115 protein-coding genes and 2 pseudogenes (1 of these 117 running past the window's edge) are annotated in these 108,212 nt (G+C 69.2%); 66 read left to right on the forward strand and 51 right to left on the reverse strand.

The window, feature by feature from the left end; translation table 11 throughout:
* The first annotated feature begins 157 nt into the window (after window positions 1–157).
* The 11 genes and pseudogenes from RAMLITH_RS18795 to RAMLITH_RS18845 all read left to right on the forward strand — a co-directional run bounded on the left by RAMLITH_RS18795 (window position 158) and on the right by RAMLITH_RS18845 (window position 7,191).
* On the forward strand, window positions 158–748 hold the full coding sequence (locus RAMLITH_RS18795; RefSeq protein ID WP_168108988.1) for a hypothetical protein: 591 nt from the start codon (window positions 158–160) through the stop codon (window positions 746–748).
* Window positions 749–927: 179 nt separating this feature from the next.
* Entirely contained in the window at window positions 928–1,221 is a 294-nt protein-coding gene (locus tag RAMLITH_RS18800; protein ID WP_168108989.1) for a type II toxin-antitoxin system RelE/ParE family toxin, read from the forward strand.
* Between the two features lie 2 nt (window positions 1,222–1,223).
* The gene (locus tag RAMLITH_RS18805; RefSeq protein ID WP_168108990.1) at window positions 1,224–1,553 is read left to right on the forward strand and encodes an addiction module antidote protein; all 330 of its coding nucleotides are present in this window, start codon (window positions 1,224–1,226) and stop codon (window positions 1,551–1,553) included.
* A 240-nt stretch (window positions 1,554–1,793) separates the two neighbouring features.
* Window positions 1,794–2,036, forward strand: a pseudogene (locus RAMLITH_RS26125) (VOC family protein); the annotation flags it as partial.
* 34 nt (window positions 2,037–2,070) lie between these two features.
* Entirely contained in the window at window positions 2,071–2,514 is a 444-nt protein-coding gene (gene aac(6'), locus RAMLITH_RS18815; protein WP_337786180.1) for an aminoglycoside 6'-N-acetyltransferase, read from the forward strand.
* Between the two features lie 43 nt (window positions 2,515–2,557).
* Window positions 2,558–2,962 carry a nuclear transport factor 2 family protein gene (locus RAMLITH_RS18820; RefSeq protein WP_168108993.1) on the forward strand — a complete coding sequence of 135 codons (405 nt, stop codon included), beginning with the start codon at window positions 2,558–2,560 and terminating at the stop codon, window positions 2,960–2,962.
* A gap of 8 nt (window positions 2,963–2,970) precedes the next feature.
* Window positions 2,971–3,528 carry a GNAT family N-acetyltransferase gene (locus RAMLITH_RS18825; RefSeq protein WP_168108994.1) on the forward strand — a complete coding sequence of 186 codons (558 nt, stop codon included), beginning with the start codon at window positions 2,971–2,973 and terminating at the stop codon, window positions 3,526–3,528.
* Complete coding sequence (locus tag RAMLITH_RS18830) at window positions 3,498–4,220, forward strand: hypothetical protein (protein WP_168108995.1); 723 nt, start codon at window positions 3,498–3,500, stop codon at window positions 4,218–4,220. Before RAMLITH_RS18825 ends, RAMLITH_RS18830 begins: the two co-directional genes overlap by 31 nt.
* A gap of 240 nt (window positions 4,221–4,460) precedes the next feature.
* Complete coding sequence (locus RAMLITH_RS18835) at window positions 4,461–5,816, forward strand: hypothetical protein (RefSeq protein ID WP_168108996.1); 1,356 nt, start codon at window positions 4,461–4,463, stop codon at window positions 5,814–5,816.
* A 116-nt stretch (window positions 5,817–5,932) separates the two neighbouring features.
* Complete coding sequence (locus tag RAMLITH_RS18840; RefSeq protein WP_168108997.1) at window positions 5,933–6,568, forward strand: class I SAM-dependent methyltransferase; 636 nt, start codon at window positions 5,933–5,935, stop codon at window positions 6,566–6,568.
* Between the two features lie 50 nt (window positions 6,569–6,618).
* Entirely contained in the window at window positions 6,619–7,191 is a 573-nt protein-coding gene (locus RAMLITH_RS18845) for a hypothetical protein (protein WP_168108998.1), read from the forward strand.
* A 79-nt stretch (window positions 7,192–7,270) separates the two neighbouring features.
* Here RAMLITH_RS18845 and RAMLITH_RS18850 read toward each other — a convergent pair whose 3' ends face one another.
* Window positions 7,271–7,732, reverse strand: coding sequence for a YciI family protein (locus RAMLITH_RS18850; protein WP_168108999.1), 462 nt, complete (start codon window positions 7,730–7,732; stop codon window positions 7,271–7,273).
* Between the two features lie 128 nt (window positions 7,733–7,860).
* On the opposite strand from RAMLITH_RS18850, the gene RAMLITH_RS18855 reads away from it, so the two are divergent.
* From RAMLITH_RS18855 to RAMLITH_RS18870, 4 genes are all read left to right on the forward strand, one after another.
* The gene (locus RAMLITH_RS18855) at window positions 7,861–8,154 is read left to right on the forward strand and encodes a PepSY domain-containing protein (RefSeq protein WP_168109000.1); all 294 of its coding nucleotides are present in this window, start codon (window positions 7,861–7,863) and stop codon (window positions 8,152–8,154) included.
* 107 nt (window positions 8,155–8,261) lie between these two features.
* Window positions 8,262–8,534 carry a DUF2164 domain-containing protein gene (locus tag RAMLITH_RS18860; RefSeq protein ID WP_168109001.1) on the forward strand — a complete coding sequence of 91 codons (273 nt, stop codon included), beginning with the start codon at window positions 8,262–8,264 and terminating at the stop codon, window positions 8,532–8,534.
* A gap of 11 nt (window positions 8,535–8,545) precedes the next feature.
* The gene (locus tag RAMLITH_RS18865; protein WP_168109002.1) at window positions 8,546–8,980 is read left to right on the forward strand and encodes a DMP19 family protein; all 435 of its coding nucleotides are present in this window, start codon (window positions 8,546–8,548) and stop codon (window positions 8,978–8,980) included.
* Window positions 8,981–9,025: 45 nt separating this feature from the next.
* Window positions 9,026–9,496 carry a MaoC family dehydratase gene (locus tag RAMLITH_RS18870; RefSeq protein WP_168109003.1) on the forward strand — a complete coding sequence of 157 codons (471 nt, stop codon included), beginning with the start codon at window positions 9,026–9,028 and terminating at the stop codon, window positions 9,494–9,496.
* A 46-nt stretch (window positions 9,497–9,542) separates the two neighbouring features.
* On the opposite strand, the gene RAMLITH_RS18875 is transcribed toward RAMLITH_RS18870, so the two are convergent.
* Window positions 9,543–10,289 (reverse strand): hypothetical protein, encoded by a 747-nt coding sequence (locus RAMLITH_RS18875; protein WP_168109004.1) that lies wholly within the window; start codon window positions 10,287–10,289, stop codon window positions 9,543–9,545.
* A 142-nt stretch (window positions 10,290–10,431) separates the two neighbouring features.
* Window positions 10,432–12,177, reverse strand: coding sequence for a 4Fe-4S binding protein (locus tag RAMLITH_RS18880; RefSeq protein ID WP_168109005.1), 1,746 nt, complete (start codon window positions 12,175–12,177; stop codon window positions 10,432–10,434).
* Window positions 12,178–12,429: 252 nt separating this feature from the next.
* Between RAMLITH_RS18880 and chrA the strand changes: the two genes are divergently transcribed.
* From chrA to RAMLITH_RS18895, 3 genes are all read left to right on the forward strand, one after another.
* Window positions 12,430–13,671, forward strand: coding sequence for a chromate efflux transporter (chrA, locus tag RAMLITH_RS18885; protein WP_420376926.1), 1,242 nt, complete (start codon window positions 12,430–12,432; stop codon window positions 13,669–13,671).
* A gap of 268 nt (window positions 13,672–13,939) precedes the next feature.
* Window positions 13,940–15,655, forward strand: a complete 1,716-nt coding sequence (locus RAMLITH_RS18890) for an ammonia-forming cytochrome c nitrite reductase subunit c552 (protein ID WP_168109007.1) — start codon at window positions 13,940–13,942, stop codon at window positions 15,653–15,655.
* Between the two features lies 1 nt (window position 15,656).
* Window positions 15,657–16,340: a tetratricopeptide repeat protein gene (locus tag RAMLITH_RS18895; RefSeq protein WP_168109008.1), complete on the forward strand. Its 684-nt coding sequence runs from the start codon at window positions 15,657–15,659 to the stop codon at window positions 16,338–16,340.
* Between the two features lie 26 nt (window positions 16,341–16,366).
* Here the strand turns inward: RAMLITH_RS18895 and RAMLITH_RS18900 are convergent, their stop codons facing one another.
* The 3 genes from RAMLITH_RS18900 to RAMLITH_RS18910 all read right to left on the reverse strand — a co-directional run bounded on the left by RAMLITH_RS18900 (window position 16,367) and on the right by RAMLITH_RS18910 (window position 18,699).
* Complete coding sequence (locus RAMLITH_RS18900; RefSeq protein WP_168109009.1) at window positions 16,367–17,074, reverse strand: Crp/Fnr family transcriptional regulator; 708 nt, start codon at window positions 17,072–17,074, stop codon at window positions 16,367–16,369.
* Between the two features lie 62 nt (window positions 17,075–17,136).
* Window positions 17,137–17,643, reverse strand: a complete 507-nt coding sequence (locus tag RAMLITH_RS18905; RefSeq protein ID WP_238344284.1) for a hypothetical protein — start codon at window positions 17,641–17,643, stop codon at window positions 17,137–17,139.
* A gap of 120 nt (window positions 17,644–17,763) precedes the next feature.
* Complete coding sequence (locus tag RAMLITH_RS18910) at window positions 17,764–18,699, reverse strand: LysR family transcriptional regulator (RefSeq protein ID WP_168109010.1); 936 nt, start codon at window positions 18,697–18,699, stop codon at window positions 17,764–17,766.
* Window positions 18,700–18,801: 102 nt separating this feature from the next.
* Here RAMLITH_RS18910 and RAMLITH_RS18915 point away from each other — a divergent pair, with 102 nt between their 5' ends.
* The gene (locus RAMLITH_RS18915) at window positions 18,802–19,872 is read left to right on the forward strand and encodes a tartrate dehydrogenase (protein ID WP_168109011.1); all 1,071 of its coding nucleotides are present in this window, start codon (window positions 18,802–18,804) and stop codon (window positions 19,870–19,872) included.
* Between the two features lie 52 nt (window positions 19,873–19,924).
* Window positions 19,925–20,884, forward strand: coding sequence for a tripartite tricarboxylate transporter substrate binding protein (locus tag RAMLITH_RS18920; protein WP_168109012.1), 960 nt, complete (start codon window positions 19,925–19,927; stop codon window positions 20,882–20,884).
* Window positions 20,885–20,943: 59 nt separating this feature from the next.
* Here the strand turns inward: RAMLITH_RS18920 and RAMLITH_RS18925 are convergent, their stop codons facing one another.
* Window positions 20,944–21,186 carry a type II toxin-antitoxin system RelE/ParE family toxin gene (locus tag RAMLITH_RS18925; RefSeq protein WP_202883298.1) on the reverse strand — a complete coding sequence of 81 codons (243 nt, stop codon included), beginning with the start codon at window positions 21,184–21,186 and terminating at the stop codon, window positions 20,944–20,946.
* A 29-nt stretch (window positions 21,187–21,215) separates the two neighbouring features.
* Between RAMLITH_RS18925 and RAMLITH_RS18930 the strand changes: the two genes are divergently transcribed.
* The 4 genes from RAMLITH_RS18930 to RAMLITH_RS18945 all read left to right on the forward strand — a co-directional run bounded on the left by RAMLITH_RS18930 (window position 21,216) and on the right by RAMLITH_RS18945 (window position 25,437).
* Window positions 21,216–22,532 carry a glycerate kinase type-2 family protein gene (locus RAMLITH_RS18930; protein WP_168109013.1) on the forward strand — a complete coding sequence of 439 codons (1,317 nt, stop codon included), beginning with the start codon at window positions 21,216–21,218 and terminating at the stop codon, window positions 22,530–22,532.
* 139 nt (window positions 22,533–22,671) lie between these two features.
* Window positions 22,672–24,348: a hybrid sensor histidine kinase/response regulator gene (locus RAMLITH_RS18935; RefSeq protein ID WP_168109014.1), complete on the forward strand. Its 1,677-nt coding sequence runs from the start codon at window positions 22,672–22,674 to the stop codon at window positions 24,346–24,348.
* 329 nt (window positions 24,349–24,677) lie between these two features.
* A complete protein-coding gene (locus RAMLITH_RS18940) occupies window positions 24,678–25,085 on the forward strand; it encodes a hypothetical protein (protein WP_168108986.1) in 408 nt (135 codons plus the stop codon).
* Window positions 25,086–25,278: 193 nt separating this feature from the next.
* Complete coding sequence (locus tag RAMLITH_RS18945) at window positions 25,279–25,437, forward strand: hypothetical protein (protein ID WP_168109015.1); 159 nt, start codon at window positions 25,279–25,281, stop codon at window positions 25,435–25,437.
* 7 nt (window positions 25,438–25,444) lie between these two features.
* On the opposite strand, the gene RAMLITH_RS18950 is transcribed toward RAMLITH_RS18945, so the two are convergent.
* Together RAMLITH_RS18950 and RAMLITH_RS18955 are read right to left on the reverse strand one after the other, a co-directional pair.
* A complete protein-coding gene (locus tag RAMLITH_RS18950; protein WP_168109016.1) occupies window positions 25,445–25,678 on the reverse strand; it encodes a hypothetical protein in 234 nt (77 codons plus the stop codon).
* A gap of 145 nt (window positions 25,679–25,823) precedes the next feature.
* Window positions 25,824–26,492 carry an alpha/beta hydrolase family protein gene (locus RAMLITH_RS18955; protein ID WP_168109017.1) on the reverse strand — a complete coding sequence of 223 codons (669 nt, stop codon included), beginning with the start codon at window positions 26,490–26,492 and terminating at the stop codon, window positions 25,824–25,826.
* A 140-nt stretch (window positions 26,493–26,632) separates the two neighbouring features.
* Between RAMLITH_RS18955 and RAMLITH_RS18960 the strand changes: the two genes are divergently transcribed.
* Window positions 26,633–26,941, forward strand: a complete 309-nt coding sequence (locus RAMLITH_RS18960) for a hypothetical protein (RefSeq protein WP_168109018.1) — start codon at window positions 26,633–26,635, stop codon at window positions 26,939–26,941.
* A gap of 35 nt (window positions 26,942–26,976) precedes the next feature.
* On the opposite strand, the gene RAMLITH_RS18965 is transcribed toward RAMLITH_RS18960, so the two are convergent.
* Window positions 26,977–27,456 (reverse strand): VOC family protein, encoded by a 480-nt coding sequence (locus tag RAMLITH_RS18965; RefSeq protein WP_168109019.1) that lies wholly within the window; start codon window positions 27,454–27,456, stop codon window positions 26,977–26,979.
* Between the two features lie 180 nt (window positions 27,457–27,636).
* Between RAMLITH_RS18965 and RAMLITH_RS18970 the strand changes: the two genes are divergently transcribed.
* Window positions 27,637–28,785 carry a hypothetical protein gene (locus tag RAMLITH_RS18970; protein WP_168109020.1) on the forward strand — a complete coding sequence of 383 codons (1,149 nt, stop codon included), beginning with the start codon at window positions 27,637–27,639 and terminating at the stop codon, window positions 28,783–28,785.
* A gap of 42 nt (window positions 28,786–28,827) precedes the next feature.
* On the opposite strand, the gene badI is transcribed toward RAMLITH_RS18970, so the two are convergent.
* The 6 genes from badI to RAMLITH_RS19000 form a co-directional block, all read right to left on the reverse strand.
* Window positions 28,828–29,610 (reverse strand): 2-ketocyclohexanecarboxyl-CoA hydrolase, encoded by a 783-nt coding sequence (badI, locus tag RAMLITH_RS18975; protein WP_168109021.1) that lies wholly within the window; start codon window positions 29,608–29,610, stop codon window positions 28,828–28,830.
* A 40-nt stretch (window positions 29,611–29,650) separates the two neighbouring features.
* Complete coding sequence (locus RAMLITH_RS18980; RefSeq protein ID WP_168109022.1) at window positions 29,651–30,883, reverse strand: M24 family metallopeptidase; 1,233 nt, start codon at window positions 30,881–30,883, stop codon at window positions 29,651–29,653.
* 47 nt (window positions 30,884–30,930) lie between these two features.
* Window positions 30,931–32,367, reverse strand: coding sequence for a serine hydrolase (locus tag RAMLITH_RS18985; RefSeq protein WP_168109023.1), 1,437 nt, complete (start codon window positions 32,365–32,367; stop codon window positions 30,931–30,933).
* A 99-nt stretch (window positions 32,368–32,466) separates the two neighbouring features.
* Complete coding sequence (gene pepF, locus RAMLITH_RS18990) at window positions 32,467–34,263, reverse strand: oligoendopeptidase F (RefSeq protein ID WP_168109024.1); 1,797 nt, start codon at window positions 34,261–34,263, stop codon at window positions 32,467–32,469.
* Window positions 34,205–36,568 (reverse strand): ATP-dependent DNA helicase, encoded by a 2,364-nt coding sequence (locus RAMLITH_RS18995; protein ID WP_168109025.1) that lies wholly within the window; start codon window positions 36,566–36,568, stop codon window positions 34,205–34,207. The genes pepF and RAMLITH_RS18995 overlap by 59 nt, the downstream gene beginning before the upstream one ends.
* Before the next feature lie 54 nt (window positions 36,569–36,622).
* Window positions 36,623–37,117, reverse strand: a complete 495-nt coding sequence (locus RAMLITH_RS19000; RefSeq protein WP_168109026.1) for a hypothetical protein — start codon at window positions 37,115–37,117, stop codon at window positions 36,623–36,625.
* Window positions 37,118–37,407: 290 nt separating this feature from the next.
* Between RAMLITH_RS19000 and RAMLITH_RS19005 the strand changes: the two genes are divergently transcribed.
* Both RAMLITH_RS19005 and RAMLITH_RS19010 read left to right on the forward strand, forming a co-directional pair.
* On the forward strand, window positions 37,408–38,382 hold the full coding sequence (locus RAMLITH_RS19005; protein ID WP_168109027.1) for a Bug family tripartite tricarboxylate transporter substrate binding protein: 975 nt from the start codon (window positions 37,408–37,410) through the stop codon (window positions 38,380–38,382).
* Window positions 38,379–38,930 carry a cupin domain-containing protein gene (locus tag RAMLITH_RS19010; RefSeq protein ID WP_168109028.1) on the forward strand — a complete coding sequence of 184 codons (552 nt, stop codon included), beginning with the start codon at window positions 38,379–38,381 and terminating at the stop codon, window positions 38,928–38,930. Before RAMLITH_RS19005 ends, RAMLITH_RS19010 begins: the two co-directional genes overlap by 4 nt.
* Window positions 38,931–38,962: 32 nt before the next feature.
* Here RAMLITH_RS19010 and RAMLITH_RS19015 read toward each other — a convergent pair whose 3' ends face one another.
* Window positions 38,963–39,664 (reverse strand): 2-keto-4-pentenoate hydratase, encoded by a 702-nt coding sequence (locus RAMLITH_RS19015; protein ID WP_168109029.1) that lies wholly within the window; start codon window positions 39,662–39,664, stop codon window positions 38,963–38,965.
* A gap of 127 nt (window positions 39,665–39,791) precedes the next feature.
* Window positions 39,792–40,175: an STAS/SEC14 domain-containing protein gene (locus tag RAMLITH_RS19020; RefSeq protein WP_168109030.1), complete on the reverse strand. Its 384-nt coding sequence runs from the start codon at window positions 40,173–40,175 to the stop codon at window positions 39,792–39,794.
* 215 nt (window positions 40,176–40,390) lie between these two features.
* On the opposite strand from RAMLITH_RS19020, the gene RAMLITH_RS19025 reads away from it, so the two are divergent.
* Together RAMLITH_RS19025 and RAMLITH_RS19030 are read left to right on the forward strand one after the other, a co-directional pair.
* Window positions 40,391–40,771 (forward strand): cupin domain-containing protein, encoded by a 381-nt coding sequence (locus tag RAMLITH_RS19025; protein WP_168109031.1) that lies wholly within the window; start codon window positions 40,391–40,393, stop codon window positions 40,769–40,771.
* An 89-nt stretch (window positions 40,772–40,860) separates the two neighbouring features.
* Window positions 40,861–41,283: a secondary thiamine-phosphate synthase enzyme YjbQ gene (locus tag RAMLITH_RS19030; protein WP_168109032.1), complete on the forward strand. Its 423-nt coding sequence runs from the start codon at window positions 40,861–40,863 to the stop codon at window positions 41,281–41,283.
* A gap of 65 nt (window positions 41,284–41,348) precedes the next feature.
* On the opposite strand, the gene RAMLITH_RS19035 is transcribed toward RAMLITH_RS19030, so the two are convergent.
* Window positions 41,349–42,404 (reverse strand): patatin-like phospholipase family protein, encoded by a 1,056-nt coding sequence (locus RAMLITH_RS19035; protein ID WP_168109209.1) that lies wholly within the window; start codon window positions 42,402–42,404, stop codon window positions 41,349–41,351.
* A gap of 265 nt (window positions 42,405–42,669) precedes the next feature.
* Here RAMLITH_RS19035 and RAMLITH_RS19040 point away from each other — a divergent pair, with 265 nt between their 5' ends.
* Window positions 42,670–42,972 (forward strand): hypothetical protein, encoded by a 303-nt coding sequence (locus RAMLITH_RS19040; RefSeq protein ID WP_168109033.1) that lies wholly within the window; start codon window positions 42,670–42,672, stop codon window positions 42,970–42,972.
* 70 nt (window positions 42,973–43,042) lie between these two features.
* On the opposite strand, the gene RAMLITH_RS19045 is transcribed toward RAMLITH_RS19040, so the two are convergent.
* A complete protein-coding gene (locus RAMLITH_RS19045; protein ID WP_168109034.1) occupies window positions 43,043–43,762 on the reverse strand; it encodes an HAD family hydrolase in 720 nt (239 codons plus the stop codon).
* A gap of 128 nt (window positions 43,763–43,890) precedes the next feature.
* Between RAMLITH_RS19045 and pxpB the strand changes: the two genes are divergently transcribed.
* The 10 genes from pxpB to RAMLITH_RS19095 all read left to right on the forward strand — a co-directional run bounded on the left by pxpB (window position 43,891) and on the right by RAMLITH_RS19095 (window position 55,556).
* Window positions 43,891–44,613: a 5-oxoprolinase subunit PxpB gene (gene pxpB / locus RAMLITH_RS19050; RefSeq protein WP_168109035.1), complete on the forward strand. Its 723-nt coding sequence runs from the start codon at window positions 43,891–43,893 to the stop codon at window positions 44,611–44,613.
* A complete protein-coding gene (locus RAMLITH_RS19055) occupies window positions 44,606–45,586 on the forward strand; it encodes a 5-oxoprolinase subunit C family protein (protein WP_168109036.1) in 981 nt (326 codons plus the stop codon). Before pxpB ends, RAMLITH_RS19055 begins: the two co-directional genes overlap by 8 nt.
* Window positions 45,586–46,353, forward strand: coding sequence for a LamB/YcsF family protein (locus RAMLITH_RS19060; RefSeq protein ID WP_168109037.1), 768 nt, complete (start codon window positions 45,586–45,588; stop codon window positions 46,351–46,353). The genes RAMLITH_RS19055 and RAMLITH_RS19060 overlap by 1 nt, the downstream gene beginning before the upstream one ends.
* Window positions 46,354–46,548: 195 nt before the next feature.
* A complete protein-coding gene (locus tag RAMLITH_RS19065; protein WP_168109038.1) occupies window positions 46,549–48,645 on the forward strand; it encodes a hydantoinase/oxoprolinase family protein in 2,097 nt (698 codons plus the stop codon).
* Window positions 48,642–50,261: a hydantoinase B/oxoprolinase family protein gene (locus RAMLITH_RS19070; RefSeq protein ID WP_168109039.1), complete on the forward strand. Its 1,620-nt coding sequence runs from the start codon at window positions 48,642–48,644 to the stop codon at window positions 50,259–50,261. Before RAMLITH_RS19065 ends, RAMLITH_RS19070 begins: the two co-directional genes overlap by 4 nt.
* Entirely contained in the window at window positions 50,258–51,487 is a 1,230-nt protein-coding gene (locus RAMLITH_RS19075) for a pyridoxal phosphate-dependent aminotransferase (RefSeq protein ID WP_168109040.1), read from the forward strand. Before RAMLITH_RS19070 ends, RAMLITH_RS19075 begins: the two co-directional genes overlap by 4 nt.
* Window positions 51,488–51,548: 61 nt before the next feature.
* A complete protein-coding gene (locus RAMLITH_RS19080; protein WP_168109041.1) occupies window positions 51,549–52,538 on the forward strand; it encodes a TRAP transporter substrate-binding protein in 990 nt (329 codons plus the stop codon).
* A 76-nt stretch (window positions 52,539–52,614) separates the two neighbouring features.
* Window positions 52,615–53,136, forward strand: coding sequence for a TRAP transporter small permease (locus tag RAMLITH_RS19085; protein ID WP_168109042.1), 522 nt, complete (start codon window positions 52,615–52,617; stop codon window positions 53,134–53,136).
* An 11-nt stretch (window positions 53,137–53,147) separates the two neighbouring features.
* The gene (locus tag RAMLITH_RS19090; RefSeq protein WP_168109043.1) at window positions 53,148–54,449 is read left to right on the forward strand and encodes a TRAP transporter large permease; all 1,302 of its coding nucleotides are present in this window, start codon (window positions 53,148–53,150) and stop codon (window positions 54,447–54,449) included.
* A 168-nt stretch (window positions 54,450–54,617) separates the two neighbouring features.
* Entirely contained in the window at window positions 54,618–55,556 is a 939-nt protein-coding gene (locus RAMLITH_RS19095; RefSeq protein ID WP_168109044.1) for a LysR substrate-binding domain-containing protein, read from the forward strand.
* A gap of 64 nt (window positions 55,557–55,620) precedes the next feature.
* Here the strand turns inward: RAMLITH_RS19095 and RAMLITH_RS19100 are convergent, their stop codons facing one another.
* The gene (locus RAMLITH_RS19100) at window positions 55,621–56,388 is read right to left on the reverse strand and encodes an IclR family transcriptional regulator (RefSeq protein WP_168109045.1); all 768 of its coding nucleotides are present in this window, start codon (window positions 56,386–56,388) and stop codon (window positions 55,621–55,623) included.
* A 106-nt stretch (window positions 56,389–56,494) separates the two neighbouring features.
* On the opposite strand from RAMLITH_RS19100, the gene RAMLITH_RS19105 reads away from it, so the two are divergent.
* The 3 genes from RAMLITH_RS19105 to RAMLITH_RS19115 all read left to right on the forward strand — a co-directional run bounded on the left by RAMLITH_RS19105 (window position 56,495) and on the right by RAMLITH_RS19115 (window position 59,181).
* Window positions 56,495–57,460: a Bug family tripartite tricarboxylate transporter substrate binding protein gene (locus tag RAMLITH_RS19105; protein WP_168109046.1), complete on the forward strand. Its 966-nt coding sequence runs from the start codon at window positions 56,495–56,497 to the stop codon at window positions 57,458–57,460.
* Between the two features lie 114 nt (window positions 57,461–57,574).
* Window positions 57,575–58,255 carry an RraA family protein gene (locus RAMLITH_RS19110; protein ID WP_168109047.1) on the forward strand — a complete coding sequence of 227 codons (681 nt, stop codon included), beginning with the start codon at window positions 57,575–57,577 and terminating at the stop codon, window positions 58,253–58,255.
* Window positions 58,252–59,181 (forward strand): hydroxyacid dehydrogenase, encoded by a 930-nt coding sequence (locus RAMLITH_RS19115; RefSeq protein ID WP_168109048.1) that lies wholly within the window; start codon window positions 58,252–58,254, stop codon window positions 59,179–59,181. The genes RAMLITH_RS19110 and RAMLITH_RS19115 overlap by 4 nt, the downstream gene beginning before the upstream one ends.
* Window positions 59,182–59,231: 50 nt before the next feature.
* Here RAMLITH_RS19115 and RAMLITH_RS19120 read toward each other — a convergent pair whose 3' ends face one another.
* The 3 genes and pseudogenes from RAMLITH_RS19120 to RAMLITH_RS19130 all read right to left on the reverse strand — a co-directional run bounded on the left by RAMLITH_RS19120 (window position 59,232) and on the right by RAMLITH_RS19130 (window position 62,013).
* Window positions 59,232–59,525 carry a hypothetical protein gene (locus RAMLITH_RS19120; protein ID WP_168109049.1) on the reverse strand — a complete coding sequence of 98 codons (294 nt, stop codon included), beginning with the start codon at window positions 59,523–59,525 and terminating at the stop codon, window positions 59,232–59,234.
* An 843-nt stretch (window positions 59,526–60,368) separates the two neighbouring features.
* Window positions 60,369–61,232, reverse strand: a pseudogene (gene rarD, locus RAMLITH_RS25870) (EamA family transporter RarD); the annotation flags it as partial.
* 124 nt (window positions 61,233–61,356) lie between these two features.
* Entirely contained in the window at window positions 61,357–62,013 is a 657-nt protein-coding gene (locus RAMLITH_RS19130; RefSeq protein WP_168109051.1) for a cold shock and DUF1294 domain-containing protein, read from the reverse strand.
* Between the two features lie 122 nt (window positions 62,014–62,135).
* Here RAMLITH_RS19130 and RAMLITH_RS19135 point away from each other — a divergent pair, with 122 nt between their 5' ends.
* From RAMLITH_RS19135 to RAMLITH_RS19150, 4 genes are read left to right on the forward strand one after another with little or no spacing between them, the layout of a single operon-like run.
* Window positions 62,136–62,603 carry a nitrous oxide-stimulated promoter family protein gene (locus tag RAMLITH_RS19135; protein WP_168109052.1) on the forward strand — a complete coding sequence of 156 codons (468 nt, stop codon included), beginning with the start codon at window positions 62,136–62,138 and terminating at the stop codon, window positions 62,601–62,603.
* Window positions 62,600–62,779: a DUF3606 domain-containing protein gene (locus RAMLITH_RS19140; RefSeq protein ID WP_168109053.1), complete on the forward strand. Its 180-nt coding sequence runs from the start codon at window positions 62,600–62,602 to the stop codon at window positions 62,777–62,779. Before RAMLITH_RS19135 ends, RAMLITH_RS19140 begins: the two co-directional genes overlap by 4 nt.
* Before the next feature lie 25 nt (window positions 62,780–62,804).
* Window positions 62,805–64,409, forward strand: a complete 1,605-nt coding sequence (locus RAMLITH_RS19145) for a GMC family oxidoreductase (protein WP_168109054.1) — start codon at window positions 62,805–62,807, stop codon at window positions 64,407–64,409.
* Window positions 64,410–64,414: 5 nt separating this feature from the next.
* A complete protein-coding gene (locus RAMLITH_RS19150; protein ID WP_337786182.1) occupies window positions 64,415–64,897 on the forward strand; it encodes a gluconate 2-dehydrogenase subunit 3 family protein in 483 nt (160 codons plus the stop codon).
* 55 nt (window positions 64,898–64,952) lie between these two features.
* Here RAMLITH_RS19150 and RAMLITH_RS19155 read toward each other — a convergent pair whose 3' ends face one another.
* A complete protein-coding gene (locus RAMLITH_RS19155) occupies window positions 64,953–65,480 on the reverse strand; it encodes an ureidoglycolate lyase (protein WP_168109056.1) in 528 nt (175 codons plus the stop codon).
* 152 nt (window positions 65,481–65,632) lie between these two features.
* On the opposite strand from RAMLITH_RS19155, the gene RAMLITH_RS19160 reads away from it, so the two are divergent.
* The gene (locus RAMLITH_RS19160) at window positions 65,633–66,073 is read left to right on the forward strand and encodes a hemerythrin domain-containing protein (RefSeq protein WP_168109057.1); all 441 of its coding nucleotides are present in this window, start codon (window positions 65,633–65,635) and stop codon (window positions 66,071–66,073) included.
* 16 nt (window positions 66,074–66,089) lie between these two features.
* Here the strand turns inward: RAMLITH_RS19160 and RAMLITH_RS19165 are convergent, their stop codons facing one another.
* Window positions 66,090–66,482, reverse strand: a complete 393-nt coding sequence (locus tag RAMLITH_RS19165) for a hypothetical protein (RefSeq protein ID WP_168109058.1) — start codon at window positions 66,480–66,482, stop codon at window positions 66,090–66,092.
* A 121-nt stretch (window positions 66,483–66,603) separates the two neighbouring features.
* Between RAMLITH_RS19165 and RAMLITH_RS19170 the strand changes: the two genes are divergently transcribed.
* The 3 genes from RAMLITH_RS19170 (at window position 66,604) to RAMLITH_RS19180 (ending at window position 68,379) form a co-directional block, all read left to right on the forward strand.
* Window positions 66,604–67,254 carry a trimeric intracellular cation channel family protein gene (locus tag RAMLITH_RS19170; protein WP_168109059.1) on the forward strand — a complete coding sequence of 217 codons (651 nt, stop codon included), beginning with the start codon at window positions 66,604–66,606 and terminating at the stop codon, window positions 67,252–67,254.
* Window positions 67,255–67,311: 57 nt separating this feature from the next.
* Window positions 67,312–67,704, forward strand: a complete 393-nt coding sequence (locus RAMLITH_RS19175) for a universal stress protein (RefSeq protein WP_168109060.1) — start codon at window positions 67,312–67,314, stop codon at window positions 67,702–67,704.
* 138 nt (window positions 67,705–67,842) lie between these two features.
* Window positions 67,843–68,379 carry a GAF domain-containing protein gene (locus tag RAMLITH_RS19180; protein WP_168109061.1) on the forward strand — a complete coding sequence of 179 codons (537 nt, stop codon included), beginning with the start codon at window positions 67,843–67,845 and terminating at the stop codon, window positions 68,377–68,379.
* A gap of 30 nt (window positions 68,380–68,409) precedes the next feature.
* Here RAMLITH_RS19180 and RAMLITH_RS19185 read toward each other — a convergent pair whose 3' ends face one another.
* The 16 genes from RAMLITH_RS19185 to had all read right to left on the reverse strand — a co-directional run bounded on the left by RAMLITH_RS19185 (window position 68,410) and on the right by had (window position 82,224).
* Entirely contained in the window at window positions 68,410–69,012 is a 603-nt protein-coding gene (locus tag RAMLITH_RS19185; RefSeq protein WP_168109062.1) for a hypothetical protein, read from the reverse strand.
* Complete coding sequence (locus RAMLITH_RS19190; protein WP_168109063.1) at window positions 69,009–69,632, reverse strand: SCO family protein; 624 nt, start codon at window positions 69,630–69,632, stop codon at window positions 69,009–69,011. Before RAMLITH_RS19190 ends, RAMLITH_RS19185 begins: the two co-directional genes overlap by 4 nt.
* Complete coding sequence (locus tag RAMLITH_RS19195; protein ID WP_168109064.1) at window positions 69,632–70,087, reverse strand: RrF2 family transcriptional regulator; 456 nt, start codon at window positions 70,085–70,087, stop codon at window positions 69,632–69,634. The genes RAMLITH_RS19190 and RAMLITH_RS19195 overlap by 1 nt, the downstream gene beginning before the upstream one ends.
* Window positions 70,088–70,100: 13 nt before the next feature.
* Complete coding sequence (locus tag RAMLITH_RS19200; RefSeq protein WP_168109065.1) at window positions 70,101–70,730, reverse strand: c-type cytochrome; 630 nt, start codon at window positions 70,728–70,730, stop codon at window positions 70,101–70,103.
* Window positions 70,727–71,329 carry a cbb3-type cytochrome c oxidase subunit II gene (locus tag RAMLITH_RS19205; RefSeq protein WP_168109066.1) on the reverse strand — a complete coding sequence of 201 codons (603 nt, stop codon included), beginning with the start codon at window positions 71,327–71,329 and terminating at the stop codon, window positions 70,727–70,729. Before RAMLITH_RS19205 ends, RAMLITH_RS19200 begins: the two co-directional genes overlap by 4 nt.
* Window positions 71,319–72,971, reverse strand: coding sequence for a cbb3-type cytochrome c oxidase subunit I (locus RAMLITH_RS19210; RefSeq protein ID WP_168109067.1), 1,653 nt, complete (start codon window positions 72,969–72,971; stop codon window positions 71,319–71,321). The genes RAMLITH_RS19205 and RAMLITH_RS19210 overlap by 11 nt, the downstream gene beginning before the upstream one ends.
* On the reverse strand, window positions 72,971–73,366 hold the full coding sequence (locus RAMLITH_RS19215) for a group III truncated hemoglobin (protein WP_168109068.1): 396 nt from the start codon (window positions 73,364–73,366) through the stop codon (window positions 72,971–72,973). Before RAMLITH_RS19215 ends, RAMLITH_RS19210 begins: the two co-directional genes overlap by 1 nt.
* Window positions 73,367–73,590: 224 nt before the next feature.
* Window positions 73,591–74,082: a DUF3016 domain-containing protein gene (locus RAMLITH_RS19220; protein WP_168109069.1), complete on the reverse strand. Its 492-nt coding sequence runs from the start codon at window positions 74,080–74,082 to the stop codon at window positions 73,591–73,593.
* A gap of 111 nt (window positions 74,083–74,193) precedes the next feature.
* Window positions 74,194–74,439 (reverse strand): YfhL family 4Fe-4S dicluster ferredoxin, encoded by a 246-nt coding sequence (locus tag RAMLITH_RS19225; RefSeq protein ID WP_168109070.1) that lies wholly within the window; start codon window positions 74,437–74,439, stop codon window positions 74,194–74,196.
* A gap of 30 nt (window positions 74,440–74,469) precedes the next feature.
* Window positions 74,470–75,309 (reverse strand): benzoyl-CoA reductase subunit D, encoded by an 840-nt coding sequence (gene bcrD, locus RAMLITH_RS19230; protein WP_168109071.1) that lies wholly within the window; start codon window positions 75,307–75,309, stop codon window positions 74,470–74,472.
* Window positions 75,306–76,652, reverse strand: coding sequence for a benzoyl-CoA reductase subunit A (bcrA, locus tag RAMLITH_RS19235; RefSeq protein WP_168109072.1), 1,347 nt, complete (start codon window positions 76,650–76,652; stop codon window positions 75,306–75,308). The genes bcrD and bcrA overlap by 4 nt, the downstream gene beginning before the upstream one ends.
* Before the next feature lie 21 nt (window positions 76,653–76,673).
* Window positions 76,674–77,993, reverse strand: coding sequence for a benzoyl-CoA reductase subunit B (bcrB, locus tag RAMLITH_RS19240; protein ID WP_168109073.1), 1,320 nt, complete (start codon window positions 77,991–77,993; stop codon window positions 76,674–76,676).
* Between the two features lie 31 nt (window positions 77,994–78,024).
* Window positions 78,025–79,206, reverse strand: a complete 1,182-nt coding sequence (gene bcrC, locus RAMLITH_RS19245; RefSeq protein ID WP_168109074.1) for a benzoyl-CoA reductase subunit C — start codon at window positions 79,204–79,206, stop codon at window positions 78,025–78,027.
* 11 nt (window positions 79,207–79,217) lie between these two features.
* Entirely contained in the window at window positions 79,218–79,988 is a 771-nt protein-coding gene (locus RAMLITH_RS19250) for a cyclohexa-1,5-dienecarbonyl-CoA hydratase (protein ID WP_168109075.1), read from the reverse strand.
* Window positions 79,989–79,999: 11 nt separating this feature from the next.
* Entirely contained in the window at window positions 80,000–81,118 is a 1,119-nt protein-coding gene (gene oah, locus RAMLITH_RS19255; protein WP_168109076.1) for a 6-oxocyclohex-1-ene-1-carbonyl-CoA hydratase, read from the reverse strand.
* A gap of 38 nt (window positions 81,119–81,156) precedes the next feature.
* On the reverse strand, window positions 81,157–82,224 hold the full coding sequence (gene had, locus RAMLITH_RS19260) for a 6-hydroxycyclohex-1-ene-1-carbonyl-CoA dehydrogenase (protein ID WP_168109077.1): 1,068 nt from the start codon (window positions 82,222–82,224) through the stop codon (window positions 81,157–81,159).
* A gap of 207 nt (window positions 82,225–82,431) precedes the next feature.
* On the opposite strand from had, the gene RAMLITH_RS19265 reads away from it, so the two are divergent.
* From RAMLITH_RS19265 to RAMLITH_RS19300, 8 genes are read left to right on the forward strand one after another with little or no spacing between them, the layout of a single operon-like run.
* Entirely contained in the window at window positions 82,432–84,225 is a 1,794-nt protein-coding gene (locus RAMLITH_RS19265) for a 2-oxoacid:acceptor oxidoreductase subunit alpha (protein ID WP_202883299.1), read from the forward strand.
* Window positions 84,222–85,058: a 2-oxoacid:ferredoxin oxidoreductase subunit beta gene (locus RAMLITH_RS19270; RefSeq protein WP_168109078.1), complete on the forward strand. Its 837-nt coding sequence runs from the start codon at window positions 84,222–84,224 to the stop codon at window positions 85,056–85,058. The genes RAMLITH_RS19265 and RAMLITH_RS19270 overlap by 4 nt, the downstream gene beginning before the upstream one ends.
* A complete protein-coding gene (locus tag RAMLITH_RS19275) occupies window positions 85,055–85,588 on the forward strand; it encodes a ferritin family protein (protein WP_168109079.1) in 534 nt (177 codons plus the stop codon). Before RAMLITH_RS19270 ends, RAMLITH_RS19275 begins: the two co-directional genes overlap by 4 nt.
* A 10-nt stretch (window positions 85,589–85,598) precedes the next feature.
* Window positions 85,599–86,003 (forward strand): RidA family protein, encoded by a 405-nt coding sequence (locus RAMLITH_RS19280; RefSeq protein WP_168109080.1) that lies wholly within the window; start codon window positions 85,599–85,601, stop codon window positions 86,001–86,003.
* A 15-nt stretch (window positions 86,004–86,018) separates the two neighbouring features.
* Complete coding sequence (locus tag RAMLITH_RS19285; protein ID WP_168109081.1) at window positions 86,019–86,576, forward strand: 2-oxoacid:acceptor oxidoreductase family protein; 558 nt, start codon at window positions 86,019–86,021, stop codon at window positions 86,574–86,576.
* A gap of 8 nt (window positions 86,577–86,584) precedes the next feature.
* Window positions 86,585–88,225, forward strand: a complete 1,641-nt coding sequence (locus RAMLITH_RS19290) for an NAD(P)-binding protein (protein ID WP_168109082.1) — start codon at window positions 86,585–86,587, stop codon at window positions 88,223–88,225.
* The gene (gene porA / locus RAMLITH_RS19295) at window positions 88,222–89,379 is read left to right on the forward strand and encodes a pyruvate ferredoxin oxidoreductase (RefSeq protein WP_168109083.1); all 1,158 of its coding nucleotides are present in this window, start codon (window positions 88,222–88,224) and stop codon (window positions 89,377–89,379) included. Before RAMLITH_RS19290 ends, porA begins: the two co-directional genes overlap by 4 nt.
* 5 nt (window positions 89,380–89,384) lie before the next feature.
* A complete protein-coding gene (locus RAMLITH_RS19300; protein ID WP_168109084.1) occupies window positions 89,385–90,272 on the forward strand; it encodes a thiamine pyrophosphate-dependent enzyme in 888 nt (295 codons plus the stop codon).
* 35 nt (window positions 90,273–90,307) lie between these two features.
* On the opposite strand, the gene RAMLITH_RS26130 is transcribed toward RAMLITH_RS19300, so the two are convergent.
* From RAMLITH_RS26130 to RAMLITH_RS19335, 7 genes are all read right to left on the reverse strand, one after another.
* Window positions 90,308–90,856, reverse strand: a complete 549-nt coding sequence (locus RAMLITH_RS26130; RefSeq protein WP_168109085.1) for a TIGR02444 family protein — start codon at window positions 90,854–90,856, stop codon at window positions 90,308–90,310.
* The gene (locus RAMLITH_RS19310) at window positions 90,856–91,461 is read right to left on the reverse strand and encodes a UbiX family flavin prenyltransferase (RefSeq protein WP_168109086.1); all 606 of its coding nucleotides are present in this window, start codon (window positions 91,459–91,461) and stop codon (window positions 90,856–90,858) included. Before RAMLITH_RS19310 ends, RAMLITH_RS26130 begins: the two co-directional genes overlap by 1 nt.
* Entirely contained in the window at window positions 91,458–91,976 is a 519-nt protein-coding gene (locus RAMLITH_RS19315) for a CBS domain-containing protein (RefSeq protein ID WP_202883300.1), read from the reverse strand. Before RAMLITH_RS19315 ends, RAMLITH_RS19310 begins: the two co-directional genes overlap by 4 nt.
* Complete coding sequence (locus tag RAMLITH_RS19320) at window positions 91,973–93,235, reverse strand: Tm-1-like ATP-binding domain-containing protein (RefSeq protein WP_168109087.1); 1,263 nt, start codon at window positions 93,233–93,235, stop codon at window positions 91,973–91,975. Before RAMLITH_RS19320 ends, RAMLITH_RS19315 begins: the two co-directional genes overlap by 4 nt.
* Window positions 93,236–93,266: 31 nt before the next feature.
* Window positions 93,267–94,781, reverse strand: coding sequence for a phenylphosphate carboxylase subunit beta (gene ppcB, locus RAMLITH_RS19325; RefSeq protein WP_168109088.1), 1,515 nt, complete (start codon window positions 94,779–94,781; stop codon window positions 93,267–93,269).
* 54 nt (window positions 94,782–94,835) lie between these two features.
* Complete coding sequence (locus tag RAMLITH_RS19330; RefSeq protein WP_202883301.1) at window positions 94,836–95,909, reverse strand: PEP/pyruvate-binding domain-containing protein; 1,074 nt, start codon at window positions 95,907–95,909, stop codon at window positions 94,836–94,838.
* Between the two features lie 127 nt (window positions 95,910–96,036).
* Window positions 96,037–97,872 carry a PEP-utilizing enzyme gene (locus RAMLITH_RS19335; RefSeq protein WP_168109089.1) on the reverse strand — a complete coding sequence of 612 codons (1,836 nt, stop codon included), beginning with the start codon at window positions 97,870–97,872 and terminating at the stop codon, window positions 96,037–96,039.
* A gap of 344 nt (window positions 97,873–98,216) precedes the next feature.
* Here RAMLITH_RS19335 and RAMLITH_RS19340 point away from each other — a divergent pair, with 344 nt between their 5' ends.
* Together RAMLITH_RS19340 and RAMLITH_RS19345 are read left to right on the forward strand one after the other, a co-directional pair.
* Window positions 98,217–99,965: a sigma-54-dependent Fis family transcriptional regulator gene (locus RAMLITH_RS19340; RefSeq protein ID WP_168109090.1), complete on the forward strand. Its 1,749-nt coding sequence runs from the start codon at window positions 98,217–98,219 to the stop codon at window positions 99,963–99,965.
* Window positions 99,956–100,414 (forward strand): pyridoxamine 5'-phosphate oxidase family protein, encoded by a 459-nt coding sequence (locus tag RAMLITH_RS19345; RefSeq protein WP_168109091.1) that lies wholly within the window; start codon window positions 99,956–99,958, stop codon window positions 100,412–100,414. Before RAMLITH_RS19340 ends, RAMLITH_RS19345 begins: the two co-directional genes overlap by 10 nt.
* A 148-nt stretch (window positions 100,415–100,562) precedes the next feature.
* Here RAMLITH_RS19345 and RAMLITH_RS19350 read toward each other — a convergent pair whose 3' ends face one another.
* Together RAMLITH_RS19350 and RAMLITH_RS19355 are read right to left on the reverse strand one after the other, a co-directional pair.
* Window positions 100,563–100,970, reverse strand: coding sequence for an Rrf2 family transcriptional regulator (locus RAMLITH_RS19350; protein ID WP_168109092.1), 408 nt, complete (start codon window positions 100,968–100,970; stop codon window positions 100,563–100,565).
* Window positions 100,967–101,491 carry a GNAT family N-acetyltransferase gene (locus RAMLITH_RS19355; RefSeq protein ID WP_168109093.1) on the reverse strand — a complete coding sequence of 175 codons (525 nt, stop codon included), beginning with the start codon at window positions 101,489–101,491 and terminating at the stop codon, window positions 100,967–100,969. The genes RAMLITH_RS19350 and RAMLITH_RS19355 overlap by 4 nt, the downstream gene beginning before the upstream one ends.
* Before the next feature lie 110 nt (window positions 101,492–101,601).
* Between RAMLITH_RS19355 and RAMLITH_RS19360 the strand changes: the two genes are divergently transcribed.
* The 4 genes from RAMLITH_RS19360 to RAMLITH_RS19375 all read left to right on the forward strand — a co-directional run.
* Window positions 101,602–103,950: an acetate--CoA ligase family protein gene (locus tag RAMLITH_RS19360; RefSeq protein ID WP_168109094.1), complete on the forward strand. Its 2,349-nt coding sequence runs from the start codon at window positions 101,602–101,604 to the stop codon at window positions 103,948–103,950.
* Between the two features lie 65 nt (window positions 103,951–104,015).
* Window positions 104,016–106,784 (forward strand): molybdopterin-dependent oxidoreductase, encoded by a 2,769-nt coding sequence (locus tag RAMLITH_RS19365; protein ID WP_168109095.1) that lies wholly within the window; start codon window positions 104,016–104,018, stop codon window positions 106,782–106,784.
* Complete coding sequence (locus RAMLITH_RS19370) at window positions 106,781–107,440, forward strand: 4Fe-4S dicluster domain-containing protein (protein WP_168109096.1); 660 nt, start codon at window positions 106,781–106,783, stop codon at window positions 107,438–107,440. The genes RAMLITH_RS19365 and RAMLITH_RS19370 overlap by 4 nt, the downstream gene beginning before the upstream one ends.
* On the forward strand, window positions 107,437–108,212 hold the 5' portion of the coding sequence (locus tag RAMLITH_RS19375) for a DmsC/YnfH family molybdoenzyme membrane anchor subunit (RefSeq protein ID WP_168109097.1). 79 nt of this gene lie beyond the right edge of the window; 776 of the gene's 855 nt are visible here — the first part of the coding sequence; its start codon is at window positions 107,437–107,439; its stop codon lies beyond the right edge, outside the window. The genes RAMLITH_RS19370 and RAMLITH_RS19375 overlap by 4 nt, the downstream gene beginning before the upstream one ends.

Below are 108,212 nucleotides of genomic sequence, written 5' to 3' on the forward strand. Positions count from 1 at the left end.
AGGCTGCCAGAATCGGCTGGAGATCAAATCGGCGCCCCGAGCGAGCATGACCGCGATGCAATTCCTGTTCGATCCAATCGCCCACTTCGCTGCGGCCGCGAAGGCGGTTTTTGCACAGCCTCGTTAGGCGGAACGGCGGACGGCTACACTCCCTAGCATGGAACTACCCCTTTGGCTAGTAATCATTCTCGGAATTGCCGCGGCCATCCTCGGGCTCTGGTTGGTCGTCAAAATCGAGGAGTTTAAAGAAGACTCGAGGCGCAAGTTCAAAGGGGAGATGGTACGGGCCATTCTTCATACGCAACCTTCATGGCAGCAGATGCTCGATATCGCCGAGACTTCGGATGTGAGCGTTACGACGACGTATCAGCTCGCGCGTGAATTGCTAAAGGACATCCTCACCGGGGCGGACAAAGAACTACAAAGCCATAGAGCATTGATCGAAGGGTACATCTCCACGCACAAGCGAACGGAGCCGTTTGAGGGGCTTCCCAACGAGATCCGCATTCACCTAGAGCGCCTGCGTGACCACTTGGATGGAAAGGATCACTTCCTTGAGCCACTGACGATCCAAATCCGGGAACTGGTCACGGTGTACAAGAAAGATTACAAGGCACAGAAACGCTATACGACCTGGGGATTCTTCATCGGAGTTGCTGGCGCCGTGTTTGCCGCTTATGCCTACTTCTATCCGGCCAGTACAACTCCGCCGCCATCTGTTCCAAATGCGCATGTGGCACCACGCTGAAGTGCTGCCTAACAGGTCGTTCGACGCGGACACGCACGGGCAAGGCGCCGCAAGCCGTGCGCGGGAGCATACGTCTCGCGGCACCTTGCCGGTGCGCGCCGGTCAACTCCGACGTTCGACCGCAAAGGCCGCCTCCCGTTGAGTTTGACCGACTGTAGTCCATAGGATACACTCTGCGCATGCGCGTGGAGATGACCGAGGTCTACCGAGATTGGATCAACTCCCTCAAGGACAGAGTCGGCCGCGCGCGAGTCCAGGTCCGAGTGGATCGGCTGGCTCATGGGAATCCTGGGCAACACCGAGTGCTGACGCATGGCGTGTGCGAGTTGAAGATCGATCTTGGTCCCGGGTATCGCGTCTACTACACCGAGCGTGCTGGAATTCTGATCATTCTTCTCGCCGGCGGAGACAAGTCGTCGCAGCAGCAGGACATAAAGACGGCAATCTCGTTGGCTAGAGGCCTGAAGGAGTAGTTATGCCAAAGGCAGCATCGAAAGCAAAGGCCCCTGCGCCCGCTTACACCAAGACGGTCGCGTATGACGTAGCGGAGCAACTTCGAACGCCAGCAGAAATGGCGGCGTACTTGGACGCATGGCTTGAAGAGGCCCCCGATGACGTTGCGGGTATTACTCGTGCACTTGGCGACATCGCGCGCGCGAAAGGCATGAGCCAGGTCGCGCGAGATGCTGGTCTAAGCCGAGAAAGCCTTTACAAGGCCCTGAGCGAGAACGGCAACCCCAGCTTTGCGACCGTTCTGAAGGTTGCGCGAGCCCTCGGCGTGAAGTTTCATGCGCAGCCCGCGTGAGTTGCTGTCGAACAGGTCGTTCGACTGGGACGTCCTATTGGCCGGCTCCGCCGGCGTACTGGACGCCGGTCATCTCCGACGTTGAGGCCGTGCAATAACTCCCCCGCGCATTCGCTGGCCGGCCACCGTTTCGGCACCGGCTGAGCGCTGAGCGGCCATCGGCGCGTTCAGTTTGCAGTTCCGCTGGCGGCAACGCATGATGCGCATCGTGAAGCAGACCCTTGACCGTCCTACACGCTCTTCCAGCAGGACGGCCAGGACGTGGCGGGAATGATGAATCCGACGTCGGAAGCTTCCGGGGGCGGGGCGTACTGGCACGCGTACATCGCCGTGGACGATGTCGAAGAATGCGCGAGGCGTGCGCCTGCGCTCGGCGGGCGCGTCCTGGTGCCTCCGCATGAGGTCCCCGAGTTCGGAAGGGTCTGCGCCATTGCCGATCCCACCGGCGCGGTGGCACACGTCGTGCAACCGCTCGGCCGATGACGCAGGGCCGCGATCGACCGGGGTTCAGGCCGCCGTGATCCAGCAGTGCAGCGACGTCAGCCAGCCCGGATGGCTTGCGCTCCGACAGCAACTGTGGCCGCATTGCGCGGCGAAGGAGCATCTCGCCGAAATGTCGGCGTTCTTGGCGGAGCCTGCCCGCTTCGCGCAGTTCGTCAAGTACGACGGGTCGGGCGTTGCGGTCGGTCTGGTTGAAGTGGCGATCCGCACCGACTACGTCAACGGCGCGGACACTTCGCCGGTCGCCTTTCTCGAAGGAATCTACGTCGTGCCTCGGGCGCGGCGTTCCGGCGTTGCCCGGGAGCTTGTCGCCGCCGCGGAACGCTGGGCCCTGGGCATGGGCTGCACGGAGCTTGCATCCGATGCTGCGATCGAGAACACTTCCAGCCACGCCATGCACGCCGCACTCGGTTTCGTCGAGACGGAGCGCGTGGTGTTCTTCAGGAAGGTACCCCGCTGACGCAGCGGGGCCGCCCAACCAGCCCCCCGCCGGAGGAGGACCCATGACCACCGAAGTAGAAGCCCTCGAGCAGTTCTTCGCCGCGATCAACCGCAACGACATGCAGGCCATCACCAGGCACTTCGATCCGCAGATCGTTCGCGTCGAGCCCGAGGGGTTTCCGACAGTCGGCACCTACCGCGGCATCGCGGCAGTGCAGGAGAACGTCAGGACCGGCCGTGGAACCTGGGCCGAGGGAACGTGCGAGCCCGAGAAGTTCCTGGTCCACGGAGACAAGGTCGTCGTGTACCTTCATGCCTGGGTGCGCCTGAAGAACGCGACCGAGTGGACGGGCGGACGATTCGCCGACGGCTTCATGTTCCGCGGCGGCAGGATCGTCGAGTACCGCACTTTTGCCGAGCGGGCGGAGGCGCTGCAGTGGGCTGGCATCGCGCTACCTGCGCCGTGAGAGCGGCGATGCAGCTCGTACGCCCAACCGAAGACCATCTTCCCAGCTACCTTGCCGCGCTCAAGGCCGGCTGGTCGCCCAACAACGAGCGCGGACTTGCCGCGTCACTGGAAGAGATCGCGCTCATCGAGGCCGACGCGGGCGCGTTCGTGCGTTCGCTCGACAACCGGGAAGGCCAGGGCTTGCCCGTCGCCATGCCCGATGGGTCGACCGTTCCCCGGCTGCCGGGGCTTCGGCTGTGGATGTGGGACGGCGAGTTCGCCGGGAGCATAGGCTTCCGGTGGCAGCACGGAACGACGGAACTGCCGCCGTACTGCCTTGGGCATATCGGCTATTCGGTCGTCCCATGGAAGCAGCGCCGCGGCTATGCGACGGCAGCCCTGCTTGGCATGCTGGACGAAGCGCGCCTGATGGGAATGCCGTACGTGGAGCTCACGGCCGACCCGGACAACATCGCATCGCAGAAGGTCATCCTGGCCGCCGGCGGCACGCTGCACGAGCGATTCATCAAGCCGCCGCAGTTCGGCAGCAAGCCATGCCTGCGCTTCCGCATCGCCTTGCGGTGAGGAGCGCATGCAACGGCGCACATGTCTGGGGGCAGCAAACGAACCGCAATGCCTGGGCCGGCCAGCCATCGGGCTCAGTCGTGCGCCGAGCCGCACGCCTCCAGGAAGACCAGCTTCACGGCGCGGGCGGCAAAGAAGCGTTCAAACCGACGCCGGGTCAACCGGTGCGTGCGCACGATCTTCCACTGATCATCCGCCCCAGCCGGCGGGAAGACAGCATTTGCCAAATCGACGGCAACGGTCGTAGCATCCATGTCGGACTACTTTCGTTTGAAGATCTGATCCCCACGCCAATGTCGACTCAGACACGTTGCGGCAAGGGGCGGCACGGCGCCGTTGGAAACCGTGCACCCGGCGGCTCTTGCCACAACGTGCCGGTCACCTTCACGTTCAATCGCATGAGAGCACTCGTGCTGGTCCTCGCTTCGTTGGTGCCGCTGTGCGCTGTCGCCCAGAAATTGCCGCGCGACGTCGCCCGTTACCTGGAGGACCGAAGGCTCTGCGATCACTTCCGGGGAGAGCCCACGGAAGGTAATCTGCCGGAACAAGTGGAACGCCGCAACTTCGTGAACGACAGCCTCGACATCTATTGCGCGGGAACCGATACGCGACTAGCAGCGCTGAAGCGGCGCTACGCGAAGGACAAGACCGTGATGAATGCGCTGAAGTCGTTGGACGAAAAGATCGAATGAGCCGCATGCGACCTGACTGGTCGTTCGGCACCGGCGCACAGGTGCTCCGTGCGCTGCCGCGTCCTCGAATCATGTGCGTCGGCCCTCAGGTCAGGCCGCCCGTGCAGGTCGCTCCTGGATCCGGCGCGGACGGAGGGAGTTGCACACATCGGAGATGCTCGCCCCTGCGCATGACCAGGGGGGGCGTAGGCCCGGAAGCGGTTCGACGCGGTTCAGTGCAGATCGTCGAGGAGGCGGCAGATGCTTAAGGTGGGGCTGATCATGCTGGCGGTCGCTGCGGTCTGCCTGCTCGGTTCGTACACACCCATATTTGGGCCGCTCTTCATCTTGCCTTTTGCGGACCTGGTGCTGATTGCGCTCGCGCTGATGATCTGTGCGGCGCTCCCGGTCAGGAACGCTGTGCGTGGTCTGCTGGTGGTCGCGCTGTGGATCGGAGGCAGCCTCGGTGTGGAATTGGCTCGTCTTCCTCAGCACCTGTCGGGCGCGGAGGGCCTGCTGCGTCCGCAGGTCGTCGTTCACAAGTCATTGAACCTGGCACGGGGCCAGCCTGTGGCATTGCACGGGGACACGAACCCGTTCCTCGCCGCGGCAGGCCCGGTGGTGTTTGTCACTGCTGAAACGCGATATGGCGCGCGCATCTCTCCCGGAAGAGCACTGATCAACGCTGCCGCGACGATCGATCTCGAGGATTTGCTTGCTGCGCGAGGACGTGAGCTGATCATCGGCCATTCGTTGTATCCCCGGCTTGTCGTGAAACGCACCAGCGCCGATGGTTGGAGCCGACTGAACATACGCGTCGAGGCGGCGCCAGGACAACTGGCGGGAGAGTTTCATCGCACGTTCCCCCTGCCGCGTCCCTTTCCTGGCGTGGCCATCGGTGACAAGCTTGGGCTGAGCATCTTCCATGACAACATGCTGCGGCGACTGCTCGGATGGAATACCCCCGTCTACCTTCATCACGAGCTCACCCGCTTTCTCGATGAGGCCTTGGGTCTCGGGACGTTGAACACGGCTGAGGGAGCGTCGCCGACACTTGCCTTCCGGCTTGAGAGGGAGTCGTTGAAGCCGATCGCTGCATCGACGTACCTGTCGGCCGTACTCGAGAGCCGCAGGCGCGGCATCAAGATCGATCGTGAGGCCAACAGGATCGAGGCCTGCGGCATGGTCATCTCGAACATGGAGTTCGGGGACCACGGCGGGCGGACCTATGCCGCCGTCATCGCCGCCGAAAGCGGGGCGGATCCGGTCGTGCTGGGCCACGTGACCCCGGACAACGCGGCCTTCGACTACTACTGCGACGAGGGGGCAGGCCGGCTTCTGACATTCATTGCCACCGGTAGCCCGGATAGACCTGTGCTCAAGGTGTCAACCTATTCCCAACAAGGCGTGTTGCTCGGGGTGCAGCGTTTCGGGATGCCATTTTGGCTGCACCGGACGTCGGTTGTCACCCGCGGGTCCTGGCAACGGCTCGGCGAATCGAAGTATCGATTCTCGGTGTCGTCTCCCCTGCTCCTTCAAGTCGCCCCGCACGAAGTAGCAGACAAGACGCACTACCGCTATCTGGAGTTTGCAAGTACCCCGAGCAGTGGGTCCTGACGATGGCATCAATGCGCAGACCGGATGCGGGAGCACTCTCGAAGGCAGCGCGGGGAATCACCGGGATCGCTCCGAAACATGAGCGGAGCAGCGCCGAGCCGCAGCCAGACCGACTGATGCATGACTATTACGCAGCACGGGCGCCCGAGTACGACCGCGTCTATCTCAAGCCGGAGCGGCAGGCCGACCTGGATGCCATCCGCAGATGGCTGCCGCCCCGGTTCGCGGGCAGGTCCGTCCTCGAAGTCGCATGCGGCACGGGCTACTGGACCCGGTACCTGGCGCCCGTGGCTTCGGGCATGCTGGCCGTCGATGCCTCTCCCGAGACGCTGCAGATCGCGCGGACGCGCGTTGCACCAGGGGACGTCGAATTCGTGGTTGGCGATGCCTACCGGTTGCCGGCCGCCGCTCACGGCTTCCAATCCGCTTTCGCCGGGTTCTGGTTCTCCCACATTCCCAAGGACCGGGTCCGCGAGTTTCTGACCCATCTGCACCGGGCGCTGGTGCCAGGCGCCAAAGTCGTGTTCCTCGACAACCGGTTCGTCGAGTGCAGCAGCACGCCCATTTCCGGGCGCGACGCACAGGGCAATACGTATCAGATGCGGCATCTTGCCGATGGATCGACTCATCGCGTGCTGAAGAATTTCCCGTCCCATCTGGAGTTGAGTGAGGCGATCGGGGGAATCGGCACGGACTTCGAGTTCCACCAGTGGCAGTACTTCTGGGCGATCGAATATGCCGTTGCGACGTAAGGCGCGATGGCCTTCATCACCGGGCCGCTGACGTGCGAAACCAACTCCTGTTGTCCGTTGCCCTCCTGGTCGCCGCGGCGCTCGTGTGGCTCCTCGGCTGGAGATCCAGCGCCGGCCTCGGCCTGGCCGTTGCCGTCGTGCTCACGTCGCCCCTCGTCGCCGTGGCGCTGGCGCCGCTCGTCGCGTCGTTCCTCGGCGCTTCGTTCCGGGCAGTGAAGGAAGTCGCCTGTCGCGACATCCAGGGCAATTACTTCGCGTACAAGGGACACCGCGTCAGGATCCAGGAGGACCTGTCCGGAACTCGCTGGGTCCGGTTGCGCGATATCCGGGATTTGGTCCCCGACTTCCCGAGAGAGCAGGTCCTGGTGCGAATCGCGCCGGACGCGATCGCGCGGCCGGAAGGCGAGCGCGAACTGTATTTTCAGGCGAGCTCGCTGGATGGCTACCTGGCGCGCAGCCGGTCCGACGCGACGATCCGGTTCCGGATCTGGCTGCAGCGCGAAGTGCTCGCGCCCGCGGAGCGGGCTTCCCGGCGCGCGGCCACCCATGCGGCCGTGCACGAGCCAGCGGTTCTCCCTGCGGCGCCGACGGCCGCCGCGCGCGAACGGTCAGGCTGCCCATGACGACACGGCGCAAGGCAATCCTGTGGCTTGGCCTGCGCCTGTCGTTACCGGGCGCCGCCTACGCGAGCCTGGGCTTCGTCTAATTCCGCTTTTTCGAAAGCTTCTGGTGCAGCTGCGGCACCAGCATCAGCGCCGCCGAGCCGTAGTACTGGTGGTACTCGGCCACCATCTCGCCTTTCGCCAGCACGGGGTCGCTCGCCGCGAGCTGCCTGGCTTCGTCGATGTCCTTGACGGCAAACACGAACAGGCCGCGCCAGCCGTCCACGCCGTCGAACGGGCCCGCCAGCACCAGCTTCCCCTCGTCCGACAGCCGCTTCATGTTGGCAAAGTGCCCGCGGAACATCTCGTCCCGCTCGGGGCCGTCCGGCACCCGTGACGGTCCGGTCTTCAGCACGACCAGCACGTAGCCGCGCATGCCCCGCTCGTCGGCGCCCGCCCGTGCCGCCAGCTCGGCGTCGTAGGGCGGCGCCGGTTGCTGCGCCGCCGCAGGCGCGATGGCCAGGGCCAGGGTCGTCGCCAGCGCGCAAGACAGCTTGTTCATGATGACTCTCCCTGGGTCGAAGTGCGGATCCTACGCGCGGCGCGGTGTTAAGAATCCGGTAAGTCCCCGTGCGGATGCTTCCCCTCAGGGTGGGCACATTGCTCGCCCGTCTGCAAAGGAACCGTCCCATGAACCGTCTTGTCCTCGCCATTCCCGCCGTCGCGCTGTCGCTTTCCGCGATGGCCGAAGTGCAACCCCTGGAGATCCAGGCGCCGCAGGCGCAGCTGACGATGGCGCAGGCCGTCGTGATCGCCGAGTCCATGGGCAACGGACGCGCCGTTCGCGCGCGCCTGGACGATCGCTCGGCGCTACCGGTGTACAAGGTCACCGTGAAGTCGCGCGGCGAAGCGCCGCTGAAGCTCGAGGTGGCAGCGCGCGGCGGGCGCATCGTGGCCAGCGAGCGCCAGGACCACGACGACTGAGCCTTCGGTGATGGTAGATTGACCATGCTCGCCGCCTCGGCAAAGGTTTGCCGGCAACGCAGCGAGCCGCAACGGTGCGGCAGGACGTAACCCCTCCGGAAAGCAGCATGGCCATCGAGATACCGAAGGAAGCGCGCAAGGAGGCCATCGCCTCGATCGAGCGGTACTTCAGGGAGAACATGGAAGAGCCGATCGGCAACATCGCCGCCGGCGGGCTCCTGTCGTTCTTCCTGGAGGAGATCGGGCCGCTGGTCTACAACCGGGCGGTGGCCGAGGCGCAGGAGCGGCTGCAGGCGCGGGTGATGGAGCTCGACATCGAGCTGCACGAGGACGAGTTCCAGTACTGGCGCAAGTTCGAGCGCCAGCGCAAGCCGGGGTAGGTGCGCGGCGCATGACCGACTCCCCGCTCGGCAAGCCGTACGACTACGCGGTCTCGCGCCTCGCGGCGGCCGGCGGCGACCTGGAGGCGCTGCCGCTGCCGCTGCAGACACTGCTGCTGGTCGAGATGGCCCAGGCCATGATCGACAGCGGCGGCCTCGAATACTTCTTCGAAACCGACTTTCCGAACAATCCCGCGTACGAGGTGTTCGTGCAGGCCTACCGCCGCATCGGCGCGGAATCGGCCGCGGCCTGCATCGAGGCGTCGGCGCTGATGTTCCCGTTCGGCGAGCCGCATTTCTTCGAGGAACTGCGCCAGGTATGGCTGGAGAAGATGCGCGTCGACCCGCGGTTCGCCAGCCTCGGCGAGCGCATCACGGGCGATGCGTCGGTGTGGGAGAAACTGTCGCAGTACGTGCAGCGCCACATCGATGCGTTCGGCGCGTGAGACGCCCGGCATGAAACCACTCGCCAACGATACGGAGGCATGCGGATGAAACCCGTCAGGTACTACTGGGAAGACTTCACGCCGGGCTGGCGCTACGAATCGCCGCCGCGGACGCTGACGGCGCAGGACATCACGACCTTCGCCCGCGAATACGACACGCAGTCGTACCACACCGACGAAGAGGCCGCGAAGTCGTCGCCCTTCGGCGGCCTGATCGCCAGCGGCTGGCAGACCTGCGCCGTGGCGATGCGGCTGATGTGCGACGGCTACCTGCTGGAGACCTCCTGCATCGGATCGCCCGGGCTGGACGAATTGCGCTGGCTCAAGCCGGTGCGGCCGGGCGACGCGCTGCGGCTGCATTCGGTCGTGCTGGAACAGGCTCCGTCGCAGAAAGACCCGGCCCGCGGCACGGTCAAGTTCCGCTGGGACGTGTTGAACCAGCACGGCGAAGTGGTGTGCTCGATGACGGGGCGGCAGCATTACCGCCGCCGCTCGCCGGCGACGGCCGACAGCTAGGCAAGCCGCTGGCCGAGGGGCGTGAAACGCCGGCCGGCCGTGTGCGTCAGTGCAGGGCGAGCGGAACCGGGATGGTCGCCGGCAGCGGCGGGATGTACCGGGGCGCGGCTGCGGACGTTGCGAGATGGATCGGCGATGCGCTGGCCGCGCTGTCGCACGCCACCTGCTGCGGCACGCAACCCAGGATGGCCTGGCGGTGCTTGCGCGCCTTCGCGACGTAGCGGCACAGGTCGGCGTAGACCTGCGCCACCGAGTCCTGCGGGCCCACCGGATGGACCATGACGTCTGGCACGACCAGGATCTCGTCGCGGCCGAACCCGAGTTCGATCGTGCAGGGCTTGCCGAATCGCGCCTGGAGGGCGGCGATGGCCGCTCCGGCGCCGCCGCCCGCCGTCAGCAGTGCGAACGTGTCGGCGGCGGTTCGAACGACCAGACCCTGCCCGGCGGCAACCCGCGTGAGTCCGGACTGGATGGCCTGCAGGACCCGGTCGACGCCGGGACGGCCGAAGACGAGTTCGAGTTCCGGCAGGTCGTCGACCTGCATCACGGCCAGGGCTGGCGTCCGGCCAAGGGCGCGCGCCGCCTCCAGCAGTTTCTCGCCGCCGGTGTGCAACAGCGCCAGGTCCGGCTGCGCCATGGCGGGAGCCTCCAGGTCGAGGCCGGCCACTTGTTGGGGTGCGTCGGGGACCGCGCGGCGCCGCGCTCTCGCAGGCTCGCAGGAGGCGGGGGCCCTGGGGCTGAACCGGCTCTTGTGGCCTCGCACGATGCACCAGAGATCGCGGATGGTGGTCATTGCAACGGACTTCCTGCGAACGTGAACATCTTCTTACCTGTTGCAATTAACGCATTCAGATACAAGCGCGCCCTCCGGGAGTTCCTTAGCGGCCTTAGGCGCTTCGCCTAAGCCGGCCCGGCGCCTCGGGGGCCGGCCGGCGTCAGAACCGCATCTCCATGTCCTGCGCCATGAGCCAGAAGTTCGCCGCCGTCACCAGCGCGAAGAACGCCAGCAGCGGCAGCAACCTGAGGCGGGTAGCGACGCCGCCGCTGGCGGGCAGCAGGCGGCGCGCCTGGTAGCGGGCGATCTGCACCGCCAGCCAGAAACCCAGCACCATCAGGCCGGCCTGGATCGTGAACGTCACGTTCTCGGGCATCACCACGGCCATCATCAGGTCGTGGCGTTCGGTGCTGGTCAGGGGCCTGGCGCCGAGGCCGAACGGGTTGGCGATCACGCGCAGCACGTCGCCGCCTTCGCGCAGCAGGTGGTCCATGTTGTGCGCGAGGTGATAGGCGAAAGCGAGCGGCAGGGCGGTGAAGGCGAAGCCGCCGAACAGCTTGCGGTAGGACGCGGCGCCTTGCCCGCCGACGTTGGCCAGCGCGATCATGGCCCCGTACAACGCGACCGGCAGCGCGGACGAAGCGACCATGCCGGCCGCGAAGCTCAGGAACAGGTGTCCCGTTTCGCCGATGGCGGTGCCCATCGTCACCACCCACTCCGACCACTGCGGGATCATCGTGATGCCGTGGAAGCTGGTGATTCCCAGCAGCGCCAGCATGAACCAGGCGGCGTCCCAGCCAGGCGTGCCGGTTTTCCTGGCCTCGGTGTCCAGTGTGCGCAGCCGCCAGGACACGTTCTTCTCGGGGCAGCTCAGCACGCAGTTGCCGCACGACAGGCAGAAGGTGTTCTCGCTGAAGCGGCCGACCACCAGGCGGCTGGGGCAGGGCTCGATGGTCTCCGAGCCGTGGTAGCACTCCATGGTCTTGCAGCCGTCGCAGGTGGACTGGGCGATGGGGCGCACGGCGATCGGCGACAGCCGCGAATAGAAACCTACGGTGCGGCCGACGGGGCAGGCGTAGCGGCAGAAGGCCTTGCGCTCGAACACCAGCAGGAACACGACCGACAGCACCAGCATGACGATGCCGAGCGCCGCCGTCAGCAGTGGCTTGCCGGTGACGCCGGCGCCCAGCTCCAGCCAGCTCAGGCCCATGAACATCAGCAGCGCGATCCACACGTTCTGCAGGGCGCGCGGCACCTTCAGGTTCAGGCCCGGGTGCGGCGTGACCCGCTTCCACCAGCTGCGGCGCACGATCCAGTTGGCCAGCGTGTCCCAGGGGCAGACGGCGCACCAGGCCGAGCCGATGAAGAACACCGCGACGATCACCAGCGGCCACCAGATGTTCCACACGAAGGCGGTGGCGATGTTGTGCTCGGGATGGACGGTGCCGAAGAAGCCTGCCGCGATCACCACCAGGAAAACGCTCACGGAGGCCAGGCGCGCCGCGAGCAGCGGATAAGGACTGCCGTTCAGGAAGCGAACGAGGCGGCCGACGAGCGGCATGCGCGCGAGATTCCAGCTGCGCGGCGGCGCGTCGCTGGCCGGGCGGGCCAGCAGCGACCACAACGCGATGAGGGCCATCACGATGGCGGCGGCCTGGATCCATTCGCCGGGCAGGCCGGGATGGATCATCACGTTTTCGGCGTCCGCGCCGGCTTCGTCGGCGCTCGCTGCGGCCGGCGCGGGGGTGCCCTGGTCCGGCGGGACGTCGGCTGCCGGACCGGCGGCCTGCTCCGCGGGCGCGGCGATCGTCGGCACGCCGTGTTCGTTGGTTCCGTGCGCGGTCGCCGGTCCCCACCAGGCCGCCGCCACGGACAGTACGCACGCGAGAATGATTCGCTTGGGCATCGCTCTTCGCGGCCGCGCGGGACCGCGCCAGTGTTCGTGGCTCAGGCAATGCAAGTTCCGGGCCGCCGGCGCAAAGGGCGCAAGCGGGGGCAAACGCCACCGGTGCGTGAGCAATGCACGCCCGCGCGTCTCAATCCCGGAAAAGGCGCCCCCGCCGGCCACCACATACGGGAAGCCGGCAGCCGCACGCCGGCGGGAGCGCGTCGTGGCTCTGGCACACTGGCGCCTCCTCGTTGCACGGAGCGCGCCGACTTGACAGCCACCCCGCCCGTCGCCAGCCCTGACGCGCACGCCGCGACGCCGGCGCAACCGGTCCGGGGCACGCCGCTGGAGGTGCTGCTCGCCTTCCTGCGCCTCGGGCTGACCTCGTTCGGCGGACCCGTGGCCCACCTCGGCTACTTCCGCACCGAGTTCGTCGAGCGCCGGCGCTGGCTGGACGACCGCAGTTATTCCGACCTGGTCGCCCTGTGCCAGTTCCTGCCCGGGCCGGCCAGCAGCCAGGTCGGGATGGCGCTGGGCCTGTCGCGGGCGGGCTGGGCCGGCGCGCCGATGGCGTGGCTGGGTTTCACGCTGCCTTCCGCCTTCGTGCTGATCGCCTTTGCGTACGGCATCGCGCGCTGGGGCGGCCTCGCCGCATCGGGCGCCGTGCAGGGATTGAAGGTGGCCGCCGTCGCCGTCGTGGCGCAGGCCGTGTGGGGCATGGCCAAGTCGCTGTGCCCGGACCGCGCGCGCGCCGGGCTGGCGATCTTCGCCGCGCTGCTCACCTTGGCGCTGCCGTCGGCGATCGGGCAGGTCGGCGCGATCCTCGCCTGCGGGCTGGTCGGCTGGCGGCTGGTCCGGGTGCCGCACCAGCAGCCGATGGCCCATGCCGGGTATCGCGTCCCGCGCGGCGCCGGCGTGGCCGCACTGACGCTGCTGCTGGTACTGCTGGCAGGCCTGCCCGTCATCGCCACTGCGACCGGCTCGGCGCTGTGGGCGCTGGTCGACGGCTTCTACCGCGCCGGCGCGCTGGTCTTCGGCGGCGGCCACGTCGTGCTGCCGCTGTTGCAGGCGACGGTGGTGCCGGGCGGCGCGGTGAGCAATGCCGACTTCCTGGCGGGATACGGTGCGGCGCAGGCCGTGCCTGGCCCGCTCTTCACGTTCGCCGCCTACCTCGGCACCGTGGCGGACAGCCCGCTGCAAGGCTGGACCGGCGGCCTGGTGTTCCTGGTGGTGATCTTCGTGCCGGCCTTCCTGCTGCTGGTGGCCGCCTTGCCGTTCTGGGACGAGCTGCGCCAGCGCGACGCGGTGCAGTCGGCAATGGCCGGCGTCAACGCCGGGGTGGTCGGCATCCTGCTGTCGGCGCTGTACGACCCGGTGTGGACCAGCGCGATCCATGGCCGCGCGGAATTCGGCATCGCGCTGGCAGCGTTCGGGCTGCTGGTGTACGCGCGGCTGTCCCCGGTGTTCGTGGTGGCGCTGTCGGCCGCGGCGGGGTGGGCGCTGCTCGGATAACAACGCGCGTTCCGCGCCCGCCCGAAACGCTGCGTGGCTGCTGCGGCGCTGTCTGCATCGGCACCACGGTCGGAGCCAGTGCGGGCTGCGAAGGTGCAGTCGCTCTGCAAGTTTTGACGGCCATCAAACTTGAGCTTTTTGCTCATTCACAGAATCCAGTTGACCTCGGGGATTTTCCCCTTGCGGCGCCCGTGCCGCCACCTCGGCGGCGGAGGATTCCCGGCCGCAAGAGGACAGAACCCCGATCGCGATCAACAGGAGAAGAAGCATGTTTCGTTGGTTCGGTTCCTCATTCTGGCGGGCCATGCTCGGCCTGGCGGCGGCGCTGGCGCTGCTGGCCGGCGCCCCGGCCGCTTATGCGCAGAAAGCCAAGGCCTACAACGCCAAGGACTGCTACGAGTGCCACGAGGCGATCCAGGAGTTCCACGAGAAGAGCCAGCACAAGTCGGTGGGCTGCGACTCCTGCCACAGCGGCCTGGAGGCGCACCGCAAAGCCGGCAAGGGCCGTCCGGTGACCAACAACGATCCTGCCAGTTGCGGCAACTGCCACAAGAACCAGTTCCGCACCATGTACACCATGAACACGGAGAAGGCGGCGCACAAGGAAAAGGCCGTCGCCGCCGGCGGGGCGCTGGACAAGGCGCTGGCGCCGCACGGCTTCACGCGCGAGCACAACGAGCCGAGATCGCATGCCTTCGCGCTGTATGACCAGCTGGTGGTCGACCGGGCGTTCGGTGGCCGGTTCGTCAACAAGGAAGGCCGCGCCGGGCTCACCCGCATGGGCGGAAACTTCAGGATCTGGGACGTGCTGAAGGACGAATTCCCGGGCGAGCCGCACAAGGCGTTCAAGCCGGGCACGGCCGCCGCGGCCAACCCGGTGTGCATGTCGTGCAAGACGTCCGACCACATCCTCGACTGGGCGTACATGGGCGACCCGAAGCCCGAAGCGAAGTGGAGCCGCCTGTCCAAGGTGAACGAGTTCGTCAAGGACACCAACCACGCGCTCAACTGCAACTTCTGCCACGACCCGCACAGCGCCGGGCCGCGCATCATCCGCGACGGCCTGATCCAGGCCCTGTCGCGCCCCGAAAAGGACACGCTGTGGCACAAGGACCCCAAGGGCGCCAAGATCGAGATCAAGGAGCTGGGCGAGCGCGGCTTCACGCGCAAGATCGCGACGCTCAGCCGCTATGACGCCAAGCTGCAGTGCGCGCAGTGCCACGTCGAATACAACTGCAATCCCGGGTTCGATCCGGTCACCGGCCAGGCCATCGGCATGGACGACCAGCGGACCAACCACTTCCCGCTCAAGAGCGTGAACGACATCGGCCAGCACTACAAGGACCTGCGGTTCGGCGACTTCAAGCACGCCGTCACCGGCGCCACCCTGTGGAAGGGCCAGCACCCGGACGTGGAGGTGTTCTACAACAGCGTCCACCAGAAGCAGGGGGCGGACTGCGCGACCTGCCACATGCCCAAGGCCAAGGACCCGAAGACCGGCAAGCAGTACACGTCGCACTGGCAGACCTCGCCGCGCCACTACGTCAAGGACGCGTGCCTGGGTTGCCACAAGAGCTGGACGGAGAAGCAGGCGCTCTACAGCATCGACTCGCTGAAGAACAAGTGGGTGGGCAAGATGCGCAAGGCCGAGTTCTGGCTGACCCGGCTGATCGACAAGTACGAGGCGGCGCAGAACATGGGCGTGGAACCCGCCGTGCTGGCGGAAGCGCGGACCAAGCACTCCGAGGCCCATATCCACTGGGAGTTCTGGTCGGCCGCCAACGGCGGGCACTTCCACAACCCGCAGCAGTTCGAGGAATCCATCAACAAGGGCATGACGATCTCGCAGGCTGGTATCAAGCTGCTGGACGACGCGATGGCCAAGCGCCGCGCGCAGGGCTCGGCAAGCGCCGCGCCGGCTCCGGCTGCAGCCGCGGCCGGCCCCGCCGCCATGGTGCCGGTGGCCGCGCCGGCGGCGAAGTAGCATGGCCGCGCCCTCCGCGTCGCTGCTCCGGCTCGCCGCCACTGGTGCGCGGCGCTCCGGGCTGCGCCGGGGTGTGGCGCTGGCGGGGCTCGCGCTCGCGGCCGCCGCCATGGTCCTCGTGCAACGCGAGGGCGCTGCCGGGGCGGATGTCCAGGACGCCAGCGCGCTGGCGCTGGAAGTCGAACGCGCATTGCAGGCCCAGGCTGGGCCACTGGTGCCCGGCAATCTCTACGCGCAGCTGGAACTGCAGTTGCAGCGCCATCCAGACGACGTTCGGGCGCTGGTCCTCAAGGCCCGGCTCGACATGGAGGCGCAACGCGTCGAGCTGGCGGCGGCCGGCTACGAGAAGGCGCTGGGCCTGCCGAACTCCAAGGCCGTGCGCGACCCCGACGTCTGGGCCGAGTACGCCGAGGCGGTCGGCATGCAACAGGGCGGCACGCTGGCGGGAAGACCGATGGAGCTGGTCGACAAGGCGCTGGCGCTCGATCCGCGGCATGCGACGGCGCTGGACCTTGCAGGCAGCGCGGCCTGGGAGGCGAAGGACTTCGCCGGCGCCGCGGCCCACTGGAAACGCCTGCTCGAGCGGCTGCCCGGCGGGACCGCGCGCCACGGCGAACTCACGGCGGCCATTCGCGCCGCGGAGCAGCGTGCCAGGCTGGCACTGCCTGCCGCCCGCAAGCCCTGAGCGCCGGTCGCGGCAACCCCGGTTTTTCAGTTGCCCTTGCGCTCCGGCTCGCGCTTGCCCGCCGCGTTGGCCAGTTGCTGCAGGTCGCGCACCTCGATGCGCCGGCCCTTGACTTCCAGCAGGCCGTCGCTGGCCAGCTCGTGCAGGATGCGCGAGAAGTGTTCCGGCGTCAGGTGCAGGTGCGATGCGACGGCGGCCTTGGCCGCCGGCAGATGCACCAGGGCGGGCCCGGCGTCGGCGCCGGCGTTGCGCAGCAGGTAGTCGATCAGCCGGTCGCGGCCGCTGCCCATCGCCTGGCGCTCGGCCTCGTGCACCATCGCCTCGATGCGCTGCGCCAGCCCGGCGATCATGCGGCGCGCGAAGACCGGGTTGCGCTCGATCTCCTCGAACACGGCTTCCTTGGGCACGTGCAGCACCAGCGCGTCGGTGGCGGCCTCGGCATCGACCACCGCCGGCCGCTCCAGGAACATCACCGGCTCGCCGAAGGCGCGGCCCGCCCCCACCACGCCGGTGAGCCGCTCGCGCCCCGCGCGGCGCGCCAGCAGCCGGACCTCGCCATACACGACCACGTACATGCCGGTGGGCAGGTCGCCCTTGCTGAACACGCGCTCGCCGCGCTTGAGGGAACGACGGGTGGTGACGGCGGCCAGGCGCGCCAGCCCGGCCTGGTCCAGCGCCTTGAACAGCGGCACCGCGGACAGGAAGACGCCGGGGGTGAGTTCAGGCCGCGCCATGCTCCCCCGCGGCCGGCACGCCGAGGGCGGGCGCCGCTCGTGGCGCGGTGCCCGCTGCCGGGTCAGTGACCCAGGTGGATCGGCTTGAACCCCGGATGCTCGAAATAGCGTCCATAGTTGTTGACGGCGCTGGCCACCTTCACCAGCCCCTGTTCCGGCTTGGCCTTTTTCGCCTTGCCGGCCATCGCGTCGGTGCCGGCGCCGAGGTCGGCGATCACCAGGTGCAGCATGGCGTCGGCCTTCGGCTCCAGCTTGCAGTTGCCGACGATGCCGGCGACTTCATTTTCCACCTTGCCGGCCAGCGCCGCATAGTCCGCGGGCGACAGCTTGCCGGCGTGGGCGGCCGCCAGCTGCGGCTCCACCGCGTTGCGGATGCGCTCCATGCCGGTCCTCAGGGCCTCGTCGGTGCCCCACTTCTTGCCATGGTCCAGCGAGAGCCTGGCGGGCGCCGCGGCGTGGTGGTCGTGCTCGGCCTTGGCGCCGGCCGCGAGGGCCGGCGTGCTGGCCATCGCGAACGAAGCGGCCACGGCGGCGGCCACGGCCAGGAGGTGCAGTTTCTGTGCGTTCATGTCTCAGGTCTCCAAAAGGGTGGGGGCATGGCGACCCTCGCCAGCCTGACGATGTGAACGGACGGCCGGTCCGCCCGTTCGGCGCGGCTGCGGCAGCCTTCGCAAATATCAAGAAACCGGCTACCAGGCGCCGACCAGTCCCGCCGCCCGGGTCGACGACTTGGCGAAATGCGCTGCCAGCAGGTCGACGAACGCGCGCACCCGGGCCGACGTCTGGTGCCGCTGCGGATAGACCGCGTAGATGTCGGCCGGGGGCGTCTGCCACTGCTCCAGGACCTGCCGCAGCCGGCCGCTGCGCAGGTAGCGGGCGATGTCCCATTCGGCGCGCATCACGATGCCATGGCCGGCCAGCGCCCAGGCGACGGCCATCTCGCCATCGTTGGTGGACAGCGGCCCGCGCACCTTCACGGTTTCCGTGCGCCGGCCCGACGAGAGCCGCCACACGCCATAACCTTGTTCGCCTTGCCGGATCAGGATGCAGCTGTGCTGGGCCAGGTCGTGCGGCGACTTCGGCGTGCCATGCTTCGCGAGATAGGCCGGCGAGGCGCACAGCAGCCGCCGGTTGGGGGCGATCAGGCGCGCGATCACGCGGGCATCGGGCGGCTCGCCGAAGTGCAGGCAGACGTCGAACGCATCCTCGGTCAGCGGCGGCGGGTCCACCGTCAGCTGCAACTGCACCTGCACCTCTGGATGCTGGCGGGCGAACTGCGACAGCAGCGGGCCGACGTGGCTGCGCCCGAACCCCAGCGTCGTGTTGATGCGCAGCAGCCCGCGCGGCGCGGCCTGCGAGCCGGCGACCAGCCGCTCCATGTCGTCGATCTCGGCCAGGATGCGGCGCGCCTGCGCCAGGTACAGCTCGCCTTCGGGCGTGAGGCTCACGCGCCGCGTCGTGCGCGCCAGGAGGCGCACGCCCAGGCGCGCCTCCAGCGCCGCCAGCCGCTTGCTGACGGCGGCGGTGGACAGGTCCAGTTCGCGCGCTGCGGCCGACAGGCCGCCGCAGCGCGCCAGCAGGCTGAAGAACGCCATCTCGGACGGGGCGTTGACGGTCGTGGTCATTGTTGAATTCCAGGAAACAATGACATCACTGTAGCGCCGGTTCTTGCCCGGCGGCCAGGGGTAGATTGCGCTCCGAGAGCAACCCCCTGAGGAACCAAAGACATGAAGAGCTACCGCATCGCCTGCATCCCCGGCGACGGGATCGGCAAGGAAGTGATCCCGGCCGGCCAGCGCGTGCTGGCGGCGCTGGCCGAGAGCCAGCGCGACTTCCGCTTCGAATTCAGCACCTTCGGCTGGGGCGCCGACTGGTACCGCGAGCACGGCGAGATGATGCCGGCCGACGGCCTGCAGGCGCTGAAACCCATGGACGCGATCCTGTTCGGCTCGGCCGGCGACCCCGACATCCCCGACCACATCACGCTGTGGGGCCTGCGCCTGAAGATCTGCCAGGGCTTCGACCAGTACGCGAACGTGCGGCCGACGCGCATCCTGCCCGGCATCGACGGACCGCTGAAACGGTGCGAGCCCGCCGACCTGGACTGGGTGATCGTGCGCGAGAACTCCGAGGGCGAATACGCCGGCGTCGGCGGCCGCGCCCACCAGGGACACCCGATCGAGGTGGCGACCGACGTCAGCATGATGACCCGCGCCGGCGTCGAGCGGATCATGCGCTACGCGTTCAAGCTGGCCCAGTCGCGCCCGCGCAAGCAGCTGACGGTGGTCACCAAGTCCAACGCGCAGCGCCACGCGATGGTGATGTGGGACGAGATCGCGGTGCAGGTTGCGAAGGAGTTCCCCGACGTCAAGTGGGACAAGGAACTGGTGGATGCCTGCACGGCGCGCATGGTCAACCGGCCCAAGTCGCTGGACACCGTGGTCGCCACCAACCTGCACGCCGACATCCTGAGCGACCTGGCCGCCGCCCTGGCCGGCAGCCTGGGCATCGCGCCCACCGGCAACATCGATCCCGAGCGCCGCTATCCCTCCATGTTCGAGCCGATCCACGGCTCGGCCTTCGACATCATGGGCCAGGGACTCGCGAATCCGGTGGGGACCTTCTGGAGCTGCGTGATGCTGCTGGAGCACATCGGCGAGCAGGCCGCCGCGGCGCGCCTGATGGCGGCCATCGAACGCGTGACGGCGAATACGAAACTGCACACGCGCGACCTCGGAGGCCGGGCCACCACCCAGGAAGTCACCGATGCGGTCTGTGCGCAGCTTGCGCTCAAATGACTGCAAGCGCGCCGCCTGGGCGCGCCCTCATTCACTCAAGGAAGACAAAAGCATGAAAGTCAGCATCAGCAAGTTGATCGGCATCCTGTGCCTGGCCGCCGCGCCCGCCGCGATGGCGCAGGCCTGCCCCGAGAAGAACGTCCTGTACTTCCAGGCCTTCCCGCCCGGCGGCGAGTCCGACCTGTCGGCGCGCCACCAGCAGGTGGTGCTCAAGAAGAAGTGCCCGGCCATCGACACCATCATCCAGTACAAGGCGGGTGCCGGCGGCGCGCTGATGTGGACGCAGATGAACCAGCTGCCCGCCGACGGTTCCAACGTCGTGGGCATCAATCTGCCGCACATCGTGTTCCAGCCGATCGAAGGCCAGGTGCAGTACAAGACCGGCGACATCACGCCCGCGTTCTGGTTCCACTACACGCCCGACATCCTGGTGGTGCACGAGCAGAGCCCGATCAAGAACTTCCAGGACTTCGTCAAGGCGGCAAAGGCCGATCCCGGCAAGCTGAGCCTGGGCGGCTCCGGCTCCAACTCGGCCAACCACGCCGCGCACGAGCGCCTGAATGCCGCCTTCGGCATCAAGACCATCTACGTGCCGTTCAAGGGCACCGGCGACATGGCCACCGCGGTGCTCGGCCAGCAGGTGTCCGGCGCGATGACGTACGTGCCGTTCGCGATCAACAACAAGACGAAGATGCGCCCGCTGGCGGTGGCGATGGACAAGCGCCATCCGCTGATGCCCGACGTGCCGACCTTCAAGGAACTGGGCGTGGACTGGGTGGACGGCGCCTACCGCGGCATCGGCGTGCCCAAGGGCACGTCGCCGGAAGCGCGCAAGAAGGTCTCGGACCTGTGGCGCGCGCTGAACAACGATCCGGAAATGAAGGAGCTGGCGGCCAAGAGCGGCTTCGAGCTGATCAACGTCGGCGTCGAGGAGATGGACGGCTTCATGAAGGACAAGGTCAAGCTCTACACGGAAGGCGCCTCGCGCCTGAACTTCGGCGCGAAGAAGTGACGGTGGCGGCGGGCCGAGCCTGCCGCCTTCGTCCGCTGGATCCAGCGCCACGATGATCCTCAGCAGACATCTTCGTGGTCGCCCACGTTGATCGGCGTGATGACCGTGTCGTGGATCAGCAATTCGAGCGTGATCCGGTACCAGAGATTGATCGAGACCGAGTGCAGGCCCTGATGCTTTCCAGCCAGGGCGTGCAACCGCAGCGAGGAACGGTGCGGGTTGGCCTCCAGCAGAGCCAGCGTCTTCGCGTATTGCCGCTTCAGGTCGGGGTGGCGCAGGAGCAAGCGAAGACCGGGTGACAATGCGCGCTCCACACGAACCACCAGGCACCATGACCGCGCCTCAGCCCGCCGCCGACCCCCGCGGCTTTCTCGAACACCTGCTGCGCGTGGCCGTACGCCGCGCGATGCCCTTGCACTCGATGGGCACCTTCCTGCCGGCGCCGCCGAAAGGCCGCACCATCGTGCTGGGCGCCGGCAAGGCCGGCGGTTCGATGGCGCAGGCGCTCGAAGCCCTGTGGCCCGCCGACGCGCCCCTCGAGGGCCTGGTCGTGACCCGCTACCACCACGTGCCGCCGCGCCCCGAGGGGCTGCGCCAGCGCATCGAAATCGTCGAGGCCGCGCACCCGGTGCCCGACGCCGCCGGCCTGGCCGCGGCGCAGCGCATCCTGCAACTGGCCCAGGGCCTGACGCGTGACGACCTGGTGCTGTGCCTCATCTCCGGCGGCGGCTCGGCCCTGCTGACGCTGCCGGCCGAGGGCCTGACGCTGGAAGAGAAGCAACGCATCAACCGCGAGCTGCTGAACTCCGGCGCCAACATCGGCGAGATGAATTGCGTGCGCAAGCACCTTTCGCGGATCAAGGGCGGCCGGCTCGCCGCCGCCTGCGCGCCGGCGCGCGTGGTGACGCTGGCGATCAGCGACGTGCCCGGCGACGATCCGTCGGTGATCGCGAGCGGCCCCACGGTACCGGATGCGACCAGTTGCGCCGACGCGATCGCCATCCTGCAGCGCTACGGCATCGCCGTGCCCCCCGCCATCATGGGCCTGCTGGAACAGGGCGCGCTGGAAACGCCCAAGCCGGGAGATCCGCTCTTCAGCGGCCACGAGGTGCATCTGATCGCGACACCGCAGCAGTCGCTGGAAGCGGCGGCCCAGGCGGCCATCGACGCCGGCATCGCCGCTTACGTCCTCAGCGACGAGATGGAGGGCGAGTCGCGCGAAGTCGCGAAGGTGCAGGCGGCCCTGGCGCGCGCCGTGGCAAGGCGCGGCCATCCGTTCGTGCGGCCATGCGTGATCCTGTCCGGGGGCGAGACGACGGTGACCGTCAAACCGCAGCCGGCCGGCGGCGGGCGCGGCAAGGGCGGTCGGGCCGGCGAGTTCTGCATGGGCCTGGCGCAGGCGCTGCAGGGCCAGCCCGGCGTTTTCGCGCTGGCCGCCGACACCGACGGCATCGACGGCATGGAAGAAAACGCCGGCGCTTTCGTCGCACCCGACACGCTGGAGCGCGCCCACGCGCAGGGCATGAAGGTCGACGCGTTCCTGGAACGCAACGACGCGTACGGTTTCTTCAGCGCGCTCGGCGACCTGGTCGTCACCGGCCCCACGCACACCAACGTCAACGACTTCAGGGCGATCCTGGTGGAGTGACCGCGCGGCTCTCGCGGTGGCCGCGACGGTGTCCTTCGATGGCGTCGCTGGGTGAATGCGACGAAAGGTAACCGAGGTTTCGGTGCAAGCGGCGCGGAAGTCCGCGCTCTAGAATTCCTCGAACTCAACAGGAGCTGCGATGGGCCTCTCCCGCCCACGGTGGGCGACGCGAGCATCCGTCGCCATCCTCGCCGCCACCTTCGGCCTGTGGATGGCGCTCCTCGCCGTGGTCGCCCTGCTGCAGTGGAACGAGCGGCAGGCTCTCCTGCAGGAAGCAACGCTGCGCGGAGCGGCGACGACGGCGCTGCTGCAGGCGCATACCGCCAACACCTTCCGTGCCGTCGACAACGTGCTGGTCGAAGTGGCGAAAACACTCGAGCGCGACAACCTCGCGCGGCATGACGCCGGCCTGAGGAACGAGATGCGCAAGCGCCTCGCTTTCATGCCCTATGTCCGTGCCATCTTCGTCATCGGCCCCAGCGGTTTCATCCAGCACGACACGGACCATCCGGCCACACCCGACGTCTCGCTGGCGGACCGGCCGTACTTCCGCCAGTACCTGGACGGGGACGCGCCCCTGACGCCGGTGTCGGCGCCCATGCTCAGCCGGTCGGGCACCGGCTGGTTCGTTGCCGTCACGCACCGCATCGGCCGGGGACCGGATTTCCGCGGCGTGGCGGTCGCTGCGATCCAGCTTGCCTATTTTTCCGATCTCTACCAGAAGGTCGGCGTCGCCGAAGGCAGCGAAATCCTCCTCTTCCATCGCGACGGGCGACTCATTGCACAGTATCCCGGAACCTCCGGCAGGGTCGGCGAAAGCTACGCCCGCTCGCCCCTGTTCCGTGACCACCTGGGGCGCGCGTCTTGGGGCACGTATCTGGAGCAGAGCGGGCCATGGCCTCATGCGCGCATCTTCAACTACGCGGCGCTGGACGAGGTGCCGCTCGTGGTGGCTCAGGCACAGGACATGAGCGAACACCTTGCCGTCTGGCGGCGCTGGGCGATCGTCGGTGCCGCGGGATTGCTGCTGCTGCTGGGGGCGATGATGGCGGGGGCCAGCCAATACCTGCGCGCGCGGCAGGATCGCCAGCGCCAGCAGGAACGGTTGCTCCAGGGCGAGAAGATGGAGGCGCTGGGACAGCTCACCGGAAGCATCGCCCATGACTTCGGGAACATCCTTGGCGTGCTGGCGACGAACATCAGCCTCATCCGCAAGCTGGGTGCCGATCCGCGGATCGCGGCGGCGCTGGGTCGCGCCGAGCGGGCCGTGGGCAACGGCACCGTCCTGACCAGGCAGCTGATGTCCTTCAGCCGCAAGCGCGAGCTCGAGGTCGTCGACTGCGACGCCAATGCCGCCATCGCATCCGTGCTGGCATTGCTGGAGCACGCGGCCGGACCGCACTGCAAGCTCGCGTTCGAACCCGGCTCGCTGGCGCGGCCCTGCCGGCTCGACCGGGCGCAGTTCGAGACGGCGTTGATCAATCTGGTGGTCAACGCGCGCCAGGCTGTCGAAGGGCAAGGCCGCATCACGATCAGGACCCGCAGCGCGTCGGGTGAAGACCTGCACCTGACGGCGGCTTCGCACCAGCAGCGGTTCGTGTGCGTTTCCGTCGTGGACGACGGCAAGGGGATGCCGGACGAGGTCAGGCGGCGCGCCGTCGAACCCTTCTTCACGACGAAGGGCGAGGGCGGGACCGGCTTCGGGTTGGCACAGGCCTACAGCATGATGGAACAGCTGGGCGGCGACCTCGCCATCGAAAGCCGGGTCGGGGCCGGCACGTCGATCCATCTCTGCTTTCCCGAAGCACCGGCCTGAACGGATGCGCCGGGGGACGCGCCGCACCTCGCGCGGCCGGCGCGCACGCAACCGGGCCGTCAGGCCGCGGAGTTGCGCGATGGCGCCTGGTGTATAGAACGCGCCCACGGTACAAGCGCTTGATTTCAAAGCGGTTTCGCCCTGGCGCGCCGGCAGCTGCATGGCGCGGCTGTACTTCGCGGCCGGCGCGCGTTGCCGGCCGGCCCGGCACCTGCGTCCAAGTCGTTGATTCGCAAAGAAATTTCCCCCCGGCCTTGGTGTGGCACGTTTGATGCGTTGTCGATGGTGACGAGAAAGCAGATTCACCAGAGCAACCACCGGAGAACATCATGAGAGCGCTTCACACCACATTGGCCCTGGAAACCGGCACCGCCTGGACCCCGGCGATGATCGTGAAGGCCCGCCGCCCGGTCGCCCGCCGCACGGCAACCCGTCGCGCCGAAGCGCGCGTCACCTGGACGCAGCTGCGCAACGTCGCCCTCTTCCTCATGGCGCCGTTCGTCGGCCTGCTCTACATCGTGCTGCTGCCCTTCGTCGGCCTGGGCATGCTGGCCTGGTTCGCCGGCCGCACCTTCGTCGACACCGGCCGCCTGGCCACCACGCTGCGCGTCGCGAAGAAGGTGCTGCTGGTCGCGGCGGCTCCGTTCATCGCGCTCGGCTACGTGATCGCGATGCCATTCGTCGGGCTTGCGATGCTCGCCTGGGCAGCGATGGGCCCCGCGCTGCCCGCACGATGAGCGATCCGCCCGCGCCGCAAGGGCGCGGCATCCATCACCGGCCGCCCTTGCATCGGGCGGCCGGTCTTGCGTCCTGGGTCGCCGTGCCTTCGCGGCACGGCGCGGTCGAGCCTTGGAAACAGTTGATTGCCCAGCTTGGGGAGGCGCGGCCTGCGCCTAGGATGGTCCGCTTCGAAACAGCAGGATCAGCAAGATGAGCAAGCGAACGCGCCACGCCGACAACAGCAAAAGGCAGCAGCCCGTCCAGCAGCAGCGCGCCGAGGCGGCGCGCCAGGTGGTGAGCCAGAGCAAGGCCGCCAAGCGCAGCGACCAGCAGCAGCCGCAGGAGCGGTCCGGCCAGGACTCGCGCTAAGCCCGCGTCAGTGCATCGTCTGCGCCGGCAACCCCAGCCGGCTGCGCAGGCGGTGCTCGTACTCCCAGTCGTCGGCGCAGTCGACGTCGCAGAACAGGCGATCCGCGATCCCGTCGGTGTTGCCGCAGTGGTGGCAGCAGCCGGCCGGTTGCAGGCCCTGGTTGCGCCGGCGCTGGGCGGCAAGCGCCTGCATCAGGTGGCGCTGCTCCGAATCGAACGCGAGATCTGCTTCATCGGCCATGTCGGTATCGGATCGGGTCGGGATCCGCCTCGTGCAAAGACAGCGCATTGTTCGAGCGGGCGACGCGCGCCGGGACTTCCGGAAGCGCGGGTGTTGCTGTAGGAGCGCTGCTGAGGCACGCATCGGCCGGCACGCGGTGCGGGTGTCAGCTTGACATCCACGCCGCCATCGCATCGGCCAGTTCCTGCAGCACCTGCGAATCGGAGCGGCCCGAGCGGACCAGCACGTGGAACGAGTGGTCCGCCCCTTCGACCACATGGAGCGTCGCCCGCTTGCCCAGCTGCGACGCCGTCGCCCGCACCAGTGCCAGGTCCGCCAGCGCGTCGCGCGTGCCCTGCAGGAAGAGCATCGGAACTTGCACCTCGGCCAGGTGCTCGGCGCGCTGCGTGCCCGGCTTGCCGGCCGGATGCAGGGGGAACCCGATGAAGACGAGGCCCCGCACGCCGAGCGGCTGCGCGGCCTGCGCCTGCGACGTCATGCGGCCGCCGAAGGACTTGCCGCCCGCGTAAAGGGGCACGTCCGGCAGCCGGGCAGCGGCTTCGGCCACGGCCGCCCGCACCGCTGCCTGCGCGACGGCGGGCGCGTCCGGGCGCTTGCTGGCTTGCTCCATGAACGGGAACTGGTAGCGCAGCGTGGCGACGCCGCGCTCGCCCAGCGCCGCGGCAAGGTCCGCCATGAACGGGTGGTGCATGCCCGCGCCCGCGCCGTGCCCGAACACGAACAGCGCCGATGCCTGCGGCGGCGCGCACAGCAGGGCAGAAACCGAAGTGCCCGAAGGGAGACTGATGTTCAAGGGTGTGACGGCGTGCTCCATGAGTGGGCCTCCCTCAGGCACATGACGCATTTGTAATGAGCGCGTCAGCGCGCCGGACGGGCGCGCTTCCTACAGTGGGAACCGTGATGCAAGGCCGCATCGCATCCGAATCCGGAACCGATCCACACCAGGAGCAATCCATGAGCAACCTCCGCACTTCCACCCTCTCGCTCGCGATCGCCGCGATGACCTTGGCCGCATCGGCCGCCTTCGCCGCCGACGTGGCGCAGCCCGAGACCCCCGGCAGCGCAGCCGCTCAGGCAGCGGCCGAAACGAAGCACCTGGCCAGGGTGCATGGCATCGACTACCGCGCGCCGCAGCCGCAGGCGCAGGCCGCGGGCGACGCGCGCGCCCAGGCCGTGGCCGAGGCAAGGCACCTGGCGAAGTCGCACGGCCTCGTCAACGATTCCGCCGACCAGCGGCTCGAGATCGATCACCCCAACCATTGAGGCCGCCGCCGCCGAGGCGCAAAAGCCGGTGCGCCTCAGCCCCTTCGGGCCGCCTCGATGGCGGCGATGTCGATCTTCGTCATCGGCATCATCGCCTCGAAGGCGCGCCTGGCCGCCGCGCGGTCCGGATCGGAGATCGCCTCCATGAGCACCCGCGGCGTGATCTGCCACGACAGCCCCCACTTGTCCTTGCACCAGCCGCAGGCGCTTTCCTGGCCGCCGTTGCCGACGATCGCGTTCCACAGGCGATCGGTCTCGGCCTGGTCGTCGGTCGCCACCTGGAACGAGAAGGCCTCGGTGTGCCTGAACTCCGGTCCGCCGTTCAGGCCGAGGCAGGGAATGCCGAGGACGGTGAACTCGACCGTCAGGACGTCGCCTTCCTTGCCGGCGGGGTAGTCGGCCGGCGCGCGGAGGACGGCGCCGACGGCGCTGTCCGGAAAGATCCTGGCGTAGAACTGCGCCGCTTCCAGTGCGGTGCCGTCGTACCACAGGCAGATCGTGTTCTTGCTTGCCACTGGCGTTCTCCAACTGATGTGACGTAGGCGGCCGGGCAGCGATGACGCCCGGCCCGGTTCTTGGCGGAAGCCGCGCGAGAGTCTCCCACTGCGGGCCGGCGACGTCCACCGCCGTTCCCCTGCCGAGGCTGGGGCGGCGCGACGCACACGGGCACGGCGTTTGCTGCGACGATCTCGCGAATGTCCAAACCGCTCGCCGCTTCCATCGTCGACTTCGTCCTGGGCCTGGCGCTGGCGCCCGCGGACCAGGAGTCGGGCAATCGCTTCTCGGTCGAGGGCTTGTCGCTGCGCGCCGCCGGCGAGGGCGCGCTCGAGGTCGGCATCCAGAGGCTCACGGCGGCTTCGCTGCGCGTCGCCTCCGGGCCGCTCATGCTCGAGCTCGAACACCTTGCCGTTCACAAGGTCGTGGCGCTGGTGCGCATCGAGGCGGGCCGGCCGCGCCTGCAGGCCCTGGAGGCGGCCGGCGCCGAACTCTCGGGCGTGAAGGTGCAGGCCCCGCTGGTTGCTTCGCGGCCAACCGGCGGCGAGCCGTACGCGCTGCATGTCCATGGCGCCGCAGCGGCGACCGGCCACGTCACGTCACGTCAGCCGGCCGGCGGTCCCTGGTGCCTCGGCCCGCTTGCCGATGCCAACGGCACGATCCGGGCGGAGATCATCGATGCGCATCTGCTGTTCGACGCCGACGTGACGGTGCCGATCCGCGAGGGACGGGTCGACTTCAATGCCGCGACCGTGGAGCACGTGGGCCCCGATTCGCGCATGGGCGTGAGCCGGCTCGGGCTCTATGTCGATGCGCCCAATGGCCGCAGCTATCTCTACCAGTTCCCGTCCGCGCCGGTGGCAGGGGTGGAATTCGAAAGGCGCGGCGCCGCACTGGGACCGTGGGTGGCGGACCGCGGCAAGCTGCTGCTGCAGGAATTCGGCGAGGGACTGCTGCGCCAATGCGGCGGGGCGCAGGGCGCGGGGCTCACCGAGCAGGCGCGGCTGCTGTTCGAGCGCACCGCGCTGTCGGGGGAACTGCGGCTCGGCGACGGCAGGTTCTGCGTGCCCGGCGCGCAAGGCGAGACGGCCGGACGTGCCGAAGGTCGCAACGCGATCCGCCTGCACTCGGAGGCCGTCGGCCGCGGAGTCACCGTCGATGTGGCTTCGCTGCTGGTTCGCAATGCGCTGTTGGGCACCCGCGACGCGGGCATTGCCTGCGACGAGATCGCTGGCGCCCTCAGGCTGCGGCTGTTCGTTGCCGAGTCGCAGGTGCGCCTGGCGTTCGAGCTCGCGAACATGAACATCGCCGGCCTGCGCCTGGGAGGTGGCCGCCCGACAAGCGCGTGAACGTGGCGGCCGCCGCCGGAGACGCGCCGCATGGCGCGGGTGCTACTTCGCGTACTTGCGGAAATCCGGCTTGCGTTTTTCCTTCAGCGCCGCCACGCCCTCGCGCGACTCCTCGGTGTCGTAGTACAGCTTGAGCGCGTACATCCCCATGCCGGCGATGCCCGCCTGGTGCGCGGTGTCCATGTTGAAGCTGCGCTTGGCGATGGCGATCGCGGTGGGACTGCGCTCGCAGATCGTCTCGGCCCACTCCTGCACGGTGGCATCCAGTTGCTCGTGCGGCACGCAGACGTTGGCCAGGCCCATCGCCACCGCCTCGGCGCCGGAGTAGCGCTTGTTCAGGTACCACATCTCGCGCGCCTTCTTCTCGCCCACGACCCGGGCCAGGAACGCGGTGCCGTACCCGGGATCCACCGACCCCATCTTCGGGCCGACCTGGCCGAAGATCGCCTTGTCCGAGCAGATGGTCAGGTCGCAGATGGTGCACAGAACGTTGCCGCCGCCGATCGCGAAGCCCTGCACGCGCGCGATCACCGGCTTGGGCACGTCGCGGATGGCGGTGTGCAGTTCCTCCATCGGCAGGCCGATGGTGCCGCGGCCGTCGTAATTGCCGTCGTGCGCCGACTGGTCGCCGCCGGTGCAGAACGCACGGTCGCCTGCGCCGCCGAGCACGATGCAGCCCACGGACTTGTCGTAGCCCGCCTTGTTCAGCGCCTTGATCAACTCGTCGCAGGTGGTGCCGCGGAAGGCGTTCATCTTCTCCGGGCGGTTGATCGTGATCCAGGCTACTCCGTTGCGGATCTCGTACAGGATGTCTTGGAAGTCCATGTCGTCGTCTCCAGTGAAAAGGGAGCGAGGGTCCGGCGCCTCAGGCCGCCGCGCCGGCCTCCAGCCGCAGGGTGCGCTTGACGACCCAGTTCGTGACGCGGTGGCGCCAGGTCGTTTTCGGCAGCACGAGTTCATCCAGGCGCGTCGGCGACTGCGTCAGGCAGCGATGGCCGTCGGCCGTGACCAGCACGGTATCGCTGTGCCGCCAGCCGCCGGCGTTCTCGACATAGAGACCCGGCTCGATCGAGACCACCATGTTCTCGGCCAGCACGTCGGTGCTGCCCTCCGCCAGCCACGGCGGCTCGTGGTTGCCCAGCCCGAAGCCGTGGCCGCAGCGATGCAGGCGGGTGCGGAAGTCGGCGAAACCGCAGTCGCGCAGGAAGGCGTTGACGCGGGCGTCGATCTCGGCGCAGGCGACGCCCGGCCGCACCATGCCGAACGCCAGCTCGCGGGCCCGCGCCATCGCGTCGAACAGCTCGCGCTCGCGCGGCGTCGGGCTCACGGTGAAGAACGTGCGCTCGCATTCGGCGGCGTAGCCGTTGATGCGGGTCAGCACCAGCGCCACGTGGGGACCGGCGAGCAGGCGGTCGGCCAGGTGGGGAATCGAATGCGGCTCGGCGCTGATGGGGGCCGGCCACGCCGCGGCGATCACCTTGGTGGCGAGGGCGTCCCACTCGGGCGTGTGGCGGATCACCTGCCGCAGCAGCGACTGCGTGGCGGCGTAGGTCTCGGCCACCGATCCGCCGGCCCAGGCGGCGCGCAGCACCCTGGCCAGGCCCACGTCGGCGTAGCGCGCGGCCCGCTCGATCTGGCCGATTTCCCACGGCGACTTGACGATCCGCAGCGGCGCCACGAGGTCCAGCGCCACGCCGCCGGCGGCTTGCAACTGCTGGCCGATCTCCCACACGCCCGACGGTTCGAACGCGAAACGCCCGCGCAGGAATCGCCCGTCGAGCAGCCGGTCGGCCCAGCCCTCGCCGAGGGGCGCCGGAAACTCGCGGTAGCTGGCAATGCTGCCGTCCGGCAGGCCCCAGGCCTTGCGCAGGTGGCCTGCTTCCAGCAGGGGCACGAGCATCCGCCGCGAGCCGTCGGCGCCGAGCACCAGGAAGAACGGCCGCTCCAGCGGCTCGAACGTGGCGCCGGTGAAGTAGAAGATGTTCTCGCCGGTGGTCACCACGTAGTGGTCCAGGCCGGCCGGGCGCAGCGCGGCCACCAGTGCGTCGCTGCGGCGCTGGAAGTCCGCGGACTGGGCGGACGCGTGGACGGCATGCATGGGTTCCCTCCTGGCGGCGAGTCTGGTGAAGTCGTGGCGGCGCGCGATCAGTCGCAGGGCTGGAAGCGCACGCAGGGCGGCACGGCGCGGATCGCGACCAGGGTGTTCTCGCCGTCGATCCGCTCGGCGCGGAACTTGACGCTGGAGCCCGCGGCCAGCCCGGCCACCAGGGCCCGGTCGCGGACACGGAAGCGCAGCGTGGTGAACGGCAGCCTGGCGCCGGGCACGATCTTGAGGTGGACGTAGACGCGATCGCCGCCGTCCTCCTCGGTCACCGCGCGCAAGGTGGCGCGCGTCTCCACCATCGTCGCCGCCTCCTGGCGCTGCGCCGGGACGGGCTCCGCCGGGCCGGCGCCGAGTTCCGAGGTGGCGGCGACCACCTGTTCCAGCAGGCGCCGCTGCACGCGCCCTATGGTGCCGTCGTTGTACTCGCCCGCCGTCATGGCCACGACGAGGTCCAGTTCGGGGACGAGGAACAGCCGTTGCCCGCCGTTGCCCAGCGCGCCTTGCCAGCCCACCTGCCTGCCGTCGACCCAGACGCTGCCCGACCACCACTGGTAGCCATACTCGCCGCCCGGCGTGCAGGGCGCCAGGGCAGCCCGCACCCAGTCTGCCGGAACCAGTTGCCGCCCTTGCCAGCGGCCGTCCTCCAGCAGCAGCCGCCCGATCCGCGCCATGTCGCGCGGACGCAGGCGCAGGCCGGAATAGGCGCGCGTGCGCCCCCGCAGGTCCCCGACCCAGGCCCAGTCGCGCACCCCGAGCGGCTCGAACAGTTTCCGGCGCGCGTATTCCTGCAGGCTCATGCCGGTGCGCTCCTCCAGCAGCAGGCCCAGGACGGCCGTCAGTCCGCCGTTGTAGTTGAAGCGCGCGCCGGGCGATGCCGCCAGCGGCCGGTCGAACACGTAGCGAGCGCGGTCGCCGCGCCACAGCAGCCCGCGCTCGTCGTTGTCCGGCCTTCCATAGCCGCCGCCCTCGTCCCAGGCCAGGCCGCTGCGCATGCACAGCATGTCGGCGACGGTGATGCGCTCGCGCCCGACGTTGCGCAGGTCGGCGAGACCAGGCAGCAGGTCCAGCACCGGCGTGGCGACCGGCGGCACCACGCCCTCGCCGTGCGCGATTCCCCACAGCAGGGCCACCACCGACTTGGTGACGGATCGCACATCGTGCAGCACGTCCGCATCGAAGCGGACTTCGCGCGCCGCCAGCGAGTACGTCGAGCTATCGTTGCCGGTGCGATAGGCCTCGGCCACCAGCCGGCCGTGGCGCTCCACCACGACCGCGTGCAGGTTGCGCGGACTGGCGGCGAAAGCGCGCAGCGCGTCGCACAGCGGTTGCGCCGCGAAGCCCGCCGATGCCGGATCACCTTCGACGCTCCAGCGCACAGCCGTCGACGCCGGCTCGCCACAGGGGCCGCTGGCGGCGGCCGCCGGCGCAGTTGCGATGGACGCCATGAACAACGCGACAGCGATGAAGTGCCAGCGCATGCATCCCCCGTTCATTCGATGGACCTCGCGAGCCGGACGGCTCGCGCCGATCTTAACGGGGCCGGATCGCGCGCTTTCAGCCGCAGCGGCGAGGCTCGCTCAGAAGCTCCCCTCCAGTTCGTCGATCATTCGTCCCACGCTGGCCACTGCGTCGCGGACCGGCCGCGGCGAGGCCAGGTCGATGCCAACCTGCCGCATCAGCGCCAGCGGCTCCAGCGTGCCCCCGGCGCGCAGCACGCCCAGCCAGTCGGCGAACACGCCATCGCCTTCGGCGCGGGCCTTTTCGGCCAGCGCGGTCGCGGCGACCAGGCCCACCGAGTAGGTGTAGGGGTACAGGCCGAAGTAGTAGTGCGGCTGCCGCATCCAGGTCATCGCCGCGCCCGCGTCGATGGCGACCGCGTCGCCCCAGAACGCCTCCAGGATGGCGGCCTTGCGCTGGTTCAGGAGCGCTGCGGTGACACCATGGCCGGCCTCGGCGCGGGCGTAGACCTGGCGCTGCAACTCCGCCTCCAGCAGGTGCGTGACGAAGTTGTGGTGGTAGGTTCCCAGCACCTGCATCAGCACCCAGCGGCGCATGCGCGGGTCGGCTTCGTCCGCCAGGATCCTGCGCGCCAGCAACACCTCGTTCATGATTGACGGTGCCTCGACGAACGGCATCGCCGGCCGGGTGTTGACGTAGCGCTGGTGGCGCTGCGCCGTCAGGAAGTGGCCGGCGTGGCCCAGCTCGTGCGCCAGCACGAAGGCGTCGCGCATCGAGTCGGTCCACGTCACCAGGATGAACGGGTGCGAGCCGTACGGCGACGCGCAGAACGCGCCGGACGCCTTGCCCGCGTTGCCGGCCCGGTCGATCCAGCGCCGCTGGAACGCCGTGCGCACGATCTCCACGTACTCCGGCCCCATCGGTGCGACCGCCTCCAGGATCAGCTCGCCGGCCCGCTCGAACGTGACGCGCGGCGCGTAGGCCGGATCGAGCGGCGCCTTCACGTCGCAATACAGCAGGCGGTCCAGGCCGAGCACGCGCCGGCGCAGGCGCGCATAGCGCCGCATGTGGGGTGCGAGTTCGGCCTGGATGGTGTCGAGGATGTTGGTGTAGAGCTCGAACGGCACCTTGTGCTGGTGCAGCAGGAAGTGCTCCGCGCTGCGGTAGCCGCGCGCCCGGGCCAGCACGATGTTCTTGGCGACCTCGGTCGCGAAGGTGGCGGCGAAGGTGTTCTGGTACGGCTCCAGTCCCTTGCAGAACGAAGCCCAGGCGGCGCGCCTGACCTCGGCGCTGGCCGCGGGCTCGTACGTCCACTCGTAGAGGTTGAAGGAGTTCGGGTGCTCGCGGCCCTCCGCGATGAACGGTGCGAACCGCATGTCGCTCGTCTTGCCGCGCTGGAAGATCAGCGACGGAGCCTCCAGCACCTCGCCCAGGCTGGCGAGCACGCGCTCGGTCTCGGACGACAACATGTGCGGCTTCAGGCTGGCCAGGTCTTCCAGGTCGGTGCGGTGCACCGCCAGCGCCGGCTGCTGCGCGAGCCAGCGCTGCACGGCGCCGTCGGGCAACGCCAGGATTTCGGTGTCGACGAACTTCAGCGCCGCCTCCACGCGCGCCGACACGCCGTTGGCGTGCGCCAGGTCCGATTGCCGCGCCGGGTCGCCGCCGTCCTCGGCATGGCGCAGGCCGGCGAAGATGCCGGCCCGCTGCATCCGCGCCATGAGCGAGTCGCGTGCGTCGAGGCAGGCCAGCAGCCGGTCCGGGCCTTCGGCGAGCCGGCCCTGGTGGACGGTCACGGTTTCCAGCGTGCCTTCGATGTCAGCCAGTTCCGCGAACCAGGCGTCGCGGCTGGCGAAGAGCTCATCGAGGTTCCAGGTCTGATCTGGCGCGACCTGCGCGCGGGCCAGGGGCTTGTCCATGCGCGGAGTATCGCCGGGCCGCGGCGGCCGCGGACCCGGTGCGCCAGACCGGCGTGACCCGCCACCAGGACGGCAGCAGCTCGCGCACCGCCGGCCGCTGGAACCGGTCGTCGATGAGGTACACGATCCCGCGATCCTCGTGGGTGCGGATCACGCGGCCGGCGGCCTGCACCACCTTCTGCAGGCCGGGGTACAGGTAGGTGTAGTCATAGCCCGCGCCGAACGCCGTCTCGAGCCGCGCCTTGAGCTGCTCGTTGCGCGGGTTCACCTGCGGCAGGCCCAGCGTCGCCACGAAGGCGCCGACCAGCCGGTCGCTGCGCAGGTCGATGCCCTCGCCGAAACTGCCGCCGAGGACGGCGAACCCGACGCCCGCGCCGCCCGGAACGAAGCGCGCGATGAACTCGCCGCGCCGGGCTTCGTCCATGCCGCGCACCTGGGTCCACGTGGGGATGTCCGGGTGGCTGCGGCGGAACTCCGCCGCCACGAGCTCGAGGTAGTCGAAGCTGCTGAAGAAGGCCAGGTAGTTGCCGGCGTGCGCCCCGAACTGCTCGGCGATGAGGGCGGCGATCGGGGCCGCGGAGCGTTGCCGGTCCGGATAGCGCGTGGAAATGCCGCGCACCGTCCGCACCTGGAGCTGCTCCGGCTGGAACGGCGAGGCCACGTCGGTCCAGGCCGTGTCGTCGGGCATGCCCAGCATGTCCAGCGCATAGCGCGGCGGATTCAGCGTCGCCGAGAACAGCGTCGCCGTGCGCGCGGCCGCGAACCGCGGCTTGAGGAACGGCGCGGGGATCAGGTTCTGGATGCGCACCGTGGTCGCGGCACGCCGGCCGCGCACCGCCTCCTGCGTGACCTCCAGCACCGAGTGCGAACCGAACGAGTCCGCCAGTCGCAGAAAGCCCAGCAGGTCGAAGTAAGCCTGCTGCAACGGGCTGTCGGCGGCTCCCGCCGCTTGCGCGAGCTGCGTCTCGATGGCCGCCGCCGCGTTCCTGAGCGCCGTGACGAACGCCGCGGGCAGGGCCTGCAGCCCGCCTTCGTCCTGCGCGTGGGCCTTGCGCACGCTGCTCCAGCTGCGTTGAACCCTGTCCAGCGCCTTGCGCACGTCTCCGGCCGCCGACTCGCGGGCCGGCTGCAGCGCGGCCTGGCCCAGCGAGGCCGAGTACATGGCGCGCGCCCGCTCGACCAGGTTGTGGGCCTCGTCCGCCAGCACGCCGACGCGCCATTCGTTGCCCGCCGTCGTGGCGTAGAGCATCGCGCTGCCGTCGAACCAGTAGTTGTAGTCGCCGACGACCAGATCGGCCCAGCGGGCCGCTTCCTGCGCCAGGTAGTACGGGCAGACCGCGTGCCGCCGCGCGGTCTCCCGCAGGGCGGCGGCGTCCATCAAGCCGCTGGCGAGCGCGTCGGCGCGGGCTGCCGGCAGCCGGTCGTAGAAGCCGCGCGCCAAGGGGCAGGAGTCGCCGTGGCAGGCCTGGTCCGGGTGCTCGCAGGCCTTGTCGCGAGCGGTCAGTTCGAGCACGCGCAGGCGCGGCGCGAACTCGCCCTCCTGCAGCCGCGCGGCCGCTTCCAGTGCCATGCGGCGGCCGGTCGACTTCGCGGTCAGGTAGAAGACCTTGTCCAGGCCGTGCGACGGCGCCGCCTTGAGCATGGCGAAGGTCGTGGCGATCGTCTTGCCGATGCCGGTCGGCGCCTGCGCCAGCACGCAGCGGCCGCTCGCCGCGCCGCGGTAGACGGCTTCGGCCAGCTCGCGCTGCCCCGCGCGAAAGGCCTCGTGCGGGAAGGCGAGGGCGGCCAGCGCCCGATCCCTGCCGGTGCGGTGCGCCAGCTCCTGCTCGGCCCAGGCCAGGAATTCAGTGCACAGCGCCTCGAAGAACGCCTGCAGCGCCGGCGCGGAATGGGTCTCGACGAACGTGGTCTCTTCCTGCGTCGCGAGGTCGAAGTACACCAGCGCGAGGTCCAGTCCGGCGAGCCCGCGCGCCTGGCACAACAGCCAGCCGTAGACCTTGGCCTGGGCCCAGTGCAGGGCCCGGTGGTTGGCCGGCTGCCGGGACAGGTCGCCGCGCCGCGTCTTGATCTCCTCGAGCCGGCGCAGCACAGGGTCGTAGCCGTCGGCGCGTCCGCGCACGACCAGTGGACCGAACTCGCCGCGCAGGCCGATCTCGGTCTCGTAGCCGGCGCCGCGCCGGCCGGTGACGTGCTGGTGGCCCGCCATGCCCTCCAGTGCGGTCGGCGACGGCGTGAAGCGCAGGTCCAGGTCGCCGCGCTTGGCGGTGAATTCGCACAGCGTGCGCACGGAGACCGAGTACTGCATCGCCGCAATGGTAGGTGATCGCGTCACCTGCGCGGCGGGCCTGCACCCATCATTTCATTTTCGCGGCTTCATCAGCCGCGTCGCCACCGCGACCGAGCCCAGCATCACGAACGCGCCGGCCAGCAGGGCGGTGACGGTGAACAGGCACGAGACGAGCAACCGCGTGCGCATGGCCGCCTCCTCCGCGCCCGGCGGCGCCGGGACCGTGTACGGCACGCCGAGCGCCGCGCCCTGGAACTGCGGCAGGTGCTGGTTGGCCTTCAGCCATCGGTGGGCGACGATTCTGCTGCAGGCCGTCTGCATGATGACGACCTCGCTGCTGCTACCGTCGCGCGTCACGCGCACGGCGCACCGGGGGGTCGCGCCGCGCCCGAGCGTCAGGTCGAAGTGCATGCCGCCCGGCAGCAGCATCGTTCCCGTGCTGCCGGACCCCGTCCACGGCGCCATGGCCAGCGACCCGAAGAACCACAGGATCACGACGGCCGTGCAGAACCAGGCAATGCCGATGATGGCCTTCGCGGCCGGGTGCCGTGTGCCGTCGCTGCCCATTGATGTCTCCTCGGTTGTCGTTCTCGTGGCGCGTTGCTCGCGCCCGTGCGGCCCGGCCGCGGACCGGATCCGCCAGCGACACTCTCCCGCGCGTCGCCGTCTCGCGCCTTGAGGGACGTCAAGATTCCCGCCCCGACACCGACTACCGGGGAATGCGAGCGTCGTCCTTGGGCCCCCGGCCTCGGGTGTTCCCAATCAGGCGGCCTTCGATTAAGGTTCCGGGCGGACGGCGCCGCTCGGGAGGGCAGGGCGCCGACCCGTCACCGGTCAATACGAAAGAGCTATCACCAATGGAATTCAAGTCTCTTGCGTGCGCCCTGTCGCACACGACCGCCGCGGCACTGCTCGCCTGCGGCTCACTGGCCAGCGCCCTTGCGCAGGAGCCGTATCCGGCCAGGCACGTCGAAGTGATCGTGCCTTATGCCGCCGGCGGCGGTGTCGATGCGATGGCCCGGTCGTTCGCGCGCGAAGCCGCGCAGGTCACCGGCCAGTCCTGGTCGGTGGTGAACCGCGACGGCGGAGGCGGGCTGGTGGGTTTCACCGCACTGGCCAATGCCGCACCCGACGGCTACAAGGTGATGTTCTCCCCGGCGTCGGCGCTGACCAATGCGCCGTTCGTGACCAGGACGATGCCGTTCAGGCCCGAGCAGATCGAGCCGGTGTGCCAGGTGTTCGAGAACGTGTTTGCGCTGGCCGTGCGCCAGGATTCGCCCATGCGCTCGCTGCAGGATCTCGTGGCGCGCGCCAAGGCCGAGCCGGGCAAGCTGTCGTATGGGCACGCCGGTCCGGCCTCGGTGCCGCACCTGGCGGTCGCCGCCATGGAAAAGGCGCAAGGGCTGCGCTTCAACGCCATCCCCTACCGCGGCGACGGCGCCATGCTGCCCCAGCTGCTGGGCGGACAGATCGACTTCGGAGCGCCGGCGCTCTCCTCGATCGGCGGCAAGAACCTGCGCGTGCTGGCCGTGCTCTCGGACAAGCGACACCCGTCGGTGCCGGAGGTTCCGGCGCTGACGGAGGCTGGCTTTCCGGCGGTGACGCCGGGACTGAACGGGGTCTATGTGCCTGCCGGCACGCCCCGGCCGATCGTCGAAAAACTGCAAGGCTTGTGCAGGCAGGTGCTCGACTCCGACGGTTTCAGGAAGGCGGCGCAGACGCTCCAGCAGATCCCCACCTGGCTTCCCGCCGATGCGTTCAAGCAGCGCATCGATCGCACCTACCGCATGCACGCGGACCTGGTGCCGGGCCTGAACCTGGAGAAGCAATGACGACGAACGGGATGCCGGCGATCCGTCGCGTGGTGACGGCCGACGATGCGCAAGGCCGCTCCTTCATCGCCGAGGACGGACCTTCGCCGGCCGTGCGGCTGGTGGCGGAGCGCCCGGGTTACCGCGTCACCAACCTGTGGCGCACCACCGGGCCCGACGCCGGCGTGGACGCGCCGGACAGCATTTCGGAGCACCAGGGCGTGTCGCCGCCGAAGGGCGGCACGGTACTGCGGATCATCGACTTCCCGCCGGAGCCGGGCGACCCGCGGGAACTCGAGCGCATGCTGCATGCCACGTTCGGCGCGATGTACCGCGACGCGCGGCACACGCCCAGGCCAGGGGAACATCCCGGCATGCACCGCACCGATACGGTGGACTACGCCATCGTGCTGGAAGGAGAGGTGGTCGCCATCATGGACCAGCAGGAAACCGCCTTGCGGTGCGGCGACGTGCTGATCCAGCGGGGCACGAACCACGCGTGGGCCAATCGCTCCGGTCGCCCGGCGCGGGTGGCGTTCGTGCTCGTCGATGCCCGCACGCCGGGCTGATGCGGCGTCGGACGATCGGGGTCCGGCGCGCGTCAGGCGAAGGAGACCTGCACGCTTCCGAGGAGAGAGAAGTCCATCGTCGCCTGGTCGCCGGGATCGAGCCAGACGGTTTTCACCAGGCTGCCGGTCATCACGATTTCGCCCGCACGCAGTCCCGTCCCCTGGCTCGCGAGGTGATTGGCCAGCCATGCCAAGGCGTTGTGCGGATGGCCCAGCACGTCGGCCGCGGTCCCTTGCCCGCGCTCCTGGCCGTTGATCAGGGCCCGGCCCTGCACATCGATGAGGTCCGCGATGGCGGACCGGGCGACCGGACGCCCGAGAACGATGCCGGCCGCGAAGAAATCGTCGGCGATGAGCGTCGGTGCGCCGAGCGTTTCCCACTGGACGTAGCGGTCGTCGACGATTTCGATCGCTGGCAGGTAGCACTCGATGCGGCCGGCCACTGAATCGCTGGTGAAGGGTGCTGCCGCGCCAGCGAGATCCTCGCCGAGCCGGACTGCGATCTCGCACTCGACACCGACCCGGACGAAGTCCGCCGGGTCCAGCACGACGCCGCTCTGGTGCACGCCGCGTGCATGGACGCCCCCGGCGCATGGGTGCGGAATGGCCAGGTATTTCTGCATCACCTCGCTGGTGCAGCCGATCTTGTAGCCGGCCAGTGGACCGAGCTCGGTGGCCAGGAGCCGGTGCACTTCGGCCTGGACCCGGTAACCATCCTCGATGCTCTTCGGCATGGCCGCTTGCGGCAGGGGCGCAAGCGCGTTCCGGCTCTTTCGCGCGGCCGCGATGATCCGCGCGGCGTCCCGTGATGCGCCTGGAGCAAGCCATTGGTCCGTCACGCCGGTTCTCCTGGAAGCTGATTCATGATCCCGTCGACTCGAGCCACCGGATCGCAGCCGACAGGTCGTTGTAGAAGACACGATAGTTCGCCTCGCCCACGTGACCGAACGCGATGCGGGACAGGTACGCGATCCGGGTGTTCGGAACGAGAATGGCGGTGCGCAGCGAGGTCGTGCCGAGACCGGCCTGTCGCTGCGAGTCCAGCTGCTTCTGCAGGAGGACCAGATCCATCTCTGGCGCCTCGAGTTCCAGCGCGTCGTACAGCACGCGCACGTGCGGGGTGTCGCGAGTGAGTTCAACCACGCGTGCCTCGCATTCGCGCAGCATCTCGGCAGTAGGCTTGCCGCGCAGGCGCGCCACGATGACCGAGCCGACCGGCTCCACCCAGATGCGTTGGTCTTGCATGGTGCGATGCTACAGCGCGCGGCAGCGCGGCGCAGGGGCGAGGTCCGCGCCCGGTTGGAAGCAGACCTGCCCGGCGACCCGCGTCCGCGCATCGCGGGCGGGCAGGCCTCGAGGAAGAGATTCGCCCGCTTGAGGCAGCGCAAATTCGGTTCCAGGGCCGGGACCTATGCTAGGTCGGTGGCCGGTCCGGCCACCCGAATGGAGGATGCAACATCATGTCGACAGCCCTGTCCCGGATGACGGCCCTCACGCTGCTGCCGCTCTGCGCGGCCCTGGCCGGGTCTGTGCAGGCGCAGACATTGCCGCGCTCGTACGAAGCATCGCCGGACGTCTACCACGTCATCTCGCAGAACGAGCAGTTCAAGATCATCCTCGCGACCTGGAAGGCGGGGCACCGGGATGCGCCACATTCGCACCCCGCCGGCGCGCTCTACTTCGTGGACGACTGCAGCCTGCGTGCCCATGCGCCCGACGGCTCTTCCCGCGTCCTGTACACCAAGTCGGGCTCGGGCACTGTCCAGGCCGCAATACCGGGGCACGTGATCGAGAACGTCGGCAGCCGCGATTGCCGCGTGGTGATGTTCGAACCATCCTGAAGCCGCGGCTGGGCCGGCCGGGAATGCACGGCTCGCGCCCCGACGCTCGGCGGCGAGCGGCCGTGCGGCGCGCGGTCTAAGATGCGCCGATGCGGCAATCTCTCGACACGATCATCATCCCCACGTCGGGGCGCGGCCTGGTGGAAATCACCGACCGCCTACAGGAACGCATCGCCGCCAGCGGCATCGTCCGCGGTCTTGCCAATCTGTTCCTGCGGCATACCTCAGCCAGTCTCCTGGTCCAGGAGAACGCGGACCCTGCCGTGCGCGAGGACCTGGAGCGGTTCTTCGCGCGGCTCGTGCCCGATGGCGATGCGCTCTTCCGCCACCAGGACGAGGGCCCGGACGACATGCCCGCGCATGTGCGCACCGCGCTGACCGCCGTCAGCCTGGCCGTGCCCGTGGAGGGCGGCGCGCTGGCGCTCGGCACCTGGCAGGGCATCTACGTGTGGGAGCACCGGAGGCAGGGTCACCGCCGCGAGGTGATGCTGCACGTGCTGGGGGAGCGCTGAACGCGCGGGTTCGCATCGTCCGCTCATGGGCCGGGACTGGCCGTCGAGGTCAGCCGCGGGGGCGGTCACCCAGGGGCAGGCGCAGGACACGCGCCGTCAAGGCCCGCCAGGCCGGCCAGCCGCTGCAAGCGCGAGCGCTGCTCCAGGCAGGCCTGGTGCTGCGCTTCGGCTGCCCTTTGCTTCGCGAGTCGATCGGCTTGATGGCGCGCTGCCTGCAACTGCGCAATGCGTTCGCGCAACCGAGGGATTGCGGCCAAGGCCGCTTTCTCTCCCTCCAGGATGGCGCTGGCACGTTGCGAAAAGTCGGCCCCGCCGATGTCGAGGACCTGCGGCCGCACGATGACATCGGCGCGAGACAGCTCGGCCTGTCCGAGCTTCTGCCCCATGATCGCAATCGACTGGCCGATCGTACCGAGCATGCCGCTGGGAGTCTGGCCGCGGGCCTTGCTGGAGATATCCACCGCGACGACCACGTCCGCACCCAGTTGGCGTGCCGCATCGACCGGCACCGGGCTGACGAGGCCGCCATCGACAAAATGGTGCTTGCCGATGGGCACGGGCTGGAACACGCCCGGCACACTGCTGGAAGCCCGCACGGCCTGGCCCGTGTTGCCCCTGGCGAAGACCGTGCGCTCGCCGTCCTCCAGCCGCGTTGCGACCGCCGCGAAAGGCCTGGCGAGCCGCTCCAGCGACTGGCTGCGCACCTGCTCGTTCACGAAGTCCTGCAGCTTCTGTCCCAGCAACAGGCCGCCCGAGGAAAGCTGCAGGTCGCGGATCCTGGCTTCATCGAGCGCAACCGCCTTCTCCTGAAGCTCGAACGCGTCCATGCCGCTGGCATAGAGCGCCCCGACCACACTGCCCGCGCTGGTGCCAGCCACCACGTCAGGCGTGAAACCGTTGGCCTCCAGTATCTTGATGACGCCGATGTGCGCGAAGCCCTTGGCTGCGCCGCCGCCCAGGGCGATGCCCACCTTGATGGCAGGAAGGGAAGGGGATGCCACCGCGGCCTGCGCGGGCAGCGGGATCGCCCTTCCTGCAGTGGGGCCGGCAGGTGGCGCGCTGCTGCAGGCGGCAACAGCCGCAACGGCCAGGAGGCCCAGCGGGCGACACCAGGCGGCCACACCGGCGACGCGGGTCGGGGCGTTCAGACGCCCGCCGGAAAGGAGGGACACAGAAGACACGGGCAAGAGTCCATGGAGCGCTCGTGGACGCAATCTGCATAGCTTACAGCCGGTGAACCGCTGCGACCCGATCGGACGCCTACCGTGCGACTCGCTCTGGACCTGGGGATATGGATGCAACGCCATGAGGGAAACCACGTGCGCGTTCCGTGGGCGCGGCGCGCACCATTCCGGCCTCTCTCCACCACCACCGAAGGAGCCCACGATGGCGACGATCTTCACGCGCGAAGTGACATTCAGGTCGATGGCAGACGCGGCGCGCGGCGCATCGCTGGTCGCCCAAGTGGTCAAGTACTACAAGGAGGCGGTGGGCGTGGACATCCAGGTGCAGCGGGCAATTTCCGGGTCGCCGCTTCGCGTACGGTATGTCGCGCAGCTCGACTCCCTGGACAAGTGGCGGGTCGACAGCGCGACGGTTGCCCAGGACCCGGCGTTCCAGAAGCTGCTCGGGGAGATGGCGCCGCTGGTCGACGCCTCCAGGACCTGCGACGAACTGTGGGCCGTGTAGCTGCCGGTTTCAAGTTCGACGGCCGGCCGCAGAAGCGAGTAGACGGCTGCGTCTGGCCGGAAGCGGCGAATCACGGCTGGAGAAAGTGCTCCAGGACGGACTCGAGCGGCTGGAAAGACCTGATCTCCGTGGCCGCTGCATTTGCTTGCGGGTCGCGTTGGTATCGGTTCAGCCAAACGGCACTCATCCCGCTTGCTGTCGCACCGACGATGTCCGTGTTCCAGAGGTCCCCGACCATGACGCACTCGCAGGCTTGGCAGCGCGCTCTTTTCGCGGCCAGCGCAAAGAACTCAAGCGATGGTTTCTCGCACCCCAGCTCCTCTGAAATCAGGACGTCGTCGACGCGCGGGAGCAGCCCCAGCCGCTGCAGCTTGGCAAGCTGGTCGTTCTTGCGACCGTTGGTGACCACCGCCACCCACGCGCCGGCTCGCTTCAGCGCGTCGAGCAGTTCCACCGAGCCCGGCACGGACCTCCAGTGCCGGTCGTATGCCGAACGATAGACGGCCTCGAGCGATGCCAGCCGTTCGTCATCCACTTCGAGGCCGTGGTCCGCCAGCGCTCCACGAAGTCTCTCGAGTCTCGCCTGCTCGAGCGTGATGGCGCCCGCGAGCAACAAGCCGTGAGTTCGCTGGAGGTGCCGCTCGTGAGCAGCCTCCAGCGATGCGGCTACGTCCCCGTTCAATCGGACGGCGGCCCTCAGCGCGGCCAGCGCTTCCCGCCGATGCGCCCGGTGGTCGAACAAGGTGTCGTCGAGGTCGAAGAACACGGCTTTGTATCGCAACGCGGGCATGGCCGCACATTGTCCCGCACGGCTGCTCCCGGCCCCGGCTCGGCGTCCGGAGCTATCCTCGAGCCCATGCGCAGCCTCATTCCCGTCGGCCTCTTGCTGCTGAACCTGATCCGTCTCGGCGCGCAGGCATGAATTCCGAGCACCTGCCCCGGTTGACGCCGGTGGGCGAGCGCTGTCTCGCCGTGGCGTTCGGCGACCAGTTGAGCGTCGAGGTCAACCTGCGCGTCTGCGAATTCGCGTCCCGGGTTCGAGCCGCCGGCTGGGACTTCATCACCGATGTCGTTCCTTCCTTCGTGGCGGTCGGTCTGCACTACCGGCCCGAGGCCCTGCCCTTGCGCACCGGCCAGACGCCGCTGACTGCACTGGAGGACATGGTGATGGCCTTGCTGGCGGCGCCGCCCGCGGCCGGGATCACGGGGCCGCGCACGGTGGAAATCCCGGTTTGCTACGGCGGCGACTGGGGACCCGATCTGGCGGAGCTCGCCGCGCGGGCCGGCACGACGCCGGAAGACCTGGTGCGCCAGCACACCGAGGTCGTCGGGCGCGTGTTCATGGTCGGCTTCGCTCCCGGGCATCCCTACCTCGGCCTGTGGGGCGACGCCTTCGACGTGCCGCGGCGCGGCACGCCGCGGACGCGGGTGCCCGCCGGTACCGTCGCCGTGGCCAACCGGCAGTGCGTCATCTATCCGTACGAGCTGCCGGGCGGCTGGAACCTGATCGGCCGCACGCCGCTGGTGTTGTTCGACCCCACGCTGGCCGAACCCTGCCTGCTCGCGCCGGGCGACCGCGTCCGGTTCGTCGCCATCGCGGCCCCTGAGTTCGCTGCGCTGCAGCGGCACGGACATGCCTGAACCGAACGCTGCCGTCGAGGTCCTCAAGCCGGGCGCCTTCACGACGCTGCAGGATCTCGGGCGCCATGGCTACCAGCACCTCGGCGTGCCGGTCGGCGGTGCGATGGACGAGATCTCGCACCGCCTGGCGAATGCGCTCGTCGGCAATCCGGCGTCCGCCGCCACGCTCGAAATCACCTTGCTCGGCCCCACGCTCCGCTTCGCGGCCGATGCACTGGTCGCATGCTGCGGCGCGGACCTCTCGATGACGATCGACGGCAGGGCGGTTCGGCCGGCCGCTGCCGAGCTCGTCCCCGCCGGAGCCACCTTGCAGTTCGGCCCTCGCGTGCGGGGCCTGCGCGCGTATCTGGCGGTGCGTGGTTCCTTCGCCGTGGACCAGGTGATGGGCAGTGCCAGCACCTACGCCCGGGCCGGCTTCGGCGGGTACCACGGACGTCCGCTGCGCAAGGGCGACGTGCTCCTGCTCGGGGACCACGATTCGTCGCCGCCGCAGCGCAGTGCCGACGCCCGCGCGGCCGCGGCGGCGCTGCTGGCGGCGATGGACGATTCCGGCCCCATCCGGGTGCTCCCCGGGCGTGAGTGGGGCGCGTTCACGACGCCATCGCAAGCGAACTGGCTGGAGCAGGCATGGCGCATCGGCGTCCAGTCGGAGCGCATGGGCTACCGGCTCGAGGGCCCGGTGCTCGAACGCCGCGAGCGGCGCGACATGCTCTCGGAGGCGGTGGCCTTCGGCACCGTGCAAGTGCCGCCCGACGGGCAGCCGATCGTGCTGATGGCCGAGCGACAGACCACGGGCGGCTATCCCCGCATCGCGCAGGTGGCCGCCGTCGACCTGCCGCGCCTTGCGCAGCGCGCTCCCGGGGAGTACCTTCGATTCGCGGCGATCGACATCGACGCCGCTCAGCGCCTGCTGATCGAGCGGGCTCGTTTCTTCGACGATTTGAATGGAGGGCCAACCGGCCAGCCGCGGTGATGAAGACACTCGACCTGAATTGCGACATGGGTGAAGGCTTCGGCGTCTACGGCGCCGGCGACGATGCGGCGCTGCTGGCGCACGTGACTTCCGCCAACATCGCCTGCGGTTTCCACGCGGGCGATCCGGGCACCATGGCCCGCACCGTGCGACTGGCCGTCAGCCACGGGGTGGCGGTCGGTGCGCACCCCGGGCTGCCGGACCTGCAAGGCTTCGGCCGGCGCGAAATGGCGCTGTCCCCCGACGAGGCCTACGACTGCGTCGTCTACCAGATCGGCGCATTGCAGGGGGTGGCGGCGGCCGCAGGGACGCGGCTGGCGCATGTCAAGCCGCACGGCGCGCTCTACAACATGGCGGCCCGAGACATCCGGTTGTCCGAGGCGATCGCCCGCGCCGTGCGCGACGTGGATCCGTCGCTGATCCTGTACGCCCTGGCCGGCAGCGTCACTGTGCAGGCGGCCCGCGGCCTCGGCGTGCGCGTCGCATCTGAAGTGTTCGCCGACCGCAGCTACCAGGACGATGGCACGTTGACGCCGCGGCGCCTGCCGGGGGCAATGATCACCGACCTCGGGCAGTCAGTCGCCCAGGTGCGGCGCATGGTGCACGAGGGCAGGGTGCGCGCACTGTCCGGACGCGAGATTCCGATCGAGGCGCACACGGTCTGCCTGCATGGCGACCAGCCCGGCGCCGTCGAGTTCGCCGTCGGACTGCGCGCGGCTTTGAGCGAAGACGGCATCGAGCTGAGGCCGCCTTCGATCCCGGCCTGACGAAAGAAGAACTTTCGCTTTTCGAAAAGTTCTTGCTTCTCGTCCCGGGAGTCGCCCCGCATACTGCGCCCTCGAATCGAGGAAGTTCATGATGCGACACGCGACACACAAGGTGCATCGGGCGGCGACCCCTCCCGGGCTCTGCCGGCCGATCGTTTCGTCCGCTTGCGCAACCCGGACCGGGCGGGCGCGGGCATGAGCGGGCCATCCCAGGACATCCGGGTCGGCGCCGACATCGGCGGCACCTTCACCGACGTGGTCCTCGACGTCCGCGGCGACCTCTTCTCCGCGAAGGTCCTGACCGATTACGCATCGCCCGAGCAGGCGATCTTCGACGCCCTGGACATCGTGCTGCGCGAATCGGGCGTGGCGATCGGCGACATCGGGCTGCTGATCCACGGCACCACGCTCGCCACCAACGCCTTGATCGAGCGGCGCGGCGCGCGTACCGCGTTCGTCACGACCGCGGGCTTCCGTGACGTCATCGAGATGCGCACCGAAAGCCGGTTCGCGCAGTACGACATCAATCTGCGCCTGCCGCCGCCGCTCGTCCCGCGCGAGGACCGTTTCCCCGTCGCGGGCCGCATCGACGCGTCCGGCAGCGAACTGCAACCCCTCGACGAAGCCGCGCTCGACGGCATCGCGCGGCACATTGCAGAGGGCGGCTTCGGCTCGGTCGCGGTCGGTTTCCTGCATTCGTACATCAATCCGGCGCACGAGCGGCGGGCGCGCGACATCCTTGCCGCGCGGCTCGACCTGCCGATCTCGATCAGCTCGGACGTTTCGCCGCAGATGCGGGAGTTCGAGCGCTTCAACACGGTCTGCGCCAACGCGTACGTCCGGCCGCTGATGGCCGACTACCTGCTGCGGCTGCGGCGGCGCCTGCGTGACATGGGCGGCCGCTGCCCGGTCTTCCTGATCCACTCGGGCGGCGGACTGGTATCGGTCGAAACGGCGGCTGAATTTCCGGTGCGCCTGGTCGAGTCGGGCCCGGCCGGCGGCGCGATCTTCGCCGCGGACATCGCCCGTCGCTTCGACCTCGGGCAGGTGGTCTCCTACGACATGGGCGGTACCACCGCCAAGATCTGCCTGATCGAGAAATCCGCTCCGCGCACCGCGCGGACCTTCGAGGTGGCGCGAACCTACCGCTTCGCCAAGGGTTCTGGCATCCCGGTGTCGATCCCGGTGATCGAGATGATCGAGATCGGTGCCGGCGGCGGTTCGATCGCCTCCGTCGATGCCATGGGCCGCATCCAGACCGGCCCGGAGAGCGCCGGCTCCGAGCCCGGGCCGGCCTGCTACGGACGGGGCGGCGAGCGGCCTGCCATCACGGACGCCGACCTGGTGCTCGGCAAGATCGACCCGAGGAATTTCGCCGGCGGCGCGATCGTGCTCGACACGGCCGCCGCGGAAAACGCGATCCGGCGCGACGTTGCCGCCCCGCTCGACCTCGAGCTGGAGGCCGCGGCCTTCGGCATCTCGGAGGTGGTCGACGAGAACATGGCGAATGCCGCCCGGGTCCACGCGGTGGAGAACGGCAAGAACATCTCCGACAACGTGATGATCGCGTTCGGAGGCGCCGCTCCGCTGCATGCCGCGCGCCTGTGCGAGAAGCTCGGCGTCAGCCGCTGCCTGATCCCGCGCGGTGCCGGCGTCGGTTCGGCCATCGGATTCCTGAAGGCGCCCTTCGGCTACGAGGCCGTGGCATCGCGCCTGACGCACATGTCCGCATTCGACGCCGCCGGCGCCAATGCCCTGCTCGCGCACCTGCGCGAGACCGCCGAGCGCTTCGTTCGTGCCGGCAGCAGCGGCACGCTGCGCAGGGAAACCACGGCGTTCATGCGGTACGCCGGCCAGGGCTGGGAAATTCCCGTGCCTCTGCCCGATCGCACGTTCGGCGCCGACGATGCCGCGCTGATCGTGCAGGCGTTTCGCGACAGCTACGCCCGGTTCTTCGGGCGGCCGATCGATGGCCTGGACGGCCTGGAAATCGAGATCGTCACCTGGTCGGTCAAGGTGCAGGACGAGCGCCCGGCACCGGCGCGGCACGCGCTGCTCGCCGGCCGGCGCGTGGTCAGGCCCGCGGCCACGCGACCCATCTTCGACGCCGCGAGCGGCAGCGCACTCGCCTCCGGCGTCGTCCGGCGCGAAGACCTCGAACCCGACGACCGGATCGAAGGGCCGGCCGTGATCGTCGAGAGCGAGACTGCCACCATCGTCTCCAGCCTGTTCGACGCCGTGCTGCAGGTCGACGGCTCCATCCTGCTGGTTGCAAAGGAGCACCGCGCATGAGCGACATCAGGGACATCCGCATGCAGGTCATGTGGAACCGCCTCATTTCGGTGGTCGAGGAACAGGCGATGACGCTGCTGCGCACCGCCTTCTCCACCTCCGTGCGCGAAGCCGGGGACCTCTCCGCCGGCGTGTTCAATCCGCGCGGCGAGATGCTCGCCCAGGCGGTCACGGGCACGCCGGGCCACGTCAACACCATGGCCGAGGCCGTCGGGCACTTCATGGCCGCGATTCCGCGCGACCAGATGCATCCGGGCGACACCTACGTGACCAACGATCCCTGGCACGGCACCGGGCACCTGCATGACGTGACGATGGTGTCGCCGTCGTTCCTCGGCGACGAGCTGGTCGGCTTCTTCGCGTGCACCGCGCACGTGGTGGACGTCGGCGGCCGCGGGTTCGGGGCGGACGGCAAGTCCGTCTACGAGGAAGGCATCCTGGTCCCGATCATGAAGTTCATCGACCGGGGCGTGGTGAACCGCGACCTGATCCACATCCTGCGGGCCAACGTGCGCCAGCCCAACCAGCTGGTCGGCGACTTCTATTCGCTGGCGTCCTGCAACGAGGTGGGCCATCGCCGCCTGCTCGACATGATGAGCGAGATCGGCCTCACGTCGCTCGACGCGCTCGGCGAATTCATCTTCACGCGCACGCGCGAGGCGGCACTCGAGCGCCTGCGCGCGCTGCCCAAGGGCACCTGGGCCAACGAGCTGACCTCCGACGGTTACGACGACCCGGTGCGGCTGGTGGCCGCCGTCACCATCGCCGACGACGGCGTGCACATCGACTGCACCGGCACCTCGCCCGTCAGCCGCTGGGGCATCAACGTCCCGATCAGCTACACCAAGGCGTATGCGGCATACGGGTTCAAGTGCATCGTCGCGCCGGACATCCCCAACAATTCCGCCTTGCTGCAGCTGGTGCACGTGACCTCCCCGGTCAACATCCTCAACGCGGAGCGGCCCGCGCCGGTGTCGCTGCGGCACGTGATCGGCCACCTCGTGCCCGACCTCGTGCTGGGGGCGCTCACCAAGGCGCTGCCCGGGCAGATCCTGGCCGAGGGCGCCGGCTCGCTGTGGAACTTCCACATGTCGTTCCGGCCGGTGGCCGGCAAGACCGGGCGCCACGCGGAAGTTCTGATGTTCAACTCGGGAGGCATGGGCGCCCGGCCGGGGCTCGACGGCCTTTCGGCGACGGCCTTTCCCTCCGGCGTCCAGACGATGCCGGTCGAAGCGACCGAGCAGACCGGTCCGGTCGTGGTCTGGCGCAAGGAACTGAGGCCGGACTCCGGCGGCGATGGCGCATGCCGCGGCGGACTGGGACAGATCATCGAAATCGAAGCGGCGGCCGGCCATGAATTCGATTTCTCGGCGATGCTCGACCGCACCCGCCATGCGCCGCGAGGCCGCGACGGCGGCCAGGACGGCGCCGTGGGCATCGCGCGCCTGGACGACGGCACCCGGCTGCGGCCCAAGGGCTGGCAGTTCGTGCCCGCGGGGCGCCGCCTGATCCTCGAACTGCCGGGTGGCGGGGGCCACGGCGATCCCGCCAAGCGCAGCGCCGAGCAGAGGGCGCTGGATCGCCTGCGCGGCTACGTCACGGTCGACGCGAAATGAACTACCTCGCGTCGCGGCTCGCCGCGGTCAAGCCGTCCGCCTCGATGGCGGCCTCGCAGGCCGCGAAGGCCCTCGGCGCCAGCGGCGTCGACGTCATCGACCTGGGGCTGGGGGAGCCCGACTTTCCGACGCCGGCCCACATCGTCGAGGCGGCCCATGCGGCGGCCCGGGCTGGGCAGACGCTGTACACGGCCGCCCATGGCACGGCGGCACTGCGCGAAGCCATCGCCTCCAAGTTCAGGCGCGAGAACGGCCTGGATTGCTCGGCTGCCGATGTCGCGCTGGCCAACGGGGCCAAGCAGATCATCTTCAATGCGTTGATGGCGACGCTCGATCCCGGCGACGAGGTGATCCTGCCGGCGCCGTACTTCGTTTCCTATCCGGAGATGGTCAAGCTGGTCGGCGGCACGCCGGTGGTGGTCGAATGCGGGGCGGAAACCGGGTTCAAGCTGACACCGGAACTGCTCGCGCCGGCGATCGGTGCGAGGACCAAGTGGCTGTTCCTCAACTCGCCAGGCAATCCGTCGGGCGCCGTGTATTCGGCGGACGAACTGAAATCGCTCGGCGAGGCGCTGGCCCGGCATCCCCACGTCATGGTGCTGTCGGACGAGATCTACGAGCACATCCTGTTCGACGGACACCGTTTCGCCTCGTTCGGGCAGGCCTGCCCGGGGCTGCGGGACCGCACGCTCGTCGTCAACGGCGTTTCGAAGTCATATGCCATGACGGGCTGGCGGGTCGGCTATGCCGTCGGGCCGGCCCCGCTGGTGACGGCGATGTCCGTCGTGCAAAGCCAGTCGGTCACCTCGGTGTGCGCCGTGGCGCAGGCAGCCGCCCTGGCTGCCCTGACGGGACCGCAGGACTGCGTCGCGGCGTTCCGCGGCGCCTTCGAGCGGCGGCGCGACCTCGTGGTCGGCCGGGTGCGCACCATCGAGGGGCTGACGCTGGCGCCGCCGGCCGGTGCGTTCTACGCGTATCTCGGCTGCGAGCGGCTGATCGGCCGGCGCACGCCGAGCGGCGCCATCTTGCGCGACGACGTCGCCGTGGCGGCCTACCTGCTGCAGGAAGGGCACGTCGCATCGGTGCCCGGAAGCGCCTACGGCCTGTCGCCGTACTTCCGCATCTCGACCGCCGCCAGCGATGCCGTGCTCACCGAGGCCATGGACCGCATCTCCCGCGCCGTGGCCGCGTTGACCGCGCCCGTGGCACACCCTTTGCTAGCATGACAACACGGATTCTGGAGCAGACGTAGCGGTAGTCGTTGGATCTTTCACCAAAGGAGACAGTATGCGTATCGGAACCTTCCTCAAGTCGATGGTGTTCACGCTCGCGGCCGCCGGCGCGAGCCTGCCGGCCCAGGCGCAGACGACCTGGACGATGGCCTCGGGCTATCCAGAGAGCAGCTTCTTCACCCAGAACATCCGCCAGTTCATCAAGGAGGTCGAGGACAAGAGCGGCGGCAAGCTGAAGATCGACCTGCGCTCCAACGACAGCCTCATCAAGCTCGACGCGATCAAGCGCGCCGTGCAGTCCGGCCAGATCCAGATCGGCGAGATCCGCCTGGGCGTCTACGGCAACGAAGCCGCGATGTACAACCTCGACAACACGCCCGGCGTCGCGGTCGACTACAACCAGGCGATGAAGCTCGCCAATGCCCAGGCTCCGTTCTTCGACAACATGTTCAAGAAGAACGGCATGCGCCTCGTGACCATGGTTCCGTGGCCCGGCCAGGGTTTCTACACCAAGCAGCCCGTCAACAGCCTGGCGGACCTGAAGGGCCAGAAGCTGCGGATCTACTCGAAGCAGACGCAGCAACTCGGCGACCGCCTCGGAATGCAGGCCCTGATCCTTCCGTTCGCCGAAGTGCCGCAGGCGTTCTCGACCGGCATGATCCAGTCGCTTTGGACCAGCGCCCAGACCGGTGTCGACGTCAAGGCGTGGGAGAACGTCAAGCACTTTACCTATACCGGCACCATGCACAACAAGAACGCCATCATCGTGAACGAGCGTGCGCTGCGCCAGCTCGATGCGAACCTGCAGAAGATCGTGCTGGATGCCGGAAACGCCGCCACCTTGCGCGGATTCGAGATGAGCAAGAAGGCCAGCGCCGACCGCGAGCAGACGCTCAAGGAGAACGGCATGGTGATTGCGCAGGCGCCCAAGGACGTGCTCGCGAAGATGGACGAGATCGGCAAGGACATGATCGCCGAATGGCTCGCCACCGCGACGCCCGACGAAAAGGCGGTCTACGAGACCTACCGCAGCAGTCTCAAGTAACAACGAGCCCGCGGGCCGGCGGCGCCCGGTCCCCGGGCCCGCGGCGCCGCCGCGCTTTGCCGACGCGAGGTCTCACATGGTCAGATCGGTTCTGGACAGCTTCTATCTCGTCTGCGGCTACCTGGCCGCCGCGTTCATGGTGGGCATCGGCGTGTGCATCCTGGCGCAGATCGCCTGGCGCATGCGCGGCCTCACGCTGGATGCCACCGAAGCGTCGGGGTTCTGCCTGGCAGCCGCCACCTTCCTGGGACTGGCCCATACGATGCGCCACGGTTCGCACGTGCGGATCGACCTGCTCACGAGCCGCCTGCCGGGGCGGTTGCGGCACCGGATGAACATCCTGAACTGCCTGCTCGGTGCCGCCGTGACCGGCTATCTCGCCTGGAACGTCGGCCTGCTGGCGCTGCAGTCGTTCAACTTCCGCGACGTCAGCCCGGGACTGCTCGCGATGCCGATGTGGATTCCGCAGACCGGTGCCGCGCTCGGCGTCGCGGCCCTGTCCATCGCCCTGCTGGATGAAGTGGTCTGGCTGCTCGGGGGGCGCGATTCGCGTTACGGGGCGCCCGACGAGGTCCGGATCGACGCGCCCGTCGCCTGAGGCGCTGCAAGATGGACAACACCGCAATCGCCTCGCTCGTCCTCGCCGGGCTGCTCCTGCTGCTCCTGGCGGGCGGCTTCTGGATCGCGCTGTCGTTGCTGACCGTGGGCATGGTCCTGATGGGCCTGTTCTCCACGGCGCCGATGGGCTCGCTGGTGGCATCCACGCTCTGGGACTCGAGTTGGGGCTGGGCCTTGACGGCGCTGCCGCTCTTCATCTGGATGGGCGAGATCCTGTTCCGCTCGAACCTGTCCTCCAACATGTTCGAGGGCCTGGCGCCCTGGGTGAACCGTCTGCCCGGCGGGCTGCTGCACGTCAACGTGCTGGGCTGCGGCATCATGGCGGCCGTAGCGGGATCCTCCGCGGTGACCTGCGCCACCATCGGTCGCATGAGCGTGCCGGAGCTGCAGCGCCAGCAGTACCCGCTGAACCTGACCATCGGCACCCTGGCGGGCTCGGGCACGCTGGGCCTGCTGATCCCGCCGTCGATCATCATGATCGTCTACGGCGTGACCGCCGAAGTCTCGGTGGCCAAGCTGTTCATCGCCGGAATCATCCCGGGCATCCTGCTGATGTTGTTCTTCTCGGGGTACACGGCGCTGTGGAGCATCGTCCACCGGGACCGCATGCCGCCGCCCGGCCCGTCGATGCCGTTGCGCCAGAAGCTGTACCACTCGCGCCGGTTGGTCCCCGTTGCATTGCTGATCGCCTCGATCATCGGCTCGATCTACGGCGGTCTTGCCACGCCGACCGAAGCGGCGACGATCGGCGTGATGGGCGCGCTCGCGTTATCCGCGATCACCGGGTCCCTGACGCGCGAGACCTTCGTCGAAGGCGTGATGGCGGCGATGCGCACCTCGTGCATGATCGCCTTCATCATCGCCTGCGCGGCCTGCCTGACGATCGCCGTGGCCTTCGTCGACATTCCCCGCACCCTCGCTTCCTGGGTCGATGCGTTCCATTTGTCGCGCTATGCGCTGCTCGGCGTCCTGGCGATCCTGATGCTGATCCTCGGCTGTTTTCTCGAAGGCATCTCGATCATCGTCCTGACCTCCTCCGTGGTCCTGCCCATGGTCCAGGCCGCCGGGATCGACCTGCTGTGGTTCGGCATCTACATGACGATCCTGATCGAAGCCGCCCAGATCACGCCGCCGGTCGGCTTCAACCTGTTCGTGCTGCAGAGCATCACGGGCAAGGACATCCTGACGGTGACCCGCGCGACCATGCCGTACTTCTTCCTCCTGATGGCCGTGCTGGTTCTCACGGTCGTCTTCCCCCAGATCGTGCTGATCGGGCCGCAGATCATGAGGTAGCCGCCGTCGGCGGCCGGGACGGGTGGAAACACGGAGTCGAGTCACGGAACCCGGCCGCAATAATGGCCCTGACGGTCGCCCGGAAGGGCGGCCGTTGGCAGCAGGTGACGTTCGAATGACCACTCACGATCAGATCGGGGCCACGTGATGCGCGGGGCCACCCTGGCGATGCCCCGCAGGGCCCGGCTGCCGTCCCTGACTGCACTGCGCGCCTTCCACGTCGTCTTCCAATGCCTCAGCCTGCAACGGGCGGGCGAGGAACTGTCGGTCACTCCGCAGGCGGTCGGGCAGCAGATCAAGCTGCTGGAGGAAACGCTCAAGGTCACGCTGTTCGAGCGCAAGGGCCGCTCCCTCCAGCCCACGGAGTCGGCGCTGCTGCTGGCGACCTTCGTCAAGTCGGGCTTCGACGAGTTTGCGGAGGGCGTGCGGCGCGTCACGAAGTCGGACCACCGCAGCTACGTTGCGCTGAACGTCAGCCCGTATTTCGCGACGCATTACCTGGTGCCGACCCTGTCGGTCCTCGGGGAGGCGGCCCCCAGCACCGAGATCCGCCTGACGACCAGCGTCCATCTGCCCGACTTCGAGCAGGACGAGGCAGACATCGCGATCCAGTGGGGGTACGGCAACTGGAAGGGCTACGACTGGACCCACCTGGTCTCGGATCCCAAGGTCATATGCTGCACGCCGGCGATTGCGAGAAACATCAGCAGCCCGTCCGACCTGGCGCGGGTGGGACTGCTGAACTCCATCGCCGCGAAGCGCCTCTGGGAAGACATCTTCCGGCACCTCGGCGTGGACGAACGGCCGCCGGTGCACAAGATCGGGTTCGACGACTCCGCCACCATGCGCCGCGCGACGCTGCAGGGCATTGGCGTCGGCCTGCTGTCCGAGATCCATGCCGACGAGGACATCCGCTCCGGGGCATTGGTGGCCCCGCTGGGGCGCGAGGTGCTCAGCGACATGCCGCCCAGCGACGTACCGGGGTTCTACCTGGTGGCGCCGCGCTCCAAGCTGCGGGTGGCGTCCGTTGCGGCGTTGTACCGCTGGCTGTTCGACGAGGACTGGAGCGTCGCCCGCCGGCTCGCGCTGGGAAACGCGCGTACCTGATGCGGGTGCGCGGCGGCGCGGGCTTCCGCCCAAAGAGGAAGCGGCGCACCGGACCCGGCCTGCGTCACGGGTGCCAGCGCGATACCGCGGCCGGCGTGGCCGGCGACCGGGTTCCGGCCAGCGCATACGAAAGCTGGTTCGCCGCGCGGATGACCATCTTCGCGTGTTTCTCCAGCAGGCCCTTGGTGAGCCGGGAGCTGGGTCCCGAAATGCACATGGAGCCGAGCAGGCGCCAGTTCAGGCCGAAGACGGGCGCGGCGACGCTGGCGACCTCGGCTTCGCGCTCGCCCATCGAGATGTGGTAGCCGCGCTCCCGGATGGCTTCATAGGGTTCGCCCTTGGCCCCGCTGAACGCCAGGATCACCCGCCCGGGCGCGCCGCTGCCCAGGGGCAGGCGCTCGCCGATGCGCACGTTGTGGCGGACCGACCGGGGTCCTTCGATGCGGGCGACGCAGGAGCGGATGTCGCCTTCGCGCACGTAGAACGACGCGCTCTCGCCGGTCTGCTTCACCAGTTCGTGCAGCGCGGGCTCCACCACGTTGTTGACGTCGAATCCGGCCTGGTACCGTGCACCGAGCCACCCGGCCGCGGGCCCCAGCCGCCACTGGCCGTCCTCCGTCTGCACCATGTACTGGCTGAGCGCCAGGGTCCGGGCCAGCCTGAGGGCCGTCGTCTTGTGCATCCGTGCGCGACGGCTGAGCTCGGCCAGGCTCAGCGCCCACTCGCCCACCGTGAAGGCTTCCATCAGCGACAGGGCCCGGGTGACGGCGATCACGCCGCCGTCCTTCTCGGCGGTCCGTCGCTCACCGCTTGTTTCGTCCGTGTTGCGCATCTCGCACCGTGGTCCACCGCATGAAACGGTATTGTACGGTGCGGAACATCGACCTAGAGTCCGGACCTGTCGCCGCTCGGGCGCGCATCTTCACCGGAGACACCCAATGCACATTTCCCGTCGTTCCCTCGTCGCCATTGCCGCCGGCGCCATCCTGTCCGGCAGCCTCCACGCCCAGGCCTGGCCCGCCAAGCCGGTGCGCATGGTCGTGCCGTTTCCGGCGGGCGGTGGCACGGACCTGATCACCCGCGAGGTCGCCAACCGGCTGGCGGGTTCCGGCTACACCTTCGTCCTGGACAACAAGCCCGGGTCGGGCGGCAACATCGGCGTCGATGCGGCGGCCAAGGCGGCGCCCGACGGCTACACCTTCGTGATGGGCCAGACCAGCAACCTGGCCATCAATCCCACGCTGTATTCGAAGCTTCCGTACGATCCCCTGAAGGACCTGACGCCCGTGAGCCTGGTCGCCAGCGCGCCGCTGGTGATCGTGGTGGGCGCGGACTCGCCGTTCAAGAGCCTGGCCGACGTCGTGAACGCGGCGAAGGCGCGGCCCGCGACCATCAATTTCGCGACCTCCGGGAACGGCACCGTCGCCCACCTGGCAGCCGAGGCCTTCCAGAAGGCGGCGAACGTCAAGCTCACCCACATCCCTTACAAGGGCGCGGCGCAAGGAGCCACCGACGTGATCAGCGGGCAGGTGCACCTGTACGTGTCGTCCATCCCCACGCTGCTGGGCTACATCAAGAGCGGGAAGATGCGTCCGATCGCCGTGACCTCGGCCAGGCGCGCCGATGACCTGCCGCAGGTGCCGGCGATTGCCGAGACGTACAAGGGGTTCGACGCGGTGACCTGGTTCGGCATCGTCGGGCCGGCCAACCTCCCCAAGGAAGTCGTGGCCAAGCTCAACGCGGACATCAACAAGGTGCTGAAGGATCCCGAACTGCGCAAGAAACTGGGCGACCAGGGCGCCGACGTCGCGGGGAGCACGCCGGAACAGTTCGCGACCCTGATCCGCGACGACATCGTCCGCTGGGGAAAGATCGTCAAGGAATCCAACGCCAGGATCGACTGACCGGCCGGCGCGCGCGCCGAGCCGCCGCCAATCCGCTCCCGCCCGTTCGAGCCGCGGCGCTGCCGCCGCGGCCGTGCCGGCCCGCGCCTGCGCCTTTCATTTCACGAGAACGCAATGACACAAGACATCCTGCGCGACTTCGAGCGCGTTTCCCCCGACCTGGTGCGCCAGGCCGGCGAGTTCCAGGCCGCCATCCTCGCCGACGTGGCCGGCCGCCGCGGCGCCATGCATGGCCGCATCGCCGCGCTGCGCCCGCACATGAGGCTGGCGGGGCCGGCGCTTACCGTGGACGTTCGCCCCGGCGACAACCTGATGATCCATGCCGCCATCGCCCTGGCCAGGCCCGGTGACGTGCTGGTGATCGACGGCAAGGGCGACCGCACGTCGGCGCTGATGGGCACCATCATGATGACCGCCTGCCGCCAGCTGGGCCTGGCCGGCGTGATCATCGACGGCGCCGCGCGCGACAGCCTGGAAATCGAGGAGATGGGCTTCCCGGTGTTCTGCGTCGGCACCAATCCCAACGGCCCCACCAAGAACGTCTCCGGCCGCATCGGGCATCCGGTCAGCTGCGGCGGCGTGACGGTGCGCTCCGGCGACCTGGTGGTGGCGGACGCGGACGGCGTCGTGGTGGTGGAACGCGAGCGCGTCGAAGCGCTGCTGCCGCTCGCGCGCAAGAAGGTCCAGGACGAAGCCGCGCGGATCGCGCAAATCAAGGACGGCAATACCAGTGCGCCGTGGCTCGCTGCCGCGCTGCGTGCCGCGGGCGTGCTGAAGGAGGGCGAAAGCCTATGAGCGCCCGCCCGGTGATCCTGGTGACGGGGGCCGACCTGGCGCCGCAGGCGCTGGCGCTCCTGGAAGGGTTCGACGTCGTCTATGCCGGCAAGGCGCCGCAGGAGGCGGACCTCGTGGCGCTGTGCCAGCGCCACGATCCCGTGGCCATCATCGTGCGCTATGGCAGGATTCCGGCGGCGGTCATGGACGCGGCGCCTGCGCTGCGCGTCGTTTCCAAGCACGGCAGCGGCACCGACACGATCGACAGGCAGGCGGCCCAGGAGCGCGGCATCGAAGTGCGCGCGGCCGCCGGCGCCAACGCCGCCGCGGTGGCCGAGCAGGCGCTGGCGCTGCTGCTCGCTTGCGCCAAGTCGGTCGTGCAGCTCGACTCGCGCATGCATGCCGGCCACTGGGACAAGGCAACGCACAAGAGCGTCGAACTCCGCGGTCGCACCATCGGCCTGGTGGGACTAGGCGCGATCGGCCAGCGCTTCGCGCGGATGTGCCATGCGATGGACATGAAGGTGATCGGCCACGATCCGTTCGCGCAGGACGTTCCGGCCGTCGTGCGGCGCGTCGACCTCGACACGATCTGGCGCGAGTCGGACGCGATCTCGCTGCACTGCCCGTTGACGGCCGGGAACCGGGGCCTGGTCAACGCGCAAACGCTGGCGGCCTGCCGGCGCGGCCTGCTGCTGGTGAACACCGCGCGCGGCGGGTTGGTCGACGAGCAAGCCCTGCTGGATGCCGTGCGCTCCGGCCAGGTGGCCGCCGCCGGCCTCGACAGCTTCGCCACCGAGCCGATGACGGCGCCGCACCCGTTCCAGGGTCACCCGAACATCGTGCTGTCGCCGCACATCGGCGGCGTGACCCACGACGCGTATGTCGCCATGGGGGTCGGCGCCGCACGCAACGTGCTGGCGGTCCTCCAGCCGCAAGCGGCGTAGCGATCCGGCGGCAGTCGCCTCGAGCCGCGGCCCGCTCAGCGACGCCGCGCTTACGCCGCCCGCCGCTCCGCCTCGACCTGCTCGCACGCGGCCAGGACGCCGATGAACGTCGACACCTTGTCGACCAGCACCCGCACGACCTCGTCGGTGTCGGCATGGCGGCCGTCCACGGACACCCGCAGCTTCATGACGTCCCGCGCCGCCCAGGCGTAGTCCGCGCCGAGCACGTCCACGCCGCGAGCCGCGTACAGGCCGAGGATGCGGCACAGCAGGCCTGCATCGCGTTCCAGGAGATAGACCTGCACCAGGCTGGGCGCGGTCCGTGTGGAGTCGGAAAGGTTCATCGTTTCGATCCCGGGTCATTCGACGACAGCCGGCCATGCGCAGGCCGGCGGTGAGAAAGCGCGTGGATCGAAGAGGGGGCGAGGAGGCCCGGAGCGTCGACCCGGCTGACCGGGACGACGCGCACGTGCCCGGTCAGCTGGGAATTCGAATGATGACCGGGATCGACGTGCGGGGTTGCATGGGGCAAGTCTAGCACCGCGGCGGGGTGCATAGGCGGCACGCGGCTCCAGCGACGCCGGCTCGACGCCGCGATCGGCGATCGCGTGCAACCGCGGCCAGTACTTTGCGTCGTGCGGATACGCGTCGGACTACGACGATGCCGCTCAAGCCGGCAACATGTACCGCTGCTCCAGGTCCGCCTTGTCCTGGCGCAGCGCGTTCTCTGTGTCGCGCGCCAGTCCGGCCTGCACCAGGGGGCGCAGCAGCTTCATCGCGCCCGCCACGGGCATCTCCACCTTGATGCTGACCAGGGTGGACTGTGGCCCGGTCGCTTCGAACATCTGCGTGATCAGCAGGCCGGCGTTGGTTCCGGCCACGCTGCGCAGCGTGGAGTTTCCATCGGGCAGCGACGTGACCTCGATCTCGTCCTCCTGCAGCAGGCCGAGCACGCGACGGCGGCCCGTGAAGGTGCAGCCTTGCCCGGCCGGCCGCAGGTTGGCGACCTCCAGCCCAGGGTGGACATTGCCCGTGCAATGGTGCTCCATGTCCACGAACTGGCGCCGTACCACCTCGATGGGGCGGGCGATCTCGATCTGGCGTTCGACCACGACCTTGTGCATGGCTGGCTCCGCTGAAGCAGGTTCGCGATTCTGCCAATGCGGGGGGATCTCGCGCAAGGCTTGGCGGCGCATCGACATCCAGCCTTCCGCCGTATAGATCAGCAGCGCCGCCCAGATCAACATGAAGCCGGCCAGCCGCGCTCCGGCGAACGGCTCGTGGAACAGCCACACGCCGAGCGCGAACTGGATCGTCGGCCCGATGTACTGCAGCACGCCGAGCGTCGTCATCGGGAGCCGCCTCGCACCGGCGGCGAAGAGCAGCAGCGGCAACGCGGTGAGCGGCCCGGCCAGCGCCAGCAGGCCGAGCAACGCCGCGTCGCCGCCGCCCAGGGCACTGCCGCCATGCGACGCCCGCCAGGCCAGCAGGCCGGCGGCCAGCGGGGCGAGCAGCAGCGTCTCGAGCGCCAGGCCTTCCAGCGCGCCGAGCGGGGCGGTCTTGCGCAGCAGTCCATAGATCCCGAAGCTTGCCGCCAGCACCAGCCCGACCCACGGCAGCGAACCGGTGGAGAGCGTCAGCCACAGCACGCCGGCCGCGGCGATGGCGAGTGCCCACCACTGCGCGCGGCGCGGCCGCTCGCGCAGCACGAAGTAGCCGAGCAGCACGTTGACCAGCGGCGTGATGAAGTAGCCCAGGCTCGATTCGACGACGCGGCCGTTGTTCACCGCCCAGACGTAGACCAGCCAGTTGGCGGACAGCAGCAGCGCGCTCGATGCAAAGATGCCCACGGTCCGCGGCGAGCGCGCGATGTCCCGCAGCCACGCCCAGCGCCGCAGCACCGCCAGCAGCAGGAGCACGAACGCGAGCGACCACAGCGCGCGATGGAGCACGATTTCCAGCGGCGCCACGGCCGACACGAGCTGGAAGTAGAGCGGGAACAGACCCCACATCGCGTATGCGAGGGCCGCCTGGAGCACACCGGAAGACATGGCCGCGATTCTCGCCGCTGGGCCTCGGGGACGCCGGCCACGTGGACCGGAAGACGCAGGGAAAAGATCCCCGTCGACACGCGTGCTCGCGCCTGCCTCGACACGGGCCAGCGGTCCGGCCAGATCAAGCAGTTCGCGAGAACCACCAGATGCCGGACGCGGCGGCGCAGTGGATGACCACGGTGACCCAGTAGGTGGCGCGGAAGCTCGCCTTGGCGGATTTGTGGCGCAGGACCTGGTGCGCAAACCACGCGCCGCCCCAACCGCCGGCCAGGCTCCAGAGGTGAAGGGTGTCCTCCCTGATGCGCCAGCGCCCCTGTTGCGCCGCATGCTTGTCCTGCCAGTAAGCGAAGAAGGTCGCCAGGTTCAGCATGAGGGAAGCAGGAAGCACCCACCACGGCAGCTGCCGTTGCCAGACAAGCCAGGACAGTGCGAGTGCATACGCCGCCATCAGGGGCAGGGCCCACCAGCCACCGGCGCGCGGCGCTGGCGCGCGCCGGCCGGCCCCCTGATGGCGCCGCGGCGCCGGCGCGCGGGGAGCTTGGGGCGGGGAACTGCTGCCACGCGGTTCGACTGCCGGCTGCACGGCCATTGCCCGTGGGCCCTTGCTGCCGACGTGGATGTCCTCGAAGCTGACGCGCAATCCCTGGCGAGGGGACTCGCCGCCGGTGGAGCGGTAGTCGCGCACATGGACGAACACGTCTTGCGCGACATCGCGGCTGCGGATGAAGCCGAAGCCCTTCGCGTCGTCCCAGCGGACGATGGTCCCTTCTTTTCGCATGGCCGCCATTGTCAGGCGCGGCGGCCGGACAAGCGTGGCGCAGTCCTTGCCTTTTCCGGCATGATCGCGGCTGGGGACACCGCCCAGGGTCGACCCACCCGAGCGGCCGGCCGCCCACACCCATGCAGATCGTCGAATTCATCACCGACAAACGCTTCCTGCGCCGCCGGCGCGAGCTCAAGATCATTCAAACGATGGTGGGCCTGTATTGCCGCGGAAATCGCCACGAAATCGGGGCGCCGCTGTGCACGGATTGCGCTGCGTTGCTGGCCTACGCCACGCGGCGGCTGGAACGATGTGTCTTCGGCGATGCGAAGCCCACCTGCGCCAACTGCGTCGTCCATTGCTATGGCGCCGGGATGCGCGAGCGGATCCGCGTCGTCATGCGCTGGGCGGGCCCGCGCATGATGGTGCGCCACCCGATCATGGCCATTGCCCACCTGATCGACGAGCGCCGCCCCGTCCCCATGCTGCCCGCGAAGAAGTCCGGCGGGGCGACGAGCGACGTTGCGGGCACCGCTGGACGCGAAGTGACGCGGCCCGGGCAGGACGGCAGCGCGGGGTCCGCCCTGGGAGAAACCCGGCGATGAACCAGGTGGCGGACCCTGGCCAGGGTGACCCAGGCCACATCCGGCCGGACGAGCCGGACAACCTGCGCGAGTGGTCCGCGCGATTGGGCGTAAGCGTGGCAGAGCTCACGCGAATCATCACCGAGGTGGGACGCGATCCGGACAAGGTTCGCGCCTACCTCAACACCAGGGCGTGAACCAGGACAGGGAAGGCCGAATCCGATGAACGATCCCGTCGACGTCCTGATCATCGGCGCCGGCGCCTCGGGCGCGGCGTTCGCGTGGAGCATGGCCGACACGAGGATGCGGATCCTGTGCCTCGAGCAGGGCGACTGGGTGAATCCCGCCGACTATCCGGCGACCCGGCGCGACTGGGAACTGCGCGCCGACTCCGACTTCTCGCCCGACCCGAACGTGCGGCGCCGTCGCGAAGACTATCCGGTCAACGACGACGATTCGCCGATCTCGATCCTCAACTTCAACGGCGTCGGCGGCGGCACCATCCTCTACGCCGCCCACTTTCCGCGCCTGCATCCTTCGGACTTCCGGGTCCGCAGCCTCGACGGTGTGGCCGACGACTGGCCGATCGGCTATTCGACGCTCGAGCCGTGGTACGCCGTCAACGACCATCACATGGGCGTAGCCGGCCTGGCCGGCGATCCGGCGTATCCGCCGCACCAGCCGCCGCTGCCGCCGGTGCCCCTGGGGCGCCTGGGCGAAACCATGGCGCGCGGCTTCAACCGGCTGGGATGGCACTGGTGGCCCTCCGAGATCGCCATCGCCACCCGCGAGCACGAGGGCCGGGCACCGTGCATCAACCTGGGCACCTGCAAGCTCGGCTGCGCGCAAGGCGCCAAGGGCACGGTCGACATCACGTACTGGCCGCTGGCCCTGCGGGCCGGCGTCAAGCTCAGGACCCGCTGCCGCGTGCGCGAGATCCTGGTGGACGACAACGACATGGCCACCGGCGTCGTCTACTACGACGCGGACGGACGCGAACAGGTCCAGCGGGCGGAGGTGGTGGTGCTGGCCTGCAACGGCATCGGCACGCCGCGGCTGCTGCTCAATTCGAAGTCGGCGCGGTTTCCGGATGGCCTGGCAAACCGGTCCGGACTGGTCGGCAAGAATCTGATGATGCATCCGTGGGCCGCGGTGCGCGGCGTGTTCGACGAGCCGCTCGAGTCGCAGTTCGGACCCCAGGCGGTCTGCATTCTCAGCAAGCAGTTCTACGAGACCGACCTCGCCCGCGGCTTCGTGCGCGGCTACAACCTGCAGGTCACGCGCGGTTTCGGACCCGTCACCACCGCGCGCTCCGGTCACCTGCGCGGTGACATTCCGTGGGGCGCCGGCCATCACGAGGCCTTCGCGAGACATTTCGGCCGCACCATCGGTGTCGGCGTGTGTTGCGAAGACCTGCCCGAGGAATGCAACACCGTCACGCTCGACCCCGAGTTGACCGACTCGGACGGCGTCCCGGCGCCACGCATCACCTACCGCCTCGCCGACAACACGCAGCGCATGATCCGCCACGGCCTGGAGCGCGCCAGGGAAGCCCTGCTGGCCGCGGGCGCGCGCGAGATCCTGGAGAACCCGGTTCCGATGCGCGCCACCGGCTGGCACCAGCTGGGCACCGCGCGCATGGGGACCGATCCCCGGCGTTCGGTGGTGAATGAATGGGGACGCAGTCACGACGTGAAGAACCTGTTCATCGTCGACGGCAGCGTGTTCGTCACGTCCGGCGGCGTCAACCCCACCCCCACCATCCAGGCGATCGCGCTCCACGTGGCCGATACGATGAAGCAGCGCCTGGCCAATCTCTTCGATTGATCCGCATGACGACCTCGTCTCCCACACCCGGTGCCGAGGCAGGCCTCACGCCGTCGCGGCACGAGACACTGCGAGTGTTGCTGGGCATGCTCGTGCCCCCGAGCGCGGATGGACGGATGCCGGGTGCCGCCGGGATGCCGGAAGTGCTGCGTCACGTCGAAGGCGTCGCAGCCGCGCTGCCGGTCTTGCGGGATGGCCTCGCCGCGCTCGAACGCGAGGCAACGGCGCGATACGGCGCCGGCTTCGCGGCGCTGGATGACGCCCGCCGTTCGGCCTTGCTCGATGAATTCGCCGCGCGCCAGCCCGCCGTGCTGCAACGGCTGGGCCTCGAGGCCGTGACCTGCTATTACCAGCAGGATGCCGTCGTCCAAGGGCTGGGGCTGGAGGCTCGTCCGCCCTTTCCGGGCGGCTACCAGGTGCCGGCCGGCGACCTGACGTTGCTGGAGCCGGTCATCGCCCGCGGCAGGATCTGGCGCGACGCATCCTGACAGCGGCGCTGCAGGGGCCGGCGCGATGCTGGCCCCGGCGACCCTGGCATCCCGCTCATTCCGGCACCCAGACGTTCGCGTCCAGCAGCGGATGCTCTTCGCAATCGTCGGCCGCGAGCGGCCCGCCACGGTCGACGACGAGGAAGTCGCCGCCCTGGTCCAGGGCGATCAGCGGGTGATGCCAGGTGCCGGCGGCGTAATTGACTCCCTGCCCGGGACCCGCCATGAAGCAGCGCAATTGTGCGGCCGAGGGCCCCGGCCCCGCCGGTGCGACCACCACCAGGAACCGCTGCGAGCGCATCGGCACGAACGCCTGGCTCCCGAGGAGGTGGCGCTCGACGAGCCGCAACTGCAAGGGCAGCGGTCGTGGCCGCGCGCGGAACACGCTCACCACCGGACGGCCGCCTTGCCGGCCGGTATCGAGTCGCGCGAGGTCGTCGAAGCGCTCGGCGAAGCCTTCGTTGATGGTCCGGTGCTTGCCGGGGCGACCGGCCTCGATGACATCGCCGAAGGGCAGGAAGGCGGGCGCCTCCAGCGGCTCCACTGTCAACCAGCGCCGGGGAGGTCGTGCAGTCGTCGTCATGGGCAGAGGCTACCCCAGGCGCAGGGTGGCCGCCTGCCCGCGGTTCGCGCCGACAGCCGGCTGCCACCTCGGCCTACAGGCGGCCCGCGCCCGCAGTGCTAGCTTGGCCGCAGTGGCGTCGAGCACGCCGCGTCCGCTCACGGGAGAACACCATGGCCCAGGATGCCATCGCCTTGCTCGAGGCCGACCACCAGCGCGTGGAAGGCCTCTTCCGGGATTTCAGGTCGGCCGGCGGCGACGCTGCCGCCAGGTTGCACCTGGCGCAGATCATCTGCATGGAGCTCACCTTGCACTCGATGGTGGAGGAAGAGCTCTTCTACCCCGCGCTGGCACGCGCCACCGGCGATGAGCAGCTCGTCGAGCGTGCACGCAAGGAGCACCAGCACCTCAAGGAGCTGATCGCCCGGGTGCCGAACGCCGACAACCTTGACGGCGCGGTGGAGGCCGTCTGCCGGAACGCGCTGGTGCACATCGAGGCGGAGCGCCGGGACATCTTCCCGAAGGCCAAGGCCTGCGGGATGGAACTGGCCACGCTGGGCGGCCGGATCCAGGGCCGCCGTGCCGAGGTGGCGACGAACGTTCAGGAGGCCTGAGAGAAGGCTGGCCGGTTCACTTCGCCGGCTTTTTCGACGGCCGGCGGGCGGCTTCCAGCGCCGCCGTCTTCTCCGCGTGCTTCTCGGCCCGCGTCCGGCGCGGCTTGGGCTTCTTGGCCTCGTGCGCCTCCTTGCTCGCCTTCGGCTTGGCCTTGGCCTCGGGATGGTGCGTCCGCACCAGCCGGTCGAGGGCGCTCGGCCCGGGCAGCAGCGCCCGCGCCTTGCGCTTGTCCCGCTCCTTCTTGAGCAGCCGGCGCTCCTCGATCAGGGCGGCCTCGGCCGCGGACGGTGCCGCGTCCGCGCCCTCGGTGGCGATCCGGCGCGCCATCGCGCGGTGCAACGCCTGGCCGTTGGCGGAGATCCTCTTGGTGAACGAAGCAGTACGAGTCGGCATTTGGCGGTTCCTCATGTGCTGGCAGGCCACTGTAGGCCACCTCGGCGCGCTGCGCCAGTCCCCTGCGTTCGACCGCCGCCCGGCGCCAGGGCACCTCGAGGAGGCGGCGAACCCCGCCGCCGCCGACAATCCCGGCATGACGAACGCACCACTTCTCTCCCTGCTGCACACCGTCGTCGAAGGCAGCGCGACGCTCGCCTTCGCGTTGTCCGGCCTGCTGGAGGCGGCGCGCAAGCGCCTGGACGCGGTCGGTGTCTGCCTGGTCACCGGACTGGCGGCGTTCGGCGGCGGGACGCTGCGCGACGTGCTGCTGGACCGGCGGCCGTTCTTCTGGGTGGCGCACCCCGGCTGGCTGTGGCTGCTGCTGGCCGTGTGCGCCGGCGCGATGCTCTTTCTGCGGGCGCGCCATTTCGCACCGACGGAGCGCGCGATGCAGTGGCCCGACGCCCTGGGCCTGGGCCTGTTCAGCGCCAGCGGGACGCAGCTCGCACTGGCGCAGGACCTGCCGGGCATCGTCGCGGTCCTGATGGGCGTGATCACGGCGACCTTCGGCGGCGTGCTGAGGGACATCGTGTGCAACGAGATACCGACCGCGTTGCGCGATCACCGTCCTTACGCGATCTGCGCGTTCGCCGGCGGCTGGGTCCTGGTCCTCGCGCAGCAGGCGGGTCTGCCGCCGGGAGCGGGCCTCGTGCTTGGGGCGGCCACCGCCAGTGGCTTGCGGGTGCTGGCGCTCGTGACCGGCTACCAGCTGCCGCCGTGGTCATCCGGGGACGTCGCCAAGTAGACCGGGGGGATCCCCGGGCGCAGGCACAATGGCACTGCCATTTCAGAGGAGCCGGCGATGACCATTCTCGTAGCTTACGTTCCCCGCCCCGAAGGGCATGCGGCGCTCGCCGCGGGGATCGACCTGGCCAGGCAGCGCGGCGAGCGGCTGGTGGTCGTCAACGCGGGACCCGGCGGCCAGCACGAAGACGCATCGGTGGCCGATGCACCGGAGGTCGAGCGCATCGAGACGATGCTGCAGACGGCGGGCGTGGCCGGCGAGTTCAAGCAGTTCATCCGCGGCAAGGACGCCGTCGAGGAAATCGAAGCGATGATCGGGCCGCAGCAGGTTTCGCTGCTGGTCATCGGCCTGCGCAAGCGCTCGCCGGTCGGCAAGCTGCTCCTGGGCAGCGTGGCGCAGCAACTGCTGCTGTCCGTGCCTTGCCCGGTGCTGTCGGTCAAGGCCCAGTAGCCGGACGGCCGACTGCGGCCGCAAGTCGCGCCGGGTTCTGCCCGGTGGCGCAGGTTGCCGAAGGCAACGCCGGTAACCGGTTGGCAGTGCGGCGCCGCGCGACCGCGCTGCCGCGCCTGGCCCAACTATCATGGATGCATGCCCCTTCCGGCGTCATCCGAATCGCGACGGGCGCGCCTGGCGGCCATCGCGCGGGAATACACGGTCGCGACGGCCGATTTCGCGAGCGACGACCGGCACAAGGCCCTGAGCGAATTCCTGGCCCGGGTGCGCGCCGCGCTGGGCATGGACATCGCGTTCGTGTCGCAGTTCGTGGACGACCAGCGCGTGTTCCGGATCGTGAGCGTTGCCACGCAGGGCCCCTCGCCCGTCGCGCCCGGCAACTCCGATCCGCTGGTCGACAGCTACTGCAAGCGCATCGTGGAGGGACGGTTGCCGCGGGCGATCCCGGACACTTCCGCCTCCGCCGAGGCGAGCGCGCTGGCCATCACCCGGCGGCTGGCGATCGGCTCCTACCTCAGTGTGCCGATCGTGCTCAGGAATGGCGAGGTGTATGGCACGCTGTGCTGCTTCAGCCACCAGGCACGGCCGGATCTGGGCGAATCCGACGTCCTCGGACTGCAGGACGTGGCCAGCGTGATCGCGGCGGGCATCGACCGGGCCGGCGGCGCGTAGCCGCTGCGCGGAGCGGCAGCCGCCGCGAGGTCAGGCGTTGCCCGGTGAATCCGGCTGCGGCAGGCCCGCGTCCTCGCGCCGCATGAGCGCCCGCACCAGTTGCGCGAACCACGCGATGCCCGCGGCAACTGCGAGCGCGACCAGCAACTGGCCCAGGCGCACCTGGTCGTCGAGGAGGTAGGCGTTGCACAGGCGCAGCGGCGAGTCCTGGTACAGCTGCCCGGCCGCCGCCGTCATCGGCAGCACATTGCCCAGGAAAAAGCCCTGTACCAGCGCGCCGGCGCGCCGCCACGACAGGCGCAGCGCACCGCCGCAGGCGACCAGCGCCAGCGCCTTCGCGGCGTCGATGCGCCAGTCGGTGAGGGCGAGATCGAGCAGGCGCGGGATCATGACGAGCGCGAGCACGACGGCCGTCGCGAACAGCCCGGTGATGCCATAGGCGTTCCAGGCGTCGACCCTCGCGCGCCAGCCAGCCGGCAGGCCAGCGGCGATCAGCGCACCGCACAGCATCAGCAGCGGCGCCTGCCCCAGCATGTGCAAGGTCATGCTGGATTCCAGCGCCTGCCGCGCCGGCGGCAGCAGCAGGAGCAGGGCCGTGGCGGCGGCCAGCCAGGCCAGCGCGCGGGGCTTCATGACGAGCCCTGCGCCGCGAGATGCCGCGCGTAATTCAGCGCCAGCTCCTGTTCGGCGATGTCGAAGACGCGCACCAGCCGGCCGCGCGGGTCGACCACCAGCAGCGCCGCGTTGTGCTCGAAGTCGCCCCGCCCGTCGGGTACGACGACGACCTGGAACGCCGACAGCAGCGCCCGCGTCTGCCGCTCATCGACGCCGCGCACGAACCGCCAGTGCTTCGCATCGGCCCGCATCCGGCCGGCGTAGGCCTGCAGGTCGGCGCTGCTGTCGCGCGGATCGAAGCTCACGGACAGCAGTCGCACGTTCGCTCCGGGGTCGGCTTGCAGCGCCGCCTGCATCTGCTGGAAGGTGCTGCCCAGCGACAGGCAGACCGTCTCGCAGCGGGTGTAGATGAAGTCCACGATCGTGACCGACTGGCCGTCGCCGACCACCTGCGCCAGCGAACGCGCCGGCGTGGCCGGGCCTTCGACCAGCACTGGCGGCGTCGCGACCGGCGACAGCGCGACCTCGAGCCGGCGCGCGCCTTCGGCGGTCCACGCCTGGAAGTCGTGCGTGAGCCAGGCGGCGCTCGCATAGCCGCCGATCGCCAGCGCGGTACACAGCAGCGCGGTGCGCAGCATCAGGCGGCCGCCCGCGCGGGGCGCTTGAATTCGAGCACCCGCGGGCCGTTCCCGGGCGGCGGCAGCATGATGTCGGCCAGCGTATGGCGGTCCAGGTGCTCGATGAACTGACGCAGCGCCCCGTCCATCACGCCGGTGAGCCGGCACGAACCGGTCAGGCTGCACGTGGAAGCGGCCGAGAAGCACTCGACGACGAACAGGTCCGGCTCCATGCTGCGCACCACCTCGCCGATGCGGATGTCCTGCGGTGCCCGCGCCAGCCGCATGCCGCCGCCCTTGCCGCGCGTGGTGGCGATCCAGCCGGCCCGGCCGAGCTGGTGCGTCACCTTCATCAGGTGCGGCCCGGACACGCCGTACCGGGCGGCGACCTCGGCGATCGTGCAGACGCGGTCCGGCTGCTGCGCCAGGTGGATCAGCACCCGCATCGCGTAGTCGGTGAGCAAGGTGAGCCTCATGTCCGCTCGCCGCTCAGGAACCGCTCGTGAGCGCTTTCAGTTCGGCACCGCCTTTGAACGGCGCGTCCCGCGAGGCGGCCTTGCGCTCGGCGGCGATCGCCTCGGGCTTGATCGCCCCCGCGGTGTTGCCCCATTCGGCGCGGATATAGCTGGCGACCGCCGCGAGTTCGGCATCGCCCAGCTGCTTGAACGAGGGCATGGATCCCTTGTACGTCGTGCCGGCCACCGTGAGTTCGCCGTCCACCCCATGCAGCAGGATGTTGGCCAGGACGCGTTCGTCGCCGGTGACCCACTCGGAACCCGCCAATGGCGGGAAGACGCCGGGCAGGCCCTTGCCGGTGGCCTGGTGGCAGGAGGCGCAGTTGCCCGCGAACACCTGCTTGCCGTCGGCGCTGCCGGCTGCGGCGCCGGCCGCCGGCCGCAGGTCGGCGATGGTGCGGCGGTCGCCCAGGCCCGGCGCGCCGAACGGCTCGGAAAGCAGGATGTAGGCGGCGCCGCCGAGCACCATGGCGAGCGTGATTGCGGCCACCAGCAGCGGGATCGGCTGGCTGCGCTCGGAGGGGTCGGCCTGTTCGCGCGCCTGCGGCGGTGCCGCGGCCGGTCGCGGGGCGCGCAGGAGTGCGTCTTCGGGCGAGGGGGTCATGACTTTGGCTCCGGCGGCAGCACGGGGTAGGTCCGGTCCAGCGACTGCAGGTATTTCACGAGGTCCAGCGCTTCCGGCGTCGGCACCACCACCTGGCCGACCATCGGGCCGTAGCCGGGCGGCAGCGTGATCGGCTGGTCGCCTTCCTGCTTCGCCTCGGCGGCGTCCTTGACCTGGAACAGGTAGGGATAGGACGGCATGATCGAGCCCGGCACGTAGGCGCGCGGCTGGTACAGGTGGCCCAGGTGCCAGTCGCGGCTCGGCTGGCGCGCGCCGATGTTCAGCAGGTCGGGGCCGGTGCGCATGCTGCCCAGCAGGTGCGGCTTGTCGTAGGCGTAGTCGGCCGGCACCGAGGCGCGGCCCCAGCCGCGGTCGGCATCGGGACCGAGGTTGCGGTCGCGCGGCTGCTGGGTGTGGCAGTACACGCAGCCGTTGGCGACGTAGACGTTGCGCCCGCGCTGCTCGGCGCTGGTATAGGGCTTGAGCTGCGGCGCCGGCTTGACGTCGCGCACTTCGACGTAGGGCATCACCACCAGGGCGGCCGTCGCGACGCCGAGGGCGACCATCGCCCCGGAAGCGAGTTTCAGTTCATTTTCCATAGACGACCTCCAGCTCGCGGCTGTGTGCGAAGAGGGCGGCGCCGGTGCGCTGCGGACCGAAGCGCAGCGCCATCGCCAGGAAGTGGCCGGCGAAGACCAGGTGGCTTGCCAGCATCAGCGTTCCGCCGACCGAGCGCCACTGCAGGTAAGGCAGGGTGACCGCCACCGACTCCATGAAGGTGCGGGCCGGGTCGAGCATGGCGACGCCCTGCAGCCAGCCGCCGACCGTCAGGGCGACGAAGTAGATGCCTATGCCCACGGCGGCCAGCCAGAAGTGCACGGTGATCAGCCGCGGGAACGGCCACTCCCAGTTCAGCACGCGCGGCATCATGAAGTACACGGCGCCGAACAGCACCATGGTGACGAAGGCGTAGGCACCCAGGTGCGCGTGGCCGACGGTGTAGTGCGTGAAGTGGGTCACCGCGTTCATGCTGCGCAGCGACTCCAGCGACCCCTGGATCGACGACAGGAAGTACATCGCGCCGCCGAACATCATGAAGCGCAGCGTCGGCGAGTAGCGCGCCAGGTGCATGCGGCCCTTCATGGTGCCGGCCATGTTGATGCTGAACGCCACGACCGGGATCACCATCATCATGCTCTGTACGATCGACAGCGTCGTCAGCCAGCCGGGCACCGGACCGCCGATCAGGTGGTGGCCGCCGACCTGGCCGTAGAAGAACGCCAGCGTCCAGAAGCCCAGGATCGACAGGTTGTACGAGCGCACCGGCCGGCCGATGATCTTCGGCAGGAAGTAGTAGATGGCGCCGACGCTCACCGGCGTGAACCACAGCCCCAGCACGTTGTGGCCGTACCACCAGTTGGTGGTGGCCTGCTGCACGCCGGTGTGCACGCCCGGCATCTTGCCCACCAGGAACAGCAGCGAGATCCACAGCAGCGCCGCGACCGTGTACCAGACGGTGACGTACAGGTGCTCCACCTTGCGGTTCACCAGCGTGTACAGCACCGGCAGCACGATCAGCACGAAGCCGACCAGGATGAAGATGCCGATCTGCCACGGGATCTCGAGGTATTCCATGCCGTCGGACCAGCCCGAGGCGATGGCGCCGATGCCGGCGGCGATGCCGGTGTTGATCAGGGCGCCGCCCAGCATGGTCCAGACCGGCGCGTGCAGCGGCGTGCGCAGCAGGCGCGGCAGCAGCCACAGGATCATGCCGAGCGCGGCGTTGGTGATCCAGCCGTAGAGGACGGCCGTGAGGTGCACGGTGCGCAGCCGGCCGAAGGTCATCCACGCCTGCTGGTTGAGCCAGTCCGGTTCGTGCAGCTTGATGGACGACACGAGGCCGGCCGCCGAACCCAGGATCAGCCAGAAGAGCGCGAACGCGATGAACATGAACACCGGGAAGGCGCTCGAGCGGTCAGCCGCCACCCGGTCCTGCAGCTCGCCGGCGTCCGCGCCGTGGCCGGCCGAGCCGTGTTCGCTCGCCGCCGCCTGCAGCGAACGGCGCTCGCCGTCGGCCGCGGCCGGGTCGTCGGTGTGCCCGATCTCACCGCGGGCGAAGATGACGGACGCGGCCGCCGGGTTCTCCACCAGCAGGCCCTTGCGCAGCGACCAGATGAAGACGAACAGGCCGATGATCGACAGGACGAAGGCGCCCGCGAGGCTGAGGATCGCGCTGTCCATCACGCGGCTCCCGGGAGGGGCTCGGCCTGGCGGCTGAGCTGGTAGCCGTACCACAGGCTCTCGGCGATGCGGCTGGCGAGGTCGTTGGCGCGCTCGCGCATGGCCGCGTTGGGGAGCTGCGCGGTCGTTTCACCGAACAGGCCCAGCCAGCGCTGGAACAACTGCCGGGTCAGGCCCGGCAGCGCTACGTGCTTGGGCATCGGCGTGCCACGGAAGCGCGCGGTGCCACGCAGGGCAGACGACCAGAAATCGACCATGGTCGCCAGGTGGCGATTCCAGTCGTTGACATGTCGGTCGAAGATGGGGCCGAGGGCGTCGTCCTCGCGCACGCGGTCGTAGAACGCGTGCACCAGGCCGCTCACTTCCTCCTCGGTGCAGAGGTCGGGCGTTGGCATTCGAGAGGGCTCCTGCGCCGGGATGCATTGATCCCGATCAAAGATTCCCCAAGAATGTATCTTTAGGTGCCCCCGGCGCGCTCGCGGCGCCGCAATTCCCGGAGAAGCCGTATTCCGGCGCGGTGAATTGAAAGGCTCCCTCTCCCGCTGGCGCAAGTCGCTCGCCGTGTCCGCTCCCTCTCCCGCTGGCGGGAGAGGGCTGGGGTGAGGGTGGGCCCAGGCTCTTAGTGGTCGACCCCGTTCACGAACCGGGTCTTGAACCACGCGAAGAGCATCCGCTTCTCGTAGAACAAGGCCTGCGAGTCGCCCCGGTTGGCCAGGCCGCGCGTGTAATCGAGGTCGGCCACGCGCTCGTCGCCGCTGCGCTGCTGGCCGTCGCCGGCGAGCGTCCAGCGCAGCCGCATGCGCGGGAAATCGGCGCCGCCGCTCACCAGGCGCAACTCGGTGCCGTCGCGCTGCGGCCGCACGCCGCCGGCCAGGTCGACCTCCAGCACCTCCACCGTCAGGGTCTGGCCCGCCGGCAGCAGGCGCTCGCCCAGGGTGCGCAGGTAGCGGCCGATCTGCCGCAGGTTCGCAGCCTCCTCCGTCGCATCCGCGCCAGCGTCGGTGTACGAGGCGGGGTTGACGAAGGCGATCTCAACCTTCCCGGCCTGGGCGGCGCCGGCGAAGGCGAGGGCGAAGGAAATGGGGAGCAGGACAAGCGCGCGCAGCTTCATGGTCGTCTCCTTCGAGCCGTGCCCGCCGCCGGGAGGGCGGCGAGCGCGGGGCTCGAAGCGATTCTGATCCTGGCGCGCGGGTTGCGCAAAAGGCCGAGGCGCCCCTCCTGCTCAGGCGTGCAGCGCCTCGTACTTCGCCTGCAGCTCCTCCGGCGTTTCGACGAAGTCGGGGTGCTGCTCGATGCAGTCGGCGGGACACACCAGCTTGCACTGGGGCTCGTCCTCGGCGCCCACACACTCGGTGCACTTGGCCGCGTCGATCACGTAGATGATGTCGCCCACGCTGATCGCTTCGTTGGGGCAGACCGGCTTGCAGGCGTCGCACGCGGTGCAGCCATCGTTGATCATCAATGCCATGGTTCTCTCTCCTTCCTGTACTGCCGCGAATCAGGCAGCGACTTGTTCCTGGAGTTCCTTCAGCCGCTCGTGCCGGAACGCGCCCCACAATGCCGCGCCGATGGCGCCGGCGTAGATCGAGTCGGGATGGCTCACCGCCTGGACCCCAACCTTCTCGTTGACCATCTCCTCCTGGATCGCCGCCAGCAGGCCGACGTCCAGCGCGAGGCCGCCGGTCAGCAAGGCGGTGCCCTGCTTGATGCCGGTGACCTTGAGCAGCTTGACGATCCGCGAGGCCATCGACAGGTGGATGCCCTTGAGGATGTCGGGCGTGGCGATGCCGCGGCTGACCATGTTGATCACGTCCGTCTCGGCCAGCACGGCGCAGATCGAGCTGCACTTCTCGGGGTCCTGCGAGCTCTTCGACAGCTGGCCGATCTCCTCCACGGCCACGCCCAGGTAGCGGGCGATGTTCTCGAGGAACTGGCCCGACCCCGATGCGCACTGGCTGGTCATCTTGTACGCCAGCACCTTGCCGCGCTCGTCCACGTAGATCGCGCGCCCGTTGAGGGCGCCGACGTCGACCACGGCGCTGATGCCGGGCTGCAGGAACACGCCGCCGCGCGCATGCGTGGTCATCGAATAGAAGTGGCCGGTGGCGAACTTGACGTTCTCGCCTTCGCCGGTCGTCGCGATGTAGTCGATGTCCTGGGGCGACACGCCGGCCTCCTCGATCACCGCGTCGCGGCCCTCCTGCGCCAGCACCATGGGGTCGCGCCGGCGGATGCGCTCGCAGCGCTTGGCCAGCCACTCGGTCTTGCCGTCCTCCACGCGGAAGAGGGTGCTCTTGACGGCTCCGGAGCCGACGTCGATGCCGATGGTCAGAGTCATTTGGTTTCCCTCGCTTCCGCGGTCTTGCCTTCTTCGACGACGGCCCGGTAGGCGAACGTCGCGCCGCCCAGGGCCCCGGTGTAGATCGAATCCGGATCGATGTTGAGCTGCAGTTCGCCGTAGTTCTCGGCGACCAGGTCCTTCAGCGCTTTCACGGCGGCCTCGTTCTTGGCGACCCCGCCGGTGAAGGTGAACTGGTTGCGGATGCCGCCCGAGCGCGCCAGGATCGACATGGCGCGCAGGATGATGGCGCGGTGCAGGCCGGCCATGATGTCCTCGCGCTTGTCGCCCAGCGAGAGGCGGTCCCGCAGTTCGGCGCCGGCGAACACCGTGCACGTCGAGTTGATGCGGATGGTCTTGGTCGACTGCATGGCCATGGGGCCCAGCTCGTGCAGGCCCATGTTCATCTCGTCGGCGATGTAGCCGAGGTAGCGGCCGCAGCCGGCCGCGCACCGGTCGTTCATCTGGAAGCTCTCGACGATGCCGGCCGGGTCGACCTGGATCGCCTTGGTGTCCTGCCCTCCGATGTCGAGCACCGTGGCCGTGCCCGGGTACATCACGTGGGCGCCCAGGCCGTGGCAGAGGATCTCGGAGCGCACGTGCTCCTTCGAGAACGGCAGGCGGGCCCGGCCGTACCCGGTGCCCACCACGTAGGTCTCCTCCATCTCGGTGTCCAGCACGCCCTTGATAGGCGCCTCGATACCGGCGCGCTTGCTCTGCGTTTCTGGCAGCTCGACGAACGTGCGTTCCAGCGCCGACAGCAGGTGGCGCCGGATCGAATCCGCATAGACGCGGTTTTCCACGTCGATGATCGAGCGGTCGAACAGGTTCAGCAGGTAGTCGTAGCGGGTCCCTGCTTCCTTCGATACCGTTTCGCCGATCGCCAGGTACTGGCTGCCGGCGATGTCGCGGAAGAAGTCGCTCTTGCGCTTGGCGCCCGGGGCGAACAGCGCCGGTGCTTCGGCCTTCAGCCGCCGGAACACCTCGGTCAGGGTCTCGCCCACCGCCGCCGTGGCTGCACCGAAATGCGCCGTGGCCAGGCTGCGCTGGCAGGTCTCCTCCAGGTCGACCAGCTGCTCCAGGTACTGCTCGGCGCGGAAGTCGCGCTCCAGCTGGTTGATGAAGGCGTCCAGCCCGCCGTTGAGGGCGTGCGTGCGGCCGAGCGCCTGCCGGAACAGGTGGAAGCGGCCGTTCAGCAGCGCCTCCTGCTTGGCGATGGTCGCCGCGGTGTCGTAGTTCGAGCGTGAATTGGTGATCCCGCGCCCGATGATGTTCTGGTCCTCGTCCAGCACCACCGCCTTGGTGGTGGTCGACCCGAGGTCGATGCCGATGAAGCAGCGCATGGCTTGTCTCCTCTTCCCTGTTCAGTGCGCGCCGGCCAGGGCGGTGCGCTTCTGCTTGACCATCTGGAAATAGCTTTCCAGGCGGTTCTTGACGTTGGCCGCCGAGAAATAGCGCGGATCCACGAGGTCGGTCTCGACGAAGGCCGCCGGCTTGCCGGTGCGCCGCTCCACCTCGCGCAGGATCAGCAGCTGGCCAGCCGAGAAGCTGTTGCAGCTCTTGATCGAGTTGATCAGGAGGCCGTCGGCCTGGTATTCGTCGATGTACTTGCAGATCATGTCGATCCGCGACGGCAGGTTCAGGTTGGTGTAGCAGCCCAGGCAGTAGTCGGCCAGCGACTCCAGCGGGTTCTCCGGGTCGTGGCGGAAGCCGAAGTCGTACAGGCCGCCGACCTTGGCGTAGGTGGACGACACCACCACCGCGCCTTCGTCGTAGAACATCTTCCAGAAGTCGCGGAAGCTGGTCCAGTTGGGCGGACCCTCGACGATCAGGCGGTACTTCTCCTCGCCCATCTCGCCCTCGGGCGTGATCGGGCCCTTGCCCAGGCGCACCCGCTCGTCGATCTCCTTGCGCAGCATGCTGTAGTACTGCGTCGCCTCCGGCGTGCCGCGGAAGGCGGTGAAGATCGGGCCGATGTAGTACACCGCGCCGAAGTAGCCGTCGATCGGCGAGGGCCGGTTCTTGGCCGACTGCAGCACCCGCACCAGGTCGTCCTCGGCCTTCACCGACTCGCGCATGTACTGGCGCAGCCGGTCGATGTCGAACTTGACGCCCGAGATCCGCTCCAGCGTCGGGATCACGGTTTCCTTCAGCTGCTTGACCACGTATTCGCGCATGTTCGGCTGGATGCGGCCCTCGCCCTGGTAAGGAACGTGCAGCATGACCGTCTCGCAGCCGTACTTGTGGCGGATCAGCTCGAACCACTTCATGAACGTGAAGCAGCCGGTGTAGGAGAGCAGCAGGACGTCCGGCTTGGGCATCGGGTCGCCCGTGGGGCCGATCTCGCCGCCCATCATCATGCCGAGGTCGGCCTTGACGTAGGTGCAGACGTCCTCGCTCTGGCCGTCCCGCTCGGCGTCCATGATCATCTTGCCGGACTTCTTGCGCATGCCGTTCTGCAGCGCATTGGTTTCGGGCAGGCTGCGCGCGAGGTTGAAGCACATCAGCAGCTCGTTCAGGTTGCCCGGAACGAACGTGGCCGCGACCTTTCGACCTTGCGAATGGGCCTTGGCCAGGTCCATGTAGTTCGCGTTGATCATCTCCTTCTGGAGCCACATCGCGTCCTCTTTCTGGGCGACCGGCTTGGCTTTCTTCGTGTCCGGCATCTGGACGACTGTGTTCATGGTTTGCCTCCTGACTTGTCGTGGACGCGGCTCACGCCGCCGCGCTCCACAGCTTGATGGAATCGGCGAAGGTGCCGGACTGCTCGCGGATCGGCGCCATCTGGCCCGTGTTCTCCGCGTACTTGAACGCGGTGTACGGAACGTTGTGCTTCGCGCAGACGTCCTGCAGCATCGGCCGTTCCAGCAGCGCCGGATCGCAGAACGAAGGCGCGGCGAACACCACGCCTTCCGCGCCGCGGGTCTTCACCTGCTTCATCAGGAACACGCCTTTTTCCTCGCGCGTCGTGTCGTACTTGGCGGCCGTCGAGGCCGAGCGATGCAGGAAGGCCTTGGACAGCTCCTCGAGCGGGTTGCCGTTGGCCGGCACCTCGTCGAGCAGCCAGCGCGTGACCAGCATGAAGTCGTCGTCGACGATGTAGCAGCCCGACATCTCGATCGACTTGATCAGCGCCAGCGGCGGCTGCTCGCAGAACGAGCCGTTGATGACGACGCGGGCGTTGTCGCGCCTGGGCCGCTGCACCTGCTCCGCGGCCTCCAGGTACTGGCGCACCAGCACCGTATGCTCCTCCGGCGGCAGCACCATGCCGGCGCGCAGCAGCAGGTAGACCTCGGAGGTCGGCGCCTGCCACGGCTTGGCCGCGCGGTACTTGTACAGCTCGTCGATGGCCACCCGGTTTTCGTTGTACACCGCGATCGAGGCGTTGAGCTCCTCGTCGGTGATCGGCTTGCCGCGCAGCTTGCCGAGGTCGTCGCGCAGCGTCTGCATCTCGTGGATGTAGAAGTTGCCGCCGATCGAGTCGACGTAGTTCTGCGGCACGTCGATGTACTTGACGTACTTGTCCTTGAACAGGATCTGCCACATGCCCGACAGGTTGCGGATCACGTCGCAGATCGACGGGAACAGCATGCCGTCCACGCAGTCGAGCCGGCCCGTGAGGCCCAGTTCGATGGTGGAGCGCGGGATCCGGCAGATGTAGCTCTGGTAGTAGGCGTCGCCCTGGATCACCTCCAGCGCGTCGCCGCCGCCCAGGATGCCCACCGGCAGCATGCCGGCCGCGTGGATCAGCTCGCGGGGGACGTACACCGGCATGTAGCCGATGGCCTTGCGTCCGGGGACCGCGGCCTTCCATTCCTTGACGGCCTTGAAGTCGAGATCCTCGAAGAGCTGCTGGCAGCGCTCGACGATCTGCTGCACCGGTGGGACTGCTGACATGGTTGTCTCCTTCACTTGTGGGTCCAGCTGGGCTGGCGCTTGGCCATGAAGGCAGCGAGGCCCTCATTGGCATCCTGGGTGCGCATGAGGCGGTCCAGATAGAGTCGTTCGACGTCGGCGAGACGCTGGCGCACGGCGGGCAGCATGGCGCCGCGCGCGGCGGCCAGGGCGCAGGCCAGCGCGGCGGCGCTGCGGTCCTGCAGGTGCTGCTCGAAATAGGACAGGGCTGCAGCCTCCGGGTCTGCGGCGACCACGTGCACCAGCCCGCAGGCCTGCGCCTCGGCGCCGTTGATCGACCGACCGGAGAAGAGCAAGTCCTCGGCCATCGCCTGGTTGACGCGGTACGGCAGCAGCACCGAGGCGGCCGGCGCAAAGACGCCCAGCTTGATCTCGGGCTGGCCGAGCTGCGCGTCGGCGGTGGCGAAGATCGGCCCGCCCGCCATCGCCAGTTCCAGCCCGCCGCCCAGGCACTGGCCGCGCACCGCGACCAGCACCGGCGCCGGAAACTCCACCAGCTCGATCAGCAGCGCGTGCAGCGAGGCGAGCATCTGCGCGCAGTTGCCGGGCAGGTGCTCCTCGACGCTGGCGCCGAAACTGAAGTGCGGCCCTTCCGCATCCAGCAGCACGCCGCGCAGCGTGTTGCGGCCGCGGTGCTCGCGCAGCGCCGCGTGCAGCGCCACGATCATTGCCGCGTCTACGATGTTGGCCTTGGGCCGGCCCAGGCGCAGGCGCAGCAGCGCGCCGTCGCGTTCGACCCAGACCTTGAGACACGATTCAGCCATGGAGTGGACCTTCAGCCTTTCTTCGGCTGGATCTGGTCGTGCAGCTTGTCCAGCCAGCTCTGGCCGGCGGCCAGCTTCTGGCGCAGGAGCACGAAATCGACTTCGCGGTCGTCCTTCGGGCCGTCGTTGAAGGCGGTGAAGCCGGCGCGGGCCTCGGTCATCATGTTGAGGGCCAGCCAGGCGCGCGAGCTTTCCTTGTTGCGGTCCCACATCGCGAGCTTGGGCTTGCGCAGTTCCTCCACCGTCTTCAAGGTGCACTCGGGGAAGGTGAGCAGCATCTTGGCGCACAGCGCTTCGACCTTCTCGTCCAGCGCGGAGAGATCCACGGTGCCCCTGGCCATCAGCGCCTTGCCTTCCTTGGCCGCCTCGCCGGTCTTGGCCGAGCCGTACACCTTGCGGCCGTACTCGTCGAACAGGCGCTGGGTCTCGACCATCGGGTTGGCGACGAACTTGCCGTCCACCTTCAGCGCGGGGGCGATGTCGGTGAGGATGCCCATGTCGTAGGCCTGGTGGGCCGAGAAAGGCTCGCACAGCACGCAGGCGGCCATCGCGCGCTCGGCGCCGACCATCAGCGGCAGGAAGTCGGTGGCGCCGCCGATCGGGGCCGAGCCGTGCTTGGGACCGGCCTGGCCGAACCGGGCGAGGTCGGAGGCGACGGAGAAGTCGCAGGCCATGCCGATCTCCTGGCCGCCGCCGATGCGCATGCCGTTGACGCGACAGATCACCGGCTTGTCGGCCAGCAGCAGGGCCGTGACCATGTCGTTGAACAGGCGCAGGTACTGGCGATATTCCTGGGGCTGGCCGGCGTAGTACTCGGCGTATTCCTTGGTGTTGCCGCCGGTGCAGAACGCCTTGTCGCCGGCGCCGGTCAGCACGATGCAATTGACGTCACGCGCGTTCGAGGCCGCGCGCAGCGCCAGGATCACGCCCTTGACCATGTCGGTCGTGTAGGAGTTGTACTGCGCCTGGTTGTCCAGGGTGATCCAGGCGTTGTACAGGCCGGGAACCACCGTGCCGTCCGGGCGCTTCGCCGGCTTCTTCTCGTAGCGGACCTGCGGCTTCGAGATATCGTCGACGATGTCGTGGTTCTTGAAGTCCAGCATGGGCGGGAAGCTGACGGGCGCGTTCATAAGGTCTCCTTCGGGTTGACTCTCTCGGATGGGCGGCTTCAGTCGGGCACCAGCACGACCCGCTTGCGGATCTCGTGCTTGTGCACCGCGTCGAAAATGGCGTTGATCTGCGACAGCGGGTGCTTCTCGACGAAAGGCACCACCTGCACCTTCCCGTCCAGCACGAGGTCCAGCGCCGGGGCGTAGTACTCTGGCGGGCAGCCCCAGTTGCCGACGGCGCGGGCGTCGAACGCCATCAGGTTGGAAAGGCGCACTTCGACCTTGTCCATCGTGAAGCCGACCACCGACAGCGTCGCGCCGTGCACCAGCAGGCCGAACGCCGTGAGCTGGCCGGGTGCGCTGCCGGAGCACTCGAAGATGAACCACTCGGTCTGCCGCAGCCCCTTCTCCCTGGCGAAGGCGACGACCGCCTGCTTGATGGCCTTCGCGTCGAGGGTGCGGCTGTTGAGGGTGAGCGAGGCGCCGTGCTCCGCCACGGCCGCCAGCTTGGCGTCGTCGATGTCGATCGCGACCACGGTGGCGCCGAACGCCCGCGCCACCTGCACGCAGTAGCCGCCGACCCCGCCGGCGCCGACGACGATGGCGAGGCTGCCGGGCGTGACGCCGGCCCGGCGCACGGCCTGGTACGGCGTGGTGAGGGCGTCGGCGACGATCGAGACCTGCGCCAGTTCGAGGCCGGCGCGCTGCAGGCGGTCCAGGTCCACTTCGCACAGGCCGCGGGCCGGCACCACGATGTGCGAGGCGAAGCCGCCCTGGATGTCGTTGCCGGGCATCTTCTGGGCGCGGCAGATCGTCGCGTGACCGCGCTTGCAGAGGTCGCATTCGCCGCAGGGCAGCACGGCCGGGACGATGACCGAGCGGCCGACCCAGGCCTGCGCGCCTGCACCGGCTTCCACGACGCGGCCGCTGATCTCGTGGCCCAGCGCGAGCGGCAGCGGCTGGTTGGTCCGCACGCCGTCGTAGTAGTAGCCGAGGTCGGTGTGGCAGACGCCGCAGCCGGCGATCTGCACCACCACCTCGCCGGGGCCGGGTGCGGCCGTGAACGCGGCGCGCACCAGCGGCGCCTTGGGGGCCGTCATCAGCCAGCGGTGTGCTTCGATGCTCATGTGGAAAGCGCCTTTCATCGCGGAGCGGGCCTTGCGGTCCCGGGGAAAAACCGGAGGTCCTGCGGGGTAATATGGTAAAGCGGTACCAAATTACGTGTTTGAGGGATTCTGGGGAGCTTTTCCGGAGGGCTCCTTGATCCACGTCAAGGTATCGCCGGCCGTCGGCGGTGTTTACTGCACCCCACTCACACGTAGCAGGAGACATGCGTGGACGCATCAACACACACACGAGCCGGGCAGTCAGCCGACCGACCACCCCCCCAGGCGCAAGCCGGCCTCTCGATCGCCATCGCCGGCAGCGGCGGCAGCGGCGTCATGACCGCCGGCACGCTGCTGCTGGAGGCGGCCGCGCAGGCGGGCCTGTACGGCCTCATGGTGCGCACCAGCGGCCCGCAGATCCGCGGCGGCGAGGCGGCCGCGCTGCTGCGGCTCGCGCCGACCCCGGTCGAGTCGCTCGACGACCGTTTCGACCTGCTGCTGGCCGTGGACTGGCAGAACATCCACCGCTTCGCCGACGAGATCCCGCTGCATGCCGGCAGCCTGCTGATCGGTGACGCCGAGGGCGGCGAGGTGCCGGAGGTGTTCGTGCGCACCGGGGCCAGGACGGTGGCCCTGCCGCTCAAGAAGATGGCCAAGGGCCTGGCCGGCAGCTGGATCAACATGCTGGCGCTGGGCATCGCCGGCGCTGTGGCAGGCATTCCGGTGCAAGCGCTCGAAGGGGCCGTGCGCCGCGGGTGGAAGCGTCCGGAAGCGGCGCTGCTGGCCAACCTGGCGGCGGTGCGCGAAGGCATGGCGGCGGCCGAGGGCCTGTCCAGCCTGCCGAAGATCAAGGCCGGGCCCGCCACCGAAGGCCGCTGGGTGCTCTCCGGCAACGAAGGCGCGGGCTACGGCGCGCTGCGCGGCGGCGTGCGCTTCGTGGCGGCCTACCCGATCACGCCGGCCACCGAGCTGCTGGAGTGGATGGCGCCGGCGCTGCAGAAGGTCGGCGGGACGCTGCTGCAGGCCGAGGACGAGCTGGCCTCGGTCAACATGATCATCGGCGCCTCCTACGGCGGCGTGCCGTCGCTCACGGCCACCGCCGGGCCCGGGCTCGCGCTCATGACCGAAGGCATCGGCCTGGCCGTCGCGGCCGAGGTCCCCATCGTCGTCGTGGACGTCATGCGCGGCGGTCCGTCCACCGGCATCCCGGCCAAGAGCGAGCAGAGCGACCTGTCGTTTGCCGTCAGCGGCCTGCACGGCGACGCGCCGCGGCTGGTGCTGGCACCGAGCTCGATCTCCGACTGCGTCGCGACCACGCAATGGGCGGTGGAACTCGCCGAAACGCTGCAGGCGCCGGCGATCGTGCTGTCGGACCAGTTCATGGGGCAGTCGCGCGCGATCGTCGAGAGGCCGGCGCTGCGGCCGGGAGGCGCGCAGCGGCTCACCGTGGAGGCCGGCACGCCCGAGTACAAGCGCTACCGCGACACCGAGTCCGGGGTCTCGCCGATGGCGATTCCCGGCACTCCCGGCGTGGTCTACACGGCGGACGGCCTCGAGCACACCGAGGGCGCGATCCCGAGCAGCCAGGCGCGCGACCACACGATCCAGCTCGACAAGCGCGAGCGCAAGCTGCTGCGCCACGACTACGGCAGCCGCTGGGCCGACGTCGAAGGCGACGCTGCGCTGGCGGTGATCACCTTCGGCTCCGCCACCGGCCCGGTGCGCGAAGCGGTGCGGCGCGCCGCGGCGCAGGGAGTGGCTGTGCGGCTGGTCGTGCTGCGCCTGCTGGCGCCGGTGCAGCAGGCGGCGTTCGATGCCGCGCTGGCCGGCGTCGCGCGGGTGATGGTGATCGAGCAGAACCACGGCGCGCAGCTGCTGCGGTACCTGCGCGGGGTGGTGGACCTGCCGTCCCGTCCCGACAGCTTCCACCGGCCCGGTCCGCTGCCGCTGCGGCCGGCCGAGGTCTGCGCCGCGCTCCTCGAGTGGGCCGGCGCCACAACCCAAGCGAAGGAGACGGTATGAGCGACATGGTCGAAGCCCCGGCGCTCACACCAGCGCAGTACAAGTCCGGCTACAAGCCGATCTGGTGTCCCGGCTGCGGTGACTACACCGTGCTGGCCTCGGTCACCAAGGCATTGGCGCAGCTGCAGCGCCCGCCGCACGAAGTGGCGGTGGTGTCCGGCATCGGCTGCTCGTCGCGAATCCCCGCCTACACCTCGTGCTACGGCTTCCACGGCGTGCACGGCCGGTCGCTCGCGGCCGCCACCGGGTTGAAGGTCGCGCGCCCCGAGCTGACGGTGCTGGTCGCCAGCGGCGACGGCGACGGCTACTCGATCGGCGGCAACCACTTCCTGCACGCGTGCCGCCGCAACGTCGACCTGACCTACATCGTCATGGACAACCACGTGTACGGCATGACCAAAGGCCAGGCCTCGCCGACCACCGAACCGGACTGGGACAACAAGCTGTCGCCCGGCGGCACCGGCATCCGGTCGTTCCACCCGCTCGTGATCGCGCTCGCATCCGGCGCCAACTTCGTGGCGCGCGCCTTCTCGGGCGACCAGAACGGCACCGCGGACATCATCGCCCAGGCGATCCGGCACCCCGGCTTCTCCTTCGTCGAGATCCTGAGCCCCTGCGTCACGTTCCGGCCCGAGCAGCGCGACTGGAAGAACCTGGTGCACCCGGCGGCGGTGGAGCACACCGACGACGCCGCGCGGGCGGCCCGCCGCATCATGACCGACGACGGCTTCAACATCGGCGTGCTGTACGCCGGCAACCGCCCGGTCTATCCGGGTGGCGCGGTGGCCGCGAAACAGTCGGTCGCCGACCTCGAAGCGGAGTTCGCGCTGTGAGCGCCGCCGCCGGCCCGGCGCTGCCGGAACTGACCCTGGAGCAGTTCATGGCGCAGGCCTACGCCATGGAGCTGGAAGCGGTGGAGCGCTACACCGAATTCGCCGACATGCTGGAGACGGCGAACAACCCGGAGGTGGCGGCACTGTTCCGCACCATGGCCGGCTACGAGACGAAGCACGCCGAGCAGATCCTGGCGCAGATGGGTTGGACGCAGGCGCCGCCGCCGCCGCCCGGCCTGCTCACGGCCCCCGGCATGGAGGCGCCCGAGGCGATGCCGATCGACGAGGCGCACTACCTGATGCGGCCGTGGCACGCGCTGCAACTCGCGCTGGCGGCGGAGCGGCGGGCGCAGGCCTTCTTCGCCCTGCTGGCGCGCATGGCGACGACCGAGCCGGTGCGCAAGGCGGCGCTGGAGCTGCAGGCCGAGGAGGCCGAGCACGTCGCGCTGGTGCAGGCGTGGCTGGCGAAGGTGCCCGCGCCTGACCAGGACTGGGCCGTGGATCCCGATCCGCCGCGTTACACAGACTGAAGGATTCGTGATGAAGACATTGCTCCCCGAGGGGTGGGCGGCGCCGATCGGCTACGCCAACGGCATCGAGGTCGAGGCGGGCCGGATCGTGTTCGTCGCCGGCCAGGTCGGCTGGGACGCGCAGCAGCGCTTCGCGTCCGAGGACATCGTGCCGCAGTTCGACCAGGCGCTGGTCAACATCCTGGCGGTGCTGGCGCTGTCCGGCGCCGGTCCGCGGCACATCTGCCGCATGACGGCCTATTGCTGCGACAAGCCGGCCTACATGGCGGCGCGGCGCGACCTCGGGGCGATCTGGAAGCGGCGCATGGGCAGCCACTACCCGGCGATGAGCATGATCTTCGTCGCGGACCTGCTCGACCACCCGGCCAAGATCGAACTCGAGGCCACCGCCGTGCTGCCGCGCAGCGGCGGCTGAAGGGAAACGGGAACCATGCTGCAGATCATCATCCAGGGCCGCGGCGGCCAGGGCGCGCAGACCGCCGGCAACCTGCTGGCCAAGGCCTATTTCAACGAGGGCCGCCAGGTGCAGGCCTTCGCCAGTTACGGCGGGGCGCGCCGCGGAACGCCCGTCAGCTCCTTCCTGCGCGTGGACGACAAGCCGGTGCGGCTGCGCTGCGACATCGAGCGGGCCGACGCGATCCTGTGCTTCGACGCGAGCCTGCTGCAAGGCGCGTTGCTGGCCGCCGCGCACGCCCAGACGCTGATCGTCGTGAACTCGGCGCGCAGCCCGGCCGAGTTCCGCACGGCGCTGCCCGGCTACCGCGTGGTGCCGGTGGACGGGCTCGCGATCTCGCGCCAGGCGGGCCTCGGCCGCATCGTCAACTCGGCGCTGCTCGGCGGCCTGGCCCGCGCCGTCGGCGATCCGCCGCTGGAGGTGCTCGAGCGCCTGCTGCAGGCGGAATCGCCGAAGCTGCGCGACGAGAACGTCGCCGCGTGCATCGCCGGCTACCGCGCCGTGGAAGCGCAGCTCACCGAGGCAGCCGCATGAACGCCCCCATGTTGCCCCCGACCACCTGGACCACCGGCAGCACCGAGGTCTTCAAGACCGGCACCTGGCGCGCGCAGCTGCCGCACTACGTCAAGCCGCCGTCGCCCTGCCACCAGGCGTGCCCGGTCAACGGCGAGATCGCGAACTGGATCGGCCTGGCCCACAAGCGCGATTTCCGCGGCGCCTGGGAAGTGCTGGCGATCAACAATCCCTTCCCGGCGATCGCCGGCCGGATCTGCCACCACCCGTGCGAATCGGCCTGCAACCGCGGCGCCCACGACGAGTCGGTGTCGATCTGCAAGCTCGAACGCCTGGTCGGCGACATGGCGCTGGAGCAGGGCTGGGCCTTCCAGCCGCCGCCCGAGGAGCGCGAAGGCCATGTCGCCATCGTCGGCGGCGGGCCGTCGGGCCTGTCGGCGGCGTACCAGCTGCGGCGGCGCGGCTGGCGGGTGACGATCTACGAACAGCAGGATGAACTCGGCGGGCTGATGCGCTACGGCATCCCCTCCTATCGCCTGTCGCGCAAGATCCTGGATGGCGAGATCAACCGCATCGTCGCGATGGGCGTGCAGGTCAAGCGCAAGAAGCTTGGCGGCATCGTCGACCTCGAGAAGCTGAGGGCCAGCCACGAGGCGGTGTACCTCGCGCTCGGCGCAGGCCGGCCGAAGCGCCTTCCGCAACTGCCGGCCAAGGCGCCATGGCTGATGGACGGCGCGCAATACCTCGCCCGCAGCAATGCCGGCACGCCGCCGGAACTCGGACGGCGGGTGGTGGTGATCGGTGGCGGGAGCGCGGCCATCGACGCGGCCCGCAGCGCCAGGCGCGCCGGGCACGACGTCACGATGCTGGCGCTGGAGAGCGCCGGCCAACTGCCGGCGCAGCGCGACGAAGTGACCGAGGCGCTGGAGGAGGGCATCACGCTGGTGGACGGCGCGATGCTCAAGGAAGTCAAGCCAGCCAACGGCCAGGGCATCGTCCTGACCTGCCAGAAGGTGCGCTTCGTCGCCGGCGCGGTGCGCGGCCAGTTCACGGTGGAGCCGGTGGACGGCGCCGAGTTCACGCTGGCGGCCAACGCCATCGTGACCTCGATCGGCGCCGACCCGGACCTGGGCGACCTGGCGGCGGCGATCCCGTCGCAGCGCGGGCTGTTCGTCGCCGATCGGCACAGCCAGGCGACCGGCGCGGACAAGGTGTGGGCCGGCGGCGACGTGGCGAGCATGGCGCGCTTCGTCACGGAGGCGGTCGGAATGGGCAAGCGCGCCGCGATCGACATCGACCGTGCGCTGCGCAGCGAGGCGGCGAGCCAGGCGCAGGCGCTGCCGGCGGTCGGGCTGGACGCGATCGCGCTGCACTACCACCCGAAGACCGCGCGGGCGCAGGCCCAGGTGCGGCCGGCCGCCGACCGCCTGGCCAACGGGCTCGAAGTGCAGCTCGGGCTGGAGCTGGAGCAGGCGCTGGCGGAGGCCGGCCGCTGCTTCTCCTGCGGCACCTGCACCAACTGCGACAACTGCTTCCACTATTGCCCGGACCTCGCCATCCGACGCGTCGACGGCGGGTACGAGGTACTGACCGACTACTGCAAGGGCTGCGGCATGTGCGTGAAGGAATGTCCCACCGGCTCGATCACCATGCGTGAGGAAATTCGATGAGTGCAAACCAAACGGCGATGCTGCTCACTGGCAACCACGCCTGCGCATGGGCGGCGCGGCTGGCCCGCCCACACGTGGTGCCGGTCTATCCGATCACGCCGCAGACGCCGATCCTGGAACTGCTGACCGACTTCCACGCCAGCGGCGACCTGCAGGCCGAGGTCCTGACGCCCGAGTCCGAGCATTCGGTGCTGTCGGCGTGCGTGCCGGCGTCCCTGGCCGGCGCCCGCGTCTTCACGGCCACCGCCTCGCAAGGCGTCCTGCTGATGCACGAGGTGCTGCACTACGCCAGCGGCGCGCGCGCGTCGATCGTCATGGCCAACGTGAACCGCACGGTGGCCTCGCCCTGGGCCTTCTGGCCCGACCAGACCGACAGCCTGGCGCAGCGCGATACCGGCTGGCTCCAGTTCTACGTCGAGACCGCGCAGGAAGCGCTGGACACCGTGCTGCACGCGTTCCGCGTCGCCGAGCAGGTGCAGTTGCCCGCGATGGTCAACCTCGACGCGTTCTACGTGTCGCATGCGGTGGAGCCGGTGCAGGTGCCGGCCCAGGAGCTGGTGGACAGGTACCTGCCACCGTACGAGCCCGAACACCGGCTCGACACGGCCACGGGCTCGTCCTGGGGCAACGTGGTCAGCGCGGACATGTTCTACCGGCACCGGCAGGCTATCGACGACGCGATGGGGCGCGCAGTACCGCTGGCGCAGGAGGCGGACCGGGAGTGGGCTGAGCTGACCGGCCGCAGCTGGGGCGTGCTGGAGCGCTACCGCTGCGACGGCGCCAAGGCCGTGATCGTGACGCTCGGCAGCATGTGCGGCACGGCGCGTGAAACGGTGGATGCGATGCGTGCCGCCGGCGAGGCCGTCGGCCTGGTGAAGCTGCGCCTGTTCCGGCCGTTCCCGCTGCAGGCGCTGCGGGTGGCGCTGGCCGGGGTGCCCGACGTGATCGTCCTGGACCGCAACCATTCCCCGGGCATGGGCGGGATCCTGCACCAGGAGCTGAAGGCGGCGCTCTATGGCATGGATGCCGCGCCGCGCCTGCACGGCCTGCTGGCCGGTGTCGGCGGGGTGAACGTGTCGCCGGAGGCGATGGCGGGAATGGTGCGCGGGGCGCTCGCCGCCGCGCCGCGCGTGGAATCGACCTGGGCCAGGTGAGCAGCATGCGAAAACTCGAACTCAACGAAGAGGCGATGCTCTGTTCCGGGCACGCCGCCTGTCCAGGATGCGTGGAAGCGCTGTCGGTGCGCCACGTGCTCGCGACCATGGGGCCGGACACCATGGCGGTGATCCCGCCGTCGTGCATGGCGATCATCGCCGGGCCGCAGCCCTTCAGCTCGCTGAAGATCCCGGTGTACCAGCCGACGCTGGAGGCGAGCGCGGCGGCGGCCTCGGGCCTGCGGCGCGCGCTCGACGCGCGCGGCAAGCGCGACACGCACGTGATCGTGCTGGCCGGCGACGGCGGCACCTACGACATCGGCTTCCAGTGCCTGTCGTCGGCGGCCGAGCGCAACGAGAACATCCTGTACTTCTGCCTCGACAACGAGGGCTACATGAACACCGGCGCGCAGAAGTCGTCGTCGACGCCGCACTACGCGACCACCGGCTCCACGCCCGACGGCAAGCTGACGCGCAAGAAGAACCTGATCGACATCATGGCCGCGCACCAGGTGCCGTATGCGGCGACCGCCTCGGCCTCTTACCTGCCGGACCTGATCCGCAAGGTGGAGAAGGCCAAGGCAATGCGCGGCTTCCGGATCATCACCATCCTGATCCCGTGCATCGATGGCTGGGGCCTGTCGGACGACGCCGGGCTGCGGGCCGGACGCTACGCGGTGGAGACCGGGGCCTTCCCGCTGTACGAGGTGGAGGATGGCACGCGCTACACGATCAACCAGCCAAGCTGCACGCGGCCGGTCAGCGAATACCTGGCGCTGCAGCGGCGCTACCGCGGCCTGAGCGCGGAGCGCACGACGGCGCTGCAGGCCGAGCTGGAGGCCGGCTGGGCGCGGCTGCAGCGGATGGCGGCGCTGGACGCGGCGACGGCTTAGGAGAGACGAAAGCCAACAGCCGAACGCAGAAGCCGCTAGCGCTTCCCCAGCGCCGCCAGGTGCGGCATTGCCGCGCTGGCTGCGCGCGGGCTGCAGGCGCGGGCAATGCAGTCGAGATGCGCCATATCCTGCGCCGCCGGCGCGGGTGCCAGCAGCGCGAGGTAGCGCTCCAGGTTGGTCGCGGCCGCGGACTGCGCCGCGGTGGTGGGCCGCGGCCACTGCGCCGCCAGCTCCGCCAGCAACCACTGCTCCGCCCGCTCCAGGTCCAGCTCGATGGCGGCCAGGCGCCGGCGGAACGGCAGCCCCAGTGCCGCCGCGCCGGCGTCGTGCTGCTGCTTGAGTGCCCGCCGCGCCAGGCGCACCGGCGCGATCACCTGCGACTGCCAAGCGGCGACCCGGCCCATCGCGGCGCGCAGCCGCTGCGCGTCCAGCTCGCGTCCCTGCCGGCCGCTCCAGCCGCAGAACAGCAGCACGTTGACGTCGGCGTCGCACCGCTCCTGCAGCGCGAGGCAGGCCTGCGCCACCCCCGGCATGCGGTACACCCGCAGTGAAAAGCGCCAGAACGGATTTCCGGCGGCGCGCATCAGGCTGACAGACGCATGCCGGTCTTGTGGCAGGCGTCGTCGCGGTGCCCGCTCCAGCGCCGGAACAGGTCGTGTTCTACGCCCACCTGGTCCAGCGCCTTGCCGATGGTTTGGTGCACCAGGTCCATGATGGTCTGCGGCCGGTGATAGAAGGCCGGCATCGGCGGCAGGATGATGGCCCCGCAGTCAGCGGCGCGGGTCATCAGCTCCAGGTGGCCCTTGTGCAGCGGCGTCTCGCGCACCAGCAGCACCAGCTTCCGGCTTTCCTTCAGCTGCACGTCGGCCGCCCGCACCACCAGGTTGAAGGTGAACGAGTTGGCGATCGCCGACAGCGTCTTCACGGTGCATGGCGCGACGATCATCCCCCGGGTGCGGAAGGAGCCGCTGGCCACTGCCGCGCCGACGTCCTTGTTGCTGTACACCTCGGTGGCGAGCGACCGCACGTCCTCCAGCGAATAGTCGGTTTCGATCGACAGGTTCAGGCCGGCGGCCTCGCTCAGGATCAGGTGCGTCGGCTGGTCGAGCTCCTTGAGCACCCGCAGCAGCTCGACGCCGTAGACGACGCCGGTGGCGCCGGTGATGGCGACGATGAGGGGAAGGGTCATGACGGGCTCCGGGTGGCGGGCGCCGGCGGCGCCGGCTGGCTGGCAGTCGGGTCAGGGTGCGATCCCGGCGGCGAACTGGCGACGCAGTGGGCGGCCAGCTGGAAGATCTCGGTGGCCGAAATGACGCCGACCAGCGCCTGCCCTTCGAGCACCGGGAACTGGGCGACGCCGAGCTCCCGGCCGCGCTGCAGGCACAGCTCCATGGTGTCGTCGGCCTGGACGGTGGCGGGGCGGCGCACCATGATGTCCTTCACCTTCAGCCGGGTGACGAAGAAGGCCATTTCGTCGGGATTCTGGGTGCGCGTCGCGAAATGCCCCATCCGCAGGACGCTGGCGCGGGTGACCAGCCCGCGCAGCCGCGCGCCGTCGACGACCGGCAGCGCGTGCAGGTTGTTCTCGATCAGCAGGCGCTTGGCCTCCGACACCAGGGTGTCCCCGACGATGGTCAGCGGGCCGGCCTGCATCCAGTCGCGCACCAGCATCGGCCGCGTCGCTGCGGCGTCGCGCATGTTCATGCGGCCATCCTTTCGCGCACGGCGCCGGCGCCCTGGTACAGGCGCACGAACTCGTCCACCGCGGCCCGCGCGAACTCCGGCGTGTACAGGTGCACGTCGAGCTCCTTCACATGGGACGGGTCGGCCAGCCTGTCCTTCAGGCGCGCGACGAAGGCCGCGTCGGCCTCGGGGTCGTGGATCGGCCGTCCGGGCTTGTCGAGCGAGGACCAGCCTTGCAGCGGCACCAGGAAGGTCCACGGCCCCTGCGCCTGGTTCAGCCGCTGCGCGATCACCTCGGCGGCCCGGCGCAATTCTTCCGCGGTGGTGCGGACCTGCACCCGCAGCGCATCCTGCACTACCTGCGGCCGCTCCTTCATCTTCTCCAGCATGTCGGTGCGGCCACCGTAGGACAGGATGTCCAGGCCGCAGGGGGCGAGCACCGTCGGCACGCCGCGGCGTACGGCGGCCATCAGCCGATCGGGCCCCGGGTCGCGGTTGCCCTTGAACAGGTGCTCCATCACGCCGCCGGTGCAGATGTCGAGCACGCCCTGGAACGCGCCGTCGGAGATCATCTCCTCCATCGCGCGGTCGCCCTTGCCCTGCGCATGGCACACGATCGCGGTGAAGCCCGCATCCTCCAGCATGCCGACGGCCGATTGCACCGCCATCTCGCCGAAGCCGAAGGAGGACACCGCGACGCACGGCTTGTCGAAGCGGATGTCGGTGCCCTGGGTCATCTCCACCATGCCGCAGATGGCGCCCACCGCGTTGATGATCTGCGCCTTCAGCAGCGGGTTCATCCTGACGATGTCCAGCACCGTGTGGTGCATGGTGATGTCCTTGGTGCCGACGTACCTGTCGATGTAGGCCGGGTGCGCCGCCATCGGCGAGGCCATCAGCTTGGGCATGCCGAACGGCAACCGCTTCATGATCGATGTGGCCACCAGGGTCGCCGTGCCGCCGCCGATGCCGATGACTCCGTGCACGCGCTGCTGCCTGGCCAGGTCGAGCACGATGGCCGCCGCACCGGCGATCTGGTTGTTCGTGGCCCGGTCGCGGTCGCTGCGGAAGGTCGCACGCAGTTCGTCGATCGCGAGACCTCCGCGCAGCGCGACCTCCTCGGTGGTGATGTCGCCGGGGAAGGGCGGCGGCTCCTCCATGCTGAAGTCCAGCAGGACCGGCTCGATGCCGCGCCCGGCGATCAGGTCCTTGACGAACAGGATGTCCTCGCCCCGGGTGTCGAGGTTGCAGACGATGACAATGCGCTTGCTCGTGCTCATGGATACCGCCTTCCGCCGCCGCGCCGCCGGCTCAGCCGGCCTTGGCCTTCTTCGCCACCTCGGGCCTGGTCAGCCGGTTGATCATCCCGGCCACCGGGCTGGCGCCGCGGAAGCCGTAGTCGTTCCAACGGTCCGACACCTTCTGCAGCACGGCGCGGTCCATGAAGATCTCGTTCGGCTTGTTCTTCCACTCGTACGGCGTGCAGGCGTCCAGGATGATCCGGCTGGTGATGTCGCGCGCCTCGATCGGCAGCCCGGGGTCGAGCGGCGTGGAGCGGCCGCGGTCGATGATCTGGGCCGAGCGCTTCGGGTCGAACCGGGTGGCCAGCGCCCACCAGACGCGGTCCCAGTCGTCGGCCTCGATGTCGTGGTCCACCGTGATCACGCCCTTGACCCCGTAGTGGCCGGTGGTGCTGGCGATCACGGCGTTGCCGACGTGGCTGGAATGGCCCGGATACATCTGCTTGACCGAGACCACCACCCAGAACCGGCCGCAGGCCTCCGGCGGGATGTACACGCTCTGGATGCCGGGCACCTTCATCATCTCCAGGTCGTACCACAGCGTCGCCGTGCGGTTGAGGGACTGGATCATGTGGATATCGTTGATCGGCTTGCCGACCGTGGTCGACCACATCACCGGCTTGTTGCGGTGCAGGATGCGCTTGATGCGCAGCACCGGCTTCGGGTAGTCCTTGCCCTTGTTGCCCGAGTAGTAGCCGGTGTATTCGCCGAACGGACCCTCGTCCATCAGCTCGTTCGGGTCGATGAAGCCTTCCGCGATGATCTCGGCGTTGGCCGGCAGCGTGAGGCCGGTCACCTCCGACTTGAACACCGGCACCGGGCGGCCGCGCAGCGACCCGGCAATGTCGTACTCGTCCACGCCGGCGCTCACCAGGGTGGACGCCGCCAGGAACAGCACCGGGTCGCAGCCGACCACGGCGGCGGCGGGCATCAGCTCGCCGCGCTCCTGGTACTTCTTCATGTGCATGTCGCCGTGCTTGCCCTTGATGATCTGCGAGCCCAGGATGTCCCTTCCCAGCACCTGCGAGCGATAGGTGCCCAGGTTGGTCCAGCCGGTGTCCGGGTCCTGCGTCACCAGGTAGCCGGCGGTGACGAAGAAGCGGCCGCCGTCGTCCGGGTAGAACCAGGGCACGGGGAACTTCTCGATGTCGATGTCCTGGCCGGTGATCTGGTTTTCCATCACGGGCGGCCGGTCCACCATGACCGGCTTGATCAGCTGCTTGGTCGTCAGCTCCATCCATTTCTTCGAGAGCTGGCTCATTGACAGCGAGGGATCCTGCTCCAGCGCGATGGCCAGCCGCTGCGGCGTCGTGAAGGCGCTGGTGAACACGGGGATGTCGTAGCCCTTCACCTTCTCGTACATCAGCGCCGGGCCCTTCTGCTCCTCGTTCACCTTGGAGACGTGGCACAGCTCGTACTTCCAGTCGACTTCGGTCTTCACCCGGTGGATCTCGCCGTTGGCTTCCAGCGCGGCGATGTAGCTGCGCAGGTCGTCGATGGGGCGGACTTCGGTGCGTGCGTTCATGGTGTCTCCGGAGGAATGCGTGGTGGTGTGGCGGGAAAAGGGCGCGGGCAGGAGTCAGCCGACCTTCTTGCCGGCCAGCATGGCCGACAGGATGTAGTCCATGGCGGTGCCGGCGGGGTGGTTGCTCGCGGCGCGGCTGCGGGCGCTCCATACGGTCTCGGGCCGCGCCTGCAGGATGAAGATGTTGCCGCCGGCGGGCAGGTCCTTGTCGACCGCCCATTCGATGTCCATCGGCCGGCCGTAGTGCTTCTCGATGCGCTTGCCCATCCAGGCCAGCTCGGTGACCTCGTCGTCGATCAGCGACTGCACGCGCTGCCGCTCGAACGGCACTTCGGTGGCGCGCGAGACCTGCTCCTTGGCGTCCACCGTGTAGCAGACGAGCTTCTGCGAGACGACGCGGTCGATGATGTCCAGCGTGACCTTGTTGACGACGAAGTGGTCGGGCGTCACCTCGCCGGACACCACCGACTCGCCAAAGCCGAAGTTGGAGTCGATCACGATCACCGAGCGATCGCCGTTGGCCGGGTGGATGGTGAACATCACGCCGGCGGTGTAGGAGTTGGCCATCTTCTGCACGCCCACCGCGATCGCCAGGCCGATGTCGTCGTAGCCCTTGTTGGCGCGGTAGGCGATGGCCCGCGCGGTGTAGAGACTGGAGATGCAACGGCGCATGTGGTGCAGCACGGCGTCCGCGCCCCGGATCCACAGGTAGGTGTCCTGCTGGCCGGCGAAGCTGGCGCCTTCGAGGTCCTCGGCGGTGGCGCTGGAGCGGACGGCCACCGGCACCGCCGGCATGCCGCAGCGCACCGAGAGTTGCCGATAGCGTTCGGCCACTTCGTCTTCGATGTCCTCGGAGAACGGTTGTGCCTCGATCAGCGCGCGGATCCGCATGCTGGCTGCCTCCAGCGCGTCCAGGTCGGCGGCGTCGGCGCCGTTCAGCAGCGATCGCACTTCCAGGTCGAGCCCCGCCTCGGCCATGAAGCGGCGCGAGCCGGCGGTGGTCAGCGCGAAGCCGGGGGGCACCCGCACGCCCGCGTTGATCAGCTCGCCGAGCGAGGCGCACTTGCCGCCCACCAGCGGCACCGAGTCGCCGTGGCAATCCTGCAGCCAGCAGACCGACGGCAGCACTCCCTCTCCAGCTTGCGGGAGAGGGTTGGGGTGAGGGCAAGCACCTGCGCGGAGCCCCCCATCCCCCGCCGTCTCCCGCAGGCGGGAGACGGAGCCAACGGCGGAAGGCGTTTCCACGGCGTCACCTTCAGCGCGCGATCGTCACGGCCCCGGTCGAGCCGTCGACGCGCAGCGTCATCCCGGTCTTGATGATCTTGGTGGCGTGGCCGGTGCCCACGACCGCCGGCATGCCGTACTCGCGGCAGACGATGGCCGCATGGCTCATCACGCCGCCGACATCCGTGATGCACGCGCCGATCTTGGCGAAGGCGGGCGCCCAGGACGGCGAGGTGGTCGGTGCCACCAGGATCTCGCCCTGCAAGAGGTCGCCGACCTCGGCCACGGTCTTGCAGACGCGCGCCTTGCCTTCCACGATGCCCGGGCTGCCGGCGAAACCCTTCAGCTCCGAGATGGTCTCCGGGTCGGCCACCTCCTGCACCGCGGCCCAGTCGGCCAGCGACTTGTTGGTGACGCCCCAGAGCACGATGGTGAACGGCTCCTGAATCACCTCGGGCGCGGTGCCGATGGCCGGCGGCGCGTTCCACTCCTTGAACTTCGCCATCACGCCCTTGCGCCAGACGATCTCCCTGGGCCAGGTCTGCGTGCCGCGCGGCGTGACGCCGGTGGCCCAGGCGGTGACGATGTCCCACAGCGCCGACTTGATCTCGTCGCGCCGCAGCAGCCAGATGTCCTCGACGTCGGCGATGACGCCGTGCTCCTTCATGATCGCGCCGACCTCGCGCATCTTGTTCCAGAACACCGAGTGGAACCAGTGCTCGACGTAGAACAGGTGGTTCTCGACGTAGGGGAACACGGTCTTGGCGCATCCCAGCAACTCGTCGAACTGCTTCAGGTCCTCGGGCTTCTCGATCAGCGCGCGGTATTCCGCGGTGATGCGGTCGCGCTCGGCGCGCACCTTCTCGGTCGGGCGGTCGATCGACGCGCCTTCGTGCAACTTGCCGATATAGGTCTGGATGCCCGACAGCGGCACGTTCATCTGGTCGTTCCACGAGCGGTCGTGGTGGAACCAGCCGGTGCCGGTGGAGATGTTGAACCAGGGCTCCTTGGCCAGCTTCAGGTCCGCCAGCCACTTCACGCCGTTGGGCAGTTTCTTCAGGGCCTCTTCCACGACGGTCCACTGCGAACCGAAGGTGACGACCTTGTCCACGCCCAGCTCGATCGCGCGCCGCGCGAGCTTCTTCAGCTCCTCGTCGGGCTGGTACATGATGACGTCGATGCCCGAGATCATCTGCGTCACGCGCTGCGCCGGGATGTTGGGGAACAGCTTCTGCGCGAAGTCGAGGAAGAACACGTAGGCCGCGTAGCCCAGGTTCAGGAACTCGAAGTGGTATTGCCAGCACTTGATGCCCAGGTTGATCAGGTCGTCGTAGTTCTTCAGCAGGTGGAAGCCCTGCGATTCGCCCAGGGCGTCGGTCACCACCGACATGTCCTCCATGTCGGCCAGCCGCGGGATCTGCACGGCCTCGAGCTGGCGGATGGTGGCTTCCATCTTCACCTTCCACTTGGCTTCCAGGGCATCCCAGTTCCTGTAGTAGTAGCCGGCGCGCTCCATGAAGTGCGGCACGCGGGCGCCGATCTCGGTGCCGTCCTTCACCGGCACCGGCGAGATGTAGACGTAGCCGTTGATGATGCGGTGATCGACGCCGCGCACAGGCGGCACCATGAAGATGCGGTTGTTGAATTGCGAAAGGGCGAGATACCAGGCCTCGTCCCAGATCGTGTCGAACGGATACAGCGGCTCCGGGTAGTGCAGGCCGTCGTAGAACCAGAAGGTCTCCTTCTCGTAGCCGTTGCGCACGGGGTCGTCGGTGACGAATTGATACTGGTACGGATACATGCGCTCCCAGCCCTCGGTGCCGGGAATCTGCTGCGCCTTCACGTCGTGCGGAACGGGGAATTTCATTGCTTGTCTCCTTGGTGTTTGGCGCCGGCGGCCGGGGCGTCGCGCCGTGGCTGCGCGTGGGCTGGACGCAAGAGGCGTGCCACGGGCGCCGCCGCGGAGGGCCGCCGCCGCTGGCGCGGTTCGCGGCGCCTGGCGGGCAGCGCCGGGCGCGCGCGGCCGTTGTTCATTTGATGAGCGCGACGGCCGCGGCGCGGGGCGACTTGATCATTTGGTGAAGTGCCGCACCGCGATGCATGCGGGAAGACACGGGGCGGCGGCGGGCCCGGACCTTGACATCGCTCAAGGTCGCTGCCGGGGACCGCCCTACAAAGGCCCCCTGGAGACAAGAAGTCAGGAGCGAGACGATGGCGAAGCTCTACAGCATCGCCCGCGCGGCCGGCAACGACGTTCGGGCGCAGGTCCATTTCTGCCCTGACACGGGCCAGATCTGGCTGCACGAGCACCGCATGCTGCTGGTGCACGCCGAAGCGCAGGGACTGCTGCGCAAGGAGTTGATCGACTCGCTGGGCATGGACCGGGCGCGCGCCCTGCTCACCCGCATGGGATATGCGTCGGGACTGCGCGACGCGGAGCTGGCGCGGCGCCGCTCGCAGGATTGCAGCGACGAGGAGGCGTTCATGACCGGTCCCCAGCTGCACACGCTGGAAGGGATCGTCAGGGCCACCCCGGTGCGGCTGGAACTCGAGCGCGGGTCCGGCCGCTTCGACGGCGAGTTCCTGTGGGAGAACTCTTGGGAAGGCCAGTGGCACCGGCATCACTACGGGCGCCATGGAGAGCCGGTGTGCTGGACGCAGGTCGGCTACATGTGCGGGTACGCATCCGCGTTCATGGGCCGGTCGATCCTGTTCAAGGAAGTCGAGTGCGTGGGCGCGGGCCACGCCAGTTGCCGGATCGTGGGCCGCCCGGCCGAGGAGTGGCCCGACGCGGCCGAGCAGTCGCGCTATTTCACCCCGGAGTCCATCGCCGACCAGTTGATCGACCTGCAGACCCAGGTGGTGCAACTGCGTTCGACGATCGGCGACAAGGAGACGCTGCCGGCGGACATGATCGGCGTATCCCCCGGCTTCCGGCGCGCGTTCGACCTGCTGCGCCAGGGCGCGGGCAGCCAGATCACGGTGCTGCTGCTCGGCGAGACCGGCGTCGGCAAGGAGCTCTTCGCGCGGGCGCTGCACGCCATGGGGCCACGCCGCGACAAGCCCTTCGTCGCCGTGAACTGCGCGGCCATCCCCGCGGAGCTGGTGGAGGCGGAGCTGTTCGGCGTCGAGCGCGGCGCCTACACCGGAGCGCAGTCGGCGCGCGCCGGGCGCTTCGAGCGTGCCGACGGCGGCAGCCTGTTCCTCGACGAGGTCGGCGACCTGCCGCTGCCGGCCCAGAGCAAGCTGCTGCGCGCGCTGCAGGACGGGGAGATCGAGCGCGTGGGCGACCACCGGGTGCGACGCGTGGACGTGCGCACGATCGCCGCGACCAACGCCGACCTGCAGCGGCTGGTCAGGGAAGGGCGCTTCCGGTCCGACCTGTACTACCGGCTGAACGCGTTCCAGATCGAGATTCCGCCGCTGCGCGAGCGCAAGGAGGACGTCTCCTTCCTGGCCAAGCGCTTCCTCGAGAAGTACGGCGCCGTGCACGGCAAGAAGCTGCGCGGATTCACCGACAAGGCCAAGCGCGCGCTGCTGACGTACCACTGGCCGGGCAACATCCGTGAGCTGCAGAACATGGTGGAGCGCGGCGTCATCCTCGCCCCCAGCGGTTCGCGCATCGAGGTGAACCACCTCTTCTCATGCCAGTCGGCGGAGGGCCAGCCGCTCGAATTGGGGCTGGGCCTGGACGGCAACCTCGACGCTGCCACGTGGGCGATCGGCAAGGACCTGTGCGAGGCCGTGTTCAACGGGGTGCGCACGCTCGACGAAGTGGAGGCCATGCTGATCGAGACCGCGGTCGACAAGGCGCACGGCAACCTGTCGGCGGCGTCCCGGATGCTGGGGCTCACCCGGCCGCAGCTGGCGTACCGCCTGAAGCGGCTGAACGAGGCGGCCGCCAGCCGGGAGGGCGGGCCACCCGCGGAGCCGGCCGGCGAGGTGCCGCGGTGGCGTTGAACCTGACAGCGCCGGTGCGGGATTTCCTCGCGCGCCACCACGTGATGACCCTGGCGACGCAGGGCGGCGCGGGTCCCTGGGCGGCCGCGCTGTTCTACGCGACCGATGGCGACGCACTCGTGTTCCTGTCGGCGCCCGGCAGCCGGCACGGACGCGACATCGCGCTGCAGCCACGCTGCGCGGCGACGATCCAGGGCCAGGAGCAGGACTGGCGCGCCATCCAGGGCGTCCAGATCGAGGGCGTGGCCGCGCCGCTGGACGGCGACGACCGGGATCGCGCCCGCCGGCGCTACGCCGAGCGCTTTCCCTTCGTGCGACCGGAGGCTGGGCCCGACGCGATCGTCCGCGCGCTGGCGCGGGTGCGGTGGTATCGGCTGCGGATCGACCGGCTGTTCTTCATCGACAACGCGCGCGGACTGGGGCAGCGGCAGCAGTTCGATGCGTCCTGACGGCCTGGCTGCAGGAGGGGAACCCCAAGAAGAACCGGCAGCCGGACGCAGAAGCCGCCAAAGAAGCCATTGGTGTGCTCGGGCGCCTGCCGCGGTCGCCTCGCGGCCGCTTGCACAGTCTCGGCGCGCTCACGCGCCATCATTTCTACTAGCGCTTCCCCCGGGCCACCAGCCGCAACATCGTCGCAATCGTGATCGAGCTGAACGTCGCGCGGGCGATCTGGTCGATCTCGGCCAGCACCGTGTCCAGCGCCTGGTCCACCGGCGTGGGCGGGGCGCCGTCGTGCCGGTTGGCGGGTGTCGAATCCTCGAACAGCTGGATCACGTCCATCATCGTCAGGCGCCGCGCATTCGCCGTGAAGCGATAGCCGCCGCCGACGCCGCGCACCGACTCGACGATGCCGGCGCGCGCGAGTTCGGCCAGCACCTTGGCCAGGTGGTGCGGCGAGACGTCGTACTTCTCGGCGATCTCGGCCGCGGGAATGTGGCGCTCGGGAGCCGCTGCGAATTCCAGCACGCTGTACAGCGCCAGGGTCGTGTTGACCTGCAGCTTCATGGGGCCACGTCCATCTCGAGCGGGATCAGCGGCGCGGCCATCATGCCCTGGCTGCGGAAGAAGGACAGGATCAGCGTGTTGTCGTGCGACAGCAGCGTGCGCAGCTTGCGCACGCCCGTCTCCCGCAGCGCGTCGGTCAGGGCCGCCAGCAGCTTGGTGCCGATGCCGGCCTGCCGGGCCGTCGGATCGACGTCGATCGCGAAGACCCAGCCGCAGGGTGCGGAGCCGAATTCCCAGTCGCGCACCTCACCGATGAGGAAGCCGACCACGCGCTTGCCGGCCAGCGCCACCAGGAACCAGCGCTGCTCGCCCTTGAAGCCGATGCCGTAGCGCTTGTAGACGCGCTGCCAGTAGGGCCGCTTCTCGATCCCCGTCACCAGCGTGTCGATCGCGATCACGTGGTCCAGGTCGGCGCGGCGCACCGGACGCACGGTGATTTCATCCGGCGCGGCACGGCCGCGGCGCGCGCCGGCGCGCCGCGGCGACGCCGTGCCTGCAGGGGGTGTGGAGGTTCTGGTCAAGAAGTTGCGCTAGATCAAAGCTAATAACGGCATTCCGGTACCAGAATGGCCTGAACTGGCGTCGATTCTAGTCCAGGCCTGCTGCGCAGGCACCAACAGGAGACAAAACAATGAGCGAAGTGCACAGTGGGCGTCCGGCCGTCCTGCCAGCGGCGGGTCCGGCGCGCGCGGTGATCGACGGGATTTTCCGCAAGGCGAACGACGAAGGCCGCTCCTCGCTCTTCGAGCACGAGGTCTACCGCCTGCTCGCCGCCGCCGGCATCGGCTCCACGCCGAGGCACGAGGTGATCGCCGCCGGGGCGCAGCCGTCGGATGAACTCCTGGCCTCGTTTCCGGGAAGCCGGGTGGTCGTCAAGGTCGTTTCCAGCAGCATCGCCCACAAGTCGGACGTCGGCGGCGTCGCCGTCGTGGCCAAGGAGTCGGCGGCGGTGCAAGCCGCCTGCCGCAAGATGGCTGGGCTTGCGGACAGCGAAGGCGTGATGGTCACCGAGTTCGTCCAGGCCGACGCCGCGGGCGTCGGCAGCGAACTCCTGGTCGGCCTGCGGAACACGCGCGACTTCGGCATGGTCATCACCGCGGGGATCGGCGGCGTCGACACCGAGCTCCTTGCCGGCAGTGCCCGCCGCGGGCAAGCGGTCGTGTCGGCCTCGACGGCGCTGACCACGGCCGAGGAATTCCTGGAACTCTTCAAGCCGACCATCGGCTACCGCAGGCTCGCCGGGCTGACCCGGGGCGGCCGCCGGCTGGTGACGGACGAAGCCCTCGTGCAATGCTTCGGCGGCTTCATGGCCCTGGCGAACAGCCTGTCCCAGGGCAATCCCGAGACCGACTTCACTGTCGAGGAGCTGGAGGTCAACCCCTTCACCTGCTCGGGCGGCTCGCTCGTCGCACTGGATGGCCTCTGCCGCATCGCGCGGCCGCAGCCCGTCCGTCCGCCGCGGCCGCAGGCCAAGATCGACAAGCTGCTGCATCCGGCTTCGATCGGCGTCATGGGTGCGTCGGCCACGCGCATGAACTTCGGCCGGATCGTCCTGAAGAACATCATCGCCTCCGGCTATGACAGGTCGCGGCTGCTCGTCATCAATCCAGACGGCCAGGAAGTCGATGGCGCGCGCTGCGCCACGAGTCTCGGCGCGCTGGAGCAAAAGCTCGACCTGCTGATCCTCGCGGTGACCGCGGACGTCGCGTTCAAGGTCGTCGACGAGGTGATCAGGACCGATGCCGCGGAATCGGTGCTGCTCATTCCCGGCGGCATGGGCGAAACCGAGGCGAGCCGCGAGCCGGCCCGCCGGATGCTGGAGACGATCGACAACGCCCGGCGCGAGGGACGCGGGCCGGTGTTCGCCGGCGCGAACTGCCTGGGCATCATTTCCCACCCCGGCAACTTCGACTCCTGGTTCATTCCCGAGGAGCGCCTGCCCAGGACGCAGAAGAAGGCAAAGCGCACGTCGGCGCTCATCAGCCAGAGCGGCGCGTTCCTGGTCACGCGGCTTTCCAAGAACCCGTGGCTCGACCCCGCGTACATGGTCGCCATCGGCAACCAGAACGACATGACGCACGGCGACCTGATCGAAAGCTTCGCCGCCAACCCGGAGATCCGCGTGATCGGGGCGTACGTCGAGGGGTTCAAGGACCTCGACGGGCTGGCCGTGGCGCGGGCCGTGCGCAAGGCGACCCTGGCCGGCAAGCAGGTGGTGATCTTCAAGAATGCACAGTCCGCGGCGGGCGGCAAGGCGGCGATGGGCCACACCGCCTCGATCGCCGGCGACTACGAAGTGTGCAACGCCGTGCTCACGCAGGCCGGCGCGCTGATCGCCAGCGACGTCAGCGAGTTCAGCGACCTGTTCTACCTCTCGGACTGCATGGCCGACAAGGTCGTCGGCGGCAAGCGGCTCGGCGCCCTGTCCGGCGCGGGGTACGACACGGTGGCCATGGCCGACAGCGCCCAGGTCGGCGACTTCTCCATGTCGCTGGCCGCCATCAGTCCATCGACGCGGGATCGGTTCATGACGATCCTGGCCGCCAAGAAGCTCGACGCGATCATGGAAGTGCGGAACCCGTTCGACATCAACCCGGGGGCGGACGACGAGGTTCACCAGCTTTGCATCGAGGCCATGGCCGCCGAGCCGGACGTCGACGCCGTGGTCGCCGGACTCGACCCGACGTCGCCCGTCGTCAGGTCGCTCAAGCAGAGCGCGCGGCCCGGCTTCGACATCGACAGCCCGGAGAGCATCGTGCAGACCCTGCCGAAGGTGGTCGCCGCCTCGCGCAAGCCCATCGTCGGCGTGATCGACGGCGGCGCGCTGTTCGACCCGATGGCCGACAAGCTGATGGAGCAGGGCGTCTGCATCTTCCGCTCCAGCGAGCGTGCCACGCGGGCGCTCGTCCGCTACACCGAGGCGCGGCTGCGCGCGGCGCGCCTGCGCGGCGAGCCTGCGGCTGGCGCCCAGGGCCTTTGAGACTGTTTTCCTGACAGACGGTTGCGAATCCGGGGCCTCGGCACCGATTGCAAGAAAGGACTTCCATGGGACCCACCCTGGGCGGCGAAGGCGGGACCGTCCTGAACGCTCCCTCCGCGGCCAAGCGCGTGCCGACGTACTGCTATCAGTGCGTCGCCGGCCCCGACCTCCTCACCGTGAAGGTGCAGGACGGCGTCGCCACCGAAGTGGAGCCGAATTTCTGCGCGGCAGCCGTGCACCCGGGTGGCGGCAAGGTCTGCGTCAAGGCCTACGGGCTGGTGCAGAAGACCTACAACCCCAACCGGGTGCTGGCCCCGATGAAGCGCACGAACCCGAAGAAGGGCCGCGGCGAGGATCCCGGCTTCGTGCCGATCACGTGGGAAGAGGCGATGAGCACCATCGCCGACAAGCTCAACGGCATCCGCACCACGGGCCTGACCGATGAATCCGGCTACCCGCGGGTGGCTGCCAGCTTCGGCGGCGGCGGCACGCCGCAGTCGTACATGGGCACCTTCCCGGCGTTCCTGGGGGCCTGGGGGCCGGTCGACATGGGCCTGGGCTCGGGCCAGGGCGTCAAGTGCTACCACTCGGAGCACCTGTACGGCGAGTTCTGGCATCGCGCGTTCATCGTCGCGCCCGACACGCCGCTGTGCAATTACCTGATCTCGTGCGGCGCCAACGTCGAGGCGTCCGGCGGCGTGGCCGGCGTCTGGCGCCATGCCAAGGCGCGGGTGCGCGGCATGAAGCGGGTGCAGGTCGAGCCGCACCTGTCGGTCACCGGCGCCTGTTCGGCGCAGTGGGTCCCGATCAAGCCCAAGACCGACGCGGCGTTCCTGTACGCGCTGATCCACGTGCTGCTGCACGAGGTCGAGCGCGGCAGGCTCGACATCGAGTTCCTGGCCCGCCACACGGCGTCGCCGTACCTCGTCGGGCCGAACGGCTATTACCTGCGCGACCGCGCCACCCGCAAGCCGCTGGTGTGGGACGGCGGCGCCCGCCGCGCGGTGCCGCACGACACGCCCGGCATCACCGAGGTGCTGGACGGCCGCTACGAGGCCGACGCCGTCGAGATCGGCCCCGACGAGGAAGTGCTCGCCGACGGCGTGTTGCAGGGCGAAACCGCGTTCAGCCGCCTGTTCGAGCACATGCAGCCGTATTCGCCGGAATGGGCCGAAGGCATCTGCGACGTCAAGGCCGCGACCATCCGCCAGGTGGCGATGGAGTACGTGGACCACGCCTGCGTCGGCCAGACGATCGAGATCGACGGCCAGACCATGCCGTACCGGCCGGTCGCGGTGTCGCTCGGCAAGACCGTCAACAACGGCTGGGGCGGCTTCGAATGCTGCTGGGCCCGCACGATGCTGGCGGTGCTGGTCGGCGCGCTGGAAGTCCCGGGCGGCACCATCGGCACGACGGTGCGGCTGGTGCGGCCGATGTCCGAGCGGCTGCAGGCGGCCAAGCCGGGTCCGGACGGGTTCATGCACTACCCGCTGAATCCGACCGACAAGGCGACCTGGTCGCCCACGCCCAACATCCGCAACGCGTACAAGACGATGGTGCCGCTGGCGGCCGACGGCCCCTGGAGCCAGGCGCTGGGGCCGACCCACTTCTCGTGGATGTTCATGCAGGACACGCCCAAGGGGCTGCCGCGCGTGACACTGCCGGACGTGTGGTTCGTCTATCGCACCAATCCGGCCATCTCGTTCTGGGACACGGCGGCGCTGGGCGCGACGATGGCGAAGTTCCCGTTCATCGTGGCGTTCGCCTACACCCACGACGAGACCAACCACCACGCCGACATCCTGCTGCCGGAGGCCACCGACCTGGAGAGCCTGCAGCTGATCCGCATCGGCGGCACCAAGTACATCGAGCAGTTCTGGGACCACCAGGGCTTCGCGCTGCGCCAGCCGGTGGTGGAGCCCGGCGGGCAGGCGCGCGACTTCACCGACATCGCCAGCGAACTGGCGCAGCGCACCGGCCTCACCGAAAAGTACGTCGCGTACATCAACAAGGGCGCCGGCGGCGTGCCGCTGAAGAACGGGCACGGCGACTTTTCGCTCGACACCGGCCGCAGCCACAGCCGCGAGGAGATCTGGGACGCCGTGTGCCGTGCCGCCAGCGCCGAACTCGGCGAGCCCGAACCGCGCGGCCTCGACTGGTGGAAGGAGAACGGGCTGGCGACCAGGCCGTTCCCGCGCAGCGAGTGGTACCTGTTCCCGACCATGCGCGAGCGCGGCCTGCGCTTCGAACTGCCGTACCAGGAGCGCCTGATGCGCGTCGGCCGGCAGCTCGGCCGGCGGCTGCACGAGCACGACATGCACTGGTGGGACCACCAGTTGCAGGAGTACCAGGCGCTGCCGCCGTGGAAGGACTTCGCGGCGCCCTGGCAGGCGGACGTGGCACGCGCCGGCGGCGAGCCGGGGGACTACAGGTTCTGGCTGCTCACCGCGCGCAGCATGCAGTACGCGTGGGGCGGCAACGTCGGCATGCAGATGATCAAGGAGGTGGCCGACAACATCGCCGGCCACCGCGGCGTGATCATCAACACCCAGGCGGCCGCGAAGCTCGGCATCGCCGAGGGCGACGCGATCGAGATCGCCACGCCGCAGCGCAAGGTGCAGGGCCGCGCCGTCCTGCGCCAGGGCATCCGGCCCGACACGCTGCTGCTGATCGGCCAGTTCGAGCACTGGGCGACGCCGTTCGCCAAGGACTTCGGCGTGCCCAGCCTCAACACGCTGGCCAGCATGTCGCTGGAAACCACCGACGCCACCGGTTCCGGGGCCGACCTGGTGCGGGTGAAGATCGGCAAGCTTGCCGCAGGGAGGCGCGCATGACTCGCTGGGCCATGGCGGTCGACCTGCGCCGCTGCGTGGGCTGCCAGACCTGCACGGCATCGTGCAAGCACGCCAACGCCACGCCGCCCGGGGTGCAGTGGCGCCGCGTGCTGGACATCGAGGTCGGGGAGTATCCCGACGTGCAGCGCGCCTTCGTTCCGGTCGGCTGCAACCACTGCGACGAGCCCGCCTGCCTGCCGGTGTGCCCGACGGGCGCCACCTACAAGCGGCCCGACGGCATCGTCCACATCAATTACGACGCGTGCATCGGCTGCGCCTATTGCGCCGTGGCGTGCCCGTACCAGGCCCGCTCCAAGACCGACCTGCTGTCCTTCGCCTACGGCGGCAAGGCGATGGCCAACGAGGCGGCGCGCGGCGACGACCAGGAACAGCGCCGCGCCGTTGCCACCAAGTGCACGTTCTGCGTCGAGCGCATTGATGCCGGCCTGGCCGCTGGCCAGACGCCGGGCGTGCATCCGGAGGCGACGCCGGCCTGCGTGAACTCCTGCATCGCCGAGGCGCTGGCCTTCGGCGACGTCGAGGATCCACAGAGCAACGTCTCGCAGCTGCTGGCGCGCAACGAGCATTTCCGCATGCACGAGGAGCTGGGAACCGGCCCCGGCATCTTCTACCTCTGGGACAGGAAGGCCACATGAGCTACGGACCCGACCCCTGGCAGCAGGCGCACTGGGACTGGCGTGCCGCCGGCAACTTCATCTTCGGCGGCGCCGGCGCCGGGCTTCTGGTGGCCACGCCGTATGCCGGCGCCGAGGGGCTGGCCGGTACCCTGCTGGTGCTTGCCGGGATGGGGCTGATCGGCCTCGGGCTGCTGTGCGTGTGGCTCGAGATCGGACGGCCGCTGCGCGCGATGAACGTGATGCGGCGGCCGGGCAGCTCCTGGATGTCGCGCGAATCCATGGTGGCGCCGCTCGTCTTCGGACTCGGGCTGGCCGTCGCGGCCGGCCTGCGCGCGTGGGCGCCGTTGCTGGTGCTGGCCGCGCTCGGCTTCCTGTACTGCCAGGCCCGCATCGTGCAGGCGGCCAAGGGCATTCCGGCATGGCGCGAACCGATGATCGTCCCGCTGCTGGTGGCGACCGGCCTCGCGGAGGGGGCCGGTCTCTACTGGCTGGGCGCGCTGGCGCTTTCGGTGCCGATGCGGAGCGGGGCGGCCGGTTCGCTGCTGCCTTTCCTGTTCGCGCTGATCGTGCTGCTGCGCTGGATTGCCTGGGGCGCATGGCGCTCGCGCATCGCAGCGACGGCGGCGCCGCGCGCGCTGGCACAGATCGAGCGGGCCGGCAGCGCCATGCTGTGGTTCGGAACGCTGCTTCCGATCGCGCTGGCCCTGCCGGCGGCGGCCGCCATCCCCGGCGCTGCGTGGCTGCTGGCCGCGGCCGGCGCCAGCGCCGCAGCGACGGGTGCGTTCTTCAA

The organism is Ramlibacter lithotrophicus, from assembly GCF_012184415.1.
Lineage (GTDB): Bacteria > Pseudomonadota > Gammaproteobacteria > Burkholderiales > Burkholderiaceae_C > Ramlibacter > Ramlibacter lithotrophicus.

Coding starts and splice junctions, on each gene's coding strand:
- RAMLITH_RS19365 (WP_168109095.1), top strand. CDS start 104,016: ATGGGACCCACCCTGGGCGGCGAAGGCGGGACCGTCCTGAACGCTCCC.
- RAMLITH_RS19300 (WP_168109084.1), top strand. CDS start 89,385: ATGCGAAAACTCGAACTCAACGAAGAGGCGATGCTCTGTTCCGGGCAC.
- RAMLITH_RS19185 (WP_168109062.1), bottom strand. CDS start 69,012: ATGAAGCCCCGCGCGCTGGCCTGGCTGGCCGCCGCCACGGCCCTGCTC.
- RAMLITH_RS19065 (WP_168109038.1), top strand. CDS start 46,549: ATGAGCGGGCCATCCCAGGACATCCGGGTCGGCGCCGACATCGGCGGC.
- RAMLITH_RS19040 (WP_168109033.1), top strand. CDS start 42,670: ATGGCGACGATCTTCACGCGCGAAGTGACATTCAGGTCGATGGCAGAC.
- RAMLITH_RS19165 (WP_168109058.1), bottom strand. CDS start 66,482: ATGAGGAACCGCCAAATGCCGACTCGTACTGCTTCGTTCACCAAGAGG.
- RAMLITH_RS19010 (WP_168109028.1), top strand. CDS start 38,379: ATGACGACGAACGGGATGCCGGCGATCCGTCGCGTGGTGACGGCCGAC.
- RAMLITH_RS19115 (WP_168109048.1), top strand. CDS start 58,252: ATGAGCGCCCGCCCGGTGATCCTGGTGACGGGGGCCGACCTGGCGCCG.
- RAMLITH_RS19160 (WP_168109057.1), top strand. CDS start 65,633: ATGGCCCAGGATGCCATCGCCTTGCTCGAGGCCGACCACCAGCGCGTG.
- RAMLITH_RS19135 (WP_168109052.1), top strand. CDS start 62,136: ATGCAGATCGTCGAATTCATCACCGACAAACGCTTCCTGCGCCGCCGG.
- RAMLITH_RS18800 (WP_168108989.1), top strand. CDS start 928: ATGCGCGTGGAGATGACCGAGGTCTACCGAGATTGGATCAACTCCCTC.
- RAMLITH_RS18805 (WP_168108990.1), top strand. CDS start 1,224: ATGCCAAAGGCAGCATCGAAAGCAAAGGCCCCTGCGCCCGCTTACACC.
- RAMLITH_RS19315 (WP_202883300.1), bottom strand. CDS start 91,976: ATGAACATGCGCGACGCCGCAGCGACGCGGCCGATGCTGGTGCGCGAC.
- RAMLITH_RS18945 (WP_168109015.1), top strand. CDS start 25,279: ATGAGCAAGCGAACGCGCCACGCCGACAACAGCAAAAGGCAGCAGCCC.
- RAMLITH_RS19370 (WP_168109096.1), top strand. CDS start 106,781: ATGACTCGCTGGGCCATGGCGGTCGACCTGCGCCGCTGCGTGGGCTGC.
- RAMLITH_RS19060 (WP_168109037.1), top strand. CDS start 45,586: ATGAAGACACTCGACCTGAATTGCGACATGGGTGAAGGCTTCGGCGTC.
- RAMLITH_RS18915 (WP_168109011.1), top strand. CDS start 18,802: ATGAAGAGCTACCGCATCGCCTGCATCCCCGGCGACGGGATCGGCAAG.
- RAMLITH_RS19100 (WP_168109045.1), bottom strand. CDS start 56,388: ATGCGCAACACGGACGAAACAAGCGGTGAGCGACGGACCGCCGAGAAG.
- RAMLITH_RS18950 (WP_168109016.1), bottom strand. CDS start 25,678: ATGGCCGATGAAGCAGATCTCGCGTTCGATTCGGAGCAGCGCCACCTG.
- RAMLITH_RS18840 (WP_168108997.1), top strand. CDS start 5,933: ATGCATGACTATTACGCAGCACGGGCGCCCGAGTACGACCGCGTCTAT.
- RAMLITH_RS19225 (WP_168109070.1), bottom strand. CDS start 74,439: ATGGCATTGATGATCAACGATGGCTGCACCGCGTGCGACGCCTGCAAG.
- RAMLITH_RS18905 (WP_238344284.1), bottom strand. CDS start 17,643: ATGAACGCACAGAAACTGCACCTCCTGGCCGTGGCCGCCGCCGTGGCC.
- RAMLITH_RS18825 (WP_168108994.1), top strand. CDS start 2,971: ATGCAGCTCGTACGCCCAACCGAAGACCATCTTCCCAGCTACCTTGCC.
- RAMLITH_RS19045 (WP_168109034.1), bottom strand. CDS start 43,762: ATGCCCGCGTTGCGATACAAAGCCGTGTTCTTCGACCTCGACGACACC.
- RAMLITH_RS19000 (WP_168109026.1), bottom strand. CDS start 37,117: ATGGGCAGCGACGGCACACGGCACCCGGCCGCGAAGGCCATCATCGGC.
- RAMLITH_RS18985 (WP_168109023.1), bottom strand. CDS start 32,367: ATGCGCTGGCACTTCATCGCTGTCGCGTTGTTCATGGCGTCCATCGCA.
- RAMLITH_RS19190 (WP_168109063.1), bottom strand. CDS start 69,632: ATGCTGCGCACCGCGCTGCTGTGTACCGCGCTGGCGATCGGCGGCTAT.
- RAMLITH_RS19350 (WP_168109092.1), bottom strand. CDS start 100,970: ATGAAGCTGCAGGTCAACACGACCCTGGCGCTGTACAGCGTGCTGGAA.
- RAMLITH_RS18910 (WP_168109010.1), bottom strand. CDS start 18,699: ATGACCACGACCGTCAACGCCCCGTCCGAGATGGCGTTCTTCAGCCTG.
- RAMLITH_RS19020 (WP_168109030.1), bottom strand. CDS start 40,175: ATGCAAGACCAACGCATCTGGGTGGAGCCGGTCGGCTCGGTCATCGTG.
- RAMLITH_RS19205 (WP_168109066.1), bottom strand. CDS start 71,329: ATGGAAAATGAACTGAAACTCGCTTCCGGGGCGATGGTCGCCCTCGGC.
- porA (WP_168109083.1), top strand. CDS start 88,222: ATGAGTGCAAACCAAACGGCGATGCTGCTCACTGGCAACCACGCCTGC.
- RAMLITH_RS19145 (WP_168109054.1), top strand. CDS start 62,805: ATGAACGATCCCGTCGACGTCCTGATCATCGGCGCCGGCGCCTCGGGC.
- RAMLITH_RS18890 (WP_168109007.1), top strand. CDS start 13,940: ATGTTTCGTTGGTTCGGTTCCTCATTCTGGCGGGCCATGCTCGGCCTG.
- RAMLITH_RS19090 (WP_168109043.1), top strand. CDS start 53,148: ATGGACAACACCGCAATCGCCTCGCTCGTCCTCGCCGGGCTGCTCCTG.
- RAMLITH_RS18820 (WP_168108993.1), top strand. CDS start 2,558: ATGACCACCGAAGTAGAAGCCCTCGAGCAGTTCTTCGCCGCGATCAAC.
- RAMLITH_RS19290 (WP_168109082.1), top strand. CDS start 86,585: ATGTTGCCCCCGACCACCTGGACCACCGGCAGCACCGAGGTCTTCAAG.
- RAMLITH_RS18895 (WP_168109008.1), top strand. CDS start 15,657: ATGGCCGCGCCCTCCGCGTCGCTGCTCCGGCTCGCCGCCACTGGTGCG.
- RAMLITH_RS19095 (WP_168109044.1), top strand. CDS start 54,618: ATGCCCCGCAGGGCCCGGCTGCCGTCCCTGACTGCACTGCGCGCCTTC.
- RAMLITH_RS19005 (WP_168109027.1), top strand. CDS start 37,408: ATGGAATTCAAGTCTCTTGCGTGCGCCCTGTCGCACACGACCGCCGCG.
- bcrA (WP_168109072.1), bottom strand. CDS start 76,652: ATGCGCTGCTTCATCGGCATCGACCTCGGGTCGACCACCACCAAGGCG.
- RAMLITH_RS19140 (WP_168109053.1), top strand. CDS start 62,600: ATGAACCAGGTGGCGGACCCTGGCCAGGGTGACCCAGGCCACATCCGG.
- RAMLITH_RS19360 (WP_168109094.1), top strand. CDS start 101,602: ATGAGCGAAGTGCACAGTGGGCGTCCGGCCGTCCTGCCAGCGGCGGGT.
- RAMLITH_RS18995 (WP_168109025.1), bottom strand. CDS start 36,568: ATGCAGTACTCGGTCTCCGTGCGCACGCTGTGCGAATTCACCGCCAAG.
- RAMLITH_RS19085 (WP_168109042.1), top strand. CDS start 52,615: ATGGTCAGATCGGTTCTGGACAGCTTCTATCTCGTCTGCGGCTACCTG.
- RAMLITH_RS19120 (WP_168109049.1), bottom strand. CDS start 59,525: ATGAACCTTTCCGACTCCACACGGACCGCGCCCAGCCTGGTGCAGGTC.
- bcrC (WP_168109074.1), bottom strand. CDS start 79,206: ATGTCAGCAGTCCCACCGGTGCAGCAGATCGTCGAGCGCTGCCAGCAG.
- RAMLITH_RS19055 (WP_168109036.1), top strand. CDS start 44,606: ATGCCTGAACCGAACGCTGCCGTCGAGGTCCTCAAGCCGGGCGCCTTC.
- RAMLITH_RS19335 (WP_168109089.1), bottom strand. CDS start 97,872: ATGAAATTCCCCGTTCCGCACGACGTGAAGGCGCAGCAGATTCCCGGC.
- RAMLITH_RS18870 (WP_168109003.1), top strand. CDS start 9,026: ATGAAACCCGTCAGGTACTACTGGGAAGACTTCACGCCGGGCTGGCGC.
- RAMLITH_RS18880 (WP_168109005.1), bottom strand. CDS start 12,177: ATGCCCAAGCGAATCATTCTCGCGTGCGTACTGTCCGTGGCGGCGGCC.
- RAMLITH_RS18920 (WP_168109012.1), top strand. CDS start 19,925: ATGAAAGTCAGCATCAGCAAGTTGATCGGCATCCTGTGCCTGGCCGCC.
- RAMLITH_RS18970 (WP_168109020.1), top strand. CDS start 27,637: ATGTCCAAACCGCTCGCCGCTTCCATCGTCGACTTCGTCCTGGGCCTG.
- bcrD (WP_168109071.1), bottom strand. CDS start 75,309: ATGACTCTGACCATCGGCATCGACGTCGGCTCCGGAGCCGTCAAGAGC.
- RAMLITH_RS18935 (WP_168109014.1), top strand. CDS start 22,672: ATGGGCCTCTCCCGCCCACGGTGGGCGACGCGAGCATCCGTCGCCATC.
- had (WP_168109077.1), bottom strand. CDS start 82,224: ATGAGCATCGAAGCACACCGCTGGCTGATGACGGCCCCCAAGGCGCCG.
- RAMLITH_RS18960 (WP_168109018.1), top strand. CDS start 26,633: ATGAGCAACCTCCGCACTTCCACCCTCTCGCTCGCGATCGCCGCGATG.
- RAMLITH_RS19270 (WP_168109078.1), top strand. CDS start 84,222: ATGAGCGACATGGTCGAAGCCCCGGCGCTCACACCAGCGCAGTACAAG.
- RAMLITH_RS19075 (WP_168109040.1), top strand. CDS start 50,258: ATGAACTACCTCGCGTCGCGGCTCGCCGCGGTCAAGCCGTCCGCCTCG.
- RAMLITH_RS19130 (WP_168109051.1), bottom strand. CDS start 62,013: ATGCGAAAAGAAGGGACCATCGTCCGCTGGGACGACGCGAAGGGCTTC.
- bcrB (WP_168109073.1), bottom strand. CDS start 77,993: ATGAACACAGTCGTCCAGATGCCGGACACGAAGAAAGCCAAGCCGGTC.
- RAMLITH_RS19015 (WP_168109029.1), bottom strand. CDS start 39,664: ATGCCGAAGAGCATCGAGGATGGTTACCGGGTCCAGGCCGAAGTGCAC.
- RAMLITH_RS18930 (WP_168109013.1), top strand. CDS start 21,216: ATGACCGCGCCTCAGCCCGCCGCCGACCCCCGCGGCTTTCTCGAACAC.
- RAMLITH_RS19070 (WP_168109039.1), top strand. CDS start 48,642: ATGAGCGACATCAGGGACATCCGCATGCAGGTCATGTGGAACCGCCTC.
- RAMLITH_RS19285 (WP_168109081.1), top strand. CDS start 86,019: ATGCTGCAGATCATCATCCAGGGCCGCGGCGGCCAGGGCGCGCAGACC.
- RAMLITH_RS19340 (WP_168109090.1), top strand. CDS start 98,217: ATGGCGAAGCTCTACAGCATCGCCCGCGCGGCCGGCAACGACGTTCGG.
- RAMLITH_RS19200 (WP_168109065.1), bottom strand. CDS start 70,730: ATGACCCCCTCGCCCGAAGACGCACTCCTGCGCGCCCCGCGACCGGCC.
- RAMLITH_RS19155 (WP_168109056.1), bottom strand. CDS start 65,480: ATGACGACGACTGCACGACCTCCCCGGCGCTGGTTGACAGTGGAGCCG.
- RAMLITH_RS19210 (WP_168109067.1), bottom strand. CDS start 72,971: ATGGACAGCGCGATCCTCAGCCTCGCGGGCGCCTTCGTCCTGTCGATC.
- RAMLITH_RS18865 (WP_168109002.1), top strand. CDS start 8,546: ATGACCGACTCCCCGCTCGGCAAGCCGTACGACTACGCGGTCTCGCGC.
- RAMLITH_RS19195 (WP_168109064.1), bottom strand. CDS start 70,087: ATGAGGCTCACCTTGCTCACCGACTACGCGATGCGGGTGCTGATCCAC.
- badI (WP_168109021.1), bottom strand. CDS start 29,610: ATGGACTTCCAAGACATCCTGTACGAGATCCGCAACGGAGTAGCCTGG.
- RAMLITH_RS19180 (WP_168109061.1), top strand. CDS start 67,843: ATGCCCCTTCCGGCGTCATCCGAATCGCGACGGGCGCGCCTGGCGGCC.
- RAMLITH_RS19150 (WP_337786182.1), top strand. CDS start 64,415: ATGACGACCTCGTCTCCCACACCCGGTGCCGAGGCAGGCCTCACGCCG.
- RAMLITH_RS19030 (WP_168109032.1), top strand. CDS start 40,861: ATGCGGCAATCTCTCGACACGATCATCATCCCCACGTCGGGGCGCGGC.
- RAMLITH_RS19280 (WP_168109080.1), top strand. CDS start 85,599: ATGAAGACATTGCTCCCCGAGGGGTGGGCGGCGCCGATCGGCTACGCC.
- RAMLITH_RS19320 (WP_168109087.1), bottom strand. CDS start 93,235: ATGAGCACGAGCAAGCGCATTGTCATCGTCTGCAACCTCGACACCCGG.
- RAMLITH_RS18900 (WP_168109009.1), bottom strand. CDS start 17,074: ATGGCGCGGCCTGAACTCACCCCCGGCGTCTTCCTGTCCGCGGTGCCG.
- RAMLITH_RS18795 (WP_168108988.1), top strand. CDS start 158: ATGGAACTACCCCTTTGGCTAGTAATCATTCTCGGAATTGCCGCGGCC.
- ppcB (WP_168109088.1), bottom strand. CDS start 94,781: ATGAACGCACGCACCGAAGTCCGCCCCATCGACGACCTGCGCAGCTAC.
- RAMLITH_RS18860 (WP_168109001.1), top strand. CDS start 8,262: ATGGCCATCGAGATACCGAAGGAAGCGCGCAAGGAGGCCATCGCCTCG.
- RAMLITH_RS19250 (WP_168109075.1), bottom strand. CDS start 79,988: ATGGCTGAATCGTGTCTCAAGGTCTGGGTCGAACGCGACGGCGCGCTG.
- RAMLITH_RS19310 (WP_168109086.1), bottom strand. CDS start 91,461: ATGACCCTTCCCCTCATCGTCGCCATCACCGGCGCCACCGGCGTCGTC.
- RAMLITH_RS19215 (WP_168109068.1), bottom strand. CDS start 73,366: ATGCCAACGCCCGACCTCTGCACCGAGGAGGAAGTGAGCGGCCTGGTG.
- RAMLITH_RS18875 (WP_168109004.1), bottom strand. CDS start 10,289: ATGACCACCATCCGCGATCTCTGGTGCATCGTGCGAGGCCACAAGAGC.
- oah (WP_168109076.1), bottom strand. CDS start 81,118: ATGAACGCGCCCGTCAGCTTCCCGCCCATGCTGGACTTCAAGAACCAC.
- RAMLITH_RS18955 (WP_168109017.1), bottom strand. CDS start 26,492: ATGGAGCACGCCGTCACACCCTTGAACATCAGTCTCCCTTCGGGCACT.
- RAMLITH_RS18850 (WP_168108999.1), bottom strand. CDS start 7,732: ATGAACAAGCTGTCTTGCGCGCTGGCGACGACCCTGGCCCTGGCCATC.
- RAMLITH_RS19105 (WP_168109046.1), top strand. CDS start 56,495: ATGCACATTTCCCGTCGTTCCCTCGTCGCCATTGCCGCCGGCGCCATC.
- RAMLITH_RS26130 (WP_168109085.1), bottom strand. CDS start 90,856: ATGCGCGCCGCCGGAAATCCGTTCTGGCGCTTTTCACTGCGGGTGTAC.
- pxpB (WP_168109035.1), top strand. CDS start 43,891: ATGAATTCCGAGCACCTGCCCCGGTTGACGCCGGTGGGCGAGCGCTGT.
- RAMLITH_RS18830 (WP_168108995.1), top strand. CDS start 3,498: ATGCCTGCGCTTCCGCATCGCCTTGCGGTGAGGAGCGCATGCAACGGC.
- RAMLITH_RS18835 (WP_168108996.1), top strand. CDS start 4,461: ATGCTTAAGGTGGGGCTGATCATGCTGGCGGTCGCTGCGGTCTGCCTG.
- RAMLITH_RS18855 (WP_168109000.1), top strand. CDS start 7,861: ATGAACCGTCTTGTCCTCGCCATTCCCGCCGTCGCGCTGTCGCTTTCC.
- RAMLITH_RS19220 (WP_168109069.1), bottom strand. CDS start 74,082: ATGAAGCTGCGCGCGCTTGTCCTGCTCCCCATTTCCTTCGCCCTCGCC.
- pepF (WP_168109024.1), bottom strand. CDS start 34,263: ATGGACAAGCCCCTGGCCCGCGCGCAGGTCGCGCCAGATCAGACCTGG.
- RAMLITH_RS19110 (WP_168109047.1), top strand. CDS start 57,575: ATGACACAAGACATCCTGCGCGACTTCGAGCGCGTTTCCCCCGACCTG.
- RAMLITH_RS19175 (WP_168109060.1), top strand. CDS start 67,312: ATGACCATTCTCGTAGCTTACGTTCCCCGCCCCGAAGGGCATGCGGCG.
- RAMLITH_RS18940 (WP_168108986.1), top strand. CDS start 24,678: ATGAGAGCGCTTCACACCACATTGGCCCTGGAAACCGGCACCGCCTGG.
- RAMLITH_RS19025 (WP_168109031.1), top strand. CDS start 40,391: ATGTCGACAGCCCTGTCCCGGATGACGGCCCTCACGCTGCTGCCGCTC.
- RAMLITH_RS19170 (WP_168109059.1), top strand. CDS start 66,604: ATGACGAACGCACCACTTCTCTCCCTGCTGCACACCGTCGTCGAAGGC.
- RAMLITH_RS18980 (WP_168109022.1), bottom strand. CDS start 30,883: ATGCATGCCGTCCACGCGTCCGCCCAGTCCGCGGACTTCCAGCGCCGC.
- RAMLITH_RS19080 (WP_168109041.1), top strand. CDS start 51,549: ATGCGTATCGGAACCTTCCTCAAGTCGATGGTGTTCACGCTCGCGGCC.